Below are 113,896 nucleotides of genomic sequence, written 5' to 3'. Positions count from 1 at the left end.
ATAACGCTGCGGCTAATGCCCTCTTCAACGGAGTGATGACCTCATCCGTACCCATGCCCATCTGTGCATGAATAATTGCGCCGTCAATGAGCAGCATAATTTCATTGACGATGCGCTCATCAGCACTCTTCGTCAGCAAGGCAATAATTTTCTTTGTTTCTGACTTATGACTGCGGCATATCTCTTTAATTTCGCTTTCAATATCTTCCGATTTCGCCTCTGCGCTGGCGTTAATAAACGCGCAGCCGTGGAATTCGGGCGAAATAAACCATTCGTAAAGCGTTGCGGATATCGCATCAGAAGGTATTTCGCCTTCATCGAGATGTCGACGCAGCGTGGTCTCAAACCAGTTAATCCATATTTCATGCCGATAGTGTAGATAGGCGAGAATAAGCAAGCTCTTACTCGGAAAATGGCGATAGAAAGTCACCTTGGTCACTTTAGACGCTTTAATCAGCGTATCCACCCCCGTCGCCCTGAAGCCCGTGGAATAAAACAGATCGTGCGCCGTGAGTAATATCTTATCTCTGACGCTGATTTTTGTATCGTTGCCTGCGGGTTCTGTTTTCACTTTTGGGTAGCCTCAAAAAGAATGTTGACAGCGTTATTTTACAGGCATAGATTACCGCAGGTAGACAGATCTGTCTACTTAATATAACGCTGAGGTAATCGCAATGAACACACGTCCTCCTTTACCGCCCTTCACTCGTGAAAGCGCCATCGAAAAAGTCAGACTGGCAGAAGATGGCTGGAACAGCCGCGACCCGGCGAAAGTCGCGCTTGCCTATACGCTGGATACCCAATGGCGTAACCGCGCAGAGTTCGCCACCAACCGTGAAGAAGCCCAGGCGTTTCTGGAGCGGAAATGGAAAAAAGAGCTGGACTATCGTCTGATTAAAGAACTCTGGGCATTTACGGAGAACCGAATCGCGGTGCGCTATGCCTATGAATGGCATGATGATTCCGGCAACTGGTTCCGCTCTTACGGCAATGAAAACTGGGAGTTTGAGCCGGACGGACTGATGAAGCGCCGCTTTGCCTGCGTAAACGATATGCCGATCAAAGCCACTGAGAGGCTGTTCCACTGGCCGCTGGGCAGACGCCCGGACGATCACCCTTCGCTGAGCGATCTTGGCTTATAGGATTTTCGCATCACTCCGGGCCGCCCCGGAGTGATGACTTTACAGCGCGCCCAGCTGTTTCATCAGCGTCAGGTTGTCCTCAATATGCCAGTTAGCCACAATCTTACCGTCACCAATCTCATAAATATCGGTGGCGATAAAATCTATTTTTTGCCCCTTTCCTTTCAGCTTGCCAAATGTTCCGGTGAATGTGCCGTGAAAATGTAAATGCGAAACCACGCGATCGCCTGAAATAATCATTTGCTCAACGTCACATTGCAAATCAGGCACGGCCGCACGAAACGCACGGGAAGCTAAAATAGCGCCTTCCGGCCCCTGCTTACGCCCCTCCGGAGGCGTTTTATCAATAAAGTTTACCGCCAGGGCATTACGCGCCAGGGTTTCATTACCCGTATTCCAGAATGAGGCATATTCTCTGGCGAGTGCTTCATTCGCCTTTAATTTCGCCTGCGGCAGGCTGTTGTCCACTATAAGCTGTTTTGGCTGCAGCCATTCCCCCTGCGCGGAAATCGCATTGCCCGACAGACCTGCAAAAATAACTAACGCTACAGCCGAATGAAAATACGTCGAATATTTCATGATATCTCTCAATAGAGTATTACATTACCCGCGGACGATTCCCTGCGGTTCAAATCAGAGAGGGTCAGTTAATTAACGCCCCGCCTTCAATATCAATGACCGATCCCGTGACAAAGGGATTATCAATCGCGAAAAGATATCCTTGCGCGACGTCCTCCGCCCTTCCCCTGGCTTTGGCTCGCAGGCTTTCCGCCGCGCCAGCGAGCATTTTTTCCCGCGCGGCGGCGTCCATGCCCGCGTACGCTTCCGTGTCGGTCAGCCCCGGACTCACGACGTTGACGCGCAGCGGTGAAAGCTCTTTCGCCAGCACTTTTGTCGCGGCCTCGATGGCGGCATTCATCGTCGTTTTAACAATGGCGCCCGCCACGGTACGACGCGCCACGAACCCGCTGGTGAACGTCAGCGTACCGCGAGGGGCGATGTTCCCGCTGAGATAGCGGGCAACATTGATGCTTCCCCAGAATTTTGTATCAAAGGCCAGCCTTGCCGCGCGGAGATCCAGCCCGGAAAGAAGCCCTCCCGGAGCCTGTGAACCCGCCGTAACGACGATATTATTGACCTCACCCAGCGTTTCACCGAGTGCAACCAACTCTGCCTCACGGCTGATATCAAGCACGAGGGTGTGAACAGATGCGGCGTGGGCGCTCAGCCGCTGCCGCGCAGCGTCCAGCTTCGCGCCGTCGCGGCCCGCAAGAATAATTTCCTCGCCGCGCCCGGCAAGCAGGCTGCCCACGGCGAAACCGATTCCGGAAGCGCCGCCGATAATTAAGGTTTTATGGGTCATAACGTTTCCTCCTGCAGGGTGTAAATGGGGTAATCGGTATATCCCGTCGCGGTGCCGCCAAACAGCGTGGCGGGGTCGCGCACCTGGGCCAGAGGCAGCTGGTGCGCCAGCCGGTGGGGTAAATCCGGGTTGGCAATAAACGGCCGCCCGAAGGCAATCAAATCGGCATAGCCGGCAGCAAGGATCTTTTCCGCTTTTTCAAGGTCATAGTTCCCCGCGACGATAAGGGTTCCGCTAAACGTCTCGCGTAGCGATTGACGGAATTGTTCAGGTACCTGCGGCGCATCGTCCCAGTCGGCTTCCGCCAGGTGGATGAACGCAATCCCTTTTTGTTCACACCAGGCCGCGAGAGCGAGTATGGCTTCCGTCACCTGCGGATCGTTCATCCCGCGCTGGGTAATAAACGGGGAAAGGCGAATGCCCGTACGCTCGCGGCCAATGGCCTCGGCAATGGCGCTTAGCACTTCCTGAGCAAAGCGGATCCGGTTCGCCAGCGTGCCGCCGTACTCGTCCGTGCGTTTGTTGGAGGTTTTACGCAGAAACTGGTCGATCAGATAGCCGTTTCCGCCGTGAACCTCCACGCCGTCAAACCCGGCCTGAACGGCATTCAGTGCCGCCTGACGATAGTCCGCGATGATGCTGTGGATGTCCTTGAGCGAGAGTGTTCTCGGCTGCGGGCAGTCAACCATTTGGCCTTCCCCCTTTTCATTCACAACCCACACCTGCGCGTCCGGCGCCAGTGCTGATGGGGCGACGGGCTGACCATCCTGATGAAAACTGGCGTGCGACATTCGCCCGACGTGCCAGAGCTGCGAAAAAATCACCCCGCCCGCCTGATGCACGGCGCCCGTCGTGAGTTGCCATCCTGAAACCTGCTCAGGCGAATGGATGCCGGGCGTCCATGAGTATCCCTGGCCCTGAGGCGAAATCTGGGTGGCTTCCGTGATAATTAATCCGGCGCTGGCCCGCTGCCGGTAATACTCCGCCATCAGCGCCGAGGGAATATTTCCCGGCTGCAGGGAGCGCGCGCGGGTCATCGGCGCCATGACGATACGGTTTTTCAGATCCTGCAGACCCAGCCTGTAGCGTTCAAAAAGTGAGATACGTTGCATGTTTTCATCCCTTATGGTTTGGATGAAATCACTTTACATTCGGCATCTTATTTTGATAATTACGCTAAAAGTAGATGCACTTTTCGGAAAATATGAATAATGGGTAAACTCGAAGACATGGCGTTACTGGTGGAAGTTGCCGAGGCCGGCGGTCTTTCTGCCGCCGGGCGACGCCTGTCGCTTTCTCCCGCCACCATGACGGCCAGGCTGAAGGCGATTGAGGAGCGTTACCAGACGCGCCTGTTTCACCGCTCAACGCGATCCATTACGCTGACCCGCGCCGGGGAAGAGTTTTACCATGCCGCGCTGCGCGTGCTGGAAGAAGTGCATCACGCAGAGTCGTTACTGACGCAAAAGGAAGGCGTGCTCAGCGGCAACATTCGCCTTTCTGCGCCCTCGGACTTTGGCAGACAGTATCTTAGCCCCGCCGTCGTGGAATTCTCCCGACGCCATCCCGACGTTAAATTTTTCATCTCGTTAAGAGAACACGTTGAGGACCTGGTCGCTAACCGGCTGGATATGAGCGTGCGTTTTGGCAACCTGCCGGACAGCAGCCTTGTCGTCAGAAACATCCGCCCGAACCATCGGGTGCTGGTCGCCTCCGGGGAGTATCTTAACGAACGCGGTATTCCCTCCACGTTTGCCGATTTAGCCCAGCACCGGTGCCTGGCGCTTGAGTCTCAGGGCGTGGTGATGAACGAATGGCGCTTTGAAAAAGATGGCGAGGAAAGCGTCGTTCGCGTAGAGCCTGCCATGGTGTGCGACGACGGGGCTTTGCTTCGTCAGTGGACACTCAGCGGGGCTGGCATCGCGGGGAAATCGTGGTGGGACGTAAAAGACGATGTTGAAACCGGAAGGCTCACGGTACTGTTTGCCGACAGCTTCACCGGCTTTAGCCGATACGATCGCAAAGATGTCGGCCTGCAGCTTGTTTACCCGCAGCGCAAACTGCAGCCGCTTCAGGTCACGGCTTTTAGCCAGTTTTTTCTCGACTGGCTAAAAAAACATTAAATTAAATCGCGTCAGGCAGCTGCGGTTAATTTGTCGCCAAAATAAGAGATAGCGCGCATTTCGTGGACAACCTCAGGACTACCCTAGGAGCGGTTTTCAGGAGGTACAAAATATGAAAAAGCTTCTGATATGCTGTTTGTTTGGTAACACCGCAAACTCTCTCGCCAAAAAGATGCAGTCTCTGGCAGAACGCGAAGGCTATCCGCTGATTATTAGCGCTGTTGGGCTGGATAACTTCGCCAGCGTCGCTCCCGCTTTCGATGGTTTCCTCATCGCGCCGCACATTCAGTACAAACTCGATGAGATAAAAGAAACGGTGGGCAATACGCGTTCAATCGCCATTATTGAGAGCCTGCCCTATGCATCTCTCGACGCGAGGAACGTATTGAATTTCGTGAAGGAACAGATGCCTGAACTGGCTGCCTGACAGATAAGGCCGCATCGGTTTTGCGGCCTCCTCTCACCCGGCGATCAAAACGTGTCGACACAAGGCTGGCCGACCTTATTAAGGGCGTTTTGCAACCTGGCTCTGAGTTCAATTAACGCTGCTTCTTTCTCTTCAAGCTGCTGCAGCTTGCGGCGCAGAGAAGCCTGTTTTTGCTCAGCGGTAAAGTTGTCGTCAACCCAGACAGATAAAACCTCTGCAATTTCGGCTAAGGTAAAACCCAGCATTTTGGCATGCTTGATCATGTTTAAACGCTGTAAATCGACGGCGGAATAAACTTTGTAGTTATTGCTGCGATTGGGCTGTGGGATATTCTCTAATAGCCCCTGTCGCTCATAGTAACGCACCGTCTCTTTCGACAATCCCGTTTTCGCACAAAGTTCACCAATTCGCATCGCGTCGCCCTCACCTTGTAAAAATCACGCTTGACCGTGTACCTAAGTGCACGGTTTATCCTGTGCGGCATACATTAGGGAAACGGGATTAAAGATATGAACTCTTTTGATTATACAGGAAAAACGGCGCTGGTTACCGGAGCATCTTCGGGCATCGGTCGTGATTTTGCCCGGCAGCTTGCCGCCCGCGGCGTGGCCTTGATCCTCGTCGCCCGCAGCGAGCCAAAGCTGCAGGCGCTTGCCGCAGAGTTGGTCAGAAAGCACGGCGTCTCCATCACGATTATCGTGCAGGATTTAGTGAAGCAGGAAGCCATTCCCCACATTGTGGAACGGCTTGAAACCTTAAGACGCGTCCCCGACATTCTGATTAACTGCGCCGGGTTCGCCACCTACGGGCCATTCGAAAAGCTGTCGATCGACAGGCAGCGTGATGAGATAAACGTAAACTGCATGGCCCCCGTGGAGCTGACTCACGCCCTGCTGCCGGGAATGCTGCAGCAGGGATCCGGGGTGATTATTAACGTTGCCTCAACGGCCGCGATGCAACCGGATCCCTATATGGCGATTTATGGCGCAACCAAAGCCTTCCTGCTCTCGTTTTCGAACGCGCTGTGGGGAGAATATCGCTCAAAGGGCATCCGCGTCCTGGCGCTTTGCCCCGGCGCAACGGATACGGCCTTTTTTGATGTGGTGAATGCTGAGGAGGCCTCGGTAGGGAAAAGAATGCCCGCTCACAAGGTGGTCACCCTGGCGTTGAAGGCCGTTGAGAGTAACCGTAGCTACCTGATTACCGGATGCGGTAACTGGCTTCTGGGGCAGCTACACCGGTTCGTGACGCGCAGGCGTCTGGTGCTTATTGTTGAAAAAATATTGCGCCCACGTTCGGCTTAAGCAAAAACGGCTCTGTTCAGCGCAAGGGAGTTGCGCTGAAACCCTCGCTTATTGCAGACAGATAGATGCCATAGTGCACGAAAAACAGTGATACACTTACCCCACCTGGTTGATCGTCCCGTCTGAACGGCACATGATGAATGACGGTAACCAAAATACGAAATGGTCACTCGTTGTTAATCGTAGCCTGTCACGCTAAGCTTAAATAATGACTAAAAATATGAATCCCCCATCAGCACGTGGTCCCCTTGACCACGCTGTCAGAGAGCAAATCGTCGAAGCGGCTTTTGAGCACTTCGGTCACTACGGCTATGAAAAAACCACCGTCGCCGAGCTGGCTAAATCCATTGGTTTTTCAAAGTCCTACATTTATAAATTTTTCGATTCCAAACAGGCTATCGGCGAGGTGATCTGCGCTAACCGCCTGGAGCTGATCATGGCGGCAGTCCTTTCCGCCATCGAGGATGCGCCGTCAGCAAGCGAAAAATTACGCCGCCTTTTCAAAGCGCTCACCGAGGCGGGAAGCGAGCTGTTTTTCCACGACCGTAAGCTATACGACATTGCCGCCGTCGCCGCGCAGGAGCAGTGGCCGTCAACCCAAAAATACAGTGAAAGCCTGATGAAGCTGATCGAGAGCATCATTATCGAAGGCAGGCAGGCCGGCGAGTTTGAAAGAAAAACGCCGCTGGATGAGGTCACATTTGCCGTCTACATGGTGATGTGCCCTTATATTAACCCCGTTCAGCTGCAGTACAACCTCGAAATGGCCCCCACCGCGGCGGTGCTGCTCTCTTCACTTATTTTAAGAAGCCTGGCCCCCTAATTTGTGACCATTGACAATTTTGGTCACTAGTCAGAGAATGCGGATACCGTCCTGTTACGTCAAAAAGGTTTCCCATGCTCAGGCTCACTTCAGCCCGCGTTGCCGTTTGTCTCCTGCCGTTTGCCCTGGTGGCGTGCGGCGATATTTCCGCGAGTGACGATCCGCGCACAAAGCCACCGCTCGTCAGATCCGCCTCCGTCGAGCTTGCGAACAATAACGCCCGCGCCTTCACGGGCGTGGTGGTCGCAAGAACGCAAAGCGATTTAGGTTTCAGAGTCCAGGGAAAAATCCTTGAGCGACTGGTCGATACGGGGCAGACCGTCAAACAGGGCCAGCCCCTGCTGCGTCTGGATCCGGTTGACCTGAAATTACAGGCTCAGGCGCAGCAGCGCGCGGTGGATGCGGCTCAGGCGCGCGCGCGCAAAGCCACCAGCGATGAGGCGCGCTATCGTGGACTTGTGGCGTCCGGCGCCGTGTCTGCCTCGGAGTATGACCAGATCAAAGCGGCGGCCGATACGGCCAGGGCCGACCTCAGCGCCGCCCGGGCGCAGTCCAGCGTGGCGCAAAACGCCACGGGCTATGCCGTGCTGCTGGCGGATTCGGACGGCGTGGTCATGGAGACGCTCGCCGAGCCGGGTCAGGTCGTCAGCGCCGGACAGGTGGCGATCAGGCTCGCCAGAGCGGGACAGCGTGAAGCGCTCGTCCAGCTTCCGGAAACGCTGCGCCCTGCCGTCGGCAGCGAAGCGCAGGCCACGCTGTATGGCAATGAAAAACATCCGGTCACCGCAACGCTGCGCCTGCTGTCTGACTCGGCCGATGCCGCGACCCGCACTTATGAAGCCCGCTACGTGCTGGATGGCCTGCTGGCAGACGCGCCGCTGGGGGCAACCGTCACGCTGAACATTCAGGACAATAAAGCGGAAGGTCAGGTCATGCAGGTCCCGCTGGCTTCACTCTATGATGCAGGAAAAGGTCCCGGCGTCTGGCGTATTTCCGCCCAGCCGGCAAAGGTTGCATGGACGCCCGTCAAGGTGCTGAGCGTGGGTGAAGATGCGGCGCAGGTCACGGGCGGCGTGAAGCCCGGTGAGAAGATTGTTGCGTTAGGTGCCCATCTTCTGCACGAAGGTGAAGTCGTCAGGCTTACCGAGCAACGCAATGCCGCCCTGGCGGAGAACACACCATGAGCGGAAGCCGCTTCAACCTGTCGGCGCTGGCCGTCCGCGAACGTTCCATTACGCTGTTTCTGATCGTTCTGGTCACGATTGCCGGAATTTACGCCTTCTTTGGGCTCGGGCGCGCGGAAGATCCGCCCTTCACGGTAAAGCAAATGACGGTGATAACCGTCTGGCCGGGCGCCACCGTGCAGGAAATTCAGGATCAGGTCGCCGAGCCGCTGGAAAAGCGCCTGCAGGAACTCAAATGGTATGACCGTACCGAAACCTATACCCGTCCCGGCATGGCGTTTATCACGTTGTCATTGCAGGACAAGACCCCGCCTGCCGAAGTGCAGGAGGAGTTCTATCAGGCGCGTAAGAAGCTTGGAGATGAATCTCAGCGACTTCCGGCGGGCGTCATCGGCCCGATGATCAATGACGAATTCTCGGATGTTACCTTTGCCCTCTTTGCCCTGAAAGCGAAAGGCGAACCGCAGCGGCAGCTGGTACGTGATGCCGAAGGCTTGCGCCAGCAGCTTCTGCACGTTCCCGGCGTGAAGAAAGTGAACATTATCGGCGAACAGGCCGAGCGGATTTATATCTCCTTCTCCCATGACCGTCTGGCGACGATAGGGCTCTCACCCCAGGATATTTTCAATGCCCTCAACAGCCAGAACGCGCTAGCCGCGGCGGGTTCCATTGAGACCCGAGGCGCGCAAATTTTTATCCGCCTGGACGGCGCGTTCGATGAACTGCAGAAAATCCGCGATACGCCTTTTATTGCTCAGGGCAAAACGCTCAAGCTGTCCGATGTGGCAACGGTTGAGCGAGGCTACGAAGATCCCCCGACGATGCTGATACGCAATCAGCATGAGCCCGCCCTTCTGCTGGGCATCGTGATGCGTGAAGGCTGGAACGGTCTGGCGCTGGGTAAAGCGCTGGATGCGGAAACGGCGAAAATAAATGATAGCCTGCCGCTGGGCATGTCCCTGACCAAGGTTACCGACCAGTCCGTGAATATTCGCTCGTCGGTCGATGAGTTCATGATCAAATTCTTCGTCGCCCTGCTTGTGGTCATGGTGGTTTGTTTTGTCAGCATGGGCTGGCGCGTGGGTGTTGTCGTTGCGGCGGCGGTACCGCTGACGCTGGCGGTCGTGTTCGTGGTGATGGAAGCCGCGGGGATAAACTTTGACCGCGTTACGCTGGGCTCCCTGATCCTCGCCCTCGGCCTGCTGGTTGATGATGCCATCATCGCCATCGAAATGATGGTGGTGAAAATGGAGGAAGGTTACGACAGAATCAAAGCCTCGGCCTTCGCCTGGAGCCATACCGCCGCGCCCATGCTGGCCGGTACCCTGGTGACGGCCATTGGCTTTATGCCGAATGGCTTTGCCCAGTCGACCGCCGGGGAATACACCAGCAACATGTTCTGGATTGTCGGCCTCGCCCTGATTGCATCGTGGTTTGTCGCGGTGGTGTTCACGCCCTATCTTGGGGTGAAGATCCTGCCGGCGATCCCCAAAGTAGAAGGAGGTCATGACGCCATCTACAACACGCCTCGCTATAACCGTTTTCGCCAGCTGCTTGCCCGCGTTATCGCCAGAAAATGGCGGGTGGCCGGGTCGGTGGTCGCCATTTTCATTCTGGCCGTGCTCGGCATGGGGCTGGTTAAAAAACAATTCTTCCCGACCTCCGATCGCCCGGAAGTACTGGTTGAGGTGCAGATGCCCTACGGTACCTCGATTGAGCAAACCAGCGCCGCAGCCGCAAAAATCGAAGCGTGGCTGGGCCAGCAGCCCGAAGCCAAAATTGTCACGGCCTATATTGGTCAGGGTTCGCCCCGCTTTTATCTGGCGATGGCGCCTGAACTGCCCGATCCGTCTTTTGCGAAAATCGTGATCCTGACGGACAGCGAAACGTCACGCGAGGCGCTCAAGCTCCGGCTGAGGGACGCTGTCGCCAACGGCCTTGCCCCCGAAGCCCGCGTGCGGGTAACGCAGCTGGTGTTTGGCCCGTACTCGCCCTTCCCGGTTGCCTGGCGCGTGTCGGGGCCGGATGTCGAACAGGTGCATGACATCGCTGACAGGGTGAAAGCCGTGCTCCAGGCGAGCCCGATGATGAGAACCGTCAACACCGACTGGGGCTCACGCGTTCCCGTCCTGCATTTCACCCTCGATCAAAACCGCCTGCAGGCGACCGGCTTAACCTCCAGTGCCGTTGCCGAGCAGCTTCAGTTCCTGCTGTCTGGCGTGCCCGTCACCTCCGTGCGGGAAGATATTCGCTCGGTGGAGGTGATTGGCCGCGCGGCGGGAGATATCCGTCTTGATCCGGCAAAAATCGAGGGTTTCACCCTTGTCGGCAATGCGGGACAGCGCGTTCCGCTGTCTCAAATCGGCAAGATTGAGATCGGTATGGAAGATCCGATCCTGCGCCGTCGCGATCGCACCCCGACGATAACCGTTCGGGGCGATATCGCTAACAATCTTCAGCCACCGGATGTGTCGGTGGCCGTCATGAAGCAGCTCCAGCCGATTGTTGACGCGCTGCCGCCCGGGTACCGAATAGACATGGCGGGTTCGATTGAGGAATCAGGTAAAGCCACGCAGGCAATGATTCCGCTGTTCCCGATCATGATTGCCCTGACGCTGCTGATCATCATTTTGCAGGTGCGCTCAATCTCGGCGATGGTGATGGTGTTCCTAACCGCGCCGCTGGGGCTGATTGGCGTGGTGCCCGTGCTGCTGATTTTCAATCAGCCGTTTGGCATCAACGCGCTGGTCGGCTTGATTGCCCTTTCAGGCATTCTTATGCGCAATACGCTGATCCTGATCGGTCAAATCGATCATAACCAGAAGGAGGGTCTTGAGCCGTTCCAGGCGGTGGTTGAAGCGACGGTCCAGCGCGCACGCCCGGTCCTTCTGACCGCCATGGCCGCCGTGCTGGCGTTCATTCCCCTGACGCATTCGGTGTTCTGGGGCACGCTGGCCTGGACGCTGATAGGCGGAACGCTGGGCGGGACGATCGTCACGCTCGTCTTCCTGCCCGCGATGTATGCGATCTGGTTCCGGATCCGACCATCGGAACAACGCGTGCAGCACCGTGCAGAAAACGTGTAAACTACCATGAGTAGATAACACTTCTGAGGAAAGCATGGTTGTTAAGCGCTTAAGAAAAGAGGACCGCCGCGTGCAGCTGCTGGAGGTTGCACGCGGAATCGTTCGTCAGCAAGGCACGGAGGCGTTGACGCTTGGCTACCTGGCCGAGCGGGCCAACGTGACCAAGCCTATCCCCTACGACCACTTTGGCGATCGTGAAGGATTGCTGATGGCGCTGTACCAGGACTATAGCGATCGGCAGCTGGCGAAATTCCGCGAGACGCTGGCGGTCGACAGCAAAACGCTGGAAAAGACGATCCGCTTTTTCAGCGCCGCCTATATCGACTGCGCCATTACCGCGGGGCCTGAAACCGGGCCAATCGCCGCGGCGCTGTCCGGCTCCCGCGCGTTGCAGACGTTTCGTGAGGCATGCGTGGCCGAATGTGCCGACTGCCTGCGTACCGCGCTTTCCCCTTTTGTCACGCTGAAAGGCGTTCAGGGGGAAGCGGCGCTGACGGCCATCATTGGCGCGGCGGACGCGCTCAGCACCGCCGCAGGCAACGGCGTGCTCGCCCGGAATGTGGCGGAAGATACGCTCAGCGGCGCCATGACCGGCGTGCTGGAGACCTACGTGAATAGCACAAAATGATCGCTTTGGGCGGATTGACACCTAAGTTACCAATAGTAATATAGGTGTCACTTCTACCCCATTTTGAGGTCGCTATGTCTGCTACAAATGCCATTAATAACGCACTGATCGTGACGGCTCATCCTGTCGACAATTCGTTATCCCATTCGCTGGCAGCCCATATTGCCGGGAAATTACGCGAGCAGGGTACGCAGGTTGAGATCGCCGATCTGCATGCTGAAGGGTTTAATCCGGCCATGTCTCGTCCCGACCTTGATCTGTATCACGGCGATCCGAGCGCTCTTCCCGACGATATTCTGCACGAGCAGCAGCGCGTCGAGCGAGCGGATATGCTGGTGTTTGTCTTCCCCGTGTACTGGTGGTCGGTCCCCGCGCTGTTGAAAGGCTGGTTCGATCGCGTATTAACCCTGAACTGGGCGTATAAGGTGGCCGATGACGGCCGGATTGTGGGCAGCTTACGCGATGTTCCCGTCCGCCTGATTGCCACCGGCGGCAGCGATCTCACCGGATTCGACAAACACGGCTATTCGACGGCGATTCAGACGCAGATAATCGAAGGCGTGTTTGGCTTCTGCGGGTTGAAGAACGTTAAGCTCGATATCCTTTACCAGGCAGACACGGTGACGCCTGAGCAGGTGGAGGAGTTCCTGAAGGGGCTAGAGGGCCTTAAATAATCCCGGCTATTCAGTCAGCAAAGGCGCGCACAGCAGGTTACGAGCCTTTGCTGACAGCTTCCTGCCGCTGCATCGTCCCCCTACCCAAGTTGGTGTCTTGAAGCAATGAGTTAAGCAACGCTATAACTAACGTGATAATTCCGCATATAGCATATTGAATAAACAAAGGTCATTTCATGTATCAGTCAGTTCAGCCAACAACCACCCTCACCACCACCGGCACCTTCGGCGGCGTGAGCGTATCTGTAGCGAACTACTGACAAACAGAACCTCAATCCCCGCCTGACTGGACGGGGAAATACCTCTCCGTTCACCACCCTCTGAATGGAGAAAGAAAATGATTTCTGACAATGCTCTCTTAATTATCGACATGCAGCAGGGTCTCTTCCGGGGCCCGGTCTCCCCCTGTTCCACCGATGCCGTTCTGGCAAATATCCGTTTGTTAATAGCCAACGCGCGGCACGCGCAGGTGCCCATCTTTTTTGCCCGCCATGTTGGACCAGACCACTCGCCCTTTTCAGCGCAGGGGCCGTTGACGCAGCTGATACCCGAGCTGGACGTAAAGGAGCAGGATATTGTTTTCACCAAGCGCTATCCCAGCTGTTTTCGGGATACCGAATTGCTGCGTGAACTTAATCAGAGAGGCATCAAACAGCTGGTCATTGCCGGGATGAAAACAGAATTTTGTGTCGACACCACCTGCCGGGCCGCGCCGGAGCTGGGTTTCAGGACGGTATTGATTTCAGATGCGCATACCACAATGGATAATGCACATTTATCCGCCACTGACATCATTGCGCATCACAACAGCACGCTGGCCGGCCCGTTCGTGATGCTGTCGACTGCCAGCGGCTGGAATTTTAATACGGTAAGTTGAGTTGGCGGGATCGTCTCTCTCTATCCCGGCGCGCCTTTCCACGCGTCGGGAAAAGTAGAGAAAATTACAGGGTAAAACCTCCGTCACCCACCTGCGCCTGGGCGTACCATTTCATCAGCTCCGCGCTACCGGGCGCGTTCTCAGCCGGTGACCACGAGGCGGTATCGTGCTCCGGAACAGGCTGATAGCCGCCGTGTTTTACCTCAAAAATGACGCCGCCTTTATCCAGCGACAGCACGGCATGCCAGGTACCGGCATCCATCTCCAGCACTTTGCAGTCTTCACCTAACACCACGCGCTGGGTCACGTTACCGCTGTCATCAAAATTCAACACCAGAAAGCGACCGCTCAGAGCCGTCAGCAGTTCAAACGTGTGCGGGTGGCGATGAGGGCGAACATAGGTACCAGGCTCCATCGCGATAGCCAGGCGTTGTACCGGGTCGCTCAGCTCGGGATGTAAATTGCGGTGCGCGCGTAAGCGAGGAGAATTGGCAGCCTGCTCGCTTTGTTGCTGCAGGTCACTGAACGTAATTTGTTTCATATACACCTTTGTGAATGGAGTCAGCGGGCGGCAACCCGATTGCCGCAAGACGTTATACCATTCGGAACGGTCGATGAGCGATGGCATTTGTGAAACAAATCGCTGCAGCGTGAGGAGATGCGTGATTGCGCTTCAAAGCGCAACGTTGAGTAAAACTCACATTAATTCCCACTATTTATCGTTTTTCAACAGTGACGCCGCTGAAATACCATCCATTCATCCCTGGGATAGAAAAAACAAATATTACCAAGCCTGTATGGAGCACCTATGACACTCGATGTTTTATTCCATGTAATGAATATTATCTCGCCTAATAAATTTAGCGCCCAGGCAAATGTGCATGAGTTGATAACGTTACTTTCAGCAGAAAAGGAAAGCTCAGAAGCGCTATCACCTTTCATCCATCGACTGCACCTCCTCTCTTTCGCTCAAAGCAATCCGGGTAACGCCGAAGAGCTGCTCTCAGCGCATTTACCAAAAGAGGATGGGACCCTCCCGCTGCCTGACTTTGCGGAGTGGCCAAAGGTGCGTTACGCCACGTCTGGCGAAGCTCAGACGCGTGAATCAGAGGAGTATTTCCGTGAAATGACGTCGGCTGCCAATCTGTTACGCACGGCGCTGATCGATGCTGAACGCGCAAGGGGGACGCCTGCGCTTTATATTCTGGATAAATTGCTCAACCTGAACAGCGCCCTGCCGGAACGATATAAAAATATGGCGAATATTCCCTACGCATAATTTAATTCATTATGCAGGATATGCCGTCCGGAATATCCTGCATTTATATTTATTAAAAACATTTCTCATCGTCATCGAGACAAACAATATCCAGAGGGGGAAAAACCGGCCTATTGAGATTAAGCCAGGCCAGCAGACGTTCAATACTCTCTCTTCTGAGCGAATTTTTCGGCCAGACGAGGTAGTAGCCATCGCCGGTTGCGATAGCTTCCCTGAAGGGCAGCGCGAGAAGCCCACTCTCAAGCGCTTCAAGCGTAAGACCAAGATCGGCCATAGCAACACCATGTCCGTTCATGGCGGCCAGGCTTCCCTGCTCCAGGGTGTCGAACACTATTCCACGACTCACGTCGAGTCCGGGGAATAATCCGGTTTTTTTCAGCCAGCGCTTCCAGTCCCGTCGGTCCGCCGAGGGATGAATAAGCTCGCACTGCGCAAGCTGATGCCGGGCAGACTCAAGCAACGACGGGGTACAAACCGGAATGAGCCATTCACTGAAGAGCAGCCTGCTTTCCGTTGACTCGCCGAAATAGCCATTACCGAGGAGGATCGCACAATCATAGGGCTCACGGCTGAAGTCAACGGTGTCGAAGTCCATCCAGACGCTGGCAATTTCAATTTTTGGCTTCGCGTGGTTCTCACGAAAGGATTTAAGCACATTCAGAAGCCACCGCATCGTCAGGGTGCTGGGAGCTTTGAGGCGCAGAAGGTGGTTTTCACTTCTGAATGCGCGACAGGCCCACTCAATATTCGAGAAACTTTCGCTGAGCTGTCCGGCCAGAATACGTCCGGCATCACTGACCTCCACTCTCGGCCCTTGACGTTTAAAGAGCTCACAGTCGAACCACATTTCAAGCGTCCGGACATGCCTGCTGACCGCGCCCGGCGTGATATTCAGTGCTTCAGCCGCTTTGCTGAAGGAGTTCAGCCGCGCGGCAACTTCAAAAGCGCGCAGCGCATACAGTGGCGGTAAAGACATACGTTCCCTTTCTGTGAGGTTTAGCTATGCAGTGTTTGTATTATCGGCACTCGGTGACTTGTCGCTCAGATCCTCGGGCGGAAACGTCAGCAGCAGCTCCCTGAGCAGGGACTCAAGCTGCGCGCGCTGCGGCTCAGACAAGCTGCTCAGCAGCGCATTTTGCGTTTGCGTATGGACGATCAGCGCCTGTTCGATACGCTCCTGCCCGTGCGGCGTCAGGCTTACGAGGGTGCTGCGCTTGTCATCCGGATCGGCAATTCGGCTGATAAGCCCTTGCTGTTCGAGATGGCTGAGCCGGTTCGTCATCGCCCCTGAGGTTACCAACAGTGATTTATACAGCTGCGTTGGCGAAAGGCAGTACGGCTCGCCGGCGCGGCGCAGCGTGGCGAGCACGTCAAACTCGCCCTCGCGAAAACCAAACTGCACCATAGCCTGCGCCCGTTCTCTTGCCAGATGCTTCATCAGCCGGAGCATTCGGCCAAAAATCTTCATCGACGAGGCGTCCAGCTCCGGCATGGCGCGGCTCCACTGGCCGACAACAAAGTCTACATGGTCTTTCATTTTCACCCCTGATGGCGTGGGTATTTATCCTGTTGTGCGGTACATCTTACGCAAAAACAGATTTTATCTTAACGTTAAGATAAATGCTCGTAGCAATCTGCCGGGCCATTCACAACCGAAAAGGACTCCATGTTGAAACGCACGTCGCCTTTACTCTTCGCCGTTATCGCTTTTATCGTCGGGCTGAACCTGCGCCCCATTCTGGCTTCTGTCGGACCGCTGTTCTCCGAGCTGCAGCGCGAAGCGGGGCTAACCGCTACGCAATTCAGCCTTCTGACCACCCTGCCGGTCGCGATGATGGGGCTGGCCGCCCTGTGTGGCCCCTGGCTTTTAGCCAGAGTCGGCGCCGTTCGGGGCATTATGCTCGGGCTTTTCATCCTGCTTGTTGCCTGCTTATTACGCGGTTTTAGCGCCTCGCCGGAGAGTCTTATGGGCACCGCGTTACTGGGCGGGGCCAGCATAGGCACGATCCAGGCGTTAATGCCTGCCCTGATAAAAAAGGAATATACGCAAACGGCCAGCACGGTGATGTCGCTCTTCAGCACGGGCATTATGGCCGGAGCGGCAATCGCCGCCGCCAGCGCAGAGCCGTTGTTCTCATGGCTCAGGCTGAAGCCCGCGCTGGCAATGGCCGGGCTGTTAGCGCTGCTGGCGCTAATACTGTGGTTAACCCTGGTTAAGCATCCTCAAGGGGAAAAAACAGCACACGAAACCGTCACGCTCTCGTCCTCCCGTATAGCACTACTGTTGCTCTTTTTCGGCGTGGGTACGGGAGCCTATACGCTGGTATTGGCCTGGCTGCCCCCGCTTTACATTCAAGCGGGATGGTCCGCACGCAGCAGCGGCTACATGCTGGCCTGGCTGACGCTAACCGAGGTTGTCGCCGGGTTTGCCGTCTCCGCGCTGATCGGTAAGTTTCCCGATCGTCGCGTGCCGCTGATTGCCGTTTTGTTGCTGCTGCTGGCGGGATTACTGTGTCTGGTCTTTTCGCCGGGTACAACGCCGGTGTTATCCACGCTGCTGCTTGGCACCGGGATCGGCGCCCTCTTCCCGCTGTCGCTCATCGTCACGTTCGATCATGCGCGAACGCCCGCGCAGGCCGGGAGGTTACTGTCTAAAGTTCAGGGCGGTGGATACATGATTGCCGCGCTTATGCCGCTAATAGCGGGGATCGTTCGCGACAGTTCGGTCTCGCTGACCAGCGCATGGCTGATCATGAGTGCGGGAGTCGTGCTGCTGATCGTCATCGCGCTGAATTTTAAACCCATCGTGGACGTGCAGGCACGGTGAATACAACACCAGAATTGAGGGTCGTATTTCCGCCGATCGTAAGATAAATTCAGGGTGAATTTCACCTCATTCAGGAGTGGATATGTCGCAGACGTTACCAGAAATTGATGTCTTGTTCGTCGCCGGGTTCGGGCCCATTTCGCGGGATACGGAGTCCAGCAGCGCGTTTTATGTTCAGACACTCGGCCTTCCGCTGAAGCCGATGGAGGGGAACAGCGAATATCTGCTCACTGAGGAGGGCCATCTGGAAGGCGTGAAGCATTTCGCCGTCTGGCCGCTCGCACAGGCGGCTGCATCCTGTTTTGGAGAGGAAAAGTGGCCAGTTGAGCACCCGATACCGCAGGGCTGGGTTGAGTATGAGGTTCAGGATCTGGACTCGGCTACCCGCGTTCTGAGTGAAAAAGGCTATCGGCTGCTGGTAGCTAACCGTTTGGAACCGTGGGGGCAAACCGTCACTCGCCTGCTCAGCCCGGAAGGCTTGCTTACCGGGCTGACCATTACGCCGTGGCTGCGGGGGTAATGGGGTTTTGGAAAGCAGCCTGGTAGTGGGAAACGCCTGCTTTGAGCGAACAGTGGGCGTACCATTATGCTATTTTCACCAACGGTGTGAGTCTATTTCTGGGTACTTCAGCCGGCACTGCGGGCAAGCTCATCTATTTTTGTGCCAAAAACCCGATGATAGTTAACACTCTTGATAACCTGAGCACCGAAAGACTCATAAAACTTTTGTGCCAATGGGTCTGCTGCCACAGATAACCAATCGAGTTGTAAACATCCCCGCTCTTGAGCCCGACTGGCTATAAAACTCATCAGCTTTCTACCCACTCCAGCCCTCCTGAAAGGTGCTGAAACAAAAAGCTCTTTGATAAACATTTGCCCGCTGAAACGTGGTGAAGGGTACATCACTGAGACGCATGAAAACGCTGCTATTACTCCTTCACAAACCACTTTGTGAACTTCAGTATGAGAGTCGACTGCAAGGACCTTATCCCTCAGATATGCGGTCATGTCACTCCTGGACAAGCAAAGATCCTGATTATAATAGTTTTCCATCTCGATAAAAATATCAACCAAATCAGTATATTCGTCTGGTTTGCAGATGGTGATGTTCACGCATGTCTCCTTAAGCAAATAGTACCAATTTAAATTAACACAAAAGCAATAAAGCTATATTAATAAAGGTTTCTACCGCAAATTGTTAAATAACACAGTTGTTTCATAGTTGCTGAAGCAGTTTTGAGCGCGAAGCAGACACTCAATTTATAAGTGAAATAATTGCTGATTTTGCATTCAGGCCCTGTTAAGTTGAATGACGATGAAAACACACTCAGTCCTAACCTATTCAATGATTATTATCACCTGTCTGACTCAGGTGGGATAACGTTCGCCATTTTCCCGCCGGTAAGGCGGGCCTTACCGGTAACAATCCAGTGAGGTAAAGAATGGACACAAATGCAGTAACGACGCCTGAAAAACCTGTCTTGCACTTGTTATGTGGAAAAATTGCATCAGGAAAATCCACATTGTCAGCAAAATTAGGATCATCACCTGGGACTGTAATTGTCAGCGAGGATCGCTGGCTGGCTGCCCTCTTTACCAATGAAATGCAATCCATATCTGATTATGTGCAGTATTCATTAAGACTAAGAAATGCCATGAAGCCTCATCTGGTGTCACTACTCAAAGCTGGTTTATCAGTAGTTCTTGATTTCCCGGCAAACACACAAAAAAATCGTGAATGGATGATGAGCATTATTAAGGAGTCAGGTGCCAGTAATCAGCTGCACTATCTGAAAGTTTCTGATGAAGTATGTAAATCCCGCTTGCGCGCCCGTAATGCAGAAGGCGTGCATGAATTTTCTGCCTCAGATCAACAATTTGACATCATAACGCGCTATTTCGAAGAGCCAACGACTGATGAAGGGTTTGATATTACCGAATACTGCTAAATTTACCTTCCTGCACAAAAGCCGCCAGTTGGCGGCTTCATTATTTTCCATCTCATACGGTTATAAACGGTACTATAGCGAACTAAAAGTCCGCTCCTGGCACAAAGTGGACATCGGGTATTCCGGAAGTGCCCGACTCATGGTTAATTCCATTCACCAAAACGCTCACCTCCCCAGAGCCTCCACAATCGCCCTCTCCATTTTCTCTGGCGTCGTCATCGGAGCAAAACGCTTGAGTGGTTTACCGTCGCGGCCGATCAGAAACTTAGTAAAATTCCACTTGATCCGCCCTCCCAGCACGCCTGGCAATTCGTTTTTCAGATAACGAAACAGCGGGTGCGCTGCGCTACCGTTAACCTCAACCTTCTCAAACATTGGGAAACTCACGCCGTAGTTGATGTAACAGGTTTTCGAGATTTCGTCGGCACCGCCGGGTTCCTGTTTGCCGAACTGGTTACAGGGGAAGCCCAGCACCACTAATCCTTGATCGGCGTATTTCTTGTATAGCGCTTCAAGACCAGCATATTGCGGCGTGAATCCACACTGGCTGGCGGTATTGACGACCAAAACTACCTTTCCCGCATAGTCGGCCATTGAGATAAGGCGGCCATCCAGGCTGGTGGCGATAAGTTGATGAAAGTTCGTCATATTAGTGATGATGATCTCTTAGAAAAACGGTTAGCACATCCCTGGGAGGGGTTACACCCGTTTCTGAAAGCATCCAGCCCACAGCGCCGCGATGATAGGTACCGTGAAACAACACATGGTTGAGCATATCCGCCGCTTTCATTTCGCCATTTCCGCCATCGACGAAACGGAATTTGATGATTTCGGAAAGTCCGGGGATGTCCATTGAACCTGCATGCGTAATATACCAGTCAGTGCATTCACTCATCTTTTTCAGAAGCTCGTCTGCAGACGGCGTTTCTGGCGTATTTAACGCGGTGTATTGATGCGTTTGACCAGTAATATTTGCTCTGAAAATCATATCCACAACATAAATATGGTTCATAAGCCTGAGCATCAGATGGTGCTTTTCAGCATTTGCTAAGCTATCGACCCTCTGTATTGCCTGTAAGGTTTCCGTATCTGCCCAGCGTTTGAATTTGAATAACGTGACAATCGTGCCTGCGTCCATTGCCCCTCCGGATTAACAAAAATTTATCATATCAGCAACTTTGTCAGGCCGGTAACACTTCCACTTCCGGCACCAAACAGACGGTAATTCGGCCATCCGAAAAATTCCCTCATCGCAGGCTAAGTGTGATACATTCCTGGCGCGTCAATGACCACCACACTCGCTATCAGGTATGCAGAACATAACAAAAAATATTCGCTGGCTTCTGCTTACTCTCCCACTCCTCAGCGGTTGTGGCACGCTCTCACAGATGTCCTCTCCGGAAGGTACTCAGGAACTTCTCACCCATGATTCGCTGGATGGCGACGTTGACAGCGTGGTGCGTCACTATATGGCGCAAAAATCCGTTCCCGGGATGACGGTCGCGGTGATCCATAATCACGGCTCGCCGCAGTTTTACACCTGGGGCGTAACCGATGCGGTCAATCGCTATCCGGTCAGGCCCAACACCCTGTTTGCGCTCGGCTCGCTCAGCAAAGGGATCACGGCGGAAGTGGTGGCTTGTCTGGTGAATGAAGGGCAACTGAACTGGAACGATAACCTGGCAACATTGCTACCTCCAGGGACGCCGCTTAGCGCGGATGCACAAAAAATTACCCTGCTTGAACTGGTAACCCACACCTCCGGCCTGCCGCGTCAGAATATGGATGTTCCGATGCTTGGAAAATTCATCAGCTACTTAAGCACGGGCGATAATTTCTATAGCGAGCTGGATAGCGATAACGTGCTGCGTTACCTCGCCGACTGGCGGGCGCCAAAGAATAAAGTGCCGCAATACTCCAATACCGGCTACGCCCTGATCGGCTATATCCTTAAACACAATACCGGCGAAGATATTCAGAGTTTAGCCTCGCGCTATATTTTCCATCCGCTGCAAATGGCTAACAGCAGCTTTATTCCCCAGCAGCTAAAAGGATACCCTCAGCGTGCGCTCGGCCACGCGGGCGATCAGCCGAAATTTATCCCGCGCGGGCAGCTCACCCCGGACTGGCATTTTTCCAACAACATGGTGGCGGCAGCGAGCTTATACAGCAACGCCGAAGATCTGGCGACCTATGCCCGCTATCACGTCTCAACGACCCACAATCCCCTGCTGGACAGTGTCTTTGCCGAAGTGAGAAATACCGATATTCAACGTCCCGACGGGGTACAGGGTATTGCCTGGACCACCGACTTTATCGGTCTGGAAAAAATCACCTATCAGGTCGGCTATATCGGCGGTTACTCCAGCTTTATCGGCTATGACAAAGAAAAAGGCAATGCGGTGGTGGTGCTGCAAAATACCTTTAACTGGAGTAATTACATTGGCATCGCGCTATTAATGGATATGGCGAAAAAAGACAGCCAGAGCCCTGGCAGCCGCTTTGCGATTAATGAGATTCCAAAACGCGTTTATCAGCAATAGTAGTGAACGCCCGCCGTCAGATTCATTCCTGATGCGCAAGATCTTCGCGAGTCGGCCCCTGAAAGTAGATAGTACTAATATGGCAACTTCGAGGCTGAGTCAGTACGAAACGAATCGTTTCCCAGATTGACCATCCATTCATCAGACGCTCCCCCATTCTTGATTGATTATCGACATGCGCATCTAAACCGGTCAGTTCAAAATCAGGTGGATATAACCCGGTTACCCGAATGTTTTCTTTGGATAAGTGTTCTGACAGTTTCGTTGTAAAACCGCTGAGCCCGTGTTTGCTGGCAAAAAAAGCGGGATGGGCAATCGAATCTGTAAAGTTTGGAATACCGCACGCAGATATAATCGCAATGATGTCTGCACTGTCTGAGCGTCTTAAACCCGGAAGCATTGCCTGGGTGAGCAGGATTGAACCTGTCAGGCCTGAACTGACGGTATTGAAGATTTCTGTGCTCGAATGTTCGTCTATTGTCCCTGACAACCACTGAGCAGCATTCAGAATTAAAATATCGATTGGCCTGTCTGAATGTAAGACCTGCGAAGAAAACTGAGAAATGGATTCCGGCAGGGCTAAATCACAGAGATACCCTTTCGCCTCACCACCTTCAGCCGCGATGAGGCTGCAGGTTTTTTGAATATCCACCGCCCGACGGGCGCTAAAATCCACTTCAACGCCCTCTCTGGCAAGCCAGACGCACAGCGCCTGACCAAATCCCCCGCCGCCACCCGTGATCACAGCTCTTTTACCCCTCAGCATAACTCTGCGTCCTCTGTCGTGATGAGTCTGTGTCGGGGATTCATAACATGATGATGCGGGTAACATCTTCCCGTTAGTGCCATTTACAGCGGGAAAAAGCGCTTGAACGTCATCAGCTGTCTCCGCGTTGTATTTAAGAATTAAAAACATATAATAACAGCTTCTTTAATGCTCGCACTTCACGGAAAACTTGAGTCAGAAGGAATATGGCGCTATGCAATACAAAAGAATGAGCGATGAGTTTATAAAACTTGACGTTGAAAAAATTAACGGTTATCTGTGTGCCATCGAAAGTCTAAATGGGGCCGATTATCCAAAAGTTGATTATTCATTCACCCACCTTAAAAATACTGGCTCATTGTTAAAATCCATAGAAGACCATATCGCGGCAACCTATCCCAATACGGCCTTAGATTACTGGCATATCAAAATCGAGAACATTAGCAAAAGTCAGTTCAGTGATAGTATAAAAACTTGGTTTTTCCGTTTTGGTAGAGCAGAAGTACTGCGTGATCAATTAAAACCTTTACAGGATGGTTTTTTAGAGCTACTCAATCAACTTGTTCACACCCCTCATATTTACCGTGTCAATATGATTCCGCCTGTTTGGTATGCAACTTGTTGGGAATCAATTTTACTGGACTCGGATAATGGTTTATTTATGCTTGAATTTAACTTTGATGAATAATTTATTCTGCGCCATACTTCGACTTTATATCTAACTCTCTTTCAACTCGGGAGTCCCTTGATGAAACACCAGTTTCCACTGAACATTATCAAAACGCTCCCAACATGAAGAACGAAGGGAAGTACGACTGCCATCTGGATTAAACGTCCTGTAATGTAATATAGCAAAATTATCGCTTACGCTGATGAGTTGAAAATCGCTACTGAGAATAGTTGGCGCATTTATTTCAGCAGAAAGGCATTCTATTGTCTCTGTACGAGTGACTAACACGCCTGTACGTGTTATTTCTCTAAATTCTTTATGAAGTATTTGTTCAAGCCATTCCCTGTCTTTTCGCATGTCGCCATGTAGAGAACATTCAAGTCTAATAAGCTTCTCAAGGAGCATAGTGATTGTCCTCATTACATGTCAGGTTTATAAAACGATAATCGATCTAAGGCAATGCCCGCTCCTGCCACGAAGCGGACCTTCCCCCTACACCGCCGACTTCGGCCTTAAATTCTCATCAAACGTCAGCCGTTTTCGGTCAGGCTCAGCCTCGCGCAGCGGCTCCACCTGGTGCATAGTGAGCTTGCAGCGCTCCACCAGCACCTGATACTCCCGCGTGCCCTGCTGCTTCCACGCCAGCTCCTGCTCGCTGAGTTCGCGAATCGCTTTGGCCGGGCTGCCGATGATCAAATGGTTGGCGGGCATCTCCGCTTTCGCCTTCACGAACGCCGCCGCGCCGACGATGCTGTTTTCACCGATGACCGCGCCGTCCATTACCACCGCGTTCATGCCCACCAGCGCATTGCGGCGGATCACGCAGCCGTGGAGAATGGCGCTGTGGCCGATATGCCCGTCCTCTTCCACCACCGTGTCCTGCTCCGGGAAGCCGTGCATTACGCAGTTATCCTGAATATTGGCGCCGTCTTTCACCACGATACGGCCAAAATCACCGCGCAGGCTGGCGTTAGGACCAACATAAACGCCTTTGCCCAGAATCACGTCGCCAATCAGCACCGCCGTCGGGTGAACATAGCTCTCGTCCGGCACGACCGGCGTCAGACCGTCAATTTGATAAACTGGCATCTTCGCTCCTTATGCGCTTGTAAGACCACCAAAGCGTTGATAGTAAAGCGTGCCGGGCACGGGCAGCTCGCCCACGGAGGTTTCGCCCTTCTCGCTGACAAACGCCAGCGCCCCCGGCGCGACACGCTGGTAGATATTTATGCAGAGCTGTCGGGCGCTTTGTCCCGCCCAGTGCGCGGGCAGCAACTCTTCCGGCAGCAGCGGGTCTTTCAGCACCACGCGACGATAAAAGTGAATCAGCAGCAGCTGGATCTGGAAACAGCGTTCCGGCGTCAGCTCCTCCGGCGCAGCCTCTTTCAGCAGCGGCAGCAGCGGCCGGAACGAGTTGATAAAGGACTCGTACATCGCGTTTTGCTCGGTTAACTGCCAGCACTCTTCCACCCGCGAACGCAGCGCGGCGCGGGAGAGCGCCAGCGGCGAGTGGGCTTCAAAGAAAATCACGTTTTCCGCCACGCCAGCATCGTGAAGCAGAGACTGTACGTCCGCCAGATGCTGCGACGGCGAGGCCATCAGGCTCGGCGCCAGCGTGCCAAACCCCTGCCAGATCAGCTGTTTTTTGACGTCGGCAAGGGTGGTTTTATCCAGACCTTCGGAGAGCAGCAACAGCCATTTGCCGTCCCAGGCGGGCAGTTCCGCGCGGTAAATCTTATTCTCCGCGCGACGCGTCAGGCGAAGCCCCTTATCGCTCAGGCGGTAAAAGCTGCGACGCCCGATGCGGGAAACGTCCAGCCAGCCCTCTTTGTTGAGGCGAAACAGCGCGGTGCGCACGAAGCGCTCGCCAAACCCCATGCCTTCCAGCAGGGCGGCCAGGCTGCCGAGCCAAATCTCACCGCCGCGATGGGAAAGCGCGTCACCGTATAACGAGGAGATAAGCGAGGTCCCGCTGACGGGAACGGAGCTGACCGCGTGCTGGATAAAGGCGTCGAGTTTATTCATGTGATTCATTCTGTTGTTATTTTTGTCCTGGATGAATCATAGCATAGGATTCTGGGGTGTACCCTCTCCCAAAGGGAGAGGGTACTTTTTACACCCTCTCCCTTTGGGAGAGGGCTGGGGTGAGGGAAACTCAACCGTTGGCCGCGACTTTACGCAGGTCAAACACCCGGCAGGCTTTCCCCTCGGAGCGCGGGATGCTGCCGCAGTTCACGATCGTCACGTCGGTGGAAATCCCCACCATCGACTTAATGCGGTGGCGCAGCTGGTGGCACACCTGACAGCGCTGCTCGTGCGTCAGGGTTAAGCTGCTCTCTTTCAGCTCCACCTTCACGGAAAGTGAATCAAGATGCCCGCGACGGTTCACCTCCAGCTGGTAGTGCGGAGAAAGGTGTTCGAACTTCACGATCTCCTCTTCCAGCTGCGACGGGAAGACGTTGACGCCGCGGATGATCAGCATGTCGTCACTGCGCCCGCTGATCCGGTCCATACGACGCATGCTGCGCGCGGTTGCCGGAAGCAGGCGCGTTAGGTCGCGGGTGCGGTAGCGGATCACCGGCAGCGCCTCTTTGGTCAGCGTGGTGAACAGCAGTTCGCCCTGCTGCCCGTCATCCAGCGGCGTGCCGTCGTTCGGGTTAACGATCTCCGGGTAGAAGTGATCTTCCCAGATGGTCGGGCCGTCGACGGTTTCGATACACTCCATCGCCACGCCCGGCCCCATCACTTCGGAAAGACCATAGATATCCAGCGCGGTAATGCCTAAGCGTTTTTCAATTTCGCGACGCATGGCCTGCGTCCAAGGCTCGGCGCCGAAGACGCCCACGCGCAGGGAACAGCCGCTGGCATCACCGCCCATCTGGCGCTCCAGCTCCTCAATCAGGTTGAGGCAGTAGGACGGCGTTACCATGATCATATCCGGCTGGAAATCACGGATCAGCTGCGCCTGTTTCTCCGTCTGGCCGCCGGACATCGGGATCACCGTCGCGCCTAAACGCTCGGCACCGTAGTGCGCGCCCAGCCCGCCGGTAAACAGGCCATAGCCATACGCCACGTGAATTTTGTCCTTCGCGCTGCCGCCCGCCGCGCGCAGGGAGCGGGCCACCAGATTGGCCCAGTTGTCGATGTCGCCCTGCGTATAGCCGACAACGGTCGGTTTGCCGGTGGTGCCGGATGACGCGTGAATACGCACCACCTGCTCCATCGGCACGGCAAAGGTATCGAACGGATAGTTATCCCGCAGGTCCTGCTTGGTGGTGCACGGGAATTTGCGGATATCCGCCAGCTCTTTGAAATCGTCAGGGTGAACGCCCGCGGCGTCAAACTTGCGTTTGTACATCGGCACGTTGTTGTAGGCGTGATGCAGCGTCCATTTCAGACGCTCGGTCTGCAGCGCCTGTAACTCGTCAAGGGAGGCCGTTTCAATCGGATCAAGCTTTGTTGTATTTGTCATTGTAGGGTACTCACATTGTTTTTATGCTCAAACACGCTCAAGGATCATGGCAATGCCCTGACCCACACCGATGCACATCGTACACAGCGCGTAGCGCCCGCCGCGTCGGTGCAGTTCGTTGCTCGCGGCCAGCGCCAGTCTGGCACCGCTCATTCCCAGCGGGTGGCCCAGTGCAATCGCGCCACCGTTCGGGTTGACGTGCGCGGCATCATCCGGCAGGCCCAGCTGACGCAGCACGCCCAGCGCCTGCGAGGCGAAAGCTTCGTTAAGCTCGATCACGTCCATATCATTAATACTGAGTCCGGCGCGCTCCAGCACCTTACGGGTGGCGGGAACCGGGCCAAGCCCCATCAGACGAGGCTCCACGCCTGCCGTCGCCATCGCCACGATCCGCGTGCGCGGGACTAGCCCCTGCGCCAGCGCCATCTTCTCGCTGGCGACTATCAGCGCCGCAGCGCCGTCGTTGACCCCAGAGGCATTTCCCGCCGTAACCATCCCGTTCTTACGAAACGGCGTTTTCAGACCGGCAAGCTGCTCGAGCGTGGTGTCCGCGCGCGGATGTTCATCCACGCAGAACTCAGTGACCGTCCCTTTTTTGACCGGCACCAGCACTGGCACAATCTCCTGCGCCAGAATGCCGTTCTGCTGCGCCTGCGCGGTACGCTGCTGGCTGCGCAGCGCGAACGCGTCCTGATCGGCACGGCTGATATTTAACAATTCAGCTACATTCTCTGCCGTTTCCGGCATACTGTCAGTTCCGAATTGCTGATGCATGAGCGGATTCACAAATCGCCAGCCGATGGTGGTATCAAAGATTTCCGCCTGACGCTGAAACGCGGCGGTGGCTTTGCCCATCACAAACGGCGCGCGGGACATGGACTCCACGCCGCCCGCGATCAGCAGGTCGCCATCGCCCGCCTTAATGGCGCGCGCAGCAAACCCAATCGCGTCCAGCCCCGACCCGCACAGGCGGTTAATGGTGGTTCCGGACACCGTCTGCGGCAGCCCGGCGAGCAGGGACGACATGCGCGCTACGTTGCGGTTATCTTCCCCCGCCTGGTTGGCGCAGCCGAAAATCACGTCGTCGATCCGCTCGAGGTCGAGCTGGGGATAGCGGGCCAGCAGCGCGCGCAGCGGCACGGCACCGAGATCGTCGGTTCGGACTGCGGCAAGCGAGCCGCCGTAGCGCCCCACCGGGGTTCGAACGCCATCACAAATAAATGCGTCACGCATCAGGCCTCTCCTGTCACGCTGCCGCCGATGCGGTGAGATTTCCCGCGAAAAAGGGCGACGGTTTTCTGTTGTTGATTCTGGATTTCAATGTCGTACACGCCGGTCAGCCTGCCCTGGTGCATCACCCGCGCGGTGGCGGTGAGCGTGTCCCCGGCAAAGCCCGGACGCAGAAAATCAATCGAGCAGCCAGAGGCTACCGCCGCCAGCCCCTGGCTGTTACAGGCGTAGGCAAAGGCGGTGTCTGCCAGCGAAAAAAGCTGTCCGCCGTGGCAGGTTTTGTGGCCGTTAAGCATCTGCGGAGTGATGGTCATGGTCACCACCGCGTAGCCTTCATCCATGTCGACAATGTCCATCCCCATCGCCTGCGCGCAGGCGTCCCGTTCGTACATCGCGCGGGCGTTATGCCAGGCGTTATGACTCATAGCTACTCTCCAGAAGCGCACGCTGGCGCAGCAGTGAACAGGGGCGATAGCGCTCTTCGCCGTAATGACGCTGCAGGTTCTCCAGCAGCGTCAGCAGCCGCTGCCAGCCCAGTCGCTCGCCCCAGGCGATCGGCCCGCTCGGGTAGTTCACGCCCAGGCGCATGGCGGTGTCGATGTCCTTCTCGCTGGCGACCCCTTTTTGCAGGGCATCCAGCGCTTCGTTGGCAATCATCGCCAGCGTGCGCCAGACCAGCAGGCCGGGATAATCGGCAATCTGCACCACCCGGTTACCCTGCTGCTGCAGGTAGCGGATGACCTTTTGCGTCGCGGTGTGCGGGTTGCTGGCGGCCGCTGCAATCACCGCCACATCGCGCTCAATGCGGTCCACTACCACCACAGCGCCGTTGAGCCGCAGCGCCAGCGCCTGAGCGGTTTCTCCCTGCGTTTCAATCAGATATACATCATCAATTTCGGTGACGCCGTCACGTCTCTTTTCCACGCGCATCGGGCTGTAGCTGTCGTTCACGGCAGGCACCCACCGCACATCGGGTTTGTCACCCTGCCAGTCGTAGACGCCCTTCCCGCTCTTTTTGCCCAGCCTTCCTGCCAGCACCAGCTCCTGCTGCACCAGCGAAGGCAGAAAACGACGCTCCTGCCAGAAGGCGTTAAATACCGAGCAGGTCACCGCGAAGTTCACGTCCTGACCAATCATGTCGGTCAGCTCCAGCGGCCCCATCGGGAAACCGCCGCCTTCGCGCAGGGCGGCATCAATCACCTCCGGCGGCGCGACCTGCTCTTCCAGCGCGCGCCAGGCTTCGGAATAGAACGGACGGGCGACGCGGTTGACGATGAACCCCGGCGTTGACTGGCAGCGAACGGGCTGTTTGCCCCAGTTCAGCGCCAGCTCGCACAGCGCGTCGGCCACTTCCGGAGAGGTCGCCAGCCCGCTGACCACCTCTACAAGCTTCATCACCGGCGCCGGGTTAAAGAAGTGCAGCCCTGCGACCCGCTCCGGGTGGTGGACGTCCGCCGCAATCGCCGTAACGGAGATGGATGAGGTATTACTGGTCAGCACCGTCTGCGGCGGGCAGATCTCAGCCAGCTGTGCAAACAGCGCCTTTTTCACCTCCAGACGCTCGGAGGCCGCTTCAATGACCAGATCGGCCGCGGAGAGCGCCTCGATATCCGTGACCGGAACCAGCCGGGCGAGGATCTGGCTCCCGGCATCGGCGGAGAGTTTTCCGCGCGTCACCCGGGAGGCAAGACGCTGACGGATCCCGTCGATGGCGCGCGATATCGCGTCGCTGGAGATGTCGTAGATCAGAACCTGATGACCATGGCTGGCGGCGACTTCGGCAATCCCTGCGCCCATCGTGCCGCTGCCAATCACGGCGACAGTGCGTATGTTCAGCATCTTATTTCCCCGTAAAGTTCGGCGCGCGCTTCGCCAGGAAGGCGCTGACGCCCTCGCGGTAATCGTCGCTGCGTCCGGCCAGGCGCTGATAGTCGCGCTCCAGATCGAGCTGGGCGTCCAGAGTATTGGTTTCCGCGGCGTTGATAGCCTGCTTGATCAGCCCCAGCCCGAAGGTCGGTTGAGAGGCAAAATGCAGCGCCATCTGCTGCGCCGTGGTGGAGAGCTGTTCGTCATCCACCACCTGCCAGATCATCCCCCACGCCTGCGCCTGTTCGGCGCTGAGTTTGTCGCCGAGCAGCGCCAGCCCCATGGCGCGGGCGCGTCCGGCCACGCGCGGCAGCAGCCAGGTGCCGCCGCAGTCCGGCACCAGGCCGAGCTTGCTGAAGGCCATCACGAAGTTGGCCGAACGCGCGGCAATGACCATGTCGCAGCCTAATGCCAGCGTCGCACCCGCCCCCGCGGCCACGCCGTTAACCGCGCAAATGACCGGTTTCGACAGCTTTGCCAGGCGGCGCACCAGCGGGTTATAGAAAGTTTCAACGGACATCCCCAGATCCGGCGCCGGGCCGTTGGGGTCGACGTTGCGGTCGTTCAGATCCTGACCGGCGCAAAAGCCGCGTCCTGCCCCGGTGATCAGCAGACAGCGAACGGTGTCATCCCGCTCGGCCAGCTTCAGGCACTCGGCAAGCTGCTGGTGCATCACGTCGTTAAAGCTGTTCAGACGCTCCGGACGGTTCAGCGTAATGGTCATTACGCCCTGCTCAACATGACTGAGAATAAATTCCACAATTAGCGTCCTTTAAAGTCGGGGGTGCGTTTTTGTAAGAAGGCGTCGATGCCTTCCCGGCGGTCTTCGGTGGCAGAAAGCAGCGTAAACAGCTGGCGCTCCTGCGCGAGCCCGGCCTGGAGCGGTACCTCCTGAGACTGGCGCAGCGCCTGTTTCGCCGCCTGCAGAGCCAGCGGAGAGTGGCGCGCCATCAGCGCCGCCTGCTTCAGGGCATACTCCAGCGTCAGCGCTGCCGGGAAAACGTCGCTGACCAGCCCCGCGCTCAGCGCCTGCTGCGCGGAAATACTCTCGCCGGTCAGCACCATTTTGCTGGCAAGGGATTTACCGACGCTGCGGATTAGACGCTGGGTGCCGCCCGCGCCGGGCATAATGCCCAGCGTGATTTCCGGCAGGCCGAAACGGGCGTTATCGCCAGCAATGACAACGTCGCACAGCAGCGCCAGCTCGCAGCCTGCGCCCAGCGCGAAGCCGTTCACGGCGGCGATCAGCGGTTTGCTGAACGCGTTAATGCGCGCCCACAGCTGCGGGCGGATATCATTCAGGGTAGCGGGCAGGTCTTTCTCCGCCATTTCGTTGAGATCGGCCCCGGCGGCAAAGCAGCGCTCGCTGCCGTAAATCACGCAGGCGGCAATGTCAGCATCCACGGCGGCGGCCTCAAGCTGTTCCGCAAGCTGCGTCAACAGCACATTGCTGAGGGCGTTGCGCGCCGCCGGACGGTTGAGCGTCAGCTGCAGCACGCGGCCATGACGGGTAACATTCAGTTCGCTCATGCCATCCCCTTCGCGTCGAAGTCGACAATCACGTCGGCGGTTAACGGCAGCGACTGGCAGCTCAGCACGTACCCGGCGGCCAGCTCGTCCGGCTCCAGGCTGTAGTTGGTCGCCATATCCACCTTCCCGCGCAGCACTTTGCATTTACAGGTGGCGCACACGCCGCCCTTGCAGGCATACGGGAGATCCGCCCCCTGACGCAGGGCGGCGTCCAGGATGCTTTCGTCGTCCGCCGTCAGGGTGATTTCACGGTCGCGCCCGTCCTGGCGCACGGTCACTTTCTGCCCTTCCGCCTGTACGTGCACCGCGCGTTTAGCGGTGGTTCCCGGGGTGTTAAAGCGCTCGAGGTGAATCGCTTTGTCTGGCATCCCCAGCGCTTTCAGCGCGGCTTCGGCATCGTCCATCATCGCCGACGGGCCGCAGATAAACGCCTCGTCGTACTGGCGGAAGTTAATCAGGGTTTTCGCCAGCGCCTGCAGCTTTTCTCCGTCAATGCGGCCAAAGAGCAGATCGCTGTCCAGCCGCTCCTGGCTGAAGATAGAGACCAGCTGCAGCCGCTGCGTGTACTTGTCCTTCAGGTCCGCCAGCGCCTGGCGGAACATCATGCTCTGGCTGCTGCGGTTGCCGTAGATCAGGGTGAACTGGCTGTTGGGTTCGGTTGCCAGCGTAGCGGAGATAATCGCCAGCATCGGGGTGATCCCGGAGCCTGCCGCAATCGCCAGATAGTGGCCTTCACGTTCAGCCCGCGGCTGGTAGCCAAACTGCCCCTGAGGAACCATTACCTCCAGGGCCATACCCGCTTTGATCTCATCCCGCGCATAGCGGGAAAAGCGCCCGCCGTCGATGGCTTTGACCGCCACGCTGATTTCGCCCGGGGCGGTACTCCGGCAGATGGAGTAGCAGCGGCGCAGCTCGTCACCGTCAAGCTTCGTTTTTAACGTCAGGTGCTGGCCGGGGCGGAAGCGGTAGGCGTCCTGCAGCGCCTGCGGCACCGAGAAGGTGATGGTCACCGCGTCGCGGGTTTCGGGTTCCACTTTTGCCACTGTTAATGAATGAAACGTTGTCATGGCAGCCTCAAATACATTTGAAATAGTCGAAGGGCTCGCGGCAGGTATTGCAGCGGTAGAGCGCCTTGCAGGCCGTCGAACCAAATTCACTGATAAGCGAGGTATCGGTGCTGGCGCAGCGCGGGCAGGTTACCTCCAAAGACGCGTGCGCGTGACAGCTATGCCCCACGGGTGGACTGATGCCGTACGCCCGCAGGCGCTCGCGCGCGTCGGCGGTCATCCAGTCGGTGGTCCATGCGGGATCAAGCTGGAGCACAATGTGCACCGGGGTAAAGCCGTGAGCGGTCATCGCATCGCGGATCGCCCCCAGCAGGTGTTCCGTTGCCGGGCAGCCCGAGTAGGTTGGCGTGAAGCCAATGACCCAGCCTTCCCCCTGCGCCTTCACGCTGCGCACCATGCCTAAATCGGTGATGGTTAACACCGGCACTTCCGGATCGGGGATCTGGCTTAACAGCGACCAGATCTGCGGGATTTGCGCGGGCGCGATGTCGACGAGGCGTTGCATAGCGTTCTCCTTTACCACTGCTGGCCGGGGTACGCGCGCTGGAGATACTGCATCTCCGCCAGCATCGGGCCCAGATGTTCGGTATGCAGCCCCCTCTTGCCCCCGGTGCGGTACGCCACCTCTGCGGGCACCTGCAGGCAGGCTTCATTCAGACCGGCATAGACTTCGCTTTCCCACGGCTGGCGCAGGAGGCGCGGGTCAACCGCCACGCCGGAATCAATCAGCGCCAGCTCGACCTCATCGGCTTCAAACAGCTCCGCCGTAAAACGCCACAGGCTGTCGATAGCCTGCTGCATTTTTTGCGCGGACGTTTCGGTCCCGTCGCCCAGACGCACCAGCCAGCCGCGGCTGAAGCGCAGGTGGTAGCGCGCCTCTTTAATCGCTTTGGCGGCTATGGCCGCAAGCTGGCCGTCGCTGCTTTGGGTCAGGCGTTCGTACAACGCCACGTTCCAGGCATCCATCAGGTACTGGCGGGCAATGGTGTCGGCGAAGCTGCCGTTCGGCTGCTCGACCAGCAGCACGTTGCGGAACTGGCGCTCGTCGCGGCCAAACGCCAGCGTGTCTTCATCGCCCTGGCCTTCCCGCTCCGCGGCATAGCTCAGGAAATTGCGCGCCTGGCCCAGCAGGTCGAGACCGATATTGGCGAGCGCGAGGTCAATTTCCAGCTCCGGCGCGTGGCCGCACCAGGCGCCGAGACGCTGGGAGAGCACCAGACCGTTGTCGCCCAGACGCAGGGCATAGGCAGTCACTGAATTCATTCTTTGCCTCACATATGCTCGATGCCGTCAGGGATGGTGTAGAACGTCGGGTGGCGGTAAACCTTGCTTTCCGCCGGGTCGAAGAACTCACCGCTCTCTTCCGGCTGGGAGGCGACAATTTCGCTCGCCTTTACCACCCAGATAGAACACCCTTCGCTGCGGCGGGTGTAGGCGTCGCGCGCATTTTCAAGCGCCATGCGATCGTCGGCGGCATGCAGACTGCCCACGTGACGGTGGGATAACCCTTGTTTGCTGCGTACGAACACTTCGTACAGCGGCCAGTAGACATTGCTCATCGTGATTCCTCTTAAGCCACTTTGCGGGCGTGTTGTTTTTCCGCGTGCGCCAGTGCGGCTTCGCGCACCCACGCCCCCTCTTCCCAGGCTTTTCGTTTCGCGGCCAGGCGCTCGTGATTGCATATGCCGCGCCCGTTAATGACCTCGTCAAACTCCTGCCAGTCGATCTCGCCGAAGCGGTAGTGACCGCTCTCTTCGTCCAAACGCAGGTCGGGATCCGGCACCGTCATGCCCAGCATCTCCACCTGCGGCACCGTGTTGTCGACAAAGCGCTGGCGAAGTTCGTCATTGCCGAAGCGTTTGATTTTCCAGGCCAGGCTGCGGGCGCTGTTCGGCGAGTTGTCGTCGTTCGGCCCGAACATCATCAGCGCGGGCCACCAGAAGCGGTTGATGGCGTCCTGCAGCATCTGGCGCTGGGCCTCGCTGCCCTGCGCCAGCGCCATGCAGGCCTCAAAGCCCTGGCGCTGGTGGAAGCTCTCTTCTTTACAGATTTTCACCATCGCCCGGGCATACGGACCGTAGGAGGTCCGGCACAGCGCCACCTGGTTGACGATAGCGGCGCCGTCCACCAGCCAGCCGATCACGCCGATATCGGCCCAGCTCAGGGTCGGATAGTTGAAGATGGAGGAGTATTTCATCCTGCCGTCGAGCATCTTCTGGTAGATGTCTTCCCGCGCGCAGCCCAGCGTTTCCGCCGCGCTGTAGAGGTAGAGCCCGTGCCCGGCTTCGTCCTGCACTTTCGCCAGCAGGATCGCTTTTCGGCGCAGCGTCGGCGCGCGGGCGATCCAGTTCCCCTCCGGCAGCATGCCGACAATTTCGGAGTGCGCATGCTGACCAATCTGACGGATCAACGTTTTACGGTAGGCGTCAGGCATCCAGTCCTGAGGCTCAATCGCCGTCTCCTGCGCTATGCGCTGCTCAAACCGTTGTTCTTGCGTCACGTCATCACCTTTATGATTCGTTAGTTTGCAAACTAAAGCGTAATGTTGAATCACTTTGTTTTTTAAAAGTTACACAAAGGTTAAATATAACCCCAAGAATTGTTTCCTGGTTTTGTGATGTTGCTCGCAAGGCTTTTGCTACACGCCCTCTGAACAGCCGCTTTGCGCGCTGCAATTCATCAGACCGGATCACAATGTTAACAATTCATTAAAACTCAGCTTGATTTTTATGATTCATGATTAAACTATTAATGAGTAAATTACGTAACATTTGGAGATAAGCGATGCAGCAGTTAGCCAGCTTCGTGTCCGGTACCTGGCAGTCTGGCCGGGGCCGCGAACGCACTATTCATCACGCCATCAGTGGCGAAGCGCTGTGGAGCGTGACCAGCGAAGGGCTGGACATGGCGGCCGCCCGTCGCTATGCGATTGAGCGCGGCGGCGAAGCGCTTCACGAGATGACCTTTATCGAACGTGCGGCCATGCTGAAGGCGGTGGCAAAGCACCTGCTTAGCGAGAAAGAGACGTTTTATGCCCTGTCGGCCCAGACGGGCGCGACGAAGGCGGACAGCTGGGTGGATATTGAAGGCGGCATCGGCACCCTCTTCACTTACGCCAGCCTGGGCAGCCGCGAGCTGCCGGATGACACCCTTTGGCCGGAAGACGAGTTAATCCCGCTGTCGAAAGAAGGCGGCTTTGCTGCGCGCCACGTCCTCACCTCCAAATCCGGGGTGGCGATGCACATCAACGCCTTTAACTTCCCCTGCTGGGGGATGCTGGAAAAGCTGGCGCCGACCTGGCTTGCCGGGATGCCCGCCATCATCAAACCCGCTACCGCGACCGCGCAGGTGACGCAGGCGATGGTGAAATCTATCGTGGAGAGCGGGCTGGTGCCGGACGGCGCCATCAGCCTGATCTGCGGCGGCGCGGGGGATCTGCTCGACCAGCTCGACAGCCAGGACGTCGTGACCTTTACCGGCTCCGCCAGTACAGGGCAAAGCCTGCGCGTGCACCCGAATATCGTGGCGAATTCGATTCCGTTCACCATGGAGGCCGACTCCCTGAACTGCTGCGTGCTGGGGGAAGACGTTACGCCAGACCAGCCGGAGTTTGCGCTGTTCGTCCGGGAAGTGGTCCGCGAGATGACCGCTAAGGCCGGGCAAAAATGTACGGCCATTCGCCGGATTATCGTCCCGCAAAACCAGATTGACGCCGTGAGCCAGGCGCTGATTGCCCGCCTTGAAAAAGTGGTGGTGGGCGACCCGGCGCAGGAAGGGGTGAAGATGGGTGCGCTGGTCAACGCCGAACAGCGCGCGGACGTGCAGGAGAAAGTGGATCAGCTGATCGCTGCAGGCTGCCAGATCCGTCTGGGTGGCAAAGCGGATCTGCAGGCCGCGGGCGCATTCTTCCCGCCGACCCTGCTGTTCTGCCCGCAGCCGGACGAAAGCCCGGCCGTCCACTCTACCGAAGCCTTCGGCCCGGTGGCAACGCTGATGCCGTATCGCAACGCACGCCACGCGATGCAGCTTGCCCGCGCGGGCGGCGGCAGCCTGGCGGGTACGCTGGTCACCGCAGACCTGGGCATTGCCCGCCAGTTTATTGCCGGTGCGGCGCGCGCCCACGGGCGTATTCAAATCCTTAACGAGGAATCATCAAAAGAGTCTACCGGCCACGGCTCACCGCTTCCTCAGCTGGTGCACGGCGGCCCGGGCCGCGCGGGCGGCGGCGAAGAGCTGGGCGGCCTGCGCGCGGTGAAGCACTACCTGCAGCGCACCGCGATTCAGGGCAGCCCGACGATGCTGGCCGCCATTGGCAAACAGTGGGTGCGTGGCGCAACGGTGCAGGAAGATCGCGTGCATCCGTTCCGCAAATACTTTGAGGAGCTGCAGCCGGGCGATAGCCTGCTGACGCCGCGCCGCACCCTCACGGAAGCGGACATTGTGAACTTTGCCTGCCTGAGCGGGGACCACTTCTACGCCCATATGGACAAGATCGGCGCGGCAGAGTCGATCTTCGGCGAGCGCGTGGTGCACGGCTACTTCCTGATCTCCGCCGCCGCGGGACTGTTTGTTGATGCGGGCGTCGGGCCGGTTATTGCCAACTACGGCATGGAAAACCTGCGCTTTATCGAGCCGGTTAAGCCGGGCGATACCATTCAGGTGCGTCTGACCTGCAAACGTAAAACGCTGAAGAAACAGCGTACCGCCGAGGAAAAACCAACCGGCGTGGTGGAATGGGCGGTTGAGATCTTCAACCAGCACCAGCAGGCCGTGGCCCTCTACTCCATTCTGACGCTGGTGGCGCGTCAGCGGGGTGATTTCAGCGAAGTGCCCTGATCCTAATCCTCTCCGCAATGGCTGAGCGCTCTCAAATAATGTGCGAGCAGAAGCAATAACGTTGTTTCAGAACGATTGAAGGCGTTCAGCGATGCTCTGGTCCGGCTGTAAATCGCTGAGGCGTTTGCCTTCCGGCCGGGGCGAGGCGCAGGGATGCGCCGAGAGGGCGGGCTTTACAGGGATGTTACCTCCGCCCGTCCCCGATAAGCCGGAAGGAATACGCCGAAGGGACCGCGAAGCGGCGATTTACCGCCGGGAGCCCGGGTCGCCAGGGTGGTGGCGACTGAGCCACCCTGGCACGTTCACCGGTCATGTCGTTACAGAGTAGCAAGGAACATAAAGTGAACGGAATGACCACCACAGCCGTATGTTCCCCCTCACCCCAGCCCTCTCCCTCAAGGGAGAGGGGGTCGCCTGTGCTGACATCATTTGTGGGGTTCCCTCAGCCACAATGGGGAGAGTAAATGGCCCAGCATGTGATTTATCCCCGCTCTTTTTTTAACCTGGCAAGACTGACAAATAATCTGGCAGATGCAGGCAAACGCTTTTCTCAGGCGCCTGTCAGGATAAGGCTGTCACAACACAATAAACACAACAAGATGAGGTCTACGATGGGAAGCAATTCTTCTTTTTCTGCCCGTAGAACGGCGCTGGCCATGGCCGTTGCGCTGTGTTGCGCCTGGCAATCCCCTGTTTTCGCCCACGGCAGCGAGGCGCATATGGTCCCGATGGACAAAACGCTGCAGGACTTTGGCGCGGACGTTCAGTGGGATGATTACGCACAGATGTTCACCATTGCAAAAGACGGTGCCTTTGTGAAGGTTAAACCGGGCGCAAAAACCGCCATCGTCAACGGTAAAACCCTCAGGCTTGAGGTGCCGGTGGTGATGAAAGGCAAGAAAGCCTTTATTTCCGATACCTTTATCAACGATGTTTTCCAGACGGTCTTGACCAGACCTTCCAGGTAGAAAAACGCCCTCACCCGTTAAACGCGCTAACGGCGGACGAAATTAAGCAGGCCGTTGAGATTGTGAAAGCCTCGGCGGACTTTAAACCTAATACCCGCTTTACCCAGATCGCCCTGGCAGAGCCCGAGAAAGCCAAAGTGTGGGACTTTGTGCTTAACGGTACGGCAGTGGATGCCCCTCGCCAGGCGAAGATCGTCATGCTCGATGGCAAGCACGTTATCGAAAGCGTGGTGGACCTGAAGGATAAAAAAATCCTGCGTTGGGAACCGGTGAAAGACGCGCACGGCATGGTGCTGCTGGATGATTTCACCGCGGTTCAGCAGATCATTAACGAAAGTACCGAGTTCGCCGAGGTGCTTAAAAAACACGGCATCACCGACCCGAAAAAAGTGATTACCACGCCGCTGACCGTCGGCTACTTCGACGGTAAAGACGGCCTGAAGCAGGAAGATCGCCTGCTGAAGGTGGTGAGCTATCTGGACGTGGGCGACGGCAACTACTGGGCGCACCCGATTGAAAACCTGGTGGCCGTGGTCGATCTTGAACAGAAAAAGATCCAGAAGATTGAAGAAGGCGCCGTTGTTCCGGTTCCCATGACCCCGCGTCCCTATGATGGCCGCGACCGCGTTGAGACGCCGAAAAAACCGCTCAACATCACCGAGCCGGAAGGCAAGAACTACACCATCACCGGCGATATGGTGCACTGGCAGAACTGGGATTTCCACCTGAGCCTGGACTCCCGCGTCGGCCCGATGATTTCAACCGTCACGTATAACGACAACGGCAAAAAGCGCCAGATTATGTATCAAGGATCGCTCGGCGGCATGATCGTCCCTTACGGCGATCCGGACGTGGGCTGGTACTTTAAAGCCTATCTCGACTCCGGCGACTACGGCATGGGCACCCTGACCTCACCGCTGGTACGCGGTAAAGACGTGCCGTCCAACGCCGTGATGCTCAATGAAACTATCCCGGATTACACCGGCGCGCCGATGGAGATCCCGCGCGCGATCGCCATTTTCGAACGCTACGCGGGGCCGGAATACAAACATCAGGAGATGGGTCAGCCAAACGTCAGCACCGAGCGCCGCGAGCTGGTGGTGCGCTGGGTGAGTACCGTGGGCAACTACGATTACATCTTCGACTGGGTGTTTCATGAAAATGGCACCATCGGCATTGATGCTGGCGCGACGGGTATCGAAGCGGTGAAAGGCGTTCAGGCGAAAACCATGCACGACGCCACCGCAAAAGACGACACCAAATACGGCACGCTGATCGACCATAACATCGTGGGCACCACCCACCAGCACATCTACAACTTCCGTCTTGATATGGACGTGGACGGCATCAACAACAAGCTGGTGGCGATGGATCCGGAAGTGAAGCCGAATACCGCCGGGGGCCCGCGCACCAGCACCATGCAGATCAATCAGTACGATATTGATACCGAGCAGCAGGCGGCGCAGAAGTTCGACCCGGGCACCATTCGACTGCTGAGCAACACCAGTAAAGAGAACCGCATGGGCAACCCGGTCTCATACCAGATTATCCCTTACGCGGGCGGTACGCACCCGGTGGCGACCGGCGCGAAATTTGCCCCGGACGAGTGGATCTACCATCGACTCAGCTTTATGGACAAACAGCTGTGGGTGACTCGTTACCACCCGGATGAGCTCTACCCTGAAGGGAAATTCCCGAACCGCTCCGTACACGACACGGGCCTCGGACAGTACAGCAAGGATAACGAGTCGCTCAACGATCAGGATGACGTGGTCTGGATGACCACCGGCACCACCCACGTCGCCCGCGCGGAGGAGTGGCCGATTATGCCGACGGAATGGGTACATACCCTGCTTAAACCGTGGAACTTCTTCGACGAGACGCCAACGCTCGGGAAGAAGAAAGACGAACAGAAATAAATAACGTACCGGGCGCAATGCCCGGTTTTTCATCCATTTACTTGCTGAATACCACTCCCCGATTATAGTTATTTCTACCTCATTTATTTCCATTGCATTTCTTGAACCACTTTCAGCCAGGACGCGAATTTTCCACAAGCGACGTAATACATCACTGAGAGGTTTAGGATGAAATTCAATTTGATCGTCAGGAGTCTTGCTCTGGCTGGACTTGTTATTTCCGTCAGTTCCGCGTATGCCGCAGAAGCCCCGAAGGATGCCACGGCAGCAACGCAACAAGCCAATAACGCCCTCTTTAATCAGCTGCCTTTCTCCGACAACACCGATTTTACGAACGCCCACAAAGGCTTTATTGCACCGATTCCTCAGGAAATTATCAAAGGGGAACAAGGGAATATCATCTGGGATCCACAGCAATATTCGTTTATTAAAGAAGGCGATAAAGCACCGGACTCCGTTAATCCCAGCTTATGGCGTCAATCTCAGCTGATTAATATTAGCGGCCTGTTTGAAGTCACCGACGGCGTATATCAGATCCGAAATCTTGACCTGTCAAATATGACCATCATTGAAGGGAAAGAAGGTATTACCGTGGTTGACCCGCTGGTGTCGGCAGAAACGGCGAAGGTCGGGATGGATCTCTATTTTAAAAATCGCGGCAAGAAGCCTGTCGTCGCCATTATTTATACCCACAGCCACGTTGACCACTATGGCGGCGTGCGCGGCGTGGTGGATGAAGCCGACGTGAAGTCCGGTAAAGTGAAGGTCTACGCGCCAGCCGGGTTTATGGAAGCGGCCGTTGCCGAGAATATCATGGCGGGAAACGTGATGAGCCGCCGCGCCAGCTATATGTATGGCAACCTGCTGAAGCCCGATGCCAAAGGTCAGGTGGGCGCCGGTCTTGGAACAACGACCTCCGCCGGGACGGTCACGCTGATTGCCCCGACTAACATCATTGAGAAAGACGGGCAGAAAGAGGTTATCGACGGCCTGACCTATGATTTTATGCTCGCACCGGGATCCGAAGCGCCATCGGAAATGCTCTGGTATATCGAAGAGAAAAAACTGATTGAATCCGCTGAGGACCTGACCCATACCCTGCACAACACCTACTCGCTGCGCGGGGCCAAAATTCGCGAGCCGCTGCCGTGGTCGAAGTACATCAACCAGGCGATTGTGCGCTGGGGTGACAAAGCTGAAATCATCATGGCGCAGCACCACTGGCCGACCTGGGGCAACGAAAACGTCGTCAAGCTGCTGAAAAGCCAGCGCGATCTCTATCGTTACATCAACGACCAGACGCTGCGTATGGCGAACGAAGGGCTGACGCGCGACGAAATCGCCGCTAACTTTAAGCTCCCGGATTCACTGGCGCATACCTGGGCTAACCGCGGATATTACGGTTCGGTGAGCCATGACGTGAAAGCCACCTATGTGCTGTATCTGGGCTGGTTTGACGGCAACCCGGCAACGCTGGATGAACTGCCGCCAGAAGAAGGCGCGAAGAAATTCGTGGAGTATATGGGCGGCGCGGATGCCATCCTGAACAAGGCGAAAACCGACTTCGACCAGGGGAACTACCGCTGGGTGGCGCAGGTGGTGAGCAAAGTTGTCTTTGCCGATCCAAACAACCAGGCGGCACGCAACCTGGAAGCGGATGCGCTGGAACAGCTTGGCTATCAGGCTGAATCCGGGCCGTGGCGTAACTTCTACCTGACCGGCGCGCAGGAGCTGCGTAACGGCGTGGTGAAAGGGCCAACGCCGAACACCGCCAGCCCGGATACGGTGCGCGCGATGACGCCGGAGATGTTCTTTGACTATCTGGCTGTCCATATCAACGGACAAAAAGCGGGTGACGCCAAGTCTGTGTTTAACATCGATCTGGGCAGCGATGGCGGGAAGTACAAACTCGAGCTGGAAAACGGCGTGCTGAACCACACGGCGAACGCAGAAGCAAAAGATGCGGACGCGACGCTGACGCTTAACCGTGACACCCTGAATAAAATCATCCTCAAGGAGGTAACGCTAAAACAGGCTCAGGACAGCGGAAATATTAAAATTACTGGCGACAGCGCGAAACTTGATGCCATGCTTAGCTATATGGACAAGTTTGATTTCTGGTTTAACATTGTGACACCGTAACGGTGCACGCAAAAGGGCGGTTCGTCCGCCCTTTCCTGCTTCACGTGTTAGCCAGACAGGGTAAAAGCGTCAATGGAAAAAAGAAAAAAACCGACACTTGAACGGGCAACCTGGCCAACGCGCCATGCTATGGTCATGCACGGGCTGGCGATGAACCTGCCGTGGCTGGCCTTCGTGAATATCAGCTTCGCGGTGATGATCCTGCTTCGCCACGTCCTGCTTAATACCAGCGATCCCCTTTATCCCCACTCGCCGCAGCTGACGAGAATAGTCGATGCCTCCATGCTCGGCATTATCATCCTCTCCGCTGCGCTGATCCTCATGGCCTGGCGACGCATCGCCGGCATCAGCGTGGTGCTGTTTATCTGCAGCGCCATCTGGTCGGTCTCCTGCTTCTGGTTTATCACCCAGCTGCAGCTCCCGCACGTCTGGCCGCTGTGCGTTATTTTATTACTCGCCGGCTTAACGGCGCTCTATTTTTATCCTGAAGGGCTACTCGCCTTTGTGCTCCCGCTCTGGATCACCCTGCCGGTAGCAAGCTGGATACGGAACGATGGCCTCAACCTTCACTTTTTTGTTATCTGGAGCGTCTTTACGCTGATCCTGATCTGCGGGCGTTTCATCCTGCTAAGCTGGTTTGACGAGGCCTGGCGACGTAACCAGCAAAATCAGCTGCTGATCTCCAGACTGGATGCGCTGGCGCATCAGGATCCGTTAACCAAAACCGCCAATCGCCGGAAAATGGAAGTGGTGCTGGAGAACGCGGTTGAGCAGAAAAAAATCTTCTCGGTGATTATGCTGGATATCGACTATTTCAAACGCTACAACGACACCTACGGGCACCAGGCGGGTGACGACTGCCTGACGCGCGTGGCGCGGGTGCTGAAGCAGTCGGTGCGCACGCCTGACGATGTGGTGTCACGCTACGGCGGTGAAGAGTTTGTGGTGATCCTGTTTAACTGTCCGGAAAACATCGCTGAAAAGGTGGCCTTACGCATTCAGGACGGCCTGCGCGCGGAGTCCATACCGCACAGCGCCTCAACCGTTAGCGACCATGTCACCGCGAGCATGGGGATTGCGAGCATGGCGGAAGGGTTAGCGGGCACAGAGATCATCGCCCGCGCCGATGCGGCGCTGTATCGGGCGAAGGAGGCCGGGCGGGATCGAGTATGCCGCTGAGAACGGCGGCTATTCCGCATGACGCCCGGCGATCCACCTGCGGTACTGGCCGGGCGACATTCCCGTCACGCTAGTGAATGCGCGCCTGAATGCCGTGTCGTCAGCGTAACCGCAAGCGCCAGCAATCTGCGCGATGACGTACCCCGGCTGTTCCAGGAGACGCATCGCCTTTTCAACGCGCATGCGCGTCAAAAAGTTTTTAGGGCTTTCATTCATCTCCTCCGCAATTTTTCGGTGAAGGGTTCGAGTGGTCATATTCAGCGCCCGGGCAAGCTGCTCTACGGTAATCGCCGGATTTTCATATCGGACGAGATGTTCCGCCTTCATTATCATCGGATGTACTGAATTTAAAAAACCTGCTGGCGCGTAAACCTGCTGCGACAACGGCTGGCTGTCAGCCACGGCCATATCGGCCGTCAGACGCGCCAGCGTCTGCCCCGCGTGCAGACGGATGATATGCAGCGCCAGGTCAACCCACGAGAGCGGACCGCCGGATGTGATAACCCGCGCGTCCTGCACCAGCGCTTTCCCCCAGACGGGTTTGCTGAGCGGATAACGCTGGCGGAAAGTATGGTAAAGCCACCATGTCGTCGTGCATGCCCGGCCATTGAGTACACCCGCCTCGGCGAGAACCAGCCCACCGGCACAGGCTCCCGCAAGCATCGCGCCTTTATCATACTGGTCGCGCAGCCATGCGCCAGCCTCGTGGACCGCCGCCAGCGAGACCGGGCGTTTCTGCTCGTCAAGCTTCATCCCGCAGGCAATCACGAGGTCGAAGGTTCCCCCGGTGACAAAGCTCCCATCGGCCTCGATCGGCCGACCCTGCGCGTCCGGGACCGGCTTTCCTTCCGCCGTGATGATGACCGCTTCAAATGGTGATATGCCCTCGCGGTCCGGCTGCTGGGCAATCACCTCGTTAGCGAGCCAGAACATGTCGCAGAGCCCGGCCACGGCGGATTTCATACTTCCGGGTAACGCTAAAATGCCAATTCTCATGATTCAGGCCTGAGCAGAATGTCTGATTTCGTATGTTAACCGTCATTTCAGACACTTCAAACCTCTTTGTGCCTCTCGTTACACTGTGCTTCAACGTCTCTCAGGAAATTACGTCACGCCTATGAAACCGACACGCTTGCCCGTTCTTCTTTCTTTGCTTTGCATGGCTGCATCCCAGCCTGTACAGGCGCGGATTAATAACATCATCCTCGTTCACGGTGCCTTTACCGATGGTTCCGTCTGGCAGGAAGTGATAGACCGTTTGCAGACCCGGGGCTACCACGTCACGGCGGTGCAGAACCCTCTGACCTCGCTGAAAGATGACGTCGCCGCCACGGAGCGTGTCATTGACCGTCAGCAAGGGGACGTGGTCCTTGTCGGTCACTCCTGGGCTGGCGCGGTCATCGCCCAGGCAGGCAATAACCCGAAGGTGAAAAAGCTGGTTTTTCTCTCCGCCCTTGCCCCCGACAGCGGTGAATCGGTCACCTCTCTTCTTACCCGCCTTAACGCCCCGATGGCCGACATGCGCCCGGATAAAAAAGGGCTGATCTGGCTGGACGATCCCGATGCCTATCAGCGCACGATGGCCAATGACCTGCCTCTTAAACGCGTAAAGCTGCTGACGGCAACGCAGCAGCCCATCGCGGCAAACGCCTTTAGCGAGAAGGTCGAACATGCCGCCTGGCGCGAAAAACCCTCATGGTATCTGATAACCGAAGTCGATCGCGCCCTTTCTCCCGGCGTCCAGCAGCAGCTTGCCGGCGCCATGAACGCCACCGTCCTGCGTATTAAGAGCAGCCATATGTCGATGATTTCCCACCCGGACGCCGTCAGCCAGTTTATCGAACAAGCAACCCAGACCGACGCAAAGGAAACAAAAAATGAATATCCTGCATATAGATTCAAGCATTAACGGCGAGTTCTCACTTTCACGTCAGCTGACGGCAGAGGTGGTTCGCCAGCTCGCGTCAGATAAGGTGGTTTATCGCGACGTTGTTAAAACCCCCATCGCCCATCTCACCGGCGCCGTTGCTGCAGGCTTCCGGCCGCCGCGGATAGCCGCGGACGCTACGGCTGAAGACGTCCGCGAACACGAGCTGTCCGGGGAGCTTGTGAACGAATTTCTCAATAGCGACATCATCGTGATAGGCGCCCCTATGTATAACTTCTCCGTCTCAACGCAGCTTAAAGCCTGGTTAGATCGACTGGCTCAGCCGGGAAAAACCTTTAGCTATACCCCGACGGGCCCGGTGGGGCATGCGACCGGCAAAAGGATTATCGTCGTTTCCACCCGCGGCGGGATCTATCACGGTACGCCAATCGAAGACATGGATTTTCAGGAGCGATACCTGCAGAAATTTTTTGGCTTTCTGGGCATCGACAGAGTGGAATTTATTCGTGCGGAAGGGGCGACGCGCGGTGAGGAGATCCGGACTAAAGGCGTTGCGCAGGCGTTTGACGCTATTCCATCGGTCATCGCCGCAGCATTAAAATAGCCGCCGGGTTAAAGCCTGCCGGGTAACCGCAGCGTTACCCGGCAGTGTTTTTTAATACCGCACGCAAACCGACTTGGTTTCACACCAGCCGTCCAGCCAATCCGGGCCAAAGTCACGCCCGGTGCCGGACTGCTTCATGCCGCCGAACGGCAGGTTGGCGTCGATCAGCGTATGGCTGTTCACCCAGACGGTGCCCGCCTGCAGCCTGTCGGTATACTCCAGCGCCTTGCTGATATTCTGCGTCCAGACGCTGGCCGTCAGTCCATATTCGCTGTCGTTTGCCAGCTGGAGCGCCTCTTCCCCGTCGGCGACGCGCACCAGGTTGACCACCGGGCCAAACACCTCTTCTCGGGTCAGGCGCAGCGAGGCATCCGGGTTCACCACCAGCGTCGGCGAAACGTAATAGCCTTTGCCTTCCGGTCCCCGGTTACCGACGATCAGCTCCGCGTTGCGCGACTTCGCTTCATCAAGGAAGGTCTGCACCTTGTCGCAGTGCGCGCGCGACACCAGCGGGTTGATAAACGCTTCCGGCGACATGCCCGGCCCGACGCTCAGGGATTTCACCGCCTGCTCAAACCCGCTGACCAGCGTGTCAAACAGCGGCGCTTCAATATAGATGCGCGAGCTCGCCGCGCACACCTGCCCCTGGTTCAGGAAGCTGCCGGTCATCAGGCCTTCGATTACCCACGCCGGGTCCGCGTCTTTCAGTACGATAGCCGGGTTTTTCCCACCCAGCTCCAGGGTCACCCCGGTTAGCGTGTCCGCCGCCGCGCGGGCGATTTGCTTGCCCGTCGCCGTTGAGCCGGTAAAGCTCACCTTTGCAATATGCGGATGCGAGGTCAGCGCTGCGCCGCACACCGCGCCGCTCCCGGTCACCACGTTGAACACCCCGTCCGGGATGCCCGCTTCGCTTGCCAGCTCCGCCACGCGCAGCATGGTCAGCGGCGTGGTCTCTGACGGCTTGATGACAATAGAGCAGCCCGCGGCCAGCGCAGGCATCACTTTCCACATCCCGATCATCAGCGGGAAGTTCCAGGGCACAATCCCGGCCACCACGCCAACGGGCTCTTTACGCGTCCACGCCTGATAGCGGGCACCCTGCGGCAGCGGGATGGAAAGGTCGAGGGTCTTACCCGAAATTTTGGTGGTCAGCCCGGCGGTATAGCGCATCCAGTTCAGAGTGCAGCTGACTTCAAACATGCGGGAAATGTTGATGGATTTGCCCTGCTCCAGCGTTTCAAGCTGGGCCAGCTCCTCGCTGTGCTGTTCGACCAGATCGGCGAAATGAAGCAGGATCCGCTCGCGCTCCGCCGGCAGTTTTCCGGCCCAGCTTCGGGCGACAAACGCGCGCCAGCCGGACATGACGGCGCGGTCAACGTCATCGACGCTGGCATCGGCAGTCGAGGCAATGACCTCGCCCGTGGCCGGGTTGAAGACGTTCAGCCGTTTTTCACTGTCCGACGCGGCCTGACGCCCTTCAATCCACAGGCCATGCTGTCGGTCTAAAAATTGTTGTACGGCAGGCTGAATGGCCACCTGTGATTCAGACATAGGATACTCCTTCGTTATTCTTCGCAGGGTGTCCATCCAGTCTAAGTGGGGTTTTGCATTCTCGCTTTTGTCTCTGTGACATTCGCTTTGCCACCTGTGACAGGCTCCGCAAATCGCGATAATTGCCGCTTATAACGCTGTTACCGGTGAGTGTTCTTTCCTATAGTCAGCCTCATAGCTCTGACAAAATGCAACACAAATGCAACAATGCGAAAACGTTGACGGTGCAGTGAGAGAAGCGATGGCGTGTGCAAGCGAGCAGGAACAGTATCAGCAGTGGCTGGCGCAAATTAACCAGGTTTGCGGGCGTTTTAACGCGCAGCCCACCGGGGGGAAATTCTTCGGCGAGCTGGAGACCAGCTATGCGCGCAGCCTGAAGCTCAGCACCGTGACCGCAGGCGGCGTTAACCTGTTCCGCTCCCGTCAGGAGATCGCTCAGAGTAATGATGCCTGGTTCTATACCGTGTTCCAGCTCGAAGGCAGCGCGGAAATTGAGCAGGATGACCGTCGCGCGCTGCTCAGAACCGGTGATATTACGCTGATTGACGCGTCGCGTCCCTGCTCGATCAACTGGCGGGAAAAATCCCGTCAGATCTCGCTGCTGGTTCCCCGTCAGATTATTGAGCAGCAGTGTCGTTTCCAGGAGATAAGCTGCGCGACCGCCCTTTCCCGTACCTTGCCCACGGTACAGCTGAGCCATCGCCTGCTGATGGAGAGCATGAGCAATGCCGACCTGAGTGACCGCGAAAGCGAAGCGGCGCTCGAAGCGATGATCTGCCTGCTGCGCCCCGCATTCCAGCAGCGTGAAATCATTCAGCCGCGCAAGGAGCGCCAGTTCCAGCATGTGGTGGCGCTGATTGACGACCATATTCAGTCTGAATCGCTGCGCCCGGAATGGATTGCCGCCGAGAGCGGTATGTCCGTGCGCAGCCTCTACCGCATGTTTGCCGAGAAGGGCCTGGTGGTGGCGCAGTACATCAAAAACCGTCGTCTGGATCTCTGCGCGCAGGCACTGCAATCAACCGGTGATGATGAAAAGCTGGCGGGCATTGGCTACAGCTGGGGGTTCACCGACCATAGCCATTTTTCAACGGCGTTCAAGCAGCGTTTTGGCGTCTCGCCGGGTGAATACCGCAGGCGCTACCGCTAACTACTTTTTGAGCCATTTTCCGTTAATGCCCTTTACGTATTCGCCCGGCTGCGCGCGGGCAACGAGTTTCTGACCGGCCATTTTAGCCACTTCATCGACCGGCAAATTATTGCTGTCAGCCAGCTTCTGATAGTTTTCCGTGCGCGCCGCATTGATACGATTGACCAGCGCCAGCGTTTCCGCGTCCTGTTGAATCGGGGCAAGATAGCCGCTCAGGGTTTCCCCCACGCGCCCCTGCGCCCGGGCATCGTTTAAGGTCAGCGCAGCCGCCTGCACGTTCATCCCCAGCGCCAGTAAAATCAGAGCTAATCGTTTCATGGCATCCTCAGAACAGATCGCTGCGCGATTTCAGCAGGGTTTCAACGTCTTTATCGACCTTAATATGGATTTCATGTTCGATTTTGACATTCATATTGATGGTAATCGGCTCCTTTGGCGCAGCGACTTCAATGCGCGGCGTACAGCCGGTCAGTAGCGCGGCAACGGCAACGGTGAGCACACCAGCCATCTTTTTCATTGTTGTTCCTCACTTTCCTTGCCAGTCAAACTGCGGGGAGCAGGTATCGCCGCATGTTGCTCAAACCAGGTTTGCAGGTTGTCCCCAAAGCGCAGGCTGCGCCAGAGGGTAAAGACATTCTCGTCATGGGTATAGTTCAGGTTGACGGAGCTGCTTTTGCCATCCACCCGGCTGGTCCCCTTGATGGTCGCCTGCATGGTTAATTCACCCAGATTATCTAAATTGATTCTCGTCCACGAACGCGAAATTTCCATATAGCGGAGCCAGTTAATCGCCGCGCCCGCCACCATATTATCTTTCACGATGGCGTCGGCCGTATCTTTGTCGATGCGTAGCGTCATTGGCCCCGGGTTGGTCAGCCAGCCATCTTTAATGATCCATTTTTCATTGTCCAGCCAGAACGGCAGCGCCCCGCTCACCGGCCCTGACATGGCAAACTGCTTCGGATTCACGGCGCTTATCAGCTCGCTGGAGGAGATATTGTCCACGCGCAGCAGGGCCGGATCGTGCTGAGGCATCCGTAGCTGCTGCATGGTGATCTTCCCGCCGAGGGTTTCCACCTTCACGTTGGTGAGCAGCAGCGGGTTGTCCTCAGTCCAGGGATAGTCTCCCTGTAGATCGGCGGTAATGTTGCGTGCGGTCACCAGGTTTTCCACTTCGCCTATGCGCAAGGTGACCGGCCCGCGCGTGCCGAGGGACCAGGTTCCCTCGCTGAAGCGGAACGGCAGCACAAAATCGACGCCGTTAATCTGGTTATCCGGCATCCAGGCGCTGCCGGATTTCAGCACGCCGTGCCCACCGGCCTCAAAGCCCTGATCGGCCGCCGCCGAGAAGGCGACCTGCGCGTAAAGTTCCCCGTCGCGCAGCGTCATTTTCCAGTCCGGCGGGATCAGCGGCTGGAATACGGTGAGCGACTGTTTCGGCCACCAGGCCTGCCCGCGAAGGCGCACGCCGTCCCAGCGACCGTTCACCTGTACAGGGCCGATTTTGTCCGCATGGAGGTCGCCCTTAAACTGAAAAATGGTGGGGTCGGTACCGTCGACGCTGAAGGTCAGGACCGAGGGCGGCAACGCGCTGCCGCCTGAGAAACGGGTTTGCCCGGCGTTGAGCGACAGCGCGCCGCTGAAGGCCGGCTTTTCGGGGTCACGCAGCCAGCGCACCGGTTGATCCAGCACCAGACGCGGCTTGCTGACCTCCATCGTGCCGTACTGGAGCTTGTCAAAACCGGTGGAGAGCGCCGTCAGCTCAATAAGATTGTCGCGCCACTCGCCTTTCCCGGCGACATCCCAGCGGGCATGCATCGGCGTAAAGCCGCCTTTCCCCCAGTAGCGCCACTGCCACAGGCCGTTATCAGGTAAAAAGTCGTTGGCCTGGCCGTCGAGGTGGAGTTCAAAATCGCCCATCTGGTTTTCATGGGCGCGCAGAATCGCCTGTAAACGACCGTCCACGCCCTTCTGCGTCAGCTTCACGCCCGCCAGCGGCCAGCGGATTTCATCGATATCGAGTGAGTCAATGATGCGCCCGCGCGAGAGGAGCAGCGCGCCAGGCTCAAAGGCCAGCTGCGGTTCATACAGGCTGCCGGTCAGCGTGGCGGGCAATTTGGCGTAAAGAATAAGATCGTTTTGCTTCGCCTCGCCGCTCAGATGAAGGGGCATGTCGCTGTTTTCCATACTGAGCCTGCCGGGCCCAATGTTCAGTACCGCGTTGCCTTTCCCCGCATCACCCTGGGTAAGCACATTCAGCCGTCCGGTCAGGATGGTTTTATCCAGCCCCTGCTGCCAGTTGTCCGCGCGAAGGGACACGCGCCCGCTAAGCGGCATACCGGAAAGATCCCAGTTCCAGCGCCCGTCGCTGATGTTCAGCTGCTCCGCGGTGACCTGCCACGGCAGGTCAAGCAGCGGATCGGGATTGTCCTGCGCCATCACCACCAGCTGTCCCTGATTGTCTTCCCAGTCCAGATCGGCATCGACCAGAGACGTTAACTGTGGCACGTTAAAGGTCGCGACCGCGTGGCCTTTCACCGGCACGCCATCCGGCACCAGCGGCAGGGTAAACTCGCCCACCAGCTTAATCGGCTGCGGCTGGTCCGGGAGCTGTACATCGAACTGGCTGACCGAGAGCGTCTGACCGCGAAGCGTGCCTTTAATGCTGACCTGCTCGCCTTTATAGGCGATCTCCTGACTGGACGGCGTCAGCGACGCATGCAGCTCCCCCTGCCACTGCTGCCAGGGCGACAGCGTCAGACGGTGAACCGTGATCCAGGTATTCGGTAATACCGCCTGCCACTGTGCCAGCGTTTTGGGGGCGACCGTTGAAGGCGCAGACTGGGGGATTTTGCTCAGACAAATGGAGTTAAGATCCAGCGCGCCGACATCCAGCTTCCAGCGGCTCGGATGTGACAGCGTCACGTTATCGATGCGGGCAATTTCGCAGTCTTCAACCAGATAGCGAAGATTGGGGATCACCAGCGCGTGGCGAGTCAGTTTCGGACTTTCTTCGAAAGCGATGCGCGTTCCGACGGGCAGCCAGATCCCGGCGAGCGTCGGTACCCACTGGGCGAGCGTCATCAGCAGCGTCAGCGGCAACAATATGAACAGCAGTAAAAGCGCAAGAGCGGCTTTGTATTTACCCTTCATGGGCAGTTAATATCCTGATTTAGCGAAAGAATTAAGCCGGCAGTGCCGATCATTGTCGCATGTTTAGGCAGTCAGTTGAAGGGAATGCCATTTTTAAGGATAGATGCTCTAGAATAATTGATAGAACTTATTGAATTCAATAATATTTTAGAAATTGTAAGATAATTTTAATCATGCTAACGTGAATGCAAAATCACTGGAGAAAGTCTTATGAAACTCGCGGTATATAGCACAAAGCAGTACGACAAAAAGTATCTGCAACATGTTAACGAGGCTTACGGGTTTGAGCTTGAATTTTTCGACTTTCTGCTGTCCGAAAAAACCGCCAAAACGGCGCACGGCTGTGAAGGCGTCTGTATTTTTGTTAACGACGACGGCAGTCGTCCGGTGCTGGAAGAGTTGAAAAAACAGGGCGTGAAGTATATCGCCCTGCGCTGCGCGGGCTTTAATAACGTGGACCTCGACGCGGCCAAAGAGCTGGGTCTTAGGGTGGTGCGCGTCCCGGCGTACTCCCCGGAAGCGGTCGCGGAGCATGCGATTGGCATGATGATGTCGCTCAACCGTCGTATTCACCGCGCTTATCAGCGTACCCGTGACGCCAACTTCTCGCTGGAGGGGCTGACCGGCTTTACCATGTACGGCAAAACCGCGGGCGTGATCGGCACCGGTAAAATCGGCATCGCCGCCCTGCGCATTCTGAAAGGCTTCGGCATGCGTCTGCTGGCGTTCGATCCGTACCCGAGCGCCGCTGCGCTGGAGCTGGGCGTGGAATACGTCGACCTGCCGACCCTGTTCTCCCAGTCTGACGTGATCTCCCTGCACTGCCCGCTAACGCCGGAAAACTACCATCTGCTTAACCAGGCCGCGTTTGACCAGATGAAAGATGGCGTGATGATCATCAACACCAGCCGCGGCGGGCTGGTTGACTCTCAGGCCGCTATCGAAGCGCTGAAAACCCAAAAAATTGGCGCGCTGGGGATGGATGTGTACGAGAACGAACGCGATCTGTTCTTTGAGGACAAGTCGAATGATGTGATCCAGGACGACGTGTTCCGCCGCCTGTCTGCCTGTCACAACGTGCTGTTTACCGGACACCAGGCGTTTCTGACTGCCGAAGCGCTGATCAGCATTTCAGAAACCACGCTGGGTAACCTGCAGCAGCTGGAAAAGGGCGAAGCGTGCCCTAACGAACTGGCATAAGCGTGACGCCGGGTGGCGGCTATACCCCACCCGGCGTACTGTCTGTTTCCCAGGTCCGGTGCGCAAAGCACCACCATAGCAGAACGGCCACCAGCGCAATCGCGCTCAGGACGCTGAATGCCGTGGCAAATGAGTAATGACCCGCAATCGTGCCGGTTAACGCCGGACTCATGGATGCCCCAACCCCCTGCATCAGCATCACCACGCTCTGCCCGGCATTGACGTGCCCGCTTCCGCGCAACAGCACCACGATAAACGACGGTACCACCACGCCCAGGATCCCTGCGGCCAGCCCGTCGAGGATTTGTACCGGGATCATCATGAGCGGCGCATCCGTCGACGCCGCCAGCGCCGCGCGCACCGGCATCACCAGCAGCGCCAGCATAATTAAGCGCCAGTAGCCGTAGCGGTCTATTCGGTTAGCGACCCAGATGGCGACGGGGATCATCACGGCCTGGGAGATGATAACGGTGCCCGCCGCGTACAAACCGGGGTTGATCGAGGCGGGCGCGGCGGCCACCCTCATGCTCAGCATCGGCAGCAGCGCGGCGTTCGCCAGGTGAAAGAGCAGCAGCGTCAGCCCGGTGACAAACAGCGCCCTGTTTTTAATCAGCATGGCAAAGCCGGGAACCGGCAGGCTCGTGGAAGAGGACAGCCCGCGCGCCGCGTCGTTATCAATATCCCCGTTGCGAATGGCAAGCAGCGCGCAGAGCGTTAACAGCGTGGTACAGGTCATCAGAAGGAAAATCCCGCCGACGCCCCAGTACCACGCAATGCCGCCCGCAATCAGTGCGGTAACAAAGTTGCCGCCGTGATTGAACGCCTCATTTTTGCCCATCTGCGCGCTGAACCCGCCCTGACCGGTCAGCCCCAGGGTAATTCCGGCGATCAGCGGACCGACAAACGCCGCACAGATACCGGAGACAATTTGCGAAACAGCGACAACAGCGCTCTGCTGGCTAAACCAGAGCAGGAGCGTGCTAAGAGTGATGAGCAGGCACACCAGCGCCAGCACGGTACGCTTGCTGCGTGAGGTGTCGGTGATGAATCCCGCCGGCAGCGTGGCCAGTAATCCCGCCAGCCCACCTGCCGTCATCAGGATGCCGATATCATCAGGGGTCCAGTGGCGTTCGGTCAGAAAAATACCGAGAAAAGGACCTAGGCCATCGCGGACATCCGCAATGAAAAAACTTGTCAGGCATAATGCCCGCAGCGAACGAAGAGACATACTGCCTGCCTTTGTCTGTTATCGCCTGTAAAAAAGAAAATGTAGTATACCGGGTATTTTTGAAAATCAGATGACGTCTTAAAAAACATGCTTTCCGAACTTAAACAATTCATAACGGAGTCTGTTTTTTCGCTTTACTCATTATCGGCCCTGACTATACTGGCAATAAATTTTCACAGGAGTCCTTCGTTGGAAAGTTATTTTACAGTCGATACGAAGGTAAGCTAGCGCGATTTTCTCGCTGCTTACCTGAAACGGTGGGCAGCAATCCTCTTTAAGCGATTGTATCCCGACACAGTAAGAACCACTCAATTTGTGGGGCATCGCATGTTCATGTTTACTCATTCACTCTTTCCGCCACCGTTGTCCTGACACGCTTAGCATTTAAACGGCGTTATGATGTGCTTAGCAAAGCACTGACGCTTATTATTTAATAACGTTAACAGGCGACAGACTGATGTTCCCTTATATCTCTCATCTGCTCGCAGCGATGCTGCTGGGCGCAATTATTGGCGCGGAAAGACAGTGGCGCCAGCGTATGGCCGGGCTTCGTACCAATGCACTGGTTGCCACGGGTGCGGCAGTATTCATTTTAAGTTCGGTATCGACTTCTCCTGATAGCCCGGGGCGTATCGCAGCGCAGATTGTCTCCGGAATCGGCTTTCTTGGCGCTGGCGTCATTATGCGTGAAGGAATGAATATTCGTGGTTTGAATACCGCCGCAACGCTGTGGTGCTCGGCCGGAATTGGCGTACTGTGCGGATTAGGCCAGTTCTGGAATGCCGGCATGGCCAGCCTAATTATTCTCTGCGCTAACATATTGCTTCGCGAAGCCGCGCAGCGAATTAATCAACTGCCCGTGCTTCATGAAGGCGAAAAATGCTATGTCCTTAAAATCACCTGCAATGATGAGCATGAAGATGCGGTGCGGCAAAGCATCGTAGATATGGCGAAAGAGTTGACGTTAAGTCTGAAAGCGATTTATTCCGCTACTGCGCAAACAGAAGGTAAAACTGAAATCCGGGCGGAGGTGATGACCCGGGAGGAATACCGAAAATTGCTCGATCTGATTATGGGTAATATGGGCGGAAATAAAATTATCGCGTCCGTCAGCTGTCACGCAATATAAAACCTAAACCGGGCGTTACGCCCGGTTTAGGCTTTGCCGTTTAGCCGGAAACGAACGGTGATGCGGAGATATTCATAAAGCTGTGCTGATTTTAGCCAGGCGTTTCATCATCTCCGTCGTCAGGCCGAGCTGCTCGCTGCCCATAAGATGGGACAATTCTTGCTTAGCGGATTGCCAGACCGGGATGAGCTCCTCAAGCAGACGCCAGCCCTCAGCTGTCAGCGTGAGTCGTTTCCCTGCACGTCCACGGCCTCCAGCCGAATCGATAATGCCGCGCGATTCCAGACTGCGGATATTTCGACTCAGCGTGGTCGCATCCACCCCGGCTCTGGCGGCGAGTTCCGCAACGGTTTCATTTGGGGAACCCCCGATGCCAACCAAAAGGCTGAACTGCTCGGCGGTCAGCTCAAACGGTCTGAAGCAGGCATTGTAATAGCGCGTAATAGCCCTTGCGGTAGCGCGCGCCTGAAACCCAGGGCAGACTTCCGGGATGGTCTTCAACAGCGCAACATCAATGTTGTTCATCATTTCATCTCGACAATCAATGCTAAAGTTAATACTGTATATACATTATTTACCATGTTAAGGAACGACTATGCCAGCCTTTGTTCATATCAACTTACGCGTTATTGATCCAGCCAGACAGGCCAGCCTTGCCCCCCGCTTCACGTCTGCATTAGAAGAGGCAGGAGGTAAAATCGTTCATTTTGGTGCTGTCGCACAGCTCCTGGAAGGGGAAGTGGAGCCGTTACCCTATGCGGGCATTTTTGAATTCCCTACCCTGGAGCAGGCCCTTGCCTTCTATCATTCGGAAAAATATGCGCCGATTAAGGCTGAACGCCAGCTCGCCCAGGAGGCGAGAATGTTCATTGTCTCGACGGAATGACAGCCAGGTTCGACTGTACGCATATCACATAACCGAAATTTGTACTCGTTATGACAGCTTGCTCTCTGTTTTCCTGAAATTAACGGTCTACCCTGATTTGTGTGAAAAACACTCAGGAGGGACAAATGTATAACTCAATTTTGGTTCCAATTGACATTTCTGAGGATAGCCTGACGCACATGGTTATCCCCTTCGTTCAGGCACATACAGCACTTAACACAGCTAAAGTTCACTTTCTTACTGTCATTCCATCGCTTCCGTATTATTCATCATTAGGCCTGGCCTATTCGGTAGAAATGCCGAAGCTGAAAGAGTTCCAGCACGCGGCCTTAGCGAAGCTGGATGAAATCGTTAAGCAATTCAAAATCCCTCCCGACAAGATACAGACTCATGCCTTGACGGGATCTCCAAAAGATCAAATCCTTAAGCTCGCTGACACGATCGATGCCGACCTGATTATCATCGCTTCCCACAAACCTGACATATCGACATATCTGTTGGGTTCGAACGCTGCGGCAGTGGTTCGGCATGCGAAATGCCCTGTCCTGGTCGTGAGATAGAAAATGGCGTTTACGCCCGTGGATGCGAACGGATAGCGGATAACAAAAACCGGGCGCGATGCCCGGTTTTTCATTTACGCAGCCCTGAGTGAAAGCGCGATTTAGAGATTTACTCTGTTGGCGTTTAAATTTAAGTCCGTAATGGCGGCCGGTTTTCCAAGCAAGTAGCCCTGGACTTCATCACATTTATTTTTTTTCAGAAAAGACAGCTGTTCCGCGGTCTCCACCCCTTCTGCGGTTACCGCCATGGAATAGGCTTTCCCCAGGTCGATAATTTTCTCCACGACTGACTGGTTCTGCGGCGAGTCACCGAGGGTAAAAATAAAGCTCTTGTCGAGCTTAAGCCCGTCAAACTGAAACTTCCGCAGATAGCTCAGTGAGGCGTAGCCGGTACCGAAATCGTCAATCAGAATGCGGACGCCCATTTTTTTGAGAGACTTCATGGTCTGCAAGGTTTTTTCAGGATCGGAAAGCGTAACGTTTTCAGTGACTTCAATTTCCAGCCGGTTGGGTTCAAGCCCTGTTTCGCGAAGGATCTCTTTTATCCTTTCGGCAAGATCGCTTGCCTGGAATTCGATAGCAGAAATATTGACGGAGACCGATAATCCCGGCAATTTATCTTTCGTCTCCGCACAGGCTTTGCGTATGACCCAGTTGCTCAGGCTAATAATCAGCCCGGTTTCTTCTGCCAGCGGGATAAACTGATCGGGCATTATGGTCCCCCGAGCCGGGTGCTGCCAGCGAACCAGCGCTTCGACGGCATCAATAGTAGAATACCGGAGGTTATAACGCGGCTGGTAAACCAGGTAGAGCTGTTCTTCGCGAATTGCGGTCTTGAGTTCTAATTCCAGTTTCCTGCGTTCGGTCAACTTTTCCGACATATCCGGGCGATAATAGACCCATCGGTTTCTGCCGGATTGTTTCGCCTGATACAGCGCAATATCCGCGTAGCGTAGAAGATCGTTTGCGCTGCTGCTATCCCGGGGAGCCAGCGCAATGCCCATGCTTACGCCTATCGCCACATCATTGCCCTCAATGGCGAAAGGACGGTTAAGGTCTTGCACGATGCGACGACACACCTCCTCAATCTGGTCTTGCTGGCTGGTGTTGCCGAGGAGAAGCATAAATTCATCCCCTCCCTGCCGTGCGACAAAGTCACCTCGACGAACGCAATTTTTAAGACGTGAAGCGACCTCACCAAGCAGAGCATCGCCGGTGGAGTGCCCGAAAATATCATTGACGGGTTTAAACTTGTCTAAATCAAGGCAAATCATGGCAAAGGGATAATGGTTAAGGTCTTCTTTCGCTAACTTGCCAGCCAGAAATTCCTTAATATGATACCGGTTCGGCAGACCGGTTAATTCATCATGGCGTGACAGGAACTCCACGCGTTTTGTTGCTTCAACTTCCTGAGAGACGTCGGTTGCCGCGCCTCGCAACACCACCGTTCCATCAGGCTGAGCAGAAAATTTTGCCAGAAGCGTGCAATATGACGTGGTTTGTTGCGCGTGAGTATAAGGGCAGTTTTTAAATTCAAAGCGTTCGGTTAAGTCCCGCTGCCTTGAGCAGTCATGTGATAATCCGCTTGTCGACGGAAAAAGTTCATCCAACCTGCGGCCTATCCATTTGCTATTTTCATATCCCGTTATTGTAGAAAAACGCCCCGATAGCCACGTTATCCTTAACGATAAATCTGTTTCCCAGAACCAGTCGCTGGTTGTTTCACTGACGTCCCGGAATCGTTTTTCACTCGTAATAAGATTCAACCGCGCCTGCTCGAGGAGAAACGTATTTTCATCAAGCATTCTCGCCTTGTGCATAATATGGCGCATTAATATCACCGTCATCGATACCGTCAGAACGACTGAAAGAATGAGTAATGGCAAAAAATAAATTATTAACGCCTGCCCGGGATTTTCACCGTCCCAGATAATTTTCACATCCCCATTCTGGGTGCTTAAGGTAAATTCTGTCTGATTATTTATTTGAGAAGTGACTGTAGCGGGAGAAGTACGAACGTTCTGGATACCGGCATCCTGCCCAATCGTGAGGAGTTTTCTAGCCGTTAACTTGTCTATAAACACCATTGTCGAAGGTTTTCCGGGTAGGGTTTGTACGCTCGAATCATCACCCGTCGTTATCCATTGCGCAGAAACAATGGCCGGAACGGAATCGATAAGCGTCAGCACAGAAACCGGCGATCCATTTTTGATGCTCGTTTCACGCAGTAAACGGTCTTTTGTTGATTTATCTAACCAGCGCTCCAGATCCTGAAGCTTCAGTTTCCCGTCAACCACGCTGTATCGCGTGCTCCCTTCCGGGGAGAGAACAAACACCCCTTCGTAGCCAAAGTTGTCATACAGGGACTTACCCAGGTTCTGCTTATCCCATGCCCAGTGAACGTCAGTGTTCAGATGAAGATGTTTGTAGGCATCTCCCCACTCGGCATTGTCTTTCAAATGACTTCGCATGCTTTCCTGGCGAGTATCCAGGGCTTTCCTTAACAAAAATTCATCGTGCGTGTCGCTGATTTCATTCACATTATCTTTTATTATTAGCAGGGAAATTATTGCCGCAATAAAAATACTTATCAACAACGTTACAATATAGGTAAAGGTTTTATTTATCAGGCCTTTAGAAGGCTCGGTATCGGTGAAGCCCGGATTGTTCAGAGGTAGGGTCATCTTTCGCCTTCTTAACTGCTACTACGTCGATTTTTATGCCACTTTCATTTATCGGCACAAAATAACAAAAATTTATAGCTAAAAATCTGAGGCTAAAGAATATTTGATTTTTCCAACCCAGATCAAATTATTAATCATTAACTATTTTACCGTCTAAACGGTGTCAATAAGATATTTAACCTGGCATAATACTTAACCCAACATTTATATTTAAAAAAGAATATATATACTCCACAAGCATAACTATTTTATTGGGATCGCTTTCACTCTGTTATATTAAGACCTGATATCAGGTCGCAGTTTTATTCATCCCGCTTTGGCGAGGCTGCGGGGGCGGCATACCAGTTTTCTTTCGCGACCATTACGCTTCCTTCAGGCTGCATAACAAAGTTTGGCGACATGATCTGGACATTGAATTCGTTGAACACATCCTGAATGTGAGTGAAGAGCTCATTTCGCGCGACGGCTAGCGACGTATCCGGTCTCAGCCTGACCTGCAGCTCATAGGCTATGTACCAGTCCATCAGCGCCAGCTGCCGCACCAGTGGTGGAATCGTAAGATCAACGCAATGGGTCCGCTTCGCGGCCAGCTCAAGCATGGCATGAACCTGCCGCCAGGGCGTGTCGTACCCGATGGTGACGCTTACGGTTAGGTTGATACTGCCATCGTGATTTTGCGCGCTGAGGTTCGTTATCTTGCCACTCACCACAACGGCATTGGGTACGGTAACAATATAGTTTTCTCGCGTAATAATTTTGGTGGCGAGCATACCGATTTCACTCACCTTACCTTCGTTATCCGCGATTCGTATCACATCGCCTTTGCGCAGCGCGCGCGAGTAAATAAGCACCAGACCACTCATGGCATGATTCATCACGCCTGCCGATCCCAGGGTCAGCATCAGGCCAAAAAATACGCTTATGCCTTTAAAGGCCAGCGAGTTTGCACCCGGTAAAAAGGGATAAGCCGCAGAGAGCGCGAACAACCACACCATCACGGAAATAAGTTTTCGCGTCGCGCCGACGGTTTCCGGATGAAGGCCCGGTAACTGTAAACGCCCGGCCTCAACCTGATTGAGGATCACTTTTAGAAGTTTAAGGATTAATGCGGTAATGAAGAAAATGATAAGAACAATCGACAACCCTGGTAATGCGGACGCCATCGCTAAGGCAATCTGTCGTATTACATGCCACGACCAGTCGCCTAATGATGTTGCCCAGACGCGCGTCCAGGGAAACAGGCTAAAGGCCCAGCTAAGCCAACCATAAAAGCTAAAATCACCACAAAACACATCAGCAAGCCATACAGACGGGCTTCAATGACGCCTGTAAATCGACGCCAGTTTTGAGGTATCCAGCTTCGTTTTTCGGCTACCCGGCGGCGATAATATCCTCTCACCCATCTCCAGGATCGCAAAGCAACGTAACTAAGCATCAACCATGCCAGGAAACCGGCCGCGGTCTTCGCAGCGGAAAGCGCAAGCCACTGAGTATCATATTGGTCGCGAAGCAAGGTACGCTGCGCTTCCATACGCGCCAGGACACGTTGCGCAGCCTGGTCTAACGTTAGATCGTCCCCTTCATCCAGATCCGATTCGGTCAGCAGCATGACCGGCTTAGCGTTCATTACGAACAGTCTGCCTTGCTGGTTGTAGCGCGTGACAGGAATGATTTTCAGCGGTTCACGAACATCTTCCTGCGTGAAATTTCGCAAGGTATCCCGAATGCGTAATACGCGTTCTTCTGGCGTGGTGAAACCGAACTTTGCCTGCAGCATAACGATGGGCTGATGGAAAATATAAACCGTCCGCGCACGTTCTTGTTCCGTAGGTTCGAGCCGGGGTTCAGCCGATATGGCGCTGAATGAGAGAAAGAAGACTGAGACGATTAAAGAGCTTATCAGAGATAGCACTACTTTGTTCATGTCTACCATCCAGAGCAGTCACGCCATCGTTTAAAACCGGGCTACACGCCCGGTTCTGTTTTCTGCCCAAAGGGCTCTATTCGCTCAACCCGCGGTTTTCTAGCATCGGTTCAATTTTCGGATCGTGCCCACGCCAGTTGCGATACAGTTCAGCCAGATCCGTGCTGTTACCACGGGACAAAATCGCCTCGCGGAATTTTTGCCCGTTTTCACGAGTCAGGCCGCCCTGTTCGACAAACCACTGATATCCATCGTCCGCCAGCATTTGCGTCCACAGGTAGGCGTAATATCCCGCCGCGTAGCCGCCGCCGAAAATATGGGCAAAATAGCTGCTGCGATAGCGCGGGGGTACGGCGGGCAGATCCAGCCCCTCTTTTTTAAGCGCTGCTGCTTCAAAATCCTCTACGCTCAAAACGGCCTCACCGATGCCGTGCCAGTTCATGTCCAGCAGCGCGGCAGCCAGCAGTTCCGTCATGTCATAACCCTTGTTGAAATGGGTCGCGTTGAGCATGCTTTCCCGCAGCGCGTCCGGCATCGGTTCACCGGTTTCGTAATGGCGGGCGTAGTGGGTAAACACCTGTGGATGACTGGCCCAGTGTTCGTTGATCTGCGACGGGAATTCAACGAAATCGCGCGGCGTATTGGTCCCGGAAAGCGTGGCGAAATGCTGGCTGGCAAACAGACCGTGCAGCGTATGGCCGAACTCGTGGAACAGGGTGATCACGTCATCCCAGGAGAGAAGCGCAACGCCGCCGTTAGCCGGTTTTTGGTAGTTACAGACGTTGTAGATCACCGGACGGGCAGCAAGCTCGAAGGATTGCTCGACGAAATTCCCCATCCAGGCCCCGCCCTGCTTGGAATCGCGGGCAAAGAAGTCGCCGTAAAACAGCGCCATGCCCTCACCGGTGTGGTCGAAAATTTCCCAGACCCGGACGTCCGGGTGATACAGCGGAATATCGAAGCGCTCCACAAAGCGGATGCCAAACAGCTGGCTTGCGGCCCAGAATACGCCATCGTGCAATACGGTATTGAGCGCAAAATAGGGTTTGATTTGCGATTCATCGAGGGCATATTTTGCCTGACGCACGCGCTCGGCGTAAAAAGCCCAGTCCCAGGCCTGCACGGTGAAACCGCCCTGCTCGTCATCAATCACTTTCTGAATATCGGCCTGCTCGCGCTCTGCCCGGGCGCGGGCGGCGGGCACAATGCCGCGCATAAAGGCCAGCGCGGCGTCCGGGGTTTTCGCCATCTGGTCGGCGATACTCCAGCTAGCGTAATCCTCAAAGCCCAGCAGGCGGGCCTGCCGCGCACGTAGCGCCGTAAGGCGGAGGATCAGCTCGCGAGTGTCGTTTTGATCCCCTTTCTGGGTGCGCGTCCAGCCTGCATTGAAAAGGTTTTCGCGGGTCTGACGATTGCGCAGCGCGGAAAGCGCGGGCTGCTGGGTCGTGTTCAGAAGCGGGATCAGCCAGCGATCGTTTAGCCCTCGCTCTGCGGCAGCCTGCGCCGCGTCGGCAATCTCGCTGGCGCTGAGCCCGTCAAGCTGATGCGCGTAATCCACTACCAGGCCGCCCGTCTTGTCGGCAGCCAGCAGACGCTGGTTGAACTGGCTGGTCAGGGTGGCCGCCTCGGTATTCAGCGCCTTCAGCTCAGCTTTTTCCGTTTCATTGAGACGCGCGCCGGCCAGAATAAACCGCTGATACGTCTCCTCGACCAGCCGGCGGGATTCGGCGTCCAGCACGGCACGGTCCTGCCAGACGCTCTCCACGCGTGCGAAAAGCGTGTCATTCAGCCAGATATCGTTCGCCAGCGCGGCAAGCTCGGTGGAGAACTGCTCCTCAAGCTCCTGCAGGTACGCATTGGTGTGTGCCGAGGTCATGGCGAAGAACACGCTGCTGACGCGCGCGAGCATGGCGCCGCTTTTCTCCAGCGCCAGCACGGTGTTGGTGAAGTCCGGCGCAGCGGCCTGAGACACAATGGCGTCAACGTCCTCCCGCTTCTGGCGAAGCGCTGCATCGAAGGCCGGGCGATAGTGGCCGTCGTTGATTTCATCAAAATGGGGGGCCTGATAGGGCAGCAGGCTGATTTCAAAAAAGGGATTCGTGGCCGTCATCTTTCACTCCTGAGTACGGGTATTCTCCCAGAGTAGGCCAGGCCGCCATCCCCTGCAACGCCGTCATACAAATGTTGCCTTAACGCACCCTCTGCGGCCGTGCTATGTTAGTACAACACAAAAAGCGTTGAGGAACAGTGAGATGATTATTTTAGTTACCGGGGCAACGGCAGGTTTTGGTGAAAGCATCACGCGTCGCTTCGTCGCCAACGGGCACAAGGTTATTGCCACGGGCCGTCGTCAGGAGCGCCTGCAGGAGCTGAAAGACGAATTAGGCGACAGCATCCTGACCGCGCAGCTGGACGTGCGTAACCGCGCGGCCATTGAAGAGATGATTGCCAACCTGCCTGCCGAGTGGCGCGCCATCGACGTGCTGGTCAACAATGCCGGTCTGGCGCTGGGCATGGAGCCCGCACACAAAGCCAGCGTGGAAGACTGGGAAAACATGATCGACACCAATAACAAAGGGCTGGTCTATATGACCCGCGCGGTGCTGCCTGGCATGGTCGAGCGCAACCGCGGCCACATTATCAATATTGGCTCCACCGCCGGGAGCTGGCCTTACGCGGGCGGCAACGTCTATGGTGCGACGAAGGCGTTTGTGCGCCAGTTCAGCCTTAACCTGCGTACCGATCTGCACGGCACCGCCATTCGCGTCACCGATATCGAGCCGGGTCTGGTGGGCGGCACCGAGTTTTCCAACGTGCGTTTCAAAGGCGATGACGCGAAAGCGGGCAAAACCTACGAAAATGCTAACGCGCTGACGCCGGAAGATGTGACCGAAACGGTCTGGTGGGTGGCGACGCTGCCAAAACACGTCAACATCAATACTGTAGAAATGATGCCAGTCAGCCAGAGTTTTGCCGGACTTAGCGTCCATCGTGGCTAAATCTGCCCTTCCCGGCCTGCGGGCCGGGTCTGTTTCGGGTTAGAAAAGAATGGTAGTATGTTCAGGCTAACTCTCTGAGAAATGACAACTCATGGCCGCTGAATCGCAACTCAATCCCACCCAGCCCGTTAACCAGCAAATCTATCGCATTTTGCGACGTGATATTGTCCATTGCCTGATCCCACCGGGAACGCCGCTTTCTGAAAAAGAGGTGTCCGTGCGATTTGACGTTTCCCGTCAGCCGGTACGTGAAGCGTTTATTAAGCTTGCTGAAAACGGACTGATTCAGATCCGCCCGCAGCGCGGCAGCTACGTGAACAAAATTTCACTCTCTCAGGTACGCAACGGCTGTTTCGTTCGCCAGGCCATTGAATGTGCGGTGGCGCGCCGTGCCGCAACGCTTATCAACGACAACCAGTGTTACCAGCTTGAGCAGAACCTTCATCAGCAGCGTATTGCGATTGACCGTAAGCAGCTCAATGATTTCTTCCAGCTTGATGACGAGTTTCACCAGAAGCTGGCGCAGATCGCGGATTGTCAGCTGGCCTGGGACACCATCGAGAACATCAAGGCCACCATTGACCGCGTGCGCTACATGAGCCTCGATCACGTCTCCCCGCCGGAAATGCTGCTCCGACAGCATCATGATATTTTCAGCGCGCTGGAAAAACGCGACCCGGACGGTGTGGAAAAAGCGATGACGCTGCATCTGCAGGAAATTAGCGAATCCGTGCAGCTTATTCGTCAGGAAAATAGCGAGTGGTTTAGCGAAGAGTAATATTCGCCGCCCCTTTCGGGTGCGGCGGCGTGATTAGCGAACGACTAACACCGGGATCGTGGCGTAGCGCAGAATAGATTCCGCATTTGAACCCAGCAGATGAGTGGTGATGCTCGGGTTTTTCGACCCGATGACAATCGCATCATATTCCCCCTCCTTGCTCAGCTTGATAATTTCATCCCGGACGTTGCCAAAACGCACCATGCTGTGAATATTCTCTGGGGCGATATCGAACAGTCTTTTTAACTCGTTCATTTTCTTACCGGATTCTGCGGTCATATACTCTTCAAACTTTTTTATATCGGCGTTGAACCCGCGCAGCAGAGACCGGCTGCTGGCTGGCAGAATATTGACCAGGGTAATCGACGCGCCCTCAGCCTTTGCAAGGTTTGCCGCGTGGCGAACCGCTTTGTCGCTCAAATCCATTTCAAACACGTCTACAGGCATCAAAATGCTCTTATACATAAGCCTGACTCCTTATTCCGATGAAGGGTTATTTCCTGCACCCAGAATGACATCGGGAATATAAACCAACCCTCAACGCTTCCCTGTCGAAACTATCAGTTAATGAAAATAACGGTCTGCTTTGTAAATTACTGTCCCGAACCGTCAGCGCCCGACGAAATAAAGAAAAAAGTGTGAGTTTGATCAAAAACAAAAACATGAAGCGCGGACAGGCGTATTTATATGCCCCGTGAACGGCAAACCTGAAATAGGGCCGTAACGAACAGGTTAGAGAGGAGAATATACCATGATGACATACGACCGTAACCGCAATGCAATCACCACCGGCAGCCGCGTCATGATTAGCGGCACGGGCAAAACTGGCGTGATTAAAGCGATCCACAGCGACGGGCTGGATGCCGCGCAGGTGCGCCGCAGCAAAACGGTTGAAGTGGAAGGATGCGAAGGTAAGTTCGAGCCGATTGAGCTGATTCGCCTGGGGATGCACTAAGCTGTGCGCAGCCATGCCGCCGCGCGCGGCGGCATGTGCTGAATTACCGTTGAGACACGTACTGCGCGACGGTCGCTTTCGCCCCCTTTTGCAGCAACGACCGGTACGCGGTCATCACCGCAGCAACGAAGCGCGGCTCCTGCGGTAACTCTTTACCAAATATGGCTTCAATGCCGAGCAGCGCGTTAACCCGACTTTCCCCTTCCGCACTTCCCTTCACCGCCGCCTGAATCAACGCCAGCTGCGGATCGCTCACGTCGATGGCGTTACCCTGCTCGTCCACGCCGCCGACATAACGCATCCAGCCTGCCACGCCCAGCGCCAGCAGTGGGAAAGGTTTCTGGTGCACCAGGTGCCAGCGCACGGAGTCCAGCATACGCTGCGGGAGCTTCTGGCTGCCGTCCATCGCGATTTGCCAAGTCCGATGGCGCAGGGCCGGATTGCTGTAGCGGGCAATCAGGAGATCGGCATAGCGGCCTAAATCAACGCCCTTCACTTTCAGCGTCGGGGCCTGCTCGTTAAGCATCAGCGTATGCGCGGCGAGGCGGTAGTTCTCATCTTCCATACAGTCGTTGATATGCTGGTATCCGGCCAGATAGCCCAGGTAAGCCAGGAAAGAGTGGCTGCCGTTGAGCATGCGCAGCTTCATCTCTTCAAACGGGATCACGTCTGACACCAGCTCGGCACCGGCTTTTTCCCACTCGGGACGTCCTGCCACAAAGTTGTCTTCGATCACCCACTGGCGGAACGGTTCACAGGCTACAGCCGCCGGGTCACGCACGCCCGTCAGCTGCTCAATTTTATCCAGCGTATCGGGAGTGACCGCCGGCACGATGCGGTCCACCATGGTTGACGGGAAGGTGACGTTAGCCTCGATCCAGTCCGCCAGCTCACCGTCTACCGCACGGGCGTAAGCGCAGGTCACATTACGCATCACGTGGCCGTTCTCCGGCATGTTGTCGCAGGACATCACGCTAAACGCAGGCAGACCCGCCGCTTTGCGACGCGCCAGCGCTTCCACCACCACGCCCGGCGCGGATTTCGGCTGGTGCGGGTTTTGCAGGTCGGCGACGATAAACGGGTGATCGAGCATCAGTTGCCCCGTCGCCGGTGAGTGGCAGTACCCTTTCTCGGTGATGGTCAGCGAGACAATCGCCACCTGAGGTTCACACATCGCTGCCAGCACGGTCTCCAGCCCGTCAACCTGCGCGTGGAGGGCCTTTTTGACCACGCCAACCACGCGGGATGTCCATGCATCGGCAGACATCTCCGCCACGGTGTAGAGGTTATCCTGCGCGTTCAGATCGGCAATCTGCTGCTCGCCGCCAATCAGGTTAACCTCACAGTAGCCCCAGTCGCTGCCGTGCTCAGCCGCGAGAATGTCGGCGTACACCGCCTGATGCGCGCGGTGAAAAGCGCCGAAGCCTAAATGTACAATGCGTGCTTTAAGGCTTTCGCGATCGTAATGAGGCAGCGTCGCGTTGGCCTGTAATAAGGTGTTTTCCATGATTAAGACTCGTTAATTAGAAAGCCGTGGATCGCTGCCGCGCCTTCTGAAGCGGCAGCGCCTGCTGACTACACCAACTAGAATGGCAGTTGGGGTAAAAAAATAACTGCCATCAACCATACTGATACTGCCGTTTGATATTTTGATTTATATTAACTTTTGCTCATGTGGTGTGACATAAAGATAAAGTTATGTGACAGGTCACGTAAGTTATGAACCATTAGCGCCGGGAGGAGACCGCGCCGTAACCCACGCTCTCTTCTGGTGCGGACTCCGCTGCGTCGTGCGCCGCGCTCAAATCACGGTCGCGTACTTCCGGCATCAGGATCGCCGAGACCAGCCCAATCACGGAATAGGCCACCAGCATGGCGACAATCGGCCACCAGGAGCCGGTCATATTGCAGAAGATCCCCGCCAGCACCGGACCAAAGCCCACCGCCACCAGACCGCCCGCCTCTTTCGAGATAGCCATACGGGTAAAGCGATTTCGCGAGCCAAACATCTCCGCCATGGTGATATTTTCCAGCGCAAACAGCCCCAGCACGGCGAAGTTATGGATAACGATGATCGAGAGCATGATTGTCCCCGGCGCATAGCTCTTATCGACGATGATAGAGAGCATCGGATACGCGAGAAGAATGGCGGAGATATTGAGGATAATGTACGGCAGACGGCGCCCTACTTTATCGGAAAGCCAGCCCAGCAGCGGAATGGAGATAAACCCGAGAATGGAGCTTATCATCAGCGCATCGGTCGGGATGGCTTTATCGAACAGCAGCGTCTGGACCAGATATCCGGCGAGGAACGTCTGGATCAAACCCGAGTTGCCTGCCTGACCAAACCGCAGGCCGGTCGCCAGCCAGAAGGATTTACTTTTCACCATTGAACCCAGCGATGTATCCGGCTGCGCGGTTTGTGCATCGTTCACTTTCTCAAACACCGGGCTCTCTTTCAGGTTCATTCGCAGCCAGATGGCGAAGATCATCACCACGACGCTGGCGAGGAACGGCACGCGCCAGCCCCAGGCAATCAGTTCTTCACGGTCGAGGGCAAAGAACATCACCGCCCAGATCGCCGTGGCGCTCAGCGTTCCGCAGTTAGTGCCCATCGCCACCAGCGAGGAGATGATGCCGCGTTTGCCTTTCGGCGCGTACTCCGCCAGCATGGTTCCGGCCCCGGAAATCTCCGCCCCGGCCCCGAGCCCCTGAATAATGCGCAGCGTCACCAGCAGAACCGGGGCAAAAATCCCGATCTGCGCATAGGTTGGCAGGACACCAATCAGCGTGGTGCAGATCCCCATCATGGTGATGGTGATAAACAGCACCTTCTTACGACCAATGCTGTCGCCCATTCTGCCGAAGATAAAGGCGCCGACAATACGTGCTATGTAGCCTGCGCCGTAGGTCCCCATCGCGAGGATCAGCGCCATTGCGGCTGACTGTTCCGGGAAGAAGATCTCGTGAAAGACCAGGGCAGCCCCCAGCGAGTAAAGCTGAAAGTCCATAAACTCCAGGGCGGTGCCCAGCCAGCCGGAAACGGCGGCTTTCACCAGATCGGAGGTAGTTCTTTGAGGTTGTGCTTGCGTCATAATGGCTATCTCTGAAGGGTAAGATGCGTACCACATAGAGCCTGTCTGCGCAGGCTCTTAACCGCGTAAATGATTATTGCCCGAACGTGAGCAAGACTTTGCAGCACTGCCGCTGGTCTTTCTCAAACAGTTCAATGGCGTCTGTTACATGGTGATAGTCAAAGGCATGAGTGATCAGTTTTTCCGGGTCGATCAGCCCCTTCTTCAGCCAGTCGATGACGACCGGGAATTTGTTGGCATTGAGGCGCGAGGAGAAGATCGCCAGCTCTTTGCCGGTGATGCCCTGCTGGACAATCTGGCTCGGCTCGCTGGAGAACCCCATCAGCACGATACGCGCCGCCGGCGAGGCCAGGGTAATCGCTTCCTGCAAAATCGCCGGATGACAGGCGGCATCAATGATTAACGTCGGTTTGATGCCCTTTTCGTCCAGCGCGGCCTGCAGCGACTGCTCGCCGTTGTTCAACACCCAGTCCGCGCCGCTGCGCTGGGCCATTTTCAGGCGTTCATCAATGCGGTCAACCACGATAACCTGCTTCACCTTATAGACGCCCTTCAGCGCCTGCACGGTGACCAGCCCCATCGGCCCTGCGCCGTAAATCAGCGCGACGTCCTGCTCGCTGGGACTGGCCTGCCCCGTCACGTTGGCGGCGATGGTGAAGGGCTCAACCATGACGGCGTGTTTATCCGGAATGTCATCCGGGATAGGCCAGGCATTTTTAGCGGGCACTGCCGCATATTCGCTGAAGCCCCCGTCGCGGTGGACGCCCAGCACCACCAGCGAGGTGCAGACGTTCGGTTTTCCGACGGAACACGGGTAGCAGTGTCCGCAGCTGATCACCGGATCAACCGAGACGCGCTGGCCCAGACGGGCGCTGTCTACGCCCTCGCCCACGGCGTCAATGACGCCAAAGAACTCGTGGCCGATCGTGCGTGGATACTTCGCAAACGGGTTATGGCCGCGATAGATGTGGCTGTCCGAACCGCAGATCCCCGCCAGCGTGATTTTGACGCGAACTTCGCCTGCACCTGGCGCCGGGCGTGGCCGCTCTTCAATCACCAGTTCGTTCGGCTGTTGAATCACTACGCTTTTCATCGTTCGCTCCTCGTTTACCAGTTCCACAGCGTGCCGTCTTCAAGACGGGCCACCGGCAGATAGGCCGGATCGTAGGGGTATTTCGCCGCCAGTTTTTCATCAAACTCGATGCCCAGTCCCGGCTTGTCGCCCGGATGCATATAGCCGTTATCAAAGCGCCAGCTGTGCGGGAAGACTTCCAGCATCTGTTCGGAATAGCCCATATATTCCTGTACACCAAAGTTTGGCACCCACAGGTCGAAATGCAGCGCGGCGGCGTGGCATACGGGCGAGAGATCCGACGGGCCGTGCGAGCCGGTGCGCACCTGGTAGAGCGAGGCGAAGTCCGCGATGCGACGCATCCCGGTGATCCCGCCCGCGTGGGTAATGGTGGTGCGGATATAGTCGATGAGCTGCTCTTCGATGAGCTGCTTGCAGTCCCAGATGCTGTTGAATACTTCGCCCACGGCAATCGGCGTGACGGTATGCTGGCGGATCAGGCGGAAGCAGGCCTGGTTTTCCGCAGGCGTTGGATCTTCCATCCAGAACATGCGGAATTCTTCAATGCTCTTGCCGAAGCGCGCCGCTTCGATTGGCGTCAGGCGGTGGTGCATGTCATGCAGAAGATGTTCATTGAAGCCGAATTTACTGCGCACCGCGTCGAACAGCTTCGGTGTGAAATCGAGGTATTTTTCGGTCGACCAGAGCTGCTCTTCCGGCCAGTCGCCTTTGGTCGCAGGCTCGTAGGCCAGCCCCTTCCCTTTGGCCATGCCGTAGGTGGTTTTCATGCCCGGCACGCCGCACTGGACGCGGATCGCCTTAAAGCCCATCTCTTTATGGCGGGCGTAATCTTCCAGCACGTCGTCAATGGTGTGACCGGTGGTGTGGCAGTAAACCATCACGCCTTCGCGGGATGCGCCGCCCAGCAGCTGGTAGAGCGGCATGTTGGCCGCTTTGGCCTTGATGTCCCACAGCGCCATGTCCACGGCGGAGATGGCCGACATGGTGACCGGGCCGCGACGCCAGTAGGCACCCTTATAGAAGAACTGCCAGATGTCTTCGATGCGGTGTGCATCGCGGCCAATCAGCTGCGGGCAGAGGTGGTCTTTCAGATAGGAAGCAACGGAGAGCTCACGCCCGTTCAGCGTAGCGTCACCGAGGCCGACAATCCCCTCGTCGGTGGTGATTTTAAGGGTGACAAAGTTCCGCCCCGGGCAGGTAACAAACACGTCAGCCGCGACAATCTTCATAATTCCTTTCCTTACATCATTCGTTGTGATGCTGGAAATTTACCCATCAACCCTACTACCATACAAGTATAATGATCATAAAATCGGCTAACGATCACAAAACAGGGGGCTCAGGCCCGCCCCCATCCCGCCACAATAATCAGCATGCCGCACAGGGCAATCAGCGCGCCGGCCCAGTCGTAGGCGCTGAGCTTGACGCCGTCCACCACGCGTAGCCACAGCAGCGCGGTACAGACATAGACACCACCGTAAGCGGCGTAGACGCGGCCGCTGGCAGCCGGATGCAGCGTTAGCAGCCAGACAAAGAGGGCCAGCGCGACGCTTGCCGGGATGAGCAGCAATACGGACCCTCCCTTCTTCAGCCAGAGCCAGGGCAGGAAGCAGCCGATGATTTCGCATAGCGCGGTAGCAAAAAAAAGCAGCGTCGTTTTGAGCATATTTAACGTCAGGTGAGGATCTATTTAGACATCATACCCGATAATGTCCTTTACTTTTCCATACTTGCTCCGCGGGTATGCCGTCATTTCTCTTTGGTGTAGAATCTGTTCGGGGTAACTTGATTATCTGCACCCATTTAAAAGGAAACGCTATGACCACATTAAGCAAACGCCTTTGTCTGACAGCCCTGCTGGCGCTGTCATCGTTCGCTTTTGCCGCCTCTGCGACAGCGGAAACCAGCAAGCTCATTATTGAGTCTGGTGACAGCGCGCAAAGCCGCCAGAACGCCGCCATGGACAAAGAACAATGGAATGACACCCGTAACCTTCGTCAGAAGGTCAACAAACGTGCTGAAAAAGAGTGGGACAAAGAAGATGTCGCTTTTGACGCGCGCGATAAGTGTCAGCAAAGTGCAAACGTCAATGCCTACTGGGAGCCAAACACCCTGCGCTGCCTGGATCGCCGCACTGGCCGCACGGTAGCCCCATAATGTCGGCGCCCTGCGACATTAAACTCCGTCCGCTGGAGCGTGAAGACCTGCGCTTCGTCCACCAGCTCGACAATAACGCCAGCGTGATGCGCTACTGGTTCGAAGAGCCTTACGAGGCCTTTGTTGAGCTGTCCGATCTCTACGATAAGCACATTCACGATCAGAGTGAACGTCGTTTTGTGGTGGAGTGTGAAGGCGAGAAAGCCGGTCTTGTGGAGCTGGTTGAAATCAACCATGTTCACCGTCGGGCGGAGTTTCAGATCGTTATTTCCCCTGAGCATCAGGGAAAAGGCCTTGCCTCACGGGCAGCGAAGCTGGCGATGGATTACGGTTTCAACGTTCTGAATCTCTACAAGCTCTATCTGATTGTGGACAAAGAGAACGAGAAAGCGATCCATATCTACCGCAAGCTGGGCTTTATGGTGGAAGGCGAGCTGATTCACGAGTTCTTTATCAACGGTGAATACCGCAATACCATTCGCATGTGCATCTTCCAGCATCAGCATCTGGCCGGGCACAAGCCGTCAGGCGCCAGCCTGCTGAAGCCTACCGCGCAGTAACCTGCGCGGTTTTATTCTCAGTAGTATTCAATCGTGTTTTTGATGGTGTATTTGTGCTCAACGGCAGGTTTGACGCTGTCGTCCGTGATCGTCAGGTCACAGCTCACCGGATTATTGTGTCGATCGTAATCGCAGCTCTGCTTCACGTTGCCCAGCGGCTTGTCATTCAACATGCTCACTGCCGAGTAATCCATCCTTTTGCGAACGTCTTTAGACGGCGTCGACTGGACGGACAGGTGCTGATCGCCGGAGACGGTGGTTTTGCCCAGCGGGTAGCCATCCGCATCGTAGCGATACTTCACTTCCATCTCTTTGCCGTGCGCCGCCACCACAAAACCGTTGTCGTCGGTATCCCACGTTATCCCGGCTGACGGCAGTTCGGCCAGCTGGCATTTCCCCTGCAGCTTCACTTTGCGCTGCTGGGTTTCCGCATCAAGGTAGTAATTGGCATCCAGCACCAGCGCCACGCCGGTATTGGCCTCCAGATCGTGCAGCTCCAGGGTATCGAAACACCCTTCCGTAGACACGGTGCCGGTGACCCGTTTGGACACTTCGCCCTTCTCGTTGAGCAGCGTCTGGGTGAAGTTTTTCACCGGGCCGCGCAGCGGGTCAAAATCAAATTCGTTCGAAAAACTCGCCATTTCGGGCGTAAACGACAGCGGCGCGGAGCTGTTGTCGCACCCCACCAGTGTTGCTGCCAGTAGCGTTATCGCTGCGTATTTCTTCACATTTATTACCGTACAGGGAGATTATTCCCAATCATATTAGCAAATACAGTTGTTTACACGAAGCCTGCTAAAATTAATCTCTACACAGAGAAAAGGAGCTACAGATGAAACGGTTACCCTGGATTACCGCCCTGCTGTTAATGAGTGCCTCAACGGCCGCGCTGGCGGCACCGGATTCCTGCGAACGTGTTAAAAGCGACATTCAGCAGAAAATTATCAACAACGGTGTGCCTGAATCAGGTTTTACGCTGAGCATTGTGCCGAACGATCAGGCTGACCAGGCGGGCACGCAGGTGGTAGGCCACTGCGCCAACGACACTTTTAAAATTTTGTACACCCGTACAGGCAGCGGGGCTGCTGAAGCTCAGTAATTTACCCTCAATCCCCTTTGATTTGATGAGGATTAAGATCTAATACCCCCAAATCAGTAACACTCACCCCATCATTAGCCCGGTTATCATTTCGGGAAAAATAATACGTAATTATAATGATGGGGTGAGCCATGTCCGATACTGAACATCACGGCGGGATTAGCCGTCGAACTCTCGTGAAATCTACGGCAATAGGGTCTCTGGCGCTGGCCGCCGGTGGGATCTCGCTTCCTTTCGGTTTAAAAAACGCCGCCGCCGCGGTGAAGAACGCAGTTCAGCCTGCTGAAGATAAAGTGGTGTGGGGCGCCTGCTCGGTCAACTGCGGCAGCCGCTGCGCGCTGCGTCTGCACGTCCGCGACGACGAAGTGTACTGGGTCGAAACCGATAACACCGGCGAGGATATTTACGGTAACCATCAGGTGCGCGCCTGCCTGCGCGGGCGTTCTATTCGCCGTAGGATCAATCACCCTGACCGACTCAACTACCCGATGAAACGCGTGGGCAAACGCGGTGAAGGCAAGTTCGAGCGCATCTCGTGGGACGAAGCGCTGGACGCTATCACCGCCAGCCTGAAAAACGTGGTCAGCAAATACGGCAACGAAGCGGTGTATATCAACTACTCCTCCGGGATTGTCGGCGGCAATATCACCCGCTCCTCCCCTTACGCTTCGCTGGTGGCGCGCCTGATGAACTGCTACGGCGGTTTCCTGAGTCACTACGGCACCTACAGCACGGCGCAAATCGCCTGCGCCATGCCCTACACCTACGGCAGCAACGACGGCAACAGCACCTCGGATATTGAAAACACCAGGCTGGTGGTGATGTTCGGCAATAATCCAGCGGAAACCCGCATGAGCGGCGGCGGGATTACGTATTATCTGGAGCAGGCTCGCGAGCGGTCCAACGCGCGAATGATCGTTATCGACCCGCGCTATACCGATACGGCAGCCGGACGCGAAGATGAGTGGATCCCTATCCGTCCGGGTACCGATGCCGCACTGGTGGCGGGCATTGCCTGGGTATTAATCGACGAAAACCTGGTCGACCAGCCTTTTCTGGATAAATACTGCGTCGGCTACGACGAAAAAACGCTGCCGGAAGGCGCCCCCGCTAACGGCCACTACAAAGCGTACATTCTTGGCCAGGGCGATGACCGCACGGCGAAAACGCCTGAGTGGGCCTCACGCATCACCGGCATTCCGGCAGATCGTATCGTCAAGCTGGCCCGCGAAATCGGCTCCGCGAAGCCGGCCTACATCTGCCAGGGCTGGGGACCACAGCGCCAGGCGAACGGCGAGCTGACGTCCCGCGCCATCGCCATGCTGCCTATCCTGACTGGAAACGTGGGCATCAACGGCGGCAACAGCGGCGCGCGTGAGTCAACCTACACCATCACCATTGAACGTATGCCGATACCGGATAACCCGGTCAAAACGCAAATCTCCTGCTTCAGCTGGACGGACGCCATCGCCCGCGGGCCGGAGATGACCGCCCTTCGCGACGGCGTGCGTGGGAAAGATAAGCTGGACGTGCCGATTAAGTTCATCTGGAACTACGCGGGCAATACCATCATCAACCAGCACTCCGATATCAATAAAACTCACGATATCCTGCAGGATGAAAGCAAGTGCGAAATGATTGTCGTCATCGACAACTTCATGACCTCGTCAGCGAAGTACGCCGATATCGTGCTGCCGGACCTGATGACCGTCGAGCAGGAAGACATCATTCCAAACGATTATGCGGGCAACATGGGCTACCTGATTTTCCTTCAGCCCGTGACCGCACCGAAGTTCGAGCGTAAGCCTATCTACTGGATCATGAGCGAAGTGGCGAAACGCCTCGGCCCGGATATCCATCAGAAATTCACCGAAGGACGCACGCAGGAACAGTGGCTCCAGTTCCTGTACGCCAAAATGCTCGCAAAAGATCCTCAGCTTCCGTCCTATGACGAGCTTAAAAAAATGGGCATTTATAAGCGCAAAGATCCGAACGGACACTTTGTGGCCTATAAAAAATTCCGCGAGAACCCAGAAGCCAACCCGCTGAAAACGCCATCGGGCAAGATTGAAATATACTCCAGCAAGCTGGCAGAGATTGCGGCCACCTGGGAGCTGGAAAAAGATGAAACCATCAGCCCTCTGCCCGTCTACGCCTCGACCTTTGACGGCTGGGATGCGCCCGAGCGCGCGCAGTTCCCGCTGCAGCTGTTTGGCTTCCACTTCAAAGCCCGTACGCACTCGAGCTACGGTAACGTCGACGTGCTGAAAGCGGCCTGCCGCCAGGAAGTCTGGCTCAATCCTGTCGATGCCGAAAAACGCGGCATTAAGAACGGCGATACGGTGCGCGTCTTTAATAGCCGCGGCGAGGTACGAATTGAAGCGAAAGTGACGCCGCGCATCATGCCCGGCGTGAGCGCCATGGGCCAGGGTGCCTGGCACGATGCCAATATGAGTGGCGATCGTATCGACCACGGCTCCTGCATCAACACGCTGACGACCCATCGACCTTCTCCGCTGGCAAAAGGTAACCCGCAGCACACCAATCTGGTGCAGATTGAGAAGGTGTAGAGGGTGAAACACGAGACCCTGGTTTATTCTATGGTCAGTATTATCGGTTAACACAGCCGCGCGGGCGTCATCCGCGCGAGCAAGGAAGGTTTAATGAAAGACGTCTCACATAGTGAATCGTTCGCGTTCAGCGCCCGGGTGCTGGGCGCGCTGTTTTATTTCGCTCCCGACAGCGAGCAGGCCGCGCCGCTGGTGAAAGCGCTCACCGCTGGCGAATGGGTTCAGGACTGGCCCCTGCCTGCAGAAACGCTGCAGCCCGTTGCCGATACGTTTGCCTCATCTTACGATGAGCCGCTGGCGGACGCCTGGCAACGGCTGTTTATTGGTCCGTATGCCCTGCCCGCTCCGCCGTGGGGTTCCGTCTGGCTGGACCGTGAATCCGTGCTGTTTGGCGACTCGACCCTCGCGCTGCGCCAGTGGATGCGTGAGAACAATATCGCGTTTGAGATGCAGCAGAATGAGCCGGAAGATCATTTCGGTACCTTGCTGCTGCTCGCGGCGTGGCTGGCCGAGACTGGCCGCGAAGCGGAGTGCGAGCAGCTTCTGGCGTGGCACCTGCTGCCGTGGAGCACCCGCTTCCTGTCGGTGTTTGTCGACAACGCCGGGCATCCGTTTTATGCCGCGCTGGGCAGACTTGCGCAGCTAACGCTCGCGGACTGGCGATCCGGGCTGCTTATTCCGGTTGCGGAAAAGACGCTGTATCGCTAAGGGATGTGGCTTGCTCGCGGGTGGCGGGCAAGCCTTTAGCTCATTACCTCGCCACCTGATTCACTCGCACTCTCTTTGCTTTGAATGAACCGAAGTGCCAGATAGAGGTCTGGCGCCAGAATCATGTCATCATCATTCATTGTTGGTCGGCTATCTTTAAACCAGCGCGTTAATTCCGTTTTTCTGCCCGCAAGGATTAACGTAATCTGTCGCCCCTTCAGGTCACGCTTTAACTCATTAATGGTTGCCAGAACGCTGATGTCTGAATAGGTGAAGCAAGCAACGGCGTCAATGACCACCCATTTGGGTTGTAATGCTGCACCATCAACCAGGTTCAATACCCGACGTTTAAAATAAGCCACGTTAAAATAGGTCAACGGTGAGTTAAATCGATACATCAGCACGCCCGGGACCATTTTAATATCGGTCGTATTACCTAATGAGTGAATCATTCCATCTTCGTCAGTTCCCAGTAAGTGTTCAGAGGGACGAAACACCGTACGCAGAAACTGTAACAGGCCAAGCAACACCGCAAGGCCGATCCCCTGGATAACGCCGATAATTAACACACAGCCAAACGTGAAAAAGGCCAGACGAAATGCCTGTTTATTTCTTCGCCTCAGATTCCATAACCCGCGCAGATCAATTAATGACCAGGATGCGTACATCAAAACAATACCTAATGCAGATACCGGAATAAATTGTAATGGCTGAGTGAAAAAGACCACTACGATACCGATGAGTAAAGCTGCGACGATGGAAACCAGCTGACTTTTCCCACCCACTGAATCATTAACCGCGGTCCGGGAATCGGCTCCACTGATAGCAAACCCCTGAGATAACCCAGACATAATGTTCGCAATACCCAGCGCTCTGAACTCTGCATCAGCATTAATTTCATAGCCATTTTTCGCGGCGAAACTGCGGGCGGTCAGCATCAGGCTGACAAAACTGACCAGCGCCAGGTTCAAAGCCGGAATCACTAAATCACGCATCGGACCGGGCTGAAACGCGCCCCAGTTAACGACGGGTAAACCAGGCTGGAAGCCTTCCCCTCCAATAGTGGCGATACCATACTGTTGTGCAGATGTCGCCCATACCAGTAGCGTTGTCATCACAATGGCAATCAACGGTGCTGGCCAGTGGCTGCGATACGTTTTAATAACTATTAAAATAATTAACGTTAAAAGCGATATTCCAACGGTTAATAAATGGCTGTCTGAAAGACGTCCTGGCAAGGCCATTATTTTCTCAATAACCTGCGCTTCGTCGAGTTTTATCCCCAACACCTTGCCTAATTGCCCGACAATAATCGTCACGGCAACGCCATTAAGCAAACCCGTAAGGATGGGATGAGAAAGCAGATCGGCAAGTGCGCCCAGGCGGAATTTACTGGCAAGCAGGCACCACCCGCCCATCATCAACGTCATGATAATGGTCAGCTGCCAGTGCAGTTCGGGATTACCTGCAGAAAGAGGAAACACGACGGCCGCAATCACCGCGCAGGTCGTGGCATCAGGGCCCACAATAAGCTGACGTGAAGAACCAAACAGTGCATACGCTATCATCGGTAAAACGCAGGAATAAAGCCCCACTATCGCCCCAACACCTGCCAATTCAGCATAGGCAATGGCCACGGGTAGCGCGACAGCCGCAACGGATAAGCCGGCTTTAACATCATGTTTTAGCCAGCTTTTATCGTAGGCTAACAAAGTTTGTAAACCTGGCATGTAGTTTAATAATTGTTTTCCGAACACGTTGTTCTCCGGATAGGGATATTAGCCACGTCATGCTGGCACACTTCTCAGTGAGGTTCTGGCTTTCGAATGCTCCGGATTAAGGCGCCACTGTTCAGAATCTAATAACAGTTCAACTCTTTATTATTCTGACTGATGTTAAACATAGTTCAAAAACGACCGCTTGTGACTATTCTTCGTCTGGGAACGTATCGGCTTCAGGAGAATAATGCTGACAAACGCATGCCAGCTTATGCCCGTCAGGATCGCGCAGATAGGCAACATAAAAATCGGGGCCGTACGCGGTTCGTGTCCCTGGCATGCCTTCACTCTTCCCTCCCGCAAGAAGGCCTGCTGCATGGAAACGTCTGACAAGCTCCGCGTTATCTGCACGGAATGCGAACATTGTTCCGTTTCCCGCCGTTGCAGGATGCCCGTCAAAAGGAGGGCAAATACAGAAGCTGAACCCCTCATCCGGATTATTTTCATCTCCCCACATTGCCCAGTCCTCTGTCCAGGCCGGCAAACGTGAATAGCCAAGCACGTTAAAAATCGCGTCATAAAACGCCGCGGCGCGCTGAAGATCATTTGTACCTATAGTGATATAAGTCAGCATCTTGTCACATCCTCTTTGCCGTTCTCTGAACAGCGATTATACCTCAGAGGCTATGATTTTAGCGGCGGCAAAAAGGCTGATTTTCACTCCTGTAAGCGCGTGGGGTAAGGGTTCGCAGAACATGTTCTATCGTAATTTCGGCCCCCATCCGCGACGTGAATATCTCGAGTTTTCGTATGTATGCTAAAATTTATCCAGCTGAAGACCGAAAACAGTCCTTATAATTTCAGTACGTTAGCCAAAGTGAGCGAATATGGATAATATTCCACATAAGCAGACAGATCGGAAAAGATGGCCCACATGGCTGTGGTGCGGAAGTTTTTATCTTTTTACGTTGCATTGCTCTGCAGATGAAATAAATCTGTATTCAATAAACACCGGCTCATACGTTTATCATCTGACGCATAATCGAGGACAATACACGGAGAACTTTGAAAATAAGTTCATATCCGTGGAGAGGAAATTCTCGGATACGTCGAAATACAGTCTTGTGCTAGGGACAATGAAAAACAGCTTTAATGACAGATGCCTGGCTGCCGGCGTAAGAAGAGACTGGGCTGGTTGGGATAACGGTTGGGTTTTTAAAGGAATCTATGGATATGTAGGTGAATTTTTCTTTGATACTTTCGATGATTGTGGTGACCATGGTTCATACCATGATTTTAAAAAAGCAACGGGGATAGGATTTTCTCCCTATATATATCATGGGTTCCAGTATAATTTTACGTCTTATTTTGGAATGGATGTGGGTATTATCATACCTTCCGTGTTTGTCATTACGGCACAATGGAGCTTTAGATAAATCCTTCAGCCGCGTGTGCAGTGCTGTAACTGTCTGCAAAGGGAACCGCCCCGCCATCTCAACCGGAGCGGCTTTAATTACCGCAAAAGCGTGCTCAAAACGTTAAGCCACTGCAGCCAACAATCAAAAACTGTACGTCACCTTCAAACTCCCCGTGGGCGATGTTTTGCGTTGAACAATGGGGCTATCACCCGCATCCCCCGTCAGCTGCGTCACGCCCGCTGAGGCAAGGACGCTCCAGCGCGAGGTGAGCTTGTGGGTCCAGTCCAGATTCATCGACCAGGCATAAATCCCTGCCCCGGCGTCATGTCGGGCAAATCCCGATGCGCTCGACTGAGCGGCGCTGACGCCGTAGTAGATCTGCATATACTTGTCGGATCCCCAGCTGCCGGTCAGCGCCAGGGTCACCTCATTTTTTGGTGAGGTATAGAACGGGCTGGAAATGCCGAAATGCACCGCTTCACCGTTGTCTCTTTCAGAAACAGGTACCTCTGCCTGCATCTGCAGGTGAAGCCAGTCGGTCACCCTGTACTCAAGCCCAGGCACAACGATTGCAGAGCCTTTTATCTCGCCCATCCCCCGCAGCTCGTCGCTGCCGGAGCTGATCGAATCGCTGCTCACGTCTTTATCTTTACGGCCAACTCGATAGCTCAGCGCGGCGCTGTAGTCCAGGTTGCCGATGTTGTTGCCGTAACCGATCCCTCGCGTGGTGCCGATAAAAAAGCCGTTTGCCATGGCATAATCCACCACCTGAGCCGCACTGACGCGGGTTTTATCGGAACCCGAGTAGCGCGGCGCGACGTCCACGCCGCCCCCCAGCGTTAAGATGTTACCCTGGCTCTGTTCTGCCGCCAGTGCAGGCGTGGCCAGTAACGCCAGAACGACGCCCGGCACGATGTTTTTCAGGCTGCGGCCCGGAAATAAATGAGGGAACGTATGACGAAGTTCGATGTTTCTCATTAAAGAAGCCCTTTTGGATTCAAATGATGACGATGCATGCGGTTAACCGCCAGAACGCCCATTTTGAATACCGACCCTAAGGTTCTTATGAGCCGAACATGAAGAAACACTGAAGCGCGAGCCGGTGCTGTAAACCGGGCAGGTTTCCTGATACCGTTTTTTTCTTAAGATGTTCTTCATTCACGGTTGATACATTTACCAGTGTGAAAATTCTACTAATCGAAGACGACCTGGATCTCGGCAACGGTGTACGTATCGCCCTCTCGGATCAAGGATTTGACGTCATATGGGTACGCCGCAAAGAGGATGCGCTGCATCAGCTGAACGTCTGCGTGCCGGAACTTATTTTGCTCGACCTGGGGCTGCCCGATGGCGACGGCATGAGCCTGATGACGCGTTTGCGTCAGCAGCTCAAAGGGATCCCGGTCATCATCCTGACGGCGCGAGGCACGCTGCAGGACCGGCTGTGCGGGCTGGATGCCGGTGCGGACGACTATCTCGTCAAGCCTTTTATTCTCGCCGAGCTGCTGGCGCGAGTGAGAGCCCTGGCGCGGCGCAGCTACGGTTTCGAGAATGAGGCGATAGAAATTCGAGGATTATCGCTTCATGTTCCGACGCGTCGCGTGACGGTGAGCGCGCGCCACGTAGACCTGACGGCGAGTGAATATGCGCTGCTGGAAACGCTGATGCTGCGCGCGGACCGCGTGATTACGCGACGGTTTCTGGAAGAACGGATATTCGGCAACAAAGAGAACCTCAGCAATGCGCTCGACGTGCATATGGGAAATTTGCGGCGAAAAATCGGCGACGGCTATGTGCGAACGGTGCGAGGCGTCGGGTATGTCATTGATACCGTTTCAGTCCAGAAGGTGACCGGTTAATGCGAAACGTCTGGTATCACCTGAGGCGCCCAACCCTGGTACGGCGAATTATCATCGCCCAGATGCTGCTGCTTACCCTGCTGTGGTGTCTTTTCGTAACCTTCATCCTGTGGGAGGACCTGCGCAGTCCTCCCATTATCACGGGCAGTAATACCTATGAAACCCTTTTTACCCTGGTTGAGAGGATGGACGGACGCCCGCAGGATCGCACCGCAGTGCTGGAAGCCTTCAGCAAGGCGCTGCGTGAGGGCTATGGCGGCGGGGAAGATCCCGTGCTGTCGATTAACCTCATCGTTCGCAAGAATAATGCCGTTATTTTTTCGTCAGAGGGTGCCCCTGCAGGGGTAATAAATACCCGGCTGGGGGAAATGGAGCACGTGCAGAGTGAAGGTCGCGTCTGGACCAGCCGCACCCTCAAATCCGCCCACTCCGATGTGGAAGTTACCCTCTTCACCCCTGCCAGCGGCTGGAACTTCTTTATCTACCTGAACTCGCGTGGCTACTACATCCTGCCGCTGCTGGTCTGCTTCCCTTTTCTTCTGTTTCCCGCGTGGCTGTCAATCCGCATTGCGATGCGCCCCTGGAACAAGGTGGTCAATGAAATTACGTTACGCGCGCCTGACGATCTCTCCCCTTTAAAAGCCGTTCCCGGACACAGGGAGCTTCGCCAGATGGTGGATGCGACCAATGACTTCCTTGCCAGAGTGCGCGAAAGCGCGGAAAGGGAACGGGTTTTCATTGCGGATGCCGCGCACGAGCTGCGTACCCCCCTCGCAGCGATGCGCATCAACGTGGAAGCGCTGCAGTCCTGGGTCATTAGCGAGAGCCAGCAGGAGCTGCTTGCGGGGGTGATTCGCAGCAACAGCCGGGCAGCGCGTCTCGTCAACCAGCTGCTGCTGATGATGCACAGCGAAGCGCGCATTGATACAGAGATGGAGCCCGTGCCGCTGACGACGCTCATTCAGGAGCGAATGGCCGAGCTGGAACCGCTGGCCTCTGCGCGCAGAATTGAGCTGGAATTCTTCGCTGAGGATGACATCTGGATCGCTGGCGTCAGGGAACGCCTGGTGTCGCTTATTGATAACCTCATTGAGAACGCCGTGAAGTACAATCCCGAGGGCGGGCGGATTCAGGTCGACATCTGCACATCAGATGGCTTCGCGCGGCTTCGCGTTTCAGATGCAGGGCCCGGTATTCCGGTTGAACTGCGCGAACGCGTGTTCGACCGGTTTTTCCGCGACCCCAATCAGGTGCAAAGCGGGAGCGGGCTGGGGCTTGCCATCGTCAAAGCGGTGGCGCAGCAACACAACAGCAGCGTAAACCTGAGTACTTCCGCTGAAGGAGGCCTGATGGTGACGGTTGACTTCCCGAACCGCACGTTTAGCTAAATCAGAACAGGGGGTTCGATCGCAAATGCCGCAGATTGCTTCAAAATAATTACCGTATTTGTTATATTGTTGTTTATTGCTTATTCACCTCTGCGGTGCCAAAAAGAACAAGATTCACCGCAACCCAGGACAGAGAAATGTTAGATTACCGCTTCCCGACAGCTTTGCAGATGGTTCTCAGCGTAGCGATGGCGGAGCAATTGGGTGAACGTTCCACGAGTGCGATTCTGGCCTACGGCCTGGAAGCGAACCCGAGCTTCATCCGCAAATTGATGGTTCCGCTGACGCGTGACGGCATTATCGTCTCAACGCTTGGCCGTAACGGCTCAATTCATCTTGGTCGCCCGCCGGAAGAGATCACCCTGCGCGACATCTACCTTTCGGTTATCGAAGATAAAAAGCTCTGGGCGTCGCGCCCTGACGTACCGGCCCGCTGCGTGGTCAGCGCTAACGCCTGCTGGTACTTCAAATCGATATCCGAAGAAGCCGAGGAGGCTTCGTTAGCGGTACTGGCCCGCCATACCGTGGCAAGCGCCCTGGAAGCGGTCAAAAACGCCGATAGCAGCGGATGGGATCCGCTCCCGGACCTTATTGCCCAGTATCAAAAAACGTCTTAACGATCTTGCCGGGTGCGCTGCGCTTACCCGGCCCACATTCTGATGTAAAAAAACCGCCTTCATAATGAAGGCGGTTTTTTATTATCTGCTGCATTCCTACGCGGGCAGAACGTCTCTTTCCTCTTTTTTCCCGCGCGTCACAAACTTACGCAGCGTTACGTAAAACACCGGCGTCAGGAACAGACCAAACAGCGTCACGCCCAGCATCCCGGAGAAGACCGTGATCCCGGTAACGCCGCGCACTTCTGCGCCCGCCCCGTGGCCGAGGATCAGCGGAATAGTCCCGGCAATAAAGGCGATGGAGGTCATCACAATCGGACGTAAACGCAGGCGGCACGCCTCCAGCGCGGCTTCCATAATGCCTTTGCCCTGAATTTCCAGCTCGCGGGCAAACTCCACGATAAGAATCGCGTTTTTACACGCCAGCCCCATCAGCACCACCAGCCCCACCTGCACGAAGACGTTGTTATCGCCGCCGGTCAGCCAGACGCCAAACAGCGCGGAGAGCATGGTCATCGGCACGATGAGGATCACCGCCAGCGGCAGCGTCCAGCTTTCATACAGCGCCGCCAGGACCAGGAACGCCAGCAGCACCGCGACCGGGAAGACGATCAGCGCCGTGTTGCCCTGGGTGGCCTGCTGGAAGCTCAAATCCGTCCATTCAATGTTCATCCCGTTCGGCAGGATCTGCTTAGACATCGCGTCCAGCTGCGTCATCGCCTGCGCAGACGAAAGCACGCGCGGGTCGGCATCGCCAATCAGATCCGCCGCCGGGTAGCCGTTGTAGCGAATCACCGGATCCGGACCGTAGGTGGTCGTGATTTTCACCATGCTGCCAATCGGCACCATTTCACCCTGGCTGTTACGGGTGCGCAGATTCGCAATATCTTCCACGCTGTCGCGGAACTGCCCGTCGGCCTGCGCCATCACGCGCCAGGTACGGCCGAACTGGTTGAAGTCGTTCACGTACGACGAGCCCAGATAGGTTTGCAGCGTACCGAAAAGATCGGTCAGCAATACGCCCTGCGCTTTCGCCTTGTCACGGTCGACCTGCACGTCCAGCTGCGGAACGTTAGCCTGGTAGGTTGAGATCGGGAAGTGCATTCCCGGGGTCTGCATAATCGCACCGGACATGGTGTTCACCGCGTTTTGCAGCGCGCCATAGCCCAGACCACCGCGATCCTGGATGTACAAGGAATAGCCCGACCCCTGACCCAGCCCTAAAATCGGCGGCGGCAGGATGGAGAAGCCAAAACCTTCCTGAATTTGCGCGATTTTCGCGTTGATCTCAGCGTTAATTTCCGCCGCAGTATGTTTGCGCTGGTCGAACGGCTTCAGGCCAAAGAAGACCGTCCCGGTATTCGGCGTATTGGTGAACTGCAGCGCGTTCAGCCCCGGGAACGCGACCGCGTAGTCCACGCCTTCGGTATTCATCCCGATTTCGCTCATTTTGCGGATCACCGCATCGGTGCGCGCCAGCGACGAACCTTCCGGCATTTTCACGCCGCCAATCAGGTACAGCTTATCCTGCGTCGGAATAAACCCGCCGGGCACCGCTTTAAACATCACGCCTGCGGCACAGAGCAGCAGCAGATACACCACAAATACCGAGCCGCGTCGTCCCAGCGTTTTGCCCACCAGCCCCTGATAGCCGTTCGAGCTGCGGTGGAAAAAGCGGTTAAACGGACGGAAAATCCAGCCGAACAGACGATCGATAAGCCGGGTCGGAAAATCTTTCGGCGCGCCGTGCGGTTTTAACAGCAGTGCCGCCAGCGCCGGAGAGAGCGTCAGCGAGTTAATGGCGGAGATGACCGTGGAAATCGCGATCGTCACCGCAAACTGCTTGTAGAACTGCCCGGTAACGCCCGAGAGAAACGCCATCGGCACAAACACCGCGCACAGCACCAGCGCAATCGCGATGATCGGCCCCGAGACTTCGCGCATCGCCTGATGCGCCGCCGCAAGCGGAGCAAGCCCCTCTTCAATATTTCGCTCGACGTTTTCCACCACCACGATGGCGTCGTCCACCACGATGCCGATGGCCAGCACCAGCCCGAACAAGCTCAGGGTATTCAGCGAGAAGCCCAGCAGGTAGAGAATGCTGAAGGTACCCACCACCGAAACCGGCACCGCGATCAGGGGAATGATCGACGCGCGCCAGGTTTGCAGGAACAGGATCACCACCAGCACCACCAGCACGACCGCTTCCAGCAGCGTTTGCACCACCGCGCGGATGGAGTCGCGCACGAAAACGGTCGGATCGTAAGGTGCCGCCCACTTCATGTCCGCCGGGAAGCGCGTGGACAGCTCGTCCATTTTCGCACGCACCGCGTTAGACAAATCGATGGCGTTCGCTCCCGGAGACTGGAAGATACCAATCCCGACCGCGTCTTTATTGTTCAGCTGGGAACGCAGCGCATAGCTGCCGGAGCCCATTTCGATACGCGCCACGTCGCGCAGGCGGACGACCGTACCGTCCTGCGTCGTTTTCAGGACAATATTGCCGAACTCTTCTTCGGTATGCAGACGGCCCTGGGCGTTAATGGAGATCAGGAAATCGCTCTCTTTCGGCAGCGGCTCGGCGCCAAGCTGCCCGGCGGATACCTGCACGTTCTGCTCCTGCATCGCCGTGACCACGTCCGACGCGGTCAGCCCGCGGGCCGCCACCTTGTTGGGATCCAGCCAGACGCGCATCGCGTATTCACCCGAGCCGAAAATCTGGATCTGGCCGACGCCGGGCAGGCGCGCCAGCTCGTCCTTCACCTTCAGCGTGGCGTAGTTACGCATATACAGGGAGTCGTACTTGCCGTTAGGCGAAAACAGATGCACCACCAGCGTCAGCGTCGGGGACTGTTTCTGGGTGGTAATGCCCAGGCGCCGCACGTCTTCCGGCAGACGCGCTTCGGCCTGCGCGACGCGGTTTTGCACCTGAACCTGCGCCTGGTCCGGATCGGTACCCGGACGGAAGGTGACGGTGGTGACCAGCACGCCATCGGAACCCGCGACGGACTTCATGTACATCATGTTCTCAACGCCGTTGATCGCCTCTTCCAGCGGCGTCGCCACCGTCTCGGCAATCACTTTCGGGTTGGCGCCCGGGTACTCCGCGCGCACCTGCACGCTTGGCGGCACGACGTCAGGGTATTCGCTCACCGGCAGCAGCGGGATGGCGATTAACCCTGTGATAAAAATCAGAATCGACAGCACCGCGGCAAAAATCGGCCTGTCGATGAAAAAGCGGGAAAAGTCCATGGATGGATTCTCAGGTCAAGGTATCAGTTGAGGGCGCTGGTGGCGGTCATGGCAACGGTTTTGGCGTTAACCGGCATACCCGGCATAAACACTTTTTGTAAACCCTCGACGATGACTTTATCGCCAGGGTTCAGACCCTGCCGCACGATGCGTAAACCGCCTGCCAGACGGCCCGGCGTAATGTCACGGCGCTGCGCTTTCCCCTCTTTATCCACGATATAAACGTACTTACGATCCTGATCGGTCAGCACCGCTTTGTCGTCGATAAGCGTGGCTTTGAACTCCGCGCTGCCCGGCAGGCGCACGCGGGCAAAAAGTCCCGGCGTGAACTGACGCTGGGCGTTATCCAGCAGCGCGCGCATGCGGATGGTGCCTGTACTCGGCGTCAGCTGGTTATCCAGGAAGTCCACTTTGCCCTGATGGGGATAGCCCTCCTCGCCCGTCAGGCCAATCTCAACCGGAAGCGCCGTGTGATTGCTGGACGCCCCCTGCCCGCTGCGGGCCAGATTCTGGTAGTGCAGGTAGGTCGACTCGTCCACGTCAAAGTAGACGTAAACCGTCTTCTGCGAGACCAGCGTGGTGAGGACGCTGGCGGTGTCGCCCGCAGTCACCAGGTTTCCGCTGGTGATCAGCGCTCGGCTGGCGCGACCGTCGATAGGCGCGGTGACTTTGGTGAAGTCCAGGTTGAGCTGCGCGGCGTCAACCGCCGCCTGCGCGGCGCGAATATCGGCCTGCGCCTGAGTGGCGGCCGAACGACGCTGCTCCCACTCTTCACGGGAGACAACGTTGGTATTGACCAGCTTATCGGTACGGTTAGCCTCACTTTGCGCCAGGCTGGCCTGCGTTTTGGCTCTCGCCAGGTTCGCCTGCGCCTGTTCCAGCGCCGCGCGATAGGTTCGGTCATCAATCGTGAACAGCACCTCGCCCTTCTTCACTTCCTGGCCGTCGGTGTAATTCACTTTATCAATGTAGCCGGAAACGCGCGGACGGAGCTGAACGCTCTCCACCGCTTCAATCCGGCCGTTAAAGCTATCCCACTGGCTAATGGATTTCACCACCACGTCAGCAGCGCTGACGGCGGGCGCAGGCGGCGCGGCGTTTTGCGCGACGCTGTTGTCGCATCCGACGAGCAGCACGGAGAGCAACATGACCCCCAGCGCGTTCAGATGAAAGTTACCCCAGGTTTTTTGCAGGCTCATTATTTTTATTCCGGTAATTGTCGCCGCCGGGCAAGACGCAGCAGGAGGCACTGCGCCACTTCCTTTGTCCGGTGGCTGTCTCAAGGCCATTTGTGTCGTTCATCGCCACAAAACTGTAACAGTTGCGAATACACTATCGCGGCGATTGTAGGAAGGCGCTTAACTAAGTGCAAGAATAATTGTTGCACTTTATGTGCTATTTGATCGGATGTGAAAAGACCCGTTTCGGTCAGGGATTTAAATGCAACAATAAAACTTGCAATTAATACAAAAACGCGCCACCTTTTAATGCAACAGACAAAGATACCTTTTGACAGGCAGCGTGGGAGTAACCAGATGAACACTGGCGCATTTATGCATGATTTACTCGACTGGATCGACAACAACCTGGATAGCCGTCTGGACATTGAGTCCGTCGCCAGGCGGTCCGGCTACTCAAAATGGCACCTCCAGCGCCTGTTCAAAGAGCATACGGGCTATCCCCTCGCCGGGTATATCCGCGCGCAAAAGCTGCAAAAATCGGTTGAGCGCTTAACCCGCAGCGATGAGCCGATTCTGAACGTGGCGATCGCGCTGGGCTTCGACTCCCAGCAGTCCTTCAACCGCAGCTTTAAGCGTCAGTATGGTCAGGCGCCCGGGGCATGGCGGCGGAGCATGGCTGGCCCGGAAACGCAGCAGCTACGCTAGCAATGAAATTGTCACGGATGACATCCTCCCTGCTTGCGTCCCAGGCGATGCCCACCTTCCAGCTGATTGACTCTCCCGCTAGCGGAATAATCGCCAGCTCCGGCGGCGCGATATGCGTCACGCTGGTGGGCAGAATGGCCACACCGATACCCGCAACCACCATCGCGACGATAGTTTGGATATCGTCAGTCAGCTGAGTCGATGAGACGAAAAGGCCGTTGTCATGCAGGAAGCGGTCAATCTGCGCGTTTAAACCCCGCCCTCGCTCATCATAAAGCCGCAACAGAGGGCGTTTCGTGAGCCACTCTGCGGCAGACAGTGTCGGCAACGCGGCGGGCGCAACCAGAACCAGCCGGTCGGTAAATAACGGCAGGTATTCAAGCGCCACGGGGGGAGGAACCCTGACAAAACCGACCTGTAGCTCATCATTTTGTAAACGCTCGTACTGCTGGAAGGAAGGCAGATCCGTCAATGACATTTCTACTTCCGGATAGTCCCGACGAAAGTCAGCGATACAGCGTGGCGCCAGATAAAAGCTTGAGAGTCCGAACCCGACGGAAATATGCCCTTCAACCCCTTTCGATACCCGCTCAGCGTGCAGCATAAATTGCCGGGTCTGCCTGACCACTTTTTCGGCCTCTGGCAGCAAACGCCTGCCGCTGGCGGTCAGCATTGCGCCGTGACGACCTCGTGTAAACAGAGACATATTCACCTGTGATTCGAGGAGATTGATCTGTTTGGTCAATGCCGGCTGCGAGATAAACAGCGCCCGCGCCGCATCGGCATAATTACCTTTTTCCGCCAGCATCAAAAACGCCTTTAGCAACCGGGTGTTCATTTTCGCATTCCAGATGGTTATCGAATTCAGAAATGTTTTGATTATACAGTTATCGGTAATCGTTATGTAATTCAGTCTCAATGACAACCGGAGACGCATCATGAACGAACTGACATCCTTAAAGGCGGCAACCGTACAGTTTCAGCATCAGGCCAGTAACAAAAAATACAACCTCCTGATAATGGAGAAATTTATTGAACAGGCGGCGCTTGAGCAGGTGAACATTCTCACTTTCCCTGAAATGTGCATCACCGGCTATTGGCATGTCCCTAAGCTCAACGCAGCGGAAGTGTCTGCGCTGGCAGAGCCGATTGCTGACAGCCCTTCCCTGACGCTCATTCGTTCCCTGGCGATAAAACATCAAATGCTTATTGGCGCCGGACTTATTGAACGCGCCGACGATGGTCGCCTCTACAATGCGTATGTTGCCTGTATGCCGGACGGCTCAATGCACACGCATCGTAAGCTCCATGCTTTTGAACATCCTGCCATCAGCAGCGGGGATAGCTTTACCGTTTTTGATACGCCGTGGGGCGTGAAGGTCGGGATCCTGATTTGCTGGGACAATAATCTGGTTGAAAATGTACGCGCGACGGCGCTGCTGGGTGCCGATATTCTTCTCGCGCCGCATCAAACAGGCGGTACCGATTCCCGAAGCCCTCACGGGATGAAGCCTGTTCCGCTGGCGCTCTGGGAGGAGCGGGAAACGCGCAAGGACGAAATTACGGCCGCATTCAAAGGGCCAAGCGGCCGGGGATGGCTCATGCGCTGGCTGCCAGCCCGCGCGCATGACAACGGAGTATTTCTTCTCTTCAGCAACGGTGTCGGTGCGGATGACGACGAGGTGCGCACGGGCAATGCCATGATCCTCGACCCGTATGGAAGGATCGTGAATGAAACCTGGGCGGCTGAAGATGCGATGGTGAGCGCTGAGCTGGATTTAAGCCTGCTTGCTATGAGCACCGGTCGCCGCTGGATCCACGGTCGTCGTCCTGATTTATACCAGATACTGACGCAGCCGCAGGGCTATGAACGTGATGCGATCAGCGCACGATTTTCGAATGTGCCCCCTGCTCGCTAAATTGTGAGCAATTTTAGCTGCAAGATAAACCAGGAACTGTTATACTGTATATAATTACAGTATAAGGTGCGCATAATGGCTGTTGAAACAAAATTTGTTGTCGTTAGAAAAGGTGAAGAGAAAATGACATTTGCCAGTAAGAAAGAGGCTGACGCTCACGACAAGCTGCTCGATATGGCAGACGCGTTCACCGACTGGCTGTTGCAAAGCGGAATGCAGATGGATGAAACGCAGGCTGAAAATCTTGGCCTGTATCTCGCCGAGCAGAAAGAGACCGTGCAGCATATTCTTCGTACCAGCAAGCTTCCCGATCTCAATACTCCAGCTGCTGCGGATAAAACAGAATCCGATGCGGCTGACACGAAAAAAATCAGGGCTGTGAAAGCGGCCTGATTGTCAGAAAATCATCACCGATCCGAAAGCCGTGAGCTGATAACCGCTTACGGCTTTTTTAGCTGTCAGCAGGGATCCACAGCTGATTGATGTTAACGATTTTATTGACCCTTAACGTTTGTTTGAGCGTTCGTGCGTCCCGCATACCGGACTCGAAGGCTGCGCTGTAGGTTATAAACCACGCCATTTAATTAGCAGTTCCGGTATGTGTTCTTACAGCCTGTGCCAATCGGTAGGTACAGCATGTCGGATTGGCGCAGCGGTCAGGGTGCCAGCCTTAAACATCTCACTTTCCCGGGTACATAATAATAGATGCCATAATGCGCCCGGTAAAAATAAACACCTTTTATTCTATACAGAGCGGTATTTTTCTTTTTATTTTCTTTTTATTAAAGAAAAACCAACATTACTTTCGTAGTTATAGTGCAATCCTGTTACCAGGCAAAAGCCTGGGTAATAACGTCTAAAAACTCTATTCTGCCTGCGGATACATCAGATTGGTTCATTCATGAACGCGGTTTTGCAATAATAGCGGATAATTAAAAAACGTTAACTCTGTTGTAACAACCAGCACACAATCCTTTTAAGGACATACAAAAAGAGACTTTTCTTAACTTCACCAGTATCATATTTTAATATCTGCAAGACACGCCAGATATTAATTTCACGGGGTCTATTTTAATTATTTATTGTGGAGTCAGGATTGAAAGCCACATTGCGTATATTAAATGACTGGGTTACAGCTGCCCTTATTAATAATACCTGCAACACTGCCAATATTGGCGGCATCCGGTTTTTATATGAAGCGGTTAAAAAAGAATTTTCATTAAGCGTGCACAACCCGGACGATAAAGCGAATCTAACGCGCCTTATTATTGCAGGCACACTTTACCAGGATAAAGAGTCGTTGCACAGACTCTGCGTCAAGGCGATCCCGTCTGCGTCTTGGGAAAATAATACCCAACAGATTGCCGTCTTCACCAGTACCAAACTTATCAATCGTTCTGGCGCGCTTAAGGAAGCCGACTCAGATAAACAGATCGATAAACTCAAGCGGCTGGAAGGACTTTTTAATGAGGCCTTCAGCGACGGAAAAATGGGGGCTATCGATACTGCCTCAGCAGTTGGCACGCCTACGCTTCAAACCCATACACGCGCTTTGAGTATGGGCGCTGGCACCACACACCGTAAAATCAGTCCTGTTATTACCATGTCATCTGCATACCACTAAGGTCAGGCTCAGTACGTAAAACCGCTATCGGCAGGCGGTTTCATATTTGTTTTTCCTCCCCAGGATGTCCAGATGAAGATAGTACTCCCAACCCAATATTCTGTTCAGAGCCTTATAAACTTCCAGAGCGATTGTTCCGATATGTTCTGACTCGGAATTTTTATCATCTTTTCAAAAACTCTTCTATCATAAATTAAGAATTATTATTTTTTGGTAACCATAAGTATGAAACCTGAAACACATTTTAATGCACTGATCAAGGCAGCCTCTGACTCCAGGCGGATCCAGAGTGCTAAGCCACGTCAGCTCATTACGCTGGAGAAGCAAACTGAGCCAGTAACGTTTATCCTGCATGAGGGAGTCGTTGCGATATACAGAAGCAGCGATCGGCTTCTAATTAAATATATCAGAGGCCCGATGATTACTGGGATGAACGAATTAATTGATACCAACGCCGGCATTTTTATAAAAGCCTACAAAAGCGTTAGCTATGAGATCTTACCTACAAAAGAGATGCTTGACGTCATCAATACGCAGGAGTTATGGAAAGATGCTTCATACTGTTATATGTATGCCGTCCGTCAACTGCTCCTCGCCCACTATTCATCCGTCGGGCTATCAACCTATGAGCTGATACGACTGAATTTGATTGCCCTGATGAATGAAGATGAAGCGCTCAGCGATCATGTCAACGTCAGTGATTATATTCTGGAAAAAACCCGACTTTCACGCAGTCGTGTGATGAAAATACTGGGTGATTTACGTATCGGTGGTTATATCGAGATCAATCGAGGGATTCTTAAAAAAATAAATAAATTACCTGAAAAATATTAAACGCATTAACTGGTAATTAACGCAGAGTCATTATGTCAGACAGCGAATATCATGTAATAAATGACCTGATGGAAGAACAGCTGCCGCATCAATGCGGCGGCTGGAGCTTCTGTATCGCTTTGCGCAGTTCCAGATCATTTTTTACTCCCAGCTTAAACATAATATTTCGTTTGTGGGTACTGATCGTTTTCTGACTTCGAAACATTTCGCGTGATAATTCAATTCCGGTTTTACCACTTTTCAGGCCACTAAGTACTTTTCTTTCTGCATCGGTAAAAAAAATACCGTCGGCTATATTATTTTTTTGCTCCTTGAGTCGCAGGAAGTGAGCACTGATATAACGTTGACTTTTCATACTGTGTTTTATCAGCTCACGCAGTTCCAGCAAACGTTCATCCACACAAAGCAGCGAACACCGGTATGACTTCATTAGCTGAAGCGCCAGCTTCTCCTGACACGCAGAGAGCATAACCAGCGCAGTACCTTCACCTGGCCGGCAGAGACCTTCGTACTCCGCGGCGGTGATATCAGTAAGTGCGTCATATGCGGTGAAATCAAGCAAAGTCAGATGTGCATTATCATGCCGTATAAGTTCATAATTCCATTCTGGATTTTTCTCACGAAAAGCCTTTAAGCTGGATAGAAACCCATTCAGTAGAGTCGGATGAACCACGCGAGAATAAATAGTAAAAGTAAACATAGTCCTCCAGATGTTCAGACTGAACAGATCTGATCCAAACGGTTAAGCAGATCCAGCCAACTGGCTGACTTTTGTAGCCCCAGACGCAACCGAATGTTTTGTTTATGGGTGAAGACCGTTTTGTATCCCATATGGCGCAGACTGGCGATTTCATAGGCATTCAGACCTCGGGCGCAGTCGATAAGAATATTCAGCTCTGAGTGTGTGAGCCTGTTTTTTTTATTCATGTTATTTATTAGCGCGGGGCGTAAAGGCAAATATCCTGATCTGAAACTGGTGGATTTCATGCGCTGAGGGAGTTCCTCTTCCAGGTAATTTTCGCAGAGCAGCGTCTGTACACCAAGCTCGTACATCAGTCTGGTAAGAAGAACATCCCGCTTAGCGACCCAGACGATAGTTTCTTTTCCCAGCATTATTAGATGTTGAATCAGCCGTAATAGCGCATATATTTCTTCACCGGCGCCACTAAGGCCTGCAGCGAATAGAGACGTTTGATCGGTAACGGGGGTTACCTCCTCTATCAGCGCGTCTGGTTCAATCACCAGCAGGGAACCGTTGGCGACCTGGATGCTGTTTTTTGCCACATTTCGAAATATAGGCCGAGGCTCGTAAAGTATTATTTCTGTTATTTTTGGCTGAGGCATCGTATCAATTATAAATATAAAACAATAAATATGATATTAGAGAAACAGGCTGTAATGTAGGAGTTGTTTTGTGTCCAATAAAGGATGCCAATTGCAGGAAGTTATTTTCCAGGGATTTCCTGCGCTTAATTTGAGGTTTGCGAGGCGTATTCCAGAAAGACAACGCCGCCCTAAATTTTCAGCGTATCAATCACCGCTCTAAGCGCAGGCGACACGTTACGGTGCGGATAATAGAGATACAGTCCGTCCATGCGCAGGCTAAAGCGCTGCAACACCCGGATAAGCGTTCCGCGCTCCAGATCGTCAGCCACCAGCTCCACCGGAACATAGGCCAGCCCAAGCCCCAGCCGGGCGGCTTCGGCTTCCATGTAGCTGTCAGACAGCGCCCATTGCCCCTCTGGCCTATGGGTGATTTTTTTCCCGTCCTGCACCAGCTCCCACTGATAGTCACTCCCGTCGGCAAGCTGGTAGGCAATGCAGGGATGCGCCACTAAGTCCGCTGGTGTCTGGGGAAAACCGTAGCGTCTGAAGTGTTCCGGGGCAGCCACTGCGGCCATTTCCATATCAGGCGTGATACGCACTGCAATCATTCCCTGCCCCACTTCCGGCCCGAGTCTGACACCCGCATCGAACCGCTCGGCGATAATGTCGACGAAGCGGCTTTCATTTATCAGTTCCAGCCTGATGTCCGGGTAACGCTGTTTAAAAATGGCGAGCTTTGGCAGCAGACATTTATCGATAGCGTGCTGGCTGGCATTAATACGCACCGTGCCGGACGGCGTCTGACGATAGTGTGCCAGGGTCGCCAGGCCCGTATCGAGCGTATCGAACGCGGACTCGGCGGTCTGATAAAGCTGTTCCCCCGCGTGGGTTAGCGAGAGCTTGCGCGTGGTGCGGACCAGAAGCTGAACGCCCAACCGCTCTTCCAGCTCGCGAACCGAGCGGCTGATCCCGGATTGCGCCAGCCCAAGCCGCTGCGCAGCCGCCGTGAAGCTCCCCTCCCGTACCACCTGCATGAACAGGTAAAGCTCATTATAGTTTTCCCGTTTCGCCATCATGCTCACCAATTTATAACAATATGATATGAATCCTAGCAGCTTTCGGCCTCTAATCAGCACTATTTCTGCTAACTATAATGACCGCAACACAACAACCCAGGGTCTATTTTCATGAAAACATTCACCCAAAAACTGTCTGTTGCGATGCTGCTATGTGCATCATTAAGTGGAGTGACAACAATGAGCTATGCAGAAACCACCAACCCAAACGCGCCTGTTTCGATGGTGAGCACATGGGATAAAACCTTCGCCGAAAGTGACAAAGTCGATCACCGCAAGGTGTCCTTCCAGAACCGGTACGGGATCACCCTGGTGGGCGATCTGTATCTTCCTAAAAACCTCGGTGACCGCAAGCTGGCGGCGATTGCGGTCAGTGGGCCGTTTGGCGCGGTCAAAGAGCAGTCCAGCGGTCTGTATGCGCAGACCCTGGCGGAAAATGGGTTTGTGACCTTGGCATTCGATCCGTCCTATACGGGCGAAAGTGGCGGCCAACCGCGCAACGTCGCCTCTCCGGATATCAACACTGAAGACTTTAGCGCGGCGGTGGATTTCCTGGGATTGCAGAAAGAGGTTGATCGTAACCGCATTGGTATTCTCGGCATCTGCGGCTGGGGCGGTATGGCGCTGAATGCGGCCTCCATGGACACCCGCGTGAAAGCGGTCGCCACCAGCGTGATGTACGACATGAGCCGGGCGATGGGTCACGGCGTGGGCGACGGGAAAGATCGCTACTCAACGTCTGACCGCCATGCCGTTCTGCAGTATCTGAACGCACAGCGCTGGAAAGATGCAGAGAACGGGACCTTCGCGCACGGTGGACATGACATTTATGTCGATGAGAACGGCAAAGTGACGGCGGCTGAACGTATTCTGCCAGAGGCGTTGCCAGCAGACCCGCACCCGGTGCTGAAAGAGTTCTATGACTACTACCGCATGCCGCGCGGCTTCCACGCGCGCTCCGTCAACTCCACCGGCGCGTGGACCGCGACCACGCCACTATCCTTTATGAATATGCCGCTGCTGAGCTACGCCGGGGAAATTACTATCCCGACGCTTATCGTAACCGGTGAAAAGGCACACTCCCGCTACTTTGCCGAAGATGCGTTTAAAGCGGTCGGCAGCAAGCAGAAGCAACTGGTGATTGTCCCGGGCGCAAACCATGTCGATCTCTACGACAACGTTGCCGGGAAAATCCCGTTCGGCCAGTTTGAACAGTTCTTCAAAACCAGCCTGAAATAAACCTCTCTGCCGCCCGTTTTCGCGGGTGGCGCTTTGTGAAAGATGACTATGTCCACTCTGAATCCTGCCTCCTCACAGAATGAGGAACGCGCGCACTGGGGCGGTATTTTTGCCATGACCCTGTGCGTATTTGTCCTGATTGCCTCGGAATTTATGCCCGTCAGCCTGCTCTCGCCCCTTGCCAGAGATTTGGGCGTTACGGAGGGGCTCGCTGGCCAGGGGATCGCGATTTCCGGCGCGCTGGCGGTTCTGACCAGCCTCTTCCTTTCCCGGCTTGCCGGGAATATGAACCGCAAACACCTTCTGCTGGGCATGACGCTCCTGATGGCGCTCTCGGGGATGATTATCGCTTTCGCCCCAAACTATCTGGTTTATATGACAGGCCGCGCGCTGATCGGTATCGCCATCGGCGGGTTCTGGTCCATGTCCGCCGCCACGGCCATTCGCCTCGTTCCGCAGCATCAGGTATCTCGCGCGCTGGCGATATTCAACGGGGGGAACGCGCTGGCGACGGTAGTCGCCGCCCCGCTCGGAAGCTATCTCGGTGCCACCATTGGCTGGCGCGGCGCCTTCCTGTGCCTGGTTCCCGTGGCGATAGTGGCGTTCCTCTGGCAACGTTTTAGCCTGCCCGATATGAACGGCAATAAAAATACGGCGTCACGCGCATCCATCTTTGGGTTATTCCGCCAGCCGGTGGTTTCCATCGGTCTGCTGGCCTGCGGCCTGTTTTTTATGGGACAGTTTGCGCTGTTTACCTATGTGCGTCCGTTTCTCGAAACCGTCACACGCGTCCCCCCCTCCGGCTTATCACTGATTTTACTCACCATCGGCGTCGCGGGGTTTGTTGGCACACTGCTTGTTGCTCTGGTCCTGAACGCCGCGTTTTACCTGACGTTAATCGCCATTCCCCTGCTGATGGCCGTTATTGCAGGCGTGTTGATACTGACCGGCCACAGCGTGTGGATCGTTTCCCTGCTGTTAGGCTTCTGGGGGATGCTGGCGACGGCGGCGCCAACGGGATGGTGGACATGGATTGCGCGAACGCTGCCGGAAGATGCTGAAGCCGGCGGCGGATTAATGGTCGCCGTAATCCAGCTTTCTATTGCGCTGGGTTCAACGGCCGGTGGCCTGGTATTCGACCATAGCGGCTGGCAGAGCACGTTTGCATTGAGCGGCATGTTGCTCCTGGGCGCGGTTGTGCTGACGCTTCTGCTTTCGCGTCTTCACAAATCACTCGCCGGATGATTTGTTGACGCTTTTCTCAACCGCTGGTGTATTGTTTTTAAACGATTCATCACTCTGAAGAGAAGCGGCGACATGATTAACATCCTCGGCAAAACCACCTCCATCAACGTGCGGAAAGTGCTCTGGACCTGCGAAGAGGCGGGCCTCGCGTATCAACAGGAAGATTACGGCAGCGGTTTTGCCTCGACGGAAACGGATGTCTTCCGCGCCCTGAACCCCAACGCCATGGTGCCGGTGCTGATCGATGACGATTTCGTGCTGTGGGAGTCCAACGCCATATGCCGTTACCTGGCGCGCAAGGCCGGACGTCACGATCTGCTGCCCGCAGAACCGCAGGCCTGCGCCAACGTCGAGCGCTGGATGGACTGGCAGGCAACCGAATTTAATAACGCCTGGCGCTATGTCTTCCCGGCGCTGGGGCGTAAAAACCCGGACTTTAACGACCCTGAGCGCATTGCGGCGGGAATAAAAGAGTGGAACCACTGCATCACCATTCTGGAAAACCAGCTGCTGCGCACCGGTGCCTTTGCGGCAGGCGAGACGTTTACCCTTGCGGACGTGGTGCTTGGGCTGTCGGTGAATCGCTGGAAGATGACGCCGTTTGATAAGCCCGACGTGCCGGCGATTGAGGACTGGTTTGAACGTCTTAACCAGCGCCCGGCGTTTTTGCGTCACGGCAATAACGGCATGATATAAAGTATTTACGCCCCCATGATGAGCAAGGATATTTTATTTAATTACTAAACCCTTAAACGTGTCAGAGGGAATAATAATTAAGCCATATCCTGGACAGCCCGCTGCACCGCTTTGCTAGCCTGACTATTCAGGCAAAGCTCAACCTGGAGGTATTCTTGCTGATTAGACTCAAGAAAGAACGAACGCATAAGGAGGATCGCCGGCTTGCTCTCTGGCTGGCGACCTCGGCAGGTTTGCTGAATGCCATCGCCCTTGGTGCATTTGGTTTTTTCCCCTCACACATGACCGGCAACACCTCACAGTTATCCAGCGAAGTCTCCTCCACCGATCTCAGCGATATTATTTTCTTCGGCTCGATTATTCTCTCCTTTGTCGCAGGCGCTATTCTTGCCCGCATAATTGTAATATGGGGCATTATCCATAACGTCAGGCTGGTTTTTTGCCAGATTCTGTTTGTCGAGGGGATATTGCTGACCGGCGTCTCCTTCTATGAGATGTATTTTCACGCCCTCACCAGCAACCGCGTGATTATTCTTTTTCTGTGCGGCCTGATGGGCATTCACAATTCTACCTCCACGCAGCTTTCCGGCGGACGGGTGAGATCGACGCACATTACCGGCACGTTGACGGACGCGGGGATATCCCTGGCCTCCGTAATGGTGGCGATGCTGCGCAGGGATTACTCCAAAGATACGGCGGCGCAAAAAAGTCAGCTGAAAACCCACTTAACCACCCTGTTCTCGTTTATTACGGGCGGTATCGCGGGGCTGCTGCTGTTCAGGTGGATCGGGTTTAACGCCATGCTGGCGCTCGGGTTGATGCTCGCCGTGGTCGCTATCGTTTCAATTATCACCGTCTCGACGCGGGTTCGACGCGTTCGCGCCTCTCTATGAAAATAATGACCTGTATTGGGCGTAAGAGCTCTTTAGATGTGACGTTGTCACATCTAAAAATTCGCTTTAGGACTATTCTGCCTGCCCCTCAATCAGCCCTTACGCCATAAGGCTTAACGCCAGGTTGTCACTGTTTTCATAGGGTTACTGATTTTACCCCTTCGCTGGAACCCTTCCCAAACGCTTGCTATAGGTGAAATACCCCTGCCGAAACATGGCATAACAACAGGCAACCGGTGGTTGCTATAACGCATGCGCACAGGGAGACACACCGCAATGCACCCATTACTCAAACGTTCGCTGCTGTTTGTCGGCGCCATTATCGTGGTTCTCGCCCTCCTCGTCTGGGGTATCGGGATGGAGACGATAAAGGCGCGCCAGGTTGACCTGGTCTATCTCGGGCAACAGCACATGATTCTGGTTTTCTCATCCATGTTTTTTGCCCTGCTGGTGGGCATCCCGGCCGGTATTCTGCTGAGCCGCCCGGCCGCGCGGGGTATCGCCGAATATGTGATGCAAATCTTCAACGTCGGCAACACGCTGCCGCCGCTGGCCGTTCTGGCGCTGGCGATGGTGGTGATTGGCATTGGCGATACGCCCGCCATCATCGCCCTGTTCCTCGCCTCGCTGCTGCCGATCGTGCGTAACACCTACGCCGGGCTGTGCTCGGTCCCGCCGTCGCTGCTGGAAGCGGCAAACGGCATCGGGATGACCAAATGGCAGCGTCTGCGTCAGGTTGAGCTGTCAGCCGCCTGGCCGGTCATGCTGTCGGGGATCCGCATCGCCACCGCCATTAACGTCGGTACCGCGCCGCTGGCGTTCCTGATTGGCGCCAGCAGCTACGGCGAGCTGATTTTCCCCGGTATTTACCTGAACGATTTCCCGACCCTGATCCTCGGCGCGGCGGCCACCGCCCTGTTCGCCCTGATCCTCGATACCCTGCTGGCGGCGCTGGGTCGCGCGATGAGTCCCCATCTCGCTCGATAACAATAACAAGGAGCTTTTATGAGACTGTTTTCCGGCCTGACGGCGCTGTGTGCCGCGGCGCTGTTCACCAGCCAGGCGATGGCGGCCCCGCTGATTCTGGCGACCAAGAGCTTTACCGAGCAGCACATTCTCTCGGCGATGACCGTGCAGTACCTGCAAAAGAAAGGTTTTCAGGTCCAGCCGCAAACCAACATTGCCACGGTGATCTCCCGCAACGCGATGATCAACAAGCAGATTGACATGACCTGGGAGTACACCGGCACGTCGCTGATCATCTTTAACCACATCAACAAGCGCATGTCGCCGCAGGAGTCTTACGAGACGGTGAAACGCCTGGACGCGAAGCACGGTCTGGTGTGGCTCAAACCCGCCGACATGAACAACACCTACGCTTTCGCCATGCAGCGCAAGCGCGCCGAGGCGGAGCATATCAACACCATGTCGGAGATGGTGGCGAAGATTGAGCAGGTCCGTAAAACCAACCCGGACAAAAACTGGCTGCTGGGCTTGGACCTGGAGTTTGCCGGGCGCAGCGACGGCATGAAGCCGCTACAAGCGGCCTACAAGATGGATCTGGACCGTCCGCAAATCCGTCAGATGGACCCCGGTCTGGTCTATAACGCGGTGCGCGACGGCTTCGTTGACGCCGGTCTGATTTACACCACCGACGGGCGCGTGAAAGGCTTCGACCTCAAGGTGCTGGAAGATGATAAAGGCTTCTTCCCGAGCTACGCGGTGACGCCAGTGGTGCGTAAGGACACGCTGGAGGCCAACCCCGGTCTGGAAGAGGCGCTCAACACCCTCTCGGCCCAGCTCAACAACGACGTTATCACCGAGCTGAACAAGAAGGTGGATATCGACCATCAGTCACCGCAGCAGGTCGCCCGCGATTTCCTGCGTAGCAAACAGCTGCTGTAGGAGGCGCTATGGAGACGATTCACTACATTCTGGACAACCGGGATTACCTCTTAACCCTCACCCTTCAGCACCTGTGGCTGGTGGCGCTGGCCGTAGGTTTAGCCATCATCATCGGCGTACCGCTGGGCATTCTGATTGTCCGCCACAAGTGGCTGGCAACGCCGGTGCTGGGGATTGCCACCATCGTGCTGACCATTCCGTCCATCGCCCTGTTTGGCCTGATGATCCCGCTGTTTTCGCTGATCGGTCAGGGTATCGGTGCCCTGCCCGCGATTACGGCGGTGTTTCTCTACTCGCTGCTGCCGATTGTGCGTAACACCCATACGGCGCTCGACAGCCTGCCGCCGGGCCTGCGCGAAGCCGGCCGCGGCATCGGCATGACCTTTTGGCAGCGCCTGCGCTGGGTCGAGATCCCGATGGCGCTGCCGGTGATTTTCGGCGGCATCCGCACCGCCGTGGTGATGAACATTGGCGTGATGGCGATTGCCGCCGTGATCGGCGCGGGCGGTCTGGGCCTGCTGCTGCTCAACGGCATCGGCGGAAGCGATATTCGCATGTTGATTGCGGGCGCGCTGATGATTTGTCTTTTAGCGATTGTGCTCGACTGGCTGCTGCACCGTCTGCAGGTGGTTCTGACTCCAAAGGGGATTCGATAATGATAAAACTGGAAAACCTCACTAAACAATTTTCACAGAAGCACGGCCAGACCTTTAAGGCCGTCGACAACGTCAACCTGACCGTGCCCGAAGGGGAAATGTGCGTCCTGCTCGGCCCGTCCGGCTGCGGAAAGACCACCACCCTGAAGATGATTAACCGCCTCATTACCCCAAGCAGCGGGACGATCCTGATCAACGGTGAAGACACCAGCGGGATGGACACCGTCACCCTGCGCCGCAACATTGGCTATGTGATCCAGCAGATTGGCCTGTTCCCGAACATGACCATCGAAGAGAACATCACCGTCGTGCCGCGCATGCTGGGCTGGGATAAAGCGCGCTGCAAAACCCGCGCCGAAGAGCTGATGGATATGGTGGCGATGGATCCGCACAAGTTCCTGAATCGCTACCCGCGCGAAATGTCCGGCGGCCAGCAGCAGCGTATCGGCGTCATCCGCGCCCTGGCGGCGGATCCTCCGGTACTGCTGATGGATGAACCCTTTGGCGCGGTGGACCCGATCAACCGCGAGGTGATCCAGAACCAGTTCCTGGAGATGCAGCGCAAGCTGAAAAAAACCGTCATGCTGGTGAGCCACGATATTGACGAAGCCCTGAAGCTCGGCGACCGTATTGCGGTGTTCCGTCAGGGGAAAATCGTTCAGTGCGCAAGCCCCGATGAACTGCTGGCGAAACCGGCGAATGAGTTTGTCGGCTCGTTTGTCGGTCAGGACCGGACGCTGAAGCGTCTGCTGCTGGTATCGGCGGGCGACGTCACCGACCAGCAGCCGACCATTACGGTGCGGGGATCTACTCCGCTTCCGGAAGCCTTTGCGACCATGGATGATAACGATATTCGTGCGATTACCGTCGTCGACGAGCAAGGTAAACCGCTGGGCTTTGTGAAGCGTCGCGAAGCGCGTAACGCCAGCGGTACCTGCGCCGACATCCTGCATCCGTTCCGCATGACCGGCAAGGCGGAAGACAACCTGCGCGTGGTGCTTTCACGTCTGTATGAAAGCAATACCAGCTGGATGCCGATCGTGGATGAGGACGGTCGTTACAACGGCGAGATTTCGCAGGACTATATTGCCGAGTACCTGAGCTCCGGACGCACGCGCCGGGCGCTGAATATTCATAGCGACAGCTAACCTTTCTGGCCGGGCATCGCCCGGCCTTTTCGCACGCAGACCTTTTGCTAACCCCGCGATTTCCCGCCACAATATTGTATCGTCCTCGTTTAATCGCGACCCATGCTACGTCTTCATACCTACCCTGACATCCGCGCGATGTTTCGCCGACTGCTGATTGCCACCGTCACCGGCGTGCTGGCCGCGCTGGCCGTGGCGGTATTCCGCCACAGCATGTACCTGCTGGAGTGGATGATTCTCAGCAACGACAGCGGCAGCCTGGTGAATGCCGCCGCGTCGCTCTCGCCCTGGCGGCGCGCATTGACGCCAGCGCTGGGCGGGCTGGCTGCCGGGCTGCTGCTCTGGGGATGGCAGCGTCTGAACGCGCAGCGACCTCATGCCCCCACCGATTACATGGAAGCGCTGGAGACCGGAGACGGCCAGTTTGACTACGGCGCCAGCCTTGTGAAGTCCCTTGCCTCGCTGCTGGTCGTGGCCAGCGGAAGCGCCATCGGGCGTGAAGGGGCGATGATCCTGCTTGCCGCCCTCGCCGCCTCTCTTTTCGCCCGGCGCTTTACGCCCAAATCCGAATGGAAATTATGGATTGCCTGCGGTGCCGCCGCCGGAATGGCCAGCGCCTACCATGCTCCGTTAGCAGGAAGTCTGTTCATCGCGGAAATTCTGTTTGGCACGCTGATGCTGGCCTCGCTCGGCCCCGTGGTTATCGCGGCGGTGGTTGCGCTTCTCGCCACTCAGCTCCTGGCACCGGGCGCGGGTACGCTCTACGCGGTCCATCTGAGCGGCAACCTCACCGCGCCCGATTATGCTCTTCTCGTCGCGATGGGGCTGGTGGCGGGCCTTTGCGGACCGCTGCTGATGTGGCTGATGGACTTCTGCCACGGGCTTTTCCTGCGCCTCAAGCTTTCGCCGCCGTGGCAGTTGGCGCTGGGCGGTGCGATCGTCGGGCTGCTGTCTCTCCTCACGCCGAAGGTGTGGGGGAATGGCTACAGCGTGGTTCAGGCTTTTCTGCTCGCCCCGCCGCTGCTGTCGGTGATTGCCGGGGTGTTTATCTGCAAGCTGCTGGCGGTACTGGCGAGCAGCGGATCGGGCGCGCCGGGCGGGGTGTTTACGCCCACGCTGTTTGTCGGGATGGCAACGGGGATGCTGTTTGCGCAGCTGTTCGCGCTGTGGCTACCGGGTTCTGAGACGGCGATTCTGCTGGGGCTGGCGGGAATGGCAACGCTACTTGCCGCGACCACGCATGCGCCCATTATGTCGGCGCTGATGGTCTGTGAAATGACCGGGCAGTATTTTTTGCTGCCCGGCCTGCTGGTCGCCTGCGTGGTGGCGTCCGTATTGTCGCGGACGTTACGCCACGACTCGATCTACGGTCAACACGCCACCGAGGGCAGAGAGATCGATGTATTGCGCTAGCTCGCGCTGCTCGGCGCGGGGCAGATAAGGCAGCTCACCCACCAGCGGTCCGGGCAGTTTTTTGCTCAGCACATCGATGATCTCCGCGTAGTGGGCCAGGCCCGGGTTGATGCGGTTTGCTACCCAGCCAATCAGCGGCAGGCCGTCATTGGCGATCGCCTGCGCCGTCAGCAGCGCGTGGTTGATGCACCCTTCCTGGATACCCACCACCATCACTACCGGAAGCTGCTCCTGCACGACCCATTCAGAAAGCGGACGCAGGTCGTTCATCAGGCTTCGCCAGCCGCCCGTCCCTTCCACCACCACGTGGTCAACCTTCTCGCTCAGGTTCGCCAGTCCGTCGGACAACAGGGGATAATTAATCAGGCCGCTGTGCGCTACGCTGCTCTCCTCTTCGCTTAACGCAATGGGATTGACCGCGTGATAAGGCAGTTCCAGTGACGAGACGCTTTGCAGCACCAGGGCGTCTTTATTACGCAATCCCTCTGGCGTCTCTTTACTGCCTTTTGCGACCGGTTTGTACCCTGCCACGCGTTTACCGCTTGCTGCCAGCGCCTGCAGCAATGCACGGGATACGACGGTCTTGCCGACAGAGGTATCTGTACCAGTAACAAAGAAACGCTTAAGCATGACTCACTCCACCTCTTGGGTATGCTTCGAAAATATAAACCAGGTAAATAATTCAGTGGAGGAAGTCTACGGGATGCGTGCGCTACCCGGCTTGAGATAGCGCAATTTTTCTTACATCTGCGGAAAAGAGTTAACCCTGCAGCAGGCGGATCAACAGCGAGCCGTTATACATGGCGTCTTTGACCAGCGCCGCGCCGGCCATGGTTCCCTGGTTGGAAAACTGGGTGCTTTCTACCGCAATATTTTTGCTGTAGGCGGGAAGCGACTGCTGATGGATACAGGCCGAAATCGCCGGGAAGAGGATCTCCGCCGCCTGGCTCAGCGGTGAGCCAATAAGGATTTTTTGTGGATTGAAGAGGTTCACCATTATGGCCAGAATGCGGCCAACGTTATTACCCACCCCGGTAATAATGTCCTTCGCCAGCAGATCGCCCTGGCGCGCGGCGGCGCAGAGGGAATCCACCGTTAGGGGTTGTCCGTGCAGCGAGGAGCTCATGGACTGGCTCAGCCGAACCTGCGCCAGCTCGAGCACGCTTTCCACGCTGGCAATGGTCTCCAGACAGCCGTGGTTTCCGCAGTAGCAGCGCTTGCCGTACGGATCGACCTGGGTGTGGCCAATTTCAACCAGGCTACTGCTTCCGGCGTGGAGAAGACGTCCGTCGGTAATCACGCCCGCCCCGACGTTATGATCGATGACCACCTGAATCACATCCCGCGCGCCGCGCGACGCGCCAAACAGCGCCTCCGCCATCGTCCAGGCGCTGATGTCATGCTGAATATAGACCGGCACGCCGGTATGATTTTTCAGCACCTCGCCAAGCGGCATCTCTTTGACATCGTCGTAAAACGGCATGCGGTGAACAATACCGTTTTCGGTATCAATAATTCCCGGCATGGTGATGGCAATCGCCGTTAAGCGTTCCAGCCGCTGCTGATGGCGGATAAAGAAGTGATCGATATGCGAGACAATCGCGTCGAGGAGCGGTTCCTCCGCGTTGAGCGGCAGTTCAAGCCGGTCTTCCACCACCAGCTTGCTGCTCAGGTCACGCAGCGCAAGGAAGATCTCCCCCCGGCTGATGCGCAGTGACAGGTAGTGCCACGCTTCCGTTTCAACCACCAGCCCGACTGCCGGACGGCCACGGCTGCCCGGCTCCTGAATTTCCGTCTCCTGAACCAGGTGCGCTTCCAGCATCTCGCGGACAATCTTGGTGATACTGGCAGGTGCCAGTTGTGCCAGGCGCGAAAGATCGATACGCGAAACCGGACCAAGCTGATCAATCAGGCGATACACCGCGCCAGCGTTGGTCTGCTTAATCTGATCGATATGCCCTGGCTGACTATCAGCAACCACCTCGTACTCCCTTATTTTCGAGCTTCGAAATAAACTGTTTGCTATGGTGAAGCACTTCCATGTCCGTCGTCAAATATTTACTTAGCCATGTGATTTACCGCACATTTTTACCCTCTTTTCCGTGGAAATGCCGCCCGGCAGAGGCGCTAATTAGCTGCTGTTTGAAGCGCTGTGCGGCATGGCTCTGTTCACGGTGTTTTGACCACACCAGCCACATTTCGGAAACGGCATCCTCTTCGGCAATGGTCACCCAGCGCATTTCGCGCAGCTGCACCCGTTTAAAGGAGGCCGGAAGAATAGACACGCCCAGACCGGCCGCGACCAGGCCGATAATGGTCATCGCTTCCCCTACCTCCTGGGTGATGACCGGGGCAAGATCGTAGCGGCGCATCAGTCCCAGGATATCGTCATACAGGCCCGTCCCGACCTGCGGGTCAAAAAAGACAAACGGCTCTTTTGCCAGCTCTGCCAGCGAAACGGCCGGACGAGACGCCAGCGGGTGATCATGCGGGATCATCGCCATCAGCGGCTCGCGCAGGATCACCTCCCACGCCAGCGTGTCCGGCAGTTGGGTGTTACGCATTAGCCCCAGATCCAGCGAACCCTCATTCAGCGGGGCAATCTGCTCGCGGGTGTTGATTTCGCGCGTCTGAATGTGAACATCCGGAAAGTGGCGACGAAATGACGAAAGGGTCTCCGAAACGGCGCTGATAAACGGCGCGGACGAGGTAAACCCGATTCGCAGCTCTCCGGCCTCCCCGAGATAGAGCCGTTCTGCACGGGCGGCGGCGTCATCGACCATGCTCAGGATTTGTCTGCTGTCGATCAGGAACTGCTTACCCGCCGCCGTCAGGCTCACGCTGCGGTTGGTGCGGGCCAGAAGGCGCGCCCCGACCTGCTGTTCCAGGATCTGAATCTGCTGGCTTAACGGTGGCTGAGAGATATTCAGCCGTGCCGCCGCGCGGCCAAAATGCAGCTCCTCGGCGACGGCGACAAAGTAGCGAAGATGACGCAGCTCGATATTCATATTTTTAAAGTATCATTTGAGATTATTAATATATTAGACAGAATATTTACATTTTCCTACCCTGAACATGTGGTCATACCCGTCACCAGAAATCACGGGGATGTTTAAGCAAGGAAACATTGTGAGCCGTACAACGACTATTGATATCGATCCGGCAAGAGATATCAATGATTTACCCGCAGCACCGCAGCCGGTCCAGTTCATTAAACGTGGTACCCCCCAATTTATGCGCGTCACGCTGGCGCTCTTTTCCGCCGGTCTGGCCACCTTCGCCCTGCTCTATTGCGTTCAGCCGATCCTGCCCGTTCTCTCTCATGAGTTTGGCGTATCGCCTGCCAGCAGCAGTATTTCACTCTCTATTTCTACCGGCATGCTGGCGATTGGCCTGCTCTTTACCGGGCCGCTGTCCGACGCCATTGGCCGTAAGCCGGTGATGGTGACCGCGCTGATGCTGGCGTCGGTCTGCACGTTGCTCTCGACGATGATGACCAGCTGGCACGGTATTCTGGTGATGCGCGCGCTGATTGGGCTCTCGCTCAGCGGCGTGGCGGCGGTCGGGATGACCTATCTCAGCGAAGAGATCCACCCGAGCTTTGTTGCCTTCTCGATGGGGCTTTACATCAGCGGGAACTCGATTGGCGGAATGAGCGGCCGCCTGCTGAGCGGGGTGTTTACGGACTTCTTTAACTGGCGTATTGCGCTGGCGGTAATCGGATGTTTTGCGCTGGCATCAGCCCTGATGTTCTGGAAAATTCTGCCGGAATCACGCCATTTCCGCCCGACATCGCTGCGCCCAAAAACGCTGTTTATCAACTTCCGCCTGCACTGGCGCGACAAAGGTTTGCCGCGCCTGTTTCTGATGGGATTCCTGCTGATGGGCGCCTTCGTCACGCTGTTTAACTATATAGGCTACCGCCTGATGCTCTCCCCGTGGCATCTGAATCAGGCCGTTGTCGGCTTGCTTTCTGTGGCCTATCTCACCGGCACCTGGAGCTCGCCGAAAGCCGGGGCGATGACCGCACGCTATGGCCGCGGTCCGGTACTGCTGGTATTCACGGGCGTGATGTTACTCGGCCTGCTGCTGACGCTCTTTTCCTCCCTGTGGCTGATTTTTGCCGGAATGCTGCTCTTCTCCGCCGGGTTCTTCGCCGCTCACTCGGTCGCCAGCAGCTGGATTGGCCCGCGCGCGCGTCGCGCCAAAGGACAGGCATCGTCGCTGTATCTGTTTAGCTATTACCTGGGTTCCAGCATCGCCGGGACCCTCGGCGGCGTGTTCTGGCATAACTACGGCTGGAACGGCGTGGGCGGGTTTATCGCGCTGATGCTGTGCGCGGCGCTGCTGGTGGGAGCAAGTCTTCATAAGCGTCTGAGATAATAAGCCTGCGGGCTGATTTCCGATCCAGATAAACGGCACCAGCGTACTGGTGCCGTTTCACGTTCAGGAATCCCAGGCCTGCTCTATCTTAGCGGCTTCAAACTGCGGAGGCGGTTTTCGGAATCGGCGCGTTAGCCATGTCAGGTAAAGGATCCCCAGTGCCGCCCAGATGAGGCCAAGCGTCAGGGACGTCGCTTCGAGGTTTATCCAAAGTACCCCAACCGTTACGGCACCAATGAGCGGCAGCAGAAGATAGTGGAACCGATCTTTCCACGTTTTGTTCATCCCCTTACGCCGCCAGAAATGGTTGTATACCGAGAGATTTACAAACGTAAACGCCACCAGAGCGCCAAAGTTGATCAGCGCCGTCGCGGTCACGAGGTCAAAGTACAGGGCCGACAGCGCCACTATCCCTACCATAATGACGTTCAGGGCCGGAGTCCGCCATTTCGGATGCACGTAGCCAAACACCCGCTCCGGAAAGACGTTGTCACGCCCCATCACATACAACAAGCGTGAGACGCTGGCGTGCGAGGCCAGGCCTGAAGCGAGCGTATTTACAAACGTGGTACACAGAAACACCGACTGGAAGAGCTTGCCGCCCACGTACAGCGCAATTTCCGGCAGCGCGGCGTCCGGGTTCTTGAAGCGCGCGATCGTCGGGAAAAAGAGCTGCATGAAAAACGAGGCAACAATGAATATCAGCCCGCCATACAGCGCGGTCAGGAAAATGGCTTTGGGAATCACCCGCGCCGCGTTTGGCGTCTCCTCCGACAGCGTGGTGACCGCGTCAAAGCCGAGGAAAGAGAAGCAGACGATAGTCGCGCCGGTAATAATAGGGATCAGGTGTGCGTTCTCGCTGATAAACGGCTGTAGCGACCAGACGGTGCCGACGCCCTCACCCTTGTGCAGGCCATGCACAACGAGTATGACAAACACCACCATGATAGCGACCTGCACCAGCACAAACAGGGTGTTAAAGTTGGCGACCAAATTAACGCTCTTCAGGTTCGCCAGCGTCAGGATCGTCACAAACCCCACCACCCAGACCCATGGCGGAACTTCAGGGAACAGCGCGGAAAGGTAGATCTTCGCCAGCAGCACGTTGATCATCGGCAGGAAGAGATAGTCCAGCAGCGATGACCAGCCGACCATAAAACCCAGGTGGGGTCCGATCGATTTCTGCGTGTAGGTGTACGCAGAGCCCGCTTCCGGGAACTGTCGTACCAGCTTGCCGTAGCTGATGGCGGTAAACATGACGCCGGCCAGCGCCAGGAGATACGAGGCGGGCACGTGGCCATTGCTGATACCGGACACAATGCCGAAGGTATCAAACACGGTCATGGGGGTGAGGTAAGCCAGCCCCATCATGACTACCTGCCAGAGCTTGAGGGAACTGCGCAGCCGGGTTCTTCCGGCCATGCCCGGCGAGTCAAGAGAGGTGTTAGTCGCCATAAACCGTCCCCCCCATGCTTACCGTGGTTTGCAATTGCGTTGACCTTGACGCAAACCTGCTTAGCAAAGGGGGAAGTTGTAAAGAACACACGCGATCGTACCAGCGCACCGTCTCTGATTCGCACTCACAGCAGGAGCCGGACTGGCCCCCTTCGCCCTGCGGATAGTTGAACATCTGCATCATTTCTTACCTCGTCACACAGTGTCGTTAAGAAAATCCCTGTGCCGCCTGCGCTCCATAACGCGACTCCCGGGAGATAGCTGGCGTGCCAGCAAACAGTTAGGCCAGGCTCCGCGCAGGCCGTTAGATGATACGTATGCGATGAAACAAAGCGGCCCCTTACCGGGGCACGTTATCAGGCGTTTTTCAGCATCCACTCAATTTCAGTTTCGGTAATCAGGCGTTCAAACTGCAGTAATTCATCATTTTTGCAGGCGTGATAGACGTGGCAGAAACGCTCGCCCAGCCGCTCGCGAAGATGATCGTTTTGCATAAATTCCCACAGCGCATCGCTCTGACGGATCGGGAACGGCAGTCCGTCCTGCTCCAGACCATTGCCTTCAACTTCTTCCTGCAGGGGTAAATCGTTATCCAGCCCATGTAGAATGCCGGCAAAAATCGCCGCCATCACCAGATACGGATTCGCGTCTGCTCCCGCCACCCGGTACTCGACCCGATGGTTATGGCGATCGCCGCACGGGATACGCAGGGCAACCGTGCGATTGTTGTGTCCCCATGAGGCCTGCGTCGGCACGTACATTCCCGGCTGGAAACGGCGGTAGGAGTTGACGTTCGGTGCCAGCAGCGCCATGGACGCCGGCATCAGGTCGATCATCCCGGCCAGCGCGCGTTTCAGCAGCGCGGAATCCTCGCCGCTGGCGTCTGCGAGCACGTTTTCGCCTCTGTTATTTTGCATGCTGATGTGGATATGCATCCCGCTGCCCGCATGCTCTTCATACGGCTTTGCCATAAACGTGGCGTGCATCTTATGTTTTTCCGCCATCTGCCTGACGAGACGTTTTAGCGCCAGCGCATCATCGCAGGCATCAAGCACGTTTTCCGTATGGTGCAGGTTAATCTCAAACTGGCCCGGGGAGGCCTCGGCCACTGCCCCGTCGGCGGGTATCAGCTGCAGCTGCGCCAGCTCGTCAATGTCATTCAGCACGTCAGCAAAGTGGTTCAGGTTGTCAACCGAGTAGACCTGACTCTGCGTGTTACGCACGTCGGTGCCCGGCGCGCAGGGTGGCTGCAGATAGCCTTCGGCATCGCGTTTACGGTCAAGCAAATAGAACTCCAGCTCTACCGCTACCACGGGGAACAGACCGCGCTGGCGCAGCTGCTGCCAGAGTCGGTTGAGTACGTTCCGCGGCTCAACGTCAAAGGGAGCGCCATCTTCATCGACCATGGTGAGCTGCACCTGACCAATGTATTCCGGGTCGGCGGCGGACGGCGTCAGGGTGCCCGGTACCGGCACGCAGATACAGTCCGGCTCGCCGAGCTCCTGCCCCAGGCCCGCCTCTTCCACGACGTTACCCAAAATGTCCATGGCGAAAACCGATGCCGGGAAATAGCAGCCTTTTTCAAGCTTGCTCAGTCCGGCAACCGGGATACGTTTGCCGCGAAAACAGCCGTTCAGGTCGGTCAGGAGGACATCAATAAACTGGGTGTCAGGATACTTTTCTAAATAGCGCTTCACTTCCTGCGTAAAGGCGCTGCCCCGCCTCTCATCCGTGTGCTGCACAAAGTTCTCAACTTCTACGATATTGGTTTCCATGATTTACCACCGTTTTTGGGATTTGCGTTCGCTGCCTTGGACTGTCAAATATAATGTCCACCCTATCGAATTTGTATGCAAACAAATTGTTTGTCAAATGTTAAATTAAGTTTGCAAAAGGCAGATCCCGTTGCTAGATTGAGAAAATATTGAACGAAAAGGCCGTTCCAGAGGTGAGAATGGCCTAAATTTAGTCCACTTTGTGAGGGCGATCATGGAAAATATAATGAACAAGCCAGTTATTGGCGTGGTGATGTGTAGAAACAGGCTTAAGGGTCATGAGACCCAGACCCTGCAAGAAAAGTACCTGAATGCCGTTATTAACG

At 55.8% G+C, this 113,896-nt stretch carries 110 protein-coding genes and 2 pseudogenes (2 of these 112 only partly in view); 55 read left to right on the top strand and 57 right to left on the bottom strand.

Features of this window, described 5'->3' with window-relative positions:
- Positions 1-571: the 5' portion of a TetR/AcrR family transcriptional regulator gene (locus BJ885_RS06560; RefSeq protein WP_029740582.1), read on the bottom strand. Its footprint begins 14 nt before the window's first position; the window shows 571 of its 585 coding nt (coding positions 1-571); the start codon lies at positions 569-571; the stop codon falls past the left edge of the window.
- A 103-nt stretch (positions 572-674) separates the two neighbouring features.
- On the opposite strand from BJ885_RS06560, the gene BJ885_RS06555 reads away from it, so the two are divergent.
- A complete protein-coding gene (locus BJ885_RS06555; protein WP_029740583.1) occupies positions 675-1,142 on the top strand; it encodes a DUF1348 family protein in 468 nt (155 codons plus the stop codon).
- A 39-nt stretch (positions 1,143-1,181) separates the two neighbouring features.
- Here BJ885_RS06555 and BJ885_RS06550 read toward each other — a convergent pair whose 3' ends face one another.
- The 3 genes from BJ885_RS06550 to BJ885_RS06540 all read right to left on the bottom strand — a co-directional run bounded on the left by BJ885_RS06550 (position 1,182) and on the right by BJ885_RS06540 (position 3,617).
- Positions 1,182-1,721 carry an ester cyclase gene (locus BJ885_RS06550; RefSeq protein WP_029740584.1) on the bottom strand — a complete coding sequence of 180 codons (540 nt, stop codon included), beginning with the start codon at positions 1,719-1,721 and terminating at the stop codon, positions 1,182-1,184.
- Between the two features lie 64 nt (positions 1,722-1,785).
- Positions 1,786-2,505 carry an SDR family oxidoreductase gene (locus BJ885_RS06545; protein WP_121931449.1) on the bottom strand — a complete coding sequence of 240 codons (720 nt, stop codon included), beginning with the start codon at positions 2,503-2,505 and terminating at the stop codon, positions 1,786-1,788.
- On the bottom strand, positions 2,502-3,617 hold the full coding sequence (locus BJ885_RS06540) for an alkene reductase (protein WP_121931448.1): 1,116 nt from the start codon (positions 3,615-3,617) through the stop codon (positions 2,502-2,504). The genes BJ885_RS06545 and BJ885_RS06540 overlap by 4 nt, the downstream gene beginning before the upstream one ends.
- Positions 3,618-3,716: 99 nt before the next feature.
- Here BJ885_RS06540 and BJ885_RS06535 point away from each other — a divergent pair, with 99 nt between their 5' ends.
- A complete protein-coding gene (locus tag BJ885_RS06535; RefSeq protein ID WP_121931447.1) occupies positions 3,717-4,628 on the top strand; it encodes a LysR family transcriptional regulator in 912 nt (303 codons plus the stop codon).
- 112 nt (positions 4,629-4,740) lie between these two features.
- Positions 4,741-5,055, top strand: coding sequence for a PTS sugar transporter subunit IIB (locus BJ885_RS06530; RefSeq protein WP_121931446.1), 315 nt, complete (start codon positions 4,741-4,743; stop codon positions 5,053-5,055).
- Positions 5,056-5,099: 44 nt separating this feature from the next.
- Here BJ885_RS06530 and BJ885_RS06525 read toward each other — a convergent pair whose 3' ends face one another.
- Positions 5,100-5,468 (bottom strand): MerR family transcriptional regulator, encoded by a 369-nt coding sequence (locus tag BJ885_RS06525; RefSeq protein WP_121931445.1) that lies wholly within the window; start codon positions 5,466-5,468, stop codon positions 5,100-5,102.
- A gap of 96 nt (positions 5,469-5,564) precedes the next feature.
- On the opposite strand from BJ885_RS06525, the gene BJ885_RS06520 reads away from it, so the two are divergent.
- From BJ885_RS06520 to BJ885_RS06490, 7 genes are all read left to right on the top strand, one after another.
- Positions 5,565-6,359, top strand: a complete 795-nt coding sequence (locus BJ885_RS06520) for an SDR family oxidoreductase (RefSeq protein ID WP_121931444.1) — start codon at positions 5,565-5,567, stop codon at positions 6,357-6,359.
- A 208-nt stretch (positions 6,360-6,567) separates the two neighbouring features.
- The gene (locus BJ885_RS06515) at positions 6,568-7,182 is read left to right on the top strand and encodes a TetR/AcrR family transcriptional regulator (RefSeq protein WP_029740592.1); all 615 of its coding nucleotides are present in this window, start codon (positions 6,568-6,570) and stop codon (positions 7,180-7,182) included.
- A gap of 74 nt (positions 7,183-7,256) precedes the next feature.
- Positions 7,257-8,366 (top strand): efflux RND transporter periplasmic adaptor subunit, encoded by a 1,110-nt coding sequence (locus BJ885_RS06510; RefSeq protein ID WP_121931443.1) that lies wholly within the window; start codon positions 7,257-7,259, stop codon positions 8,364-8,366.
- On the top strand, positions 8,363-11,452 hold the full coding sequence (locus tag BJ885_RS06505; protein ID WP_121931442.1) for an efflux RND transporter permease subunit: 3,090 nt from the start codon (positions 8,363-8,365) through the stop codon (positions 11,450-11,452). Before BJ885_RS06510 ends, BJ885_RS06505 begins: the two co-directional genes overlap by 4 nt.
- Before the next feature lie 34 nt (positions 11,453-11,486).
- Complete coding sequence (locus BJ885_RS06500) at positions 11,487-12,080, top strand: TetR/AcrR family transcriptional regulator (protein WP_121931441.1); 594 nt, start codon at positions 11,487-11,489, stop codon at positions 12,078-12,080.
- 74 nt (positions 12,081-12,154) lie between these two features.
- Positions 12,155-12,754, top strand: a complete 600-nt coding sequence (locus BJ885_RS06495; RefSeq protein ID WP_121931440.1) for an NAD(P)H-dependent oxidoreductase — start codon at positions 12,155-12,157, stop codon at positions 12,752-12,754.
- Positions 12,755-13,091: 337 nt separating this feature from the next.
- Positions 13,092-13,631, top strand: a complete 540-nt coding sequence (locus BJ885_RS06490; protein ID WP_121931439.1) for a cysteine hydrolase family protein — start codon at positions 13,092-13,094, stop codon at positions 13,629-13,631.
- Between the two features lie 64 nt (positions 13,632-13,695).
- On the opposite strand, the gene BJ885_RS06485 is transcribed toward BJ885_RS06490, so the two are convergent.
- Positions 13,696-14,172 carry a WbuC family cupin fold metalloprotein gene (locus BJ885_RS06485; protein ID WP_121931438.1) on the bottom strand — a complete coding sequence of 159 codons (477 nt, stop codon included), beginning with the start codon at positions 14,170-14,172 and terminating at the stop codon, positions 13,696-13,698.
- 267 nt (positions 14,173-14,439) lie between these two features.
- Between BJ885_RS06485 and BJ885_RS06480 the strand changes: the two genes are divergently transcribed.
- Complete coding sequence (locus tag BJ885_RS06480) at positions 14,440-14,910, top strand: hypothetical protein (protein WP_121931437.1); 471 nt, start codon at positions 14,440-14,442, stop codon at positions 14,908-14,910.
- Positions 14,911-14,962: 52 nt separating this feature from the next.
- Here the strand turns inward: BJ885_RS06480 and BJ885_RS06475 are convergent, their stop codons facing one another.
- Both BJ885_RS06475 and BJ885_RS06470 read right to left on the bottom strand, forming a co-directional pair.
- On the bottom strand, positions 14,963-15,886 hold the full coding sequence (locus tag BJ885_RS06475) for a LysR substrate-binding domain-containing protein (RefSeq protein ID WP_121931436.1): 924 nt from the start codon (positions 15,884-15,886) through the stop codon (positions 14,963-14,965).
- Positions 15,887-15,910: 24 nt separating this feature from the next.
- Positions 15,911-16,447: a MarR family winged helix-turn-helix transcriptional regulator gene (locus BJ885_RS06470; RefSeq protein ID WP_121931435.1), complete on the bottom strand. Its 537-nt coding sequence runs from the start codon at positions 16,445-16,447 to the stop codon at positions 15,911-15,913.
- A gap of 129 nt (positions 16,448-16,576) precedes the next feature.
- Between BJ885_RS06470 and BJ885_RS06465 the strand changes: the two genes are divergently transcribed.
- Both BJ885_RS06465 and BJ885_RS06460 read left to right on the top strand, forming a co-directional pair.
- Positions 16,577-17,737, top strand: a complete 1,161-nt coding sequence (locus BJ885_RS06465; protein WP_121931434.1) for an MFS transporter — start codon at positions 16,577-16,579, stop codon at positions 17,735-17,737.
- Between the two features lie 82 nt (positions 17,738-17,819).
- The gene (locus BJ885_RS06460; protein WP_121931433.1) at positions 17,820-18,257 is read left to right on the top strand and encodes a VOC family protein; all 438 of its coding nucleotides are present in this window, start codon (positions 17,820-17,822) and stop codon (positions 18,255-18,257) included.
- A 107-nt stretch (positions 18,258-18,364) separates the two neighbouring features.
- On the opposite strand, the gene BJ885_RS06455 is transcribed toward BJ885_RS06460, so the two are convergent.
- A complete protein-coding gene (locus BJ885_RS06455; protein WP_121931432.1) occupies positions 18,365-18,850 on the bottom strand; it encodes an N-acetyltransferase in 486 nt (161 codons plus the stop codon).
- Positions 18,851-19,179: 329 nt separating this feature from the next.
- Here BJ885_RS06455 and BJ885_RS06450 point away from each other — a divergent pair, with 329 nt between their 5' ends.
- The gene (locus BJ885_RS06450) at positions 19,180-19,686 is read left to right on the top strand and encodes an ATP-binding protein (protein ID WP_029741878.1); all 507 of its coding nucleotides are present in this window, start codon (positions 19,180-19,182) and stop codon (positions 19,684-19,686) included.
- A 165-nt stretch (positions 19,687-19,851) separates the two neighbouring features.
- Here the strand turns inward: BJ885_RS06450 and BJ885_RS06445 are convergent, their stop codons facing one another.
- Both BJ885_RS06445 and BJ885_RS06440 read right to left on the bottom strand, forming a co-directional pair.
- Positions 19,852-20,334, bottom strand: coding sequence for a glutathione peroxidase (locus tag BJ885_RS06445; protein ID WP_121931431.1), 483 nt, complete (start codon positions 20,332-20,334; stop codon positions 19,852-19,854).
- A 1-nt stretch (position 20,335) separates the two neighbouring features.
- On the bottom strand, positions 20,336-20,824 hold the full coding sequence (locus tag BJ885_RS06440) for a DinB family protein (RefSeq protein WP_121931430.1): 489 nt from the start codon (positions 20,822-20,824) through the stop codon (positions 20,336-20,338).
- A 172-nt stretch (positions 20,825-20,996) separates the two neighbouring features.
- Between BJ885_RS06440 and BJ885_RS06435 the strand changes: the two genes are divergently transcribed.
- Positions 20,997-22,229: a serine hydrolase gene (locus BJ885_RS06435; protein WP_121931429.1), complete on the top strand. Its 1,233-nt coding sequence runs from the start codon at positions 20,997-20,999 to the stop codon at positions 22,227-22,229.
- A gap of 22 nt (positions 22,230-22,251) precedes the next feature.
- Here BJ885_RS06435 and BJ885_RS06430 read toward each other — a convergent pair whose 3' ends face one another.
- Positions 22,252-22,995, bottom strand: coding sequence for an SDR family oxidoreductase (locus tag BJ885_RS06430; protein ID WP_121931428.1), 744 nt, complete (start codon positions 22,993-22,995; stop codon positions 22,252-22,254).
- Positions 22,996-23,209: 214 nt separating this feature from the next.
- On the opposite strand from BJ885_RS06430, the gene BJ885_RS06425 reads away from it, so the two are divergent.
- Positions 23,210-23,683 carry a hypothetical protein gene (locus tag BJ885_RS06425; RefSeq protein ID WP_121931427.1) on the top strand — a complete coding sequence of 158 codons (474 nt, stop codon included), beginning with the start codon at positions 23,210-23,212 and terminating at the stop codon, positions 23,681-23,683.
- Between the two features lie 30 nt (positions 23,684-23,713).
- Here BJ885_RS06425 and BJ885_RS06420 read toward each other — a convergent pair whose 3' ends face one another.
- The 14 genes from BJ885_RS06420 to paaA form a co-directional block, all read right to left on the bottom strand.
- Positions 23,714-24,070: a DUF4440 domain-containing protein gene (locus BJ885_RS06420; protein ID WP_121931426.1), complete on the bottom strand. Its 357-nt coding sequence runs from the start codon at positions 24,068-24,070 to the stop codon at positions 23,714-23,716.
- An 87-nt stretch (positions 24,071-24,157) separates the two neighbouring features.
- Positions 24,158-24,754, bottom strand: coding sequence for a phenylacetic acid degradation protein PaaY (gene paaY, locus BJ885_RS06415; RefSeq protein ID WP_023619119.1), 597 nt, complete (start codon positions 24,752-24,754; stop codon positions 24,158-24,160).
- Positions 24,755-24,763: 9 nt separating this feature from the next.
- A complete protein-coding gene (gene paaX, locus BJ885_RS06410; RefSeq protein WP_021241337.1) occupies positions 24,764-25,699 on the bottom strand; it encodes a phenylacetic acid degradation operon negative regulatory protein PaaX in 936 nt (311 codons plus the stop codon).
- A 121-nt stretch (positions 25,700-25,820) separates the two neighbouring features.
- The gene (paaK, locus tag BJ885_RS06405; protein ID WP_047647866.1) at positions 25,821-27,137 is read right to left on the bottom strand and encodes a phenylacetate--CoA ligase PaaK; all 1,317 of its coding nucleotides are present in this window, start codon (positions 27,135-27,137) and stop codon (positions 25,821-25,823) included.
- A 27-nt stretch (positions 27,138-27,164) separates the two neighbouring features.
- The gene (pcaF, locus tag BJ885_RS06400) at positions 27,165-28,370 is read right to left on the bottom strand and encodes a 3-oxoadipyl-CoA thiolase (protein ID WP_121931425.1); all 1,206 of its coding nucleotides are present in this window, start codon (positions 28,368-28,370) and stop codon (positions 27,165-27,167) included.
- Positions 28,370-28,792, bottom strand: a complete 423-nt coding sequence (gene paaI / locus BJ885_RS06395) for a hydroxyphenylacetyl-CoA thioesterase PaaI (protein WP_121931424.1) — start codon at positions 28,790-28,792, stop codon at positions 28,370-28,372. Before paaI ends, pcaF begins: the two co-directional genes overlap by 1 nt.
- Positions 28,782-30,206: a 3-hydroxyacyl-CoA dehydrogenase PaaH gene (gene paaH / locus BJ885_RS06390; protein WP_121931423.1), complete on the bottom strand. Its 1,425-nt coding sequence runs from the start codon at positions 30,204-30,206 to the stop codon at positions 28,782-28,784. Before paaH ends, paaI begins: the two co-directional genes overlap by 11 nt.
- Before the next feature lies 1 nt (position 30,207).
- On the bottom strand, positions 30,208-30,996 hold the full coding sequence (gene paaG, locus BJ885_RS06385; RefSeq protein WP_121931422.1) for a 2-(1,2-epoxy-1,2-dihydrophenyl)acetyl-CoA isomerase PaaG: 789 nt from the start codon (positions 30,994-30,996) through the stop codon (positions 30,208-30,210).
- Positions 30,996-31,763 carry a 2,3-dehydroadipyl-CoA hydratase PaaF gene (paaF, locus tag BJ885_RS06380; protein WP_121931421.1) on the bottom strand — a complete coding sequence of 256 codons (768 nt, stop codon included), beginning with the start codon at positions 31,761-31,763 and terminating at the stop codon, positions 30,996-30,998. Before paaF ends, paaG begins: the two co-directional genes overlap by 1 nt.
- On the bottom strand, positions 31,760-32,830 hold the full coding sequence (paaE, locus tag BJ885_RS06375) for a 1,2-phenylacetyl-CoA epoxidase subunit PaaE (protein WP_121931420.1): 1,071 nt from the start codon (positions 32,828-32,830) through the stop codon (positions 31,760-31,762). The genes paaF and paaE overlap by 4 nt, the downstream gene beginning before the upstream one ends.
- A 7-nt stretch (positions 32,831-32,837) precedes the next feature.
- The gene (gene paaD, locus BJ885_RS06370; protein ID WP_121931419.1) at positions 32,838-33,335 is read right to left on the bottom strand and encodes a 1,2-phenylacetyl-CoA epoxidase subunit PaaD; all 498 of its coding nucleotides are present in this window, start codon (positions 33,333-33,335) and stop codon (positions 32,838-32,840) included.
- Positions 33,336-33,346: 11 nt separating this feature from the next.
- Complete coding sequence (paaC, locus tag BJ885_RS06365) at positions 33,347-34,093, bottom strand: 1,2-phenylacetyl-CoA epoxidase subunit PaaC (protein WP_121931418.1); 747 nt, start codon at positions 34,091-34,093, stop codon at positions 33,347-33,349.
- Between the two features lie 8 nt (positions 34,094-34,101).
- A complete protein-coding gene (paaB, locus tag BJ885_RS06360; protein WP_003857353.1) occupies positions 34,102-34,389 on the bottom strand; it encodes a 1,2-phenylacetyl-CoA epoxidase subunit PaaB in 288 nt (95 codons plus the stop codon).
- 11 nt (positions 34,390-34,400) lie between these two features.
- Positions 34,401-35,330, bottom strand: a complete 930-nt coding sequence (gene paaA / locus BJ885_RS06355) for a 1,2-phenylacetyl-CoA epoxidase subunit PaaA (protein ID WP_259467191.1) — start codon at positions 35,328-35,330, stop codon at positions 34,401-34,403.
- Between the two features lie 284 nt (positions 35,331-35,614).
- Between paaA and paaZ the strand changes: the two genes are divergently transcribed.
- From paaZ to BJ885_RS06335, 4 genes and pseudogenes are all read left to right on the top strand, one after another.
- A complete protein-coding gene (gene paaZ / locus BJ885_RS06350) occupies positions 35,615-37,666 on the top strand; it encodes a phenylacetic acid degradation bifunctional protein PaaZ (RefSeq protein WP_121931416.1) in 2,052 nt (683 codons plus the stop codon).
- A gap of 611 nt (positions 37,667-38,277) precedes the next feature.
- Positions 38,278-40,553, top strand: a pseudogene (gene tynA / locus BJ885_RS06345) (primary-amine oxidase).
- A gap of 168 nt (positions 40,554-40,721) precedes the next feature.
- The gene (locus BJ885_RS06340; RefSeq protein ID WP_121931415.1) at positions 40,722-42,695 is read left to right on the top strand and encodes an alkyl/aryl-sulfatase; all 1,974 of its coding nucleotides are present in this window, start codon (positions 40,722-40,724) and stop codon (positions 42,693-42,695) included.
- 72 nt (positions 42,696-42,767) lie between these two features.
- A complete protein-coding gene (locus BJ885_RS06335) occupies positions 42,768-43,874 on the top strand; it encodes a GGDEF domain-containing protein (RefSeq protein ID WP_121931414.1) in 1,107 nt (368 codons plus the stop codon).
- A 9-nt stretch (positions 43,875-43,883) separates the two neighbouring features.
- Here BJ885_RS06335 and BJ885_RS06330 read toward each other — a convergent pair whose 3' ends face one another.
- Positions 43,884-44,870, bottom strand: a complete 987-nt coding sequence (locus tag BJ885_RS06330; protein WP_121931413.1) for a GlxA family transcriptional regulator — start codon at positions 44,868-44,870, stop codon at positions 43,884-43,886.
- Between the two features lie 121 nt (positions 44,871-44,991).
- On the opposite strand from BJ885_RS06330, the gene BJ885_RS06325 reads away from it, so the two are divergent.
- Together BJ885_RS06325 and BJ885_RS06320 are read left to right on the top strand one after the other, a co-directional pair.
- Positions 44,992-45,783 carry an alpha/beta fold hydrolase gene (locus BJ885_RS06325; RefSeq protein WP_121931412.1) on the top strand — a complete coding sequence of 264 codons (792 nt, stop codon included), beginning with the start codon at positions 44,992-44,994 and terminating at the stop codon, positions 45,781-45,783.
- Positions 45,752-46,366 carry an FMN-dependent NADH-azoreductase gene (locus BJ885_RS06320; protein WP_121931411.1) on the top strand — a complete coding sequence of 205 codons (615 nt, stop codon included), beginning with the start codon at positions 45,752-45,754 and terminating at the stop codon, positions 46,364-46,366. Before BJ885_RS06325 ends, BJ885_RS06320 begins: the two co-directional genes overlap by 32 nt.
- 51 nt (positions 46,367-46,417) lie before the next feature.
- Here BJ885_RS06320 and BJ885_RS06315 read toward each other — a convergent pair whose 3' ends face one another.
- Complete coding sequence (locus tag BJ885_RS06315) at positions 46,418-47,917, bottom strand: aldehyde dehydrogenase family protein (RefSeq protein ID WP_121931410.1); 1,500 nt, start codon at positions 47,915-47,917, stop codon at positions 46,418-46,420.
- A 241-nt stretch (positions 47,918-48,158) separates the two neighbouring features.
- On the opposite strand from BJ885_RS06315, the gene feaR reads away from it, so the two are divergent.
- On the top strand, positions 48,159-49,067 hold the full coding sequence (gene feaR, locus BJ885_RS06310; protein WP_033145415.1) for a transcriptional regulator FeaR: 909 nt from the start codon (positions 48,159-48,161) through the stop codon (positions 49,065-49,067).
- Here feaR and BJ885_RS06305 read toward each other — a convergent pair whose 3' ends face one another.
- The 3 genes from BJ885_RS06305 to BJ885_RS06295 are packed head-to-tail and all read right to left on the bottom strand — an operon-like array spanning position 49,068 to position 52,220.
- Complete coding sequence (locus BJ885_RS06305) at positions 49,068-49,385, bottom strand: YdbL family protein (RefSeq protein ID WP_028017556.1); 318 nt, start codon at positions 49,383-49,385, stop codon at positions 49,068-49,070.
- A 7-nt stretch (positions 49,386-49,392) separates the two neighbouring features.
- The gene (locus tag BJ885_RS06300) at positions 49,393-49,584 is read right to left on the bottom strand and encodes a YnbE family lipoprotein (protein ID WP_014169918.1); all 192 of its coding nucleotides are present in this window, start codon (positions 49,582-49,584) and stop codon (positions 49,393-49,395) included.
- A complete protein-coding gene (locus tag BJ885_RS06295) occupies positions 49,581-52,220 on the bottom strand; it encodes a YdbH family protein (RefSeq protein WP_121931409.1) in 2,640 nt (879 codons plus the stop codon). The genes BJ885_RS06300 and BJ885_RS06295 overlap by 4 nt, the downstream gene beginning before the upstream one ends.
- 210 nt (positions 52,221-52,430) lie before the next feature.
- Here BJ885_RS06295 and BJ885_RS06290 point away from each other — a divergent pair, with 210 nt between their 5' ends.
- Complete coding sequence (locus BJ885_RS06290; RefSeq protein WP_023311563.1) at positions 52,431-53,420, top strand: 2-hydroxyacid dehydrogenase; 990 nt, start codon at positions 52,431-52,433, stop codon at positions 53,418-53,420.
- 19 nt (positions 53,421-53,439) lie between these two features.
- On the opposite strand, the gene BJ885_RS06285 is transcribed toward BJ885_RS06290, so the two are convergent.
- Positions 53,440-54,648 (bottom strand): MFS transporter, encoded by a 1,209-nt coding sequence (locus BJ885_RS06285; RefSeq protein WP_121931408.1) that lies wholly within the window; start codon positions 54,646-54,648, stop codon positions 53,440-53,442.
- A gap of 457 nt (positions 54,649-55,105) precedes the next feature.
- On the opposite strand from BJ885_RS06285, the gene BJ885_RS06280 reads away from it, so the two are divergent.
- Positions 55,106-55,777, top strand: a complete 672-nt coding sequence (locus BJ885_RS06280; RefSeq protein WP_047647885.1) for an MgtC family protein — start codon at positions 55,106-55,108, stop codon at positions 55,775-55,777.
- A 72-nt stretch (positions 55,778-55,849) separates the two neighbouring features.
- Here BJ885_RS06280 and BJ885_RS06275 read toward each other — a convergent pair whose 3' ends face one another.
- Positions 55,850-56,305 (bottom strand): MarR family winged helix-turn-helix transcriptional regulator, encoded by a 456-nt coding sequence (locus BJ885_RS06275; protein ID WP_233468621.1) that lies wholly within the window; start codon positions 56,303-56,305, stop codon positions 55,850-55,852.
- Between the two features lie 67 nt (positions 56,306-56,372).
- On the opposite strand from BJ885_RS06275, the gene BJ885_RS06270 reads away from it, so the two are divergent.
- Both BJ885_RS06270 and uspF read left to right on the top strand, forming a co-directional pair.
- Positions 56,373-56,663 (top strand): DUF1330 domain-containing protein, encoded by a 291-nt coding sequence (locus tag BJ885_RS06270; RefSeq protein WP_047647886.1) that lies wholly within the window; start codon positions 56,373-56,375, stop codon positions 56,661-56,663.
- Positions 56,664-56,788: 125 nt separating this feature from the next.
- Positions 56,789-57,223, top strand: a complete 435-nt coding sequence (uspF, locus tag BJ885_RS06265) for a universal stress protein UspF (RefSeq protein WP_029739413.1) — start codon at positions 56,789-56,791, stop codon at positions 57,221-57,223.
- A gap of 101 nt (positions 57,224-57,324) precedes the next feature.
- Here the strand turns inward: uspF and BJ885_RS06260 are convergent, their stop codons facing one another.
- The 3 genes and pseudogenes from BJ885_RS06260 to dcp form a co-directional block, all read right to left on the bottom strand.
- Entirely contained in the window at positions 57,325-59,907 is a 2,583-nt protein-coding gene (locus BJ885_RS06260; protein ID WP_121931407.1) for an EAL domain-containing protein, read from the bottom strand.
- 302 nt (positions 59,908-60,209) lie between these two features.
- Positions 60,210-61,831: pseudogene (locus BJ885_RS06255) on the bottom strand (mechanosensitive ion channel family protein).
- Between the two features lie 76 nt (positions 61,832-61,907).
- Positions 61,908-63,941: a peptidyl-dipeptidase Dcp gene (gene dcp / locus BJ885_RS06250; protein WP_121931406.1), complete on the bottom strand. Its 2,034-nt coding sequence runs from the start codon at positions 63,939-63,941 to the stop codon at positions 61,908-61,910.
- 142 nt (positions 63,942-64,083) lie between these two features.
- On the opposite strand from dcp, the gene ydfG reads away from it, so the two are divergent.
- Together ydfG and BJ885_RS06240 are read left to right on the top strand one after the other, a co-directional pair.
- On the top strand, positions 64,084-64,830 hold the full coding sequence (gene ydfG, locus BJ885_RS06245) for a bifunctional NADP-dependent 3-hydroxy acid dehydrogenase/3-hydroxypropionate dehydrogenase YdfG (protein WP_023311558.1): 747 nt from the start codon (positions 64,084-64,086) through the stop codon (positions 64,828-64,830).
- Positions 64,831-64,921: 91 nt separating this feature from the next.
- Positions 64,922-65,608 (top strand): GntR family transcriptional regulator, encoded by a 687-nt coding sequence (locus BJ885_RS06240; protein WP_023311557.1) that lies wholly within the window; start codon positions 64,922-64,924, stop codon positions 65,606-65,608.
- A gap of 33 nt (positions 65,609-65,641) precedes the next feature.
- Here BJ885_RS06240 and BJ885_RS06235 read toward each other — a convergent pair whose 3' ends face one another.
- A complete protein-coding gene (locus BJ885_RS06235) occupies positions 65,642-66,073 on the bottom strand; it encodes a universal stress protein (RefSeq protein WP_029739402.1) in 432 nt (143 codons plus the stop codon).
- 286 nt (positions 66,074-66,359) lie between these two features.
- Between BJ885_RS06235 and ydfZ the strand changes: the two genes are divergently transcribed.
- Complete coding sequence (gene ydfZ, locus BJ885_RS06230; RefSeq protein WP_014883679.1) at positions 66,360-66,563, top strand: putative selenium delivery protein YdfZ; 204 nt, start codon at positions 66,360-66,362, stop codon at positions 66,561-66,563.
- A gap of 43 nt (positions 66,564-66,606) precedes the next feature.
- On the opposite strand, the gene BJ885_RS06225 is transcribed toward ydfZ, so the two are convergent.
- The 5 genes from BJ885_RS06225 to BJ885_RS06205 all read right to left on the bottom strand — a co-directional run bounded on the left by BJ885_RS06225 (position 66,607) and on the right by BJ885_RS06205 (position 72,417).
- Positions 66,607-68,070 carry a mannitol dehydrogenase family protein gene (locus BJ885_RS06225; RefSeq protein WP_121931405.1) on the bottom strand — a complete coding sequence of 488 codons (1,464 nt, stop codon included), beginning with the start codon at positions 68,068-68,070 and terminating at the stop codon, positions 66,607-66,609.
- 220 nt (positions 68,071-68,290) lie between these two features.
- Complete coding sequence (locus tag BJ885_RS06220) at positions 68,291-69,658, bottom strand: MFS transporter (protein WP_121931404.1); 1,368 nt, start codon at positions 69,656-69,658, stop codon at positions 68,291-68,293.
- A gap of 73 nt (positions 69,659-69,731) precedes the next feature.
- Positions 69,732-70,751: a Zn-dependent oxidoreductase gene (locus BJ885_RS06215; RefSeq protein ID WP_121931403.1), complete on the bottom strand. Its 1,020-nt coding sequence runs from the start codon at positions 70,749-70,751 to the stop codon at positions 69,732-69,734.
- A gap of 14 nt (positions 70,752-70,765) precedes the next feature.
- Positions 70,766-71,980, bottom strand: coding sequence for a D-mannonate dehydratase ManD (gene manD / locus BJ885_RS06210; RefSeq protein ID WP_063145672.1), 1,215 nt, complete (start codon positions 71,978-71,980; stop codon positions 70,766-70,768).
- Positions 71,981-72,090: 110 nt separating this feature from the next.
- A complete protein-coding gene (locus BJ885_RS06205; RefSeq protein ID WP_021241222.1) occupies positions 72,091-72,417 on the bottom strand; it encodes a YnfA family protein in 327 nt (108 codons plus the stop codon).
- Positions 72,418-72,569: 152 nt separating this feature from the next.
- Here BJ885_RS06205 and BJ885_RS06200 point away from each other — a divergent pair, with 152 nt between their 5' ends.
- Positions 72,570-72,908, top strand: coding sequence for a DUF1283 family protein (locus BJ885_RS06200; protein ID WP_023335541.1), 339 nt, complete (start codon positions 72,570-72,572; stop codon positions 72,906-72,908).
- A complete protein-coding gene (gene speG / locus BJ885_RS06195) occupies positions 72,908-73,468 on the top strand; it encodes a spermidine N1-acetyltransferase (RefSeq protein WP_121931402.1) in 561 nt (186 codons plus the stop codon). The genes BJ885_RS06200 and speG overlap by 1 nt, the downstream gene beginning before the upstream one ends.
- Positions 73,469-73,485: 17 nt before the next feature.
- Here speG and BJ885_RS06190 read toward each other — a convergent pair whose 3' ends face one another.
- Positions 73,486-74,196 carry a YnfC family lipoprotein gene (locus tag BJ885_RS06190; RefSeq protein ID WP_121931401.1) on the bottom strand — a complete coding sequence of 237 codons (711 nt, stop codon included), beginning with the start codon at positions 74,194-74,196 and terminating at the stop codon, positions 73,486-73,488.
- Positions 74,197-74,300: 104 nt separating this feature from the next.
- On the opposite strand from BJ885_RS06190, the gene BJ885_RS06185 reads away from it, so the two are divergent.
- The 3 genes from BJ885_RS06185 to dmsD all read left to right on the top strand — a co-directional run bounded on the left by BJ885_RS06185 (position 74,301) and on the right by dmsD (position 77,845).
- Positions 74,301-74,567, top strand: coding sequence for a DUF1161 domain-containing protein (locus BJ885_RS06185; RefSeq protein WP_048976916.1), 267 nt, complete (start codon positions 74,301-74,303; stop codon positions 74,565-74,567).
- A gap of 131 nt (positions 74,568-74,698) precedes the next feature.
- Positions 74,699-77,137: a selenate/tellurate reductase subunit YnfE gene (ynfE, locus tag BJ885_RS06180; protein ID WP_121931400.1), complete on the top strand. Its 2,439-nt coding sequence runs from the start codon at positions 74,699-74,701 to the stop codon at positions 77,135-77,137.
- A 93-nt stretch (positions 77,138-77,230) separates the two neighbouring features.
- Positions 77,231-77,845 carry a Tat proofreading chaperone DmsD gene (gene dmsD, locus BJ885_RS06175; RefSeq protein ID WP_121931399.1) on the top strand — a complete coding sequence of 205 codons (615 nt, stop codon included), beginning with the start codon at positions 77,231-77,233 and terminating at the stop codon, positions 77,843-77,845.
- 35 nt (positions 77,846-77,880) lie between these two features.
- On the opposite strand, the gene BJ885_RS06170 is transcribed toward dmsD, so the two are convergent.
- Entirely contained in the window at positions 77,881-79,602 is a 1,722-nt protein-coding gene (locus BJ885_RS06170; RefSeq protein ID WP_121931398.1) for a SulP family inorganic anion transporter, read from the bottom strand.
- 169 nt (positions 79,603-79,771) lie between these two features.
- Positions 79,772-80,197: a VOC family protein gene (locus tag BJ885_RS06165; RefSeq protein ID WP_121931397.1), complete on the bottom strand. Its 426-nt coding sequence runs from the start codon at positions 80,195-80,197 to the stop codon at positions 79,772-79,774.
- Positions 80,198-80,450: 253 nt separating this feature from the next.
- On the opposite strand from BJ885_RS06165, the gene BJ885_RS06160 reads away from it, so the two are divergent.
- Entirely contained in the window at positions 80,451-80,999 is a 549-nt protein-coding gene (locus BJ885_RS06160) for a hypothetical protein (protein WP_223604024.1), read from the top strand.
- Positions 81,000-81,122: 123 nt separating this feature from the next.
- Here BJ885_RS06160 and BJ885_RS06155 read toward each other — a convergent pair whose 3' ends face one another.
- Entirely contained in the window at positions 81,123-81,959 is an 837-nt protein-coding gene (locus tag BJ885_RS06155; protein ID WP_121931396.1) for a MipA/OmpV family protein, read from the bottom strand.
- A gap of 203 nt (positions 81,960-82,162) precedes the next feature.
- On the opposite strand from BJ885_RS06155, the gene BJ885_RS06150 reads away from it, so the two are divergent.
- From BJ885_RS06150 to BJ885_RS06140, 3 genes are all read left to right on the top strand, one after another.
- A complete protein-coding gene (locus tag BJ885_RS06150; protein WP_029739388.1) occupies positions 82,163-82,840 on the top strand; it encodes a response regulator in 678 nt (225 codons plus the stop codon).
- Positions 82,840-84,228 carry a HAMP domain-containing sensor histidine kinase gene (locus tag BJ885_RS06145; protein WP_121931395.1) on the top strand — a complete coding sequence of 463 codons (1,389 nt, stop codon included), beginning with the start codon at positions 82,840-82,842 and terminating at the stop codon, positions 84,226-84,228. The genes BJ885_RS06150 and BJ885_RS06145 overlap by 1 nt, the downstream gene beginning before the upstream one ends.
- 137 nt (positions 84,229-84,365) lie before the next feature.
- Complete coding sequence (locus tag BJ885_RS06140) at positions 84,366-84,845, top strand: Rrf2 family transcriptional regulator (protein WP_029739386.1); 480 nt, start codon at positions 84,366-84,368, stop codon at positions 84,843-84,845.
- A gap of 96 nt (positions 84,846-84,941) precedes the next feature.
- Here BJ885_RS06140 and oqxB read toward each other — a convergent pair whose 3' ends face one another.
- Together oqxB and BJ885_RS06130 are read right to left on the bottom strand one after the other, a co-directional pair.
- Positions 84,942-88,097 (bottom strand): multidrug efflux RND transporter permease subunit OqxB, encoded by a 3,156-nt coding sequence (gene oqxB / locus BJ885_RS06135; protein ID WP_023311530.1) that lies wholly within the window; start codon positions 88,095-88,097, stop codon positions 84,942-84,944.
- Between the two features lie 23 nt (positions 88,098-88,120).
- Entirely contained in the window at positions 88,121-89,296 is a 1,176-nt protein-coding gene (locus BJ885_RS06130) for an efflux RND transporter periplasmic adaptor subunit (RefSeq protein WP_121931394.1), read from the bottom strand.
- Positions 89,297-89,632: 336 nt separating this feature from the next.
- On the opposite strand from BJ885_RS06130, the gene BJ885_RS06125 reads away from it, so the two are divergent.
- A complete protein-coding gene (locus BJ885_RS06125; RefSeq protein ID WP_029739383.1) occupies positions 89,633-89,983 on the top strand; it encodes a helix-turn-helix domain-containing protein in 351 nt (116 codons plus the stop codon).
- Here BJ885_RS06125 and BJ885_RS06120 read toward each other — a convergent pair.
- On the bottom strand, positions 89,907-90,821 hold the full coding sequence (locus tag BJ885_RS06120; protein WP_220683621.1) for a LysR family transcriptional regulator: 915 nt from the start codon (positions 90,819-90,821) through the stop codon (positions 89,907-89,909). The genes BJ885_RS06125 and BJ885_RS06120 overlap by 77 nt on opposite strands.
- 100 nt (positions 90,822-90,921) lie before the next feature.
- On the opposite strand from BJ885_RS06120, the gene BJ885_RS06115 reads away from it, so the two are divergent.
- The 4 genes from BJ885_RS06115 to BJ885_RS06100 all read left to right on the top strand — a co-directional run bounded on the left by BJ885_RS06115 (position 90,922) and on the right by BJ885_RS06100 (position 94,360).
- Positions 90,922-91,902 (top strand): nitrilase family protein, encoded by a 981-nt coding sequence (locus tag BJ885_RS06115; protein ID WP_121931393.1) that lies wholly within the window; start codon positions 90,922-90,924, stop codon positions 91,900-91,902.
- Positions 91,903-91,977: 75 nt separating this feature from the next.
- Entirely contained in the window at positions 91,978-92,295 is a 318-nt protein-coding gene (locus tag BJ885_RS06110; protein WP_047647909.1) for a YebG family protein, read from the top strand.
- A gap of 703 nt (positions 92,296-92,998) precedes the next feature.
- Complete coding sequence (locus tag BJ885_RS06105; protein WP_183128609.1) at positions 92,999-93,526, top strand: fimbria/pilus periplasmic chaperone; 528 nt, start codon at positions 92,999-93,001, stop codon at positions 93,524-93,526.
- Between the two features lie 225 nt (positions 93,527-93,751).
- Complete coding sequence (locus BJ885_RS06100) at positions 93,752-94,360, top strand: helix-turn-helix domain-containing protein (protein WP_121931391.1); 609 nt, start codon at positions 93,752-93,754, stop codon at positions 94,358-94,360.
- An 88-nt stretch (positions 94,361-94,448) separates the two neighbouring features.
- Here BJ885_RS06100 and BJ885_RS06095 read toward each other — a convergent pair whose 3' ends face one another.
- From BJ885_RS06095 to BJ885_RS06085, 3 genes are all read right to left on the bottom strand, one after another.
- Positions 94,449-95,060 carry a LuxR C-terminal-related transcriptional regulator gene (locus BJ885_RS06095; RefSeq protein WP_121931390.1) on the bottom strand — a complete coding sequence of 204 codons (612 nt, stop codon included), beginning with the start codon at positions 95,058-95,060 and terminating at the stop codon, positions 94,449-94,451.
- A 14-nt stretch (positions 95,061-95,074) separates the two neighbouring features.
- Positions 95,075-95,704 carry a hypothetical protein gene (locus BJ885_RS06090; protein ID WP_121931389.1) on the bottom strand — a complete coding sequence of 210 codons (630 nt, stop codon included), beginning with the start codon at positions 95,702-95,704 and terminating at the stop codon, positions 95,075-95,077.
- 170 nt (positions 95,705-95,874) lie between these two features.
- Positions 95,875-96,759 carry a LysR family transcriptional regulator gene (locus BJ885_RS06085; RefSeq protein WP_121931790.1) on the bottom strand — a complete coding sequence of 295 codons (885 nt, stop codon included), beginning with the start codon at positions 96,757-96,759 and terminating at the stop codon, positions 95,875-95,877.
- Between the two features lie 114 nt (positions 96,760-96,873).
- Here BJ885_RS06085 and BJ885_RS06080 point away from each other — a divergent pair, with 114 nt between their 5' ends.
- The 9 genes from BJ885_RS06080 to clcB all read left to right on the top strand — a co-directional run bounded on the left by BJ885_RS06080 (position 96,874) and on the right by clcB (position 105,957).
- Positions 96,874-98,001, top strand: a complete 1,128-nt coding sequence (locus BJ885_RS06080) for an alpha/beta hydrolase (protein ID WP_121931388.1) — start codon at positions 96,874-96,876, stop codon at positions 97,999-98,001.
- Positions 98,002-98,049: 48 nt separating this feature from the next.
- Positions 98,050-99,246 (top strand): MFS transporter, encoded by a 1,197-nt coding sequence (locus BJ885_RS06075; protein ID WP_121931387.1) that lies wholly within the window; start codon positions 98,050-98,052, stop codon positions 99,244-99,246.
- Positions 99,247-99,318: 72 nt separating this feature from the next.
- Complete coding sequence (locus tag BJ885_RS06070) at positions 99,319-99,942, top strand: glutathione S-transferase family protein (protein WP_121931386.1); 624 nt, start codon at positions 99,319-99,321, stop codon at positions 99,940-99,942.
- A gap of 155 nt (positions 99,943-100,097) precedes the next feature.
- The gene (locus BJ885_RS06065; RefSeq protein WP_121931385.1) at positions 100,098-100,835 is read left to right on the top strand and encodes a YoaK family protein; all 738 of its coding nucleotides are present in this window, start codon (positions 100,098-100,100) and stop codon (positions 100,833-100,835) included.
- A gap of 276 nt (positions 100,836-101,111) precedes the next feature.
- Positions 101,112-101,822, top strand: coding sequence for an osmoprotectant ABC transporter permease OsmY (gene osmY, locus BJ885_RS06060; RefSeq protein ID WP_121931384.1), 711 nt, complete (start codon positions 101,112-101,114; stop codon positions 101,820-101,822).
- An 18-nt stretch (positions 101,823-101,840) separates the two neighbouring features.
- Positions 101,841-102,740: an osmoprotectant ABC transporter substrate-binding protein OsmX gene (gene osmX, locus BJ885_RS06055; RefSeq protein ID WP_033145383.1), complete on the top strand. Its 900-nt coding sequence runs from the start codon at positions 101,841-101,843 to the stop codon at positions 102,738-102,740.
- 8 nt (positions 102,741-102,748) lie between these two features.
- Positions 102,749-103,396: an osmoprotectant ABC transporter permease OsmW gene (gene osmW / locus BJ885_RS06050; protein ID WP_029739368.1), complete on the top strand. Its 648-nt coding sequence runs from the start codon at positions 102,749-102,751 to the stop codon at positions 103,394-103,396.
- On the top strand, positions 103,396-104,544 hold the full coding sequence (gene osmV / locus BJ885_RS06045; RefSeq protein WP_121931383.1) for an osmoprotectant ABC transporter ATP-binding protein OsmV: 1,149 nt from the start codon (positions 103,396-103,398) through the stop codon (positions 104,542-104,544). The genes osmW and osmV overlap by 1 nt, the downstream gene beginning before the upstream one ends.
- Positions 104,545-104,646: 102 nt before the next feature.
- Positions 104,647-105,957, top strand: coding sequence for a voltage-gated ClC-type chloride channel ClcB (gene clcB, locus BJ885_RS06040; RefSeq protein ID WP_121931382.1), 1,311 nt, complete (start codon positions 104,647-104,649; stop codon positions 105,955-105,957).
- On the opposite strand, the gene bioD is transcribed toward clcB, so the two are convergent.
- The 3 genes from bioD to BJ885_RS06025 form a co-directional block, all read right to left on the bottom strand.
- The gene (gene bioD, locus BJ885_RS06035) at positions 105,892-106,587 is read right to left on the bottom strand and encodes a dethiobiotin synthase (protein WP_023311511.1); all 696 of its coding nucleotides are present in this window, start codon (positions 106,585-106,587) and stop codon (positions 105,892-105,894) included. The two genes, clcB and bioD, sit on opposite strands and share 66 nt — an antisense overlap.
- Positions 106,588-106,717: 130 nt before the next feature.
- A complete protein-coding gene (gene mlc, locus BJ885_RS06030) occupies positions 106,718-107,938 on the bottom strand; it encodes a sugar metabolism global transcriptional regulator Mlc (protein WP_023311510.1) in 1,221 nt (406 codons plus the stop codon).
- Positions 107,939-108,032: 94 nt separating this feature from the next.
- A complete protein-coding gene (locus BJ885_RS06025) occupies positions 108,033-108,965 on the bottom strand; it encodes a LysR family transcriptional regulator (protein WP_029739365.1) in 933 nt (310 codons plus the stop codon).
- Positions 108,966-109,086: 121 nt separating this feature from the next.
- Here BJ885_RS06025 and BJ885_RS06020 point away from each other — a divergent pair, with 121 nt between their 5' ends.
- The gene (locus tag BJ885_RS06020; RefSeq protein ID WP_121931789.1) at positions 109,087-110,340 is read left to right on the top strand and encodes an MFS transporter; all 1,254 of its coding nucleotides are present in this window, start codon (positions 109,087-109,089) and stop codon (positions 110,338-110,340) included.
- Positions 110,341-110,403: 63 nt separating this feature from the next.
- On the opposite strand, the gene BJ885_RS06015 is transcribed toward BJ885_RS06020, so the two are convergent.
- The gene (locus tag BJ885_RS06015; protein ID WP_032657571.1) at positions 110,404-111,795 is read right to left on the bottom strand and encodes an APC family permease; all 1,392 of its coding nucleotides are present in this window, start codon (positions 111,793-111,795) and stop codon (positions 110,404-110,406) included.
- A gap of 356 nt (positions 111,796-112,151) precedes the next feature.
- Positions 112,152-113,570 carry a glutamine synthetase family protein gene (locus tag BJ885_RS06005; RefSeq protein ID WP_029739362.1) on the bottom strand — a complete coding sequence of 473 codons (1,419 nt, stop codon included), beginning with the start codon at positions 113,568-113,570 and terminating at the stop codon, positions 112,152-112,154.
- A gap of 214 nt (positions 113,571-113,784) precedes the next feature.
- Between BJ885_RS06005 and puuD the strand changes: the two genes are divergently transcribed.
- A protein-coding gene (gene puuD / locus BJ885_RS06000) for a gamma-glutamyl-gamma-aminobutyrate hydrolase (RefSeq protein WP_029739361.1) crosses the window boundary here: on the top strand, positions 113,785-113,896 show its beginning. Its footprint extends 653 nt past the window's final position; only the first 112 of its 765 coding nucleotides appear in the window; the start codon lies at positions 113,785-113,787; the stop codon falls past the right edge of the window.

The organism is Enterobacter sp. WP_7_1 (genome assembly GCF_003688535.1).
GTDB classification, from domain to species: domain Bacteria; phylum Pseudomonadota; class Gammaproteobacteria; order Enterobacterales; family Enterobacteriaceae; genus Enterobacter; species Enterobacter asburiae.
This window is presented reverse-complemented; position numbering and strand designations above follow the sequence as displayed.

Coding starts and splice junctions, on each gene's coding strand:
- BJ885_RS06555 (WP_029740583.1), top strand. CDS start 675: ATGAACACACGTCCTCCTTTACCGCCCTTCACTCGTGAAAGCGCCATC.
- BJ885_RS06550 (WP_029740584.1), bottom strand. CDS start 1,721: ATGAAATATTCGACGTATTTTCATTCGGCTGTAGCGTTAGTTATTTTT.
- BJ885_RS06545 (WP_121931449.1), bottom strand. CDS start 2,505: ATGACCCATAAAACCTTAATTATCGGCGGCGCTTCCGGAATCGGTTTC.
- BJ885_RS06540 (WP_121931448.1), bottom strand. CDS start 3,617: ATGCAACGTATCTCACTTTTTGAACGCTACAGGCTGGGTCTGCAGGAT.
- BJ885_RS06535 (WP_121931447.1), top strand. CDS start 3,717: ATGGGTAAACTCGAAGACATGGCGTTACTGGTGGAAGTTGCCGAGGCC.
- BJ885_RS06530 (WP_121931446.1), top strand. CDS start 4,741: ATGAAAAAGCTTCTGATATGCTGTTTGTTTGGTAACACCGCAAACTCT.
- BJ885_RS06525 (WP_121931445.1), bottom strand. CDS start 5,468: ATGCGAATTGGTGAACTTTGTGCGAAAACGGGATTGTCGAAAGAGACG.
- BJ885_RS06520 (WP_121931444.1), top strand. CDS start 5,565: ATGAACTCTTTTGATTATACAGGAAAAACGGCGCTGGTTACCGGAGCA.
- BJ885_RS06515 (WP_029740592.1), top strand. CDS start 6,568: ATGACTAAAAATATGAATCCCCCATCAGCACGTGGTCCCCTTGACCAC.
- BJ885_RS06510 (WP_121931443.1), top strand. CDS start 7,257: ATGCTCAGGCTCACTTCAGCCCGCGTTGCCGTTTGTCTCCTGCCGTTT.
- BJ885_RS06505 (WP_121931442.1), top strand. CDS start 8,363: ATGAGCGGAAGCCGCTTCAACCTGTCGGCGCTGGCCGTCCGCGAACGT.
- BJ885_RS06500 (WP_121931441.1), top strand. CDS start 11,487: ATGGTTGTTAAGCGCTTAAGAAAAGAGGACCGCCGCGTGCAGCTGCTG.
- BJ885_RS06495 (WP_121931440.1), top strand. CDS start 12,155: ATGTCTGCTACAAATGCCATTAATAACGCACTGATCGTGACGGCTCAT.
- BJ885_RS06490 (WP_121931439.1), top strand. CDS start 13,092: ATGATTTCTGACAATGCTCTCTTAATTATCGACATGCAGCAGGGTCTC.
- BJ885_RS06485 (WP_121931438.1), bottom strand. CDS start 14,172: ATGAAACAAATTACGTTCAGTGACCTGCAGCAACAAAGCGAGCAGGCT.
- BJ885_RS06480 (WP_121931437.1), top strand. CDS start 14,440: ATGACACTCGATGTTTTATTCCATGTAATGAATATTATCTCGCCTAAT.
- BJ885_RS06475 (WP_121931436.1), bottom strand. CDS start 15,886: ATGTCTTTACCGCCACTGTATGCGCTGCGCGCTTTTGAAGTTGCCGCG.
- BJ885_RS06470 (WP_121931435.1), bottom strand. CDS start 16,447: ATGAAAGACCATGTAGACTTTGTTGTCGGCCAGTGGAGCCGCGCCATG.
- BJ885_RS06465 (WP_121931434.1), top strand. CDS start 16,577: ATGTTGAAACGCACGTCGCCTTTACTCTTCGCCGTTATCGCTTTTATC.
- BJ885_RS06460 (WP_121931433.1), top strand. CDS start 17,820: ATGTCGCAGACGTTACCAGAAATTGATGTCTTGTTCGTCGCCGGGTTC.
- BJ885_RS06450 (WP_029741878.1), top strand. CDS start 19,180: ATGGACACAAATGCAGTAACGACGCCTGAAAAACCTGTCTTGCACTTG.
- BJ885_RS06445 (WP_121931431.1), bottom strand. CDS start 20,334: ATGACGAACTTTCATCAACTTATCGCCACCAGCCTGGATGGCCGCCTT.
- BJ885_RS06440 (WP_121931430.1), bottom strand. CDS start 20,824: ATGGACGCAGGCACGATTGTCACGTTATTCAAATTCAAACGCTGGGCA.
- BJ885_RS06435 (WP_121931429.1), top strand. CDS start 20,997: ATGCAGAACATAACAAAAAATATTCGCTGGCTTCTGCTTACTCTCCCA.
- BJ885_RS06430 (WP_121931428.1), bottom strand. CDS start 22,995: ATGCTGAGGGGTAAAAGAGCTGTGATCACGGGTGGCGGCGGGGGATTT.
- BJ885_RS06425 (WP_121931427.1), top strand. CDS start 23,210: ATGCAATACAAAAGAATGAGCGATGAGTTTATAAAACTTGACGTTGAA.
- BJ885_RS06420 (WP_121931426.1), bottom strand. CDS start 24,070: ATGCTCCTTGAGAAGCTTATTAGACTTGAATGTTCTCTACATGGCGAC.
- paaY (WP_023619119.1), bottom strand. CDS start 24,754: ATGCCAGTTTATCAAATTGACGGTCTGACGCCGGTCGTGCCGGACGAG.
- paaX (WP_021241337.1), bottom strand. CDS start 25,699: ATGAATCACATGAATAAACTCGACGCCTTTATCCAGCACGCGGTCAGC.
- paaK (WP_047647866.1), bottom strand. CDS start 27,137: ATGACAAATACAACAAAGCTTGATCCGATTGAAACGGCCTCCCTTGAC.
- pcaF (WP_121931425.1), bottom strand. CDS start 28,370: ATGCGTGACGCATTTATTTGTGATGGCGTTCGAACCCCGGTGGGGCGC.
- paaI (WP_121931424.1), bottom strand. CDS start 28,792: ATGAGTCATAACGCCTGGCATAACGCCCGCGCGATGTACGAACGGGAC.
- paaH (WP_121931423.1), bottom strand. CDS start 30,206: ATGCTGAACATACGCACTGTCGCCGTGATTGGCAGCGGCACGATGGGC.
- paaF (WP_121931421.1), bottom strand. CDS start 31,763: ATGAGCGAACTGAATGTTACCCGTCATGGCCGCGTGCTGCAGCTGACG.
- paaE (WP_121931420.1), bottom strand. CDS start 32,830: ATGACAACGTTTCATTCATTAACAGTGGCAAAAGTGGAACCCGAAACC.
- paaD (WP_121931419.1), bottom strand. CDS start 33,335: ATGCAACGCCTCGTCGACATCGCGCCCGCGCAAATCCCGCAGATCTGG.
- paaC (WP_121931418.1), bottom strand. CDS start 34,093: ATGAATTCAGTGACTGCCTATGCCCTGCGTCTGGGCGACAACGGTCTG.
- paaB (WP_003857353.1), bottom strand. CDS start 34,389: ATGAGCAATGTCTACTGGCCGCTGTACGAAGTGTTCGTACGCAGCAAA.
- paaZ (WP_121931416.1), top strand. CDS start 35,615: ATGCAGCAGTTAGCCAGCTTCGTGTCCGGTACCTGGCAGTCTGGCCGG.
- BJ885_RS06340 (WP_121931415.1), top strand. CDS start 40,722: ATGAAATTCAATTTGATCGTCAGGAGTCTTGCTCTGGCTGGACTTGTT.
- BJ885_RS06335 (WP_121931414.1), top strand. CDS start 42,768: ATGGAAAAAAGAAAAAAACCGACACTTGAACGGGCAACCTGGCCAACG.
- BJ885_RS06330 (WP_121931413.1), bottom strand. CDS start 44,870: ATGAGAATTGGCATTTTAGCGTTACCCGGAAGTATGAAATCCGCCGTG.
- BJ885_RS06325 (WP_121931412.1), top strand. CDS start 44,992: ATGAAACCGACACGCTTGCCCGTTCTTCTTTCTTTGCTTTGCATGGCT.
- BJ885_RS06320 (WP_121931411.1), top strand. CDS start 45,752: ATGAATATCCTGCATATAGATTCAAGCATTAACGGCGAGTTCTCACTT.
- BJ885_RS06315 (WP_121931410.1), bottom strand. CDS start 47,917: ATGTCTGAATCACAGGTGGCCATTCAGCCTGCCGTACAACAATTTTTA.
- feaR (WP_033145415.1), top strand. CDS start 48,159: ATGGCGTGTGCAAGCGAGCAGGAACAGTATCAGCAGTGGCTGGCGCAA.
- BJ885_RS06305 (WP_028017556.1), bottom strand. CDS start 49,385: ATGAAACGATTAGCTCTGATTTTACTGGCGCTGGGGATGAACGTGCAG.
- BJ885_RS06300 (WP_014169918.1), bottom strand. CDS start 49,584: ATGAAAAAGATGGCTGGTGTGCTCACCGTTGCCGTTGCCGCGCTACTG.
- BJ885_RS06295 (WP_121931409.1), bottom strand. CDS start 52,220: ATGAAGGGTAAATACAAAGCCGCTCTTGCGCTTTTACTGCTGTTCATA.
- BJ885_RS06290 (WP_023311563.1), top strand. CDS start 52,431: ATGAAACTCGCGGTATATAGCACAAAGCAGTACGACAAAAAGTATCTG.
- BJ885_RS06285 (WP_121931408.1), bottom strand. CDS start 54,648: ATGTCTCTTCGTTCGCTGCGGGCATTATGCCTGACAAGTTTTTTCATT.
- BJ885_RS06280 (WP_047647885.1), top strand. CDS start 55,106: ATGTTCCCTTATATCTCTCATCTGCTCGCAGCGATGCTGCTGGGCGCA.
- BJ885_RS06275 (WP_233468621.1), bottom strand. CDS start 56,305: ATGATGAACAACATTGATGTTGCGCTGTTGAAGACCATCCCGGAAGTC.
- BJ885_RS06270 (WP_047647886.1), top strand. CDS start 56,373: ATGCCAGCCTTTGTTCATATCAACTTACGCGTTATTGATCCAGCCAGA.
- uspF (WP_029739413.1), top strand. CDS start 56,789: ATGTATAACTCAATTTTGGTTCCAATTGACATTTCTGAGGATAGCCTG.
- BJ885_RS06260 (WP_121931407.1), bottom strand. CDS start 59,907: ATGACCCTACCTCTGAACAATCCGGGCTTCACCGATACCGAGCCTTCT.
- dcp (WP_121931406.1), bottom strand. CDS start 63,941: ATGACGGCCACGAATCCCTTTTTTGAAATCAGCCTGCTGCCCTATCAG.
- ydfG (WP_023311558.1), top strand. CDS start 64,084: ATGATTATTTTAGTTACCGGGGCAACGGCAGGTTTTGGTGAAAGCATC.
- BJ885_RS06240 (WP_023311557.1), top strand. CDS start 64,922: ATGGCCGCTGAATCGCAACTCAATCCCACCCAGCCCGTTAACCAGCAA.
- BJ885_RS06235 (WP_029739402.1), bottom strand. CDS start 66,073: ATGTATAAGAGCATTTTGATGCCTGTAGACGTGTTTGAAATGGATTTG.
- ydfZ (WP_014883679.1), top strand. CDS start 66,360: ATGATGACATACGACCGTAACCGCAATGCAATCACCACCGGCAGCCGC.
- BJ885_RS06225 (WP_121931405.1), bottom strand. CDS start 68,070: ATGGAAAACACCTTATTACAGGCCAACGCGACGCTGCCTCATTACGAT.
- BJ885_RS06220 (WP_121931404.1), bottom strand. CDS start 69,658: ATGACGCAAGCACAACCTCAAAGAACTACCTCCGATCTGGTGAAAGCC.
- BJ885_RS06215 (WP_121931403.1), bottom strand. CDS start 70,751: ATGAAAAGCGTAGTGATTCAACAGCCGAACGAACTGGTGATTGAAGAG.
- manD (WP_063145672.1), bottom strand. CDS start 71,980: ATGAAGATTGTCGCGGCTGACGTGTTTGTTACCTGCCCGGGGCGGAAC.
- BJ885_RS06205 (WP_021241222.1), bottom strand. CDS start 72,417: ATGCTCAAAACGACGCTGCTTTTTTTTGCTACCGCGCTATGCGAAATC.
- BJ885_RS06200 (WP_023335541.1), top strand. CDS start 72,570: ATGACCACATTAAGCAAACGCCTTTGTCTGACAGCCCTGCTGGCGCTG.
- speG (WP_121931402.1), top strand. CDS start 72,908: ATGTCGGCGCCCTGCGACATTAAACTCCGTCCGCTGGAGCGTGAAGAC.
- BJ885_RS06185 (WP_048976916.1), top strand. CDS start 74,301: ATGAAACGGTTACCCTGGATTACCGCCCTGCTGTTAATGAGTGCCTCA.
- ynfE (WP_121931400.1), top strand. CDS start 74,699: ATGTCCGATACTGAACATCACGGCGGGATTAGCCGTCGAACTCTCGTG.
- dmsD (WP_121931399.1), top strand. CDS start 77,231: ATGAAAGACGTCTCACATAGTGAATCGTTCGCGTTCAGCGCCCGGGTG.
- BJ885_RS06165 (WP_121931397.1), bottom strand. CDS start 80,197: ATGCTGACTTATATCACTATAGGTACAAATGATCTTCAGCGCGCCGCG.
- BJ885_RS06160 (WP_223604024.1), top strand. CDS start 80,451: ATGGATAATATTCCACATAAGCAGACAGATCGGAAAAGATGGCCCACA.
- BJ885_RS06155 (WP_121931396.1), bottom strand. CDS start 81,959: ATGAGAAACATCGAACTTCGTCATACGTTCCCTCATTTATTTCCGGGC.
- BJ885_RS06145 (WP_121931395.1), top strand. CDS start 82,840: ATGCGAAACGTCTGGTATCACCTGAGGCGCCCAACCCTGGTACGGCGA.
- BJ885_RS06140 (WP_029739386.1), top strand. CDS start 84,366: ATGTTAGATTACCGCTTCCCGACAGCTTTGCAGATGGTTCTCAGCGTA.
- oqxB (WP_023311530.1), bottom strand. CDS start 88,097: ATGGACTTTTCCCGCTTTTTCATCGACAGGCCGATTTTTGCCGCGGTG.
- BJ885_RS06130 (WP_121931394.1), bottom strand. CDS start 89,296: ATGAGCCTGCAAAAAACCTGGGGTAACTTTCATCTGAACGCGCTGGGG.
- BJ885_RS06125 (WP_029739383.1), top strand. CDS start 89,633: ATGAACACTGGCGCATTTATGCATGATTTACTCGACTGGATCGACAAC.
- BJ885_RS06120 (WP_220683621.1), bottom strand. CDS start 90,821: ATGAACACCCGGTTGCTAAAGGCGTTTTTGATGCTGGCGGAAAAAGGT.
- BJ885_RS06115 (WP_121931393.1), top strand. CDS start 90,922: ATGAACGAACTGACATCCTTAAAGGCGGCAACCGTACAGTTTCAGCAT.
- BJ885_RS06110 (WP_047647909.1), top strand. CDS start 91,978: ATGGCTGTTGAAACAAAATTTGTTGTCGTTAGAAAAGGTGAAGAGAAA.
- BJ885_RS06100 (WP_121931391.1), top strand. CDS start 93,752: ATGAAACCTGAAACACATTTTAATGCACTGATCAAGGCAGCCTCTGAC.
- BJ885_RS06095 (WP_121931390.1), bottom strand. CDS start 95,060: ATGTTTACTTTTACTATTTATTCTCGCGTGGTTCATCCGACTCTACTG.
- BJ885_RS06090 (WP_121931389.1), bottom strand. CDS start 95,704: ATGCCTCAGCCAAAAATAACAGAAATAATACTTTACGAGCCTCGGCCT.
- BJ885_RS06085 (WP_121931790.1), bottom strand. CDS start 96,759: ATGGCGAAACGGGAAAACTATAATGAGCTTTACCTGTTCATGCAGGTG.
- BJ885_RS06080 (WP_121931388.1), top strand. CDS start 96,874: ATGAAAACATTCACCCAAAAACTGTCTGTTGCGATGCTGCTATGTGCA.
- BJ885_RS06075 (WP_121931387.1), top strand. CDS start 98,050: ATGTCCACTCTGAATCCTGCCTCCTCACAGAATGAGGAACGCGCGCAC.
- BJ885_RS06070 (WP_121931386.1), top strand. CDS start 99,319: ATGATTAACATCCTCGGCAAAACCACCTCCATCAACGTGCGGAAAGTG.
- osmY (WP_121931384.1), top strand. CDS start 101,112: ATGCACCCATTACTCAAACGTTCGCTGCTGTTTGTCGGCGCCATTATC.
- osmX (WP_033145383.1), top strand. CDS start 101,841: ATGAGACTGTTTTCCGGCCTGACGGCGCTGTGTGCCGCGGCGCTGTTC.
- osmW (WP_029739368.1), top strand. CDS start 102,749: ATGGAGACGATTCACTACATTCTGGACAACCGGGATTACCTCTTAACC.
- osmV (WP_121931383.1), top strand. CDS start 103,396: ATGATAAAACTGGAAAACCTCACTAAACAATTTTCACAGAAGCACGGC.
- clcB (WP_121931382.1), top strand. CDS start 104,647: ATGCTACGTCTTCATACCTACCCTGACATCCGCGCGATGTTTCGCCGA.
- bioD (WP_023311511.1), bottom strand. CDS start 106,587: ATGCTTAAGCGTTTCTTTGTTACTGGTACAGATACCTCTGTCGGCAAG.
- BJ885_RS06025 (WP_029739365.1), bottom strand. CDS start 108,965: ATGAATATCGAGCTGCGTCATCTTCGCTACTTTGTCGCCGTCGCCGAG.
- BJ885_RS06015 (WP_032657571.1), bottom strand. CDS start 111,795: ATGGCGACTAACACCTCTCTTGACTCGCCGGGCATGGCCGGAAGAACC.
- BJ885_RS06005 (WP_029739362.1), bottom strand. CDS start 113,570: ATGGAAACCAATATCGTAGAAGTTGAGAACTTTGTGCAGCACACGGAT.